The sequence below is a fragment of the Saccharopolyspora sp. NPDC003752 genome (assembly GCF_053605825.1).
Map to the genome: position 1 here is coordinate 57,672 of NZ_JBSGJZ010000008.1, position 114,670 is coordinate 172,341.

General features: G+C 71.1%; 100 protein-coding genes and 1 riboswitch (1 of these 101 running past the window's edge). Of the genes, 61 read left to right on the forward strand and 39 right to left on the reverse strand.

Annotated features, from left to right (window positions below; all coding sequences use genetic code 11):
* The first annotated feature begins 217 nt into the window (after positions 1-217).
* The 12 genes from ACWEV3_RS12775 (at position 218) to ACWEV3_RS12830 (ending at position 17,938) form a co-directional block, all read left to right on the forward strand.
* Positions 218-1,921, forward strand: a complete 1,704-nt coding sequence (locus tag ACWEV3_RS12775; protein WP_452613993.1) for a glycine/sarcosine N-methyltransferase — start codon at positions 218-220, stop codon at positions 1,919-1,921.
* Between the two features lie 183 nt (positions 1,922-2,104).
* Complete coding sequence (gene metK / locus ACWEV3_RS12780) at positions 2,105-3,307, forward strand: methionine adenosyltransferase (protein WP_452613994.1); 1,203 nt, start codon at positions 2,105-2,107, stop codon at positions 3,305-3,307.
* A gap of 142 nt (positions 3,308-3,449) precedes the next feature.
* The gene (locus ACWEV3_RS12785; RefSeq protein WP_452613995.1) at positions 3,450-4,424 is read left to right on the forward strand and encodes a carbohydrate kinase family protein; all 975 of its coding nucleotides are present in this window, start codon (positions 3,450-3,452) and stop codon (positions 4,422-4,424) included.
* 19 nt (positions 4,425-4,443) lie between these two features.
* Positions 4,444-8,010, forward strand: coding sequence for a methionine synthase (gene metH, locus ACWEV3_RS12790; protein WP_452613996.1), 3,567 nt, complete (start codon positions 4,444-4,446; stop codon positions 8,008-8,010).
* Between the two features lie 48 nt (positions 8,011-8,058).
* On the forward strand, positions 8,059-9,519 hold the full coding sequence (gene ahcY, locus ACWEV3_RS12795) for an adenosylhomocysteinase (RefSeq protein ID WP_452613997.1): 1,461 nt from the start codon (positions 8,059-8,061) through the stop codon (positions 9,517-9,519).
* 31 nt (positions 9,520-9,550) lie between these two features.
* Positions 9,551-10,444, forward strand: coding sequence for a methylenetetrahydrofolate reductase (locus ACWEV3_RS12800; RefSeq protein WP_452613998.1), 894 nt, complete (start codon positions 9,551-9,553; stop codon positions 10,442-10,444).
* A 674-nt stretch (positions 10,445-11,118) separates the two neighbouring features.
* Positions 11,119-12,441 (forward strand): wax ester/triacylglycerol synthase family O-acyltransferase, encoded by a 1,323-nt coding sequence (locus tag ACWEV3_RS12805; RefSeq protein WP_452613999.1) that lies wholly within the window; start codon positions 11,119-11,121, stop codon positions 12,439-12,441.
* A 44-nt stretch (positions 12,442-12,485) separates the two neighbouring features.
* Positions 12,486-13,943, forward strand: a complete 1,458-nt coding sequence (locus ACWEV3_RS12810) for a carboxylesterase/lipase family protein (RefSeq protein WP_452614000.1) — start codon at positions 12,486-12,488, stop codon at positions 13,941-13,943.
* A 72-nt stretch (positions 13,944-14,015) separates the two neighbouring features.
* Positions 14,016-14,996 (forward strand): phosphatidylinositol-specific phospholipase C, encoded by a 981-nt coding sequence (locus ACWEV3_RS12815; protein WP_452614001.1) that lies wholly within the window; start codon positions 14,016-14,018, stop codon positions 14,994-14,996.
* 249 nt (positions 14,997-15,245) lie between these two features.
* Entirely contained in the window at positions 15,246-16,046 is an 801-nt protein-coding gene (locus tag ACWEV3_RS12820; protein ID WP_452614002.1) for an MBL fold metallo-hydrolase, read from the forward strand.
* A 70-nt stretch (positions 16,047-16,116) separates the two neighbouring features.
* Positions 16,117-17,517, forward strand: a complete 1,401-nt coding sequence (locus ACWEV3_RS12825) for an FAD-binding oxidoreductase (RefSeq protein ID WP_452614003.1) — start codon at positions 16,117-16,119, stop codon at positions 17,515-17,517.
* Between the two features lie 265 nt (positions 17,518-17,782).
* A complete protein-coding gene (locus ACWEV3_RS12830) occupies positions 17,783-17,938 on the forward strand; it encodes a hypothetical protein (RefSeq protein ID WP_452614004.1) in 156 nt (51 codons plus the stop codon).
* A 133-nt stretch (positions 17,939-18,071) separates the two neighbouring features.
* Here ACWEV3_RS12830 and ACWEV3_RS12835 read toward each other — a convergent pair whose 3' ends face one another.
* From ACWEV3_RS12835 to ACWEV3_RS12855, 5 genes are all read right to left on the reverse strand, one after another.
* Complete coding sequence (locus ACWEV3_RS12835) at positions 18,072-20,255, reverse strand: thiamine pyrophosphate-dependent enzyme (protein ID WP_452614005.1); 2,184 nt, start codon at positions 20,253-20,255, stop codon at positions 18,072-18,074.
* Positions 20,256-20,294: 39 nt separating this feature from the next.
* Positions 20,295-21,221 carry a LysR family transcriptional regulator gene (locus ACWEV3_RS12840; RefSeq protein WP_132486752.1) on the reverse strand — a complete coding sequence of 309 codons (927 nt, stop codon included), beginning with the start codon at positions 21,219-21,221 and terminating at the stop codon, positions 20,295-20,297.
* A 147-nt stretch (positions 21,222-21,368) separates the two neighbouring features.
* Complete coding sequence (locus tag ACWEV3_RS12845) at positions 21,369-22,526, reverse strand: Glu/Leu/Phe/Val family dehydrogenase (protein WP_452614006.1); 1,158 nt, start codon at positions 22,524-22,526, stop codon at positions 21,369-21,371.
* A 233-nt stretch (positions 22,527-22,759) separates the two neighbouring features.
* The gene (locus ACWEV3_RS12850) at positions 22,760-23,905 is read right to left on the reverse strand and encodes an NAD(P)/FAD-dependent oxidoreductase (protein ID WP_452614007.1); all 1,146 of its coding nucleotides are present in this window, start codon (positions 23,903-23,905) and stop codon (positions 22,760-22,762) included.
* Positions 23,905-25,488 (reverse strand): aldehyde dehydrogenase family protein, encoded by a 1,584-nt coding sequence (locus ACWEV3_RS12855; RefSeq protein ID WP_452614008.1) that lies wholly within the window; start codon positions 25,486-25,488, stop codon positions 23,905-23,907. The genes ACWEV3_RS12850 and ACWEV3_RS12855 overlap by 1 nt, the downstream gene beginning before the upstream one ends.
* 218 nt (positions 25,489-25,706) lie before the next feature.
* On the opposite strand from ACWEV3_RS12855, the gene ACWEV3_RS12860 reads away from it, so the two are divergent.
* From ACWEV3_RS12860 to ACWEV3_RS12875, 4 genes are all read left to right on the forward strand, one after another.
* Positions 25,707-26,645: an ornithine cyclodeaminase family protein gene (locus ACWEV3_RS12860; RefSeq protein WP_452614176.1), complete on the forward strand. Its 939-nt coding sequence runs from the start codon at positions 25,707-25,709 to the stop codon at positions 26,643-26,645.
* Between the two features lie 355 nt (positions 26,646-27,000).
* Complete coding sequence (locus tag ACWEV3_RS12865; RefSeq protein ID WP_452614009.1) at positions 27,001-28,473, forward strand: amino acid permease; 1,473 nt, start codon at positions 27,001-27,003, stop codon at positions 28,471-28,473.
* Positions 28,470-29,855 carry a GntT/GntP/DsdX family permease gene (locus tag ACWEV3_RS12870; RefSeq protein ID WP_452614010.1) on the forward strand — a complete coding sequence of 462 codons (1,386 nt, stop codon included), beginning with the start codon at positions 28,470-28,472 and terminating at the stop codon, positions 29,853-29,855. Before ACWEV3_RS12865 ends, ACWEV3_RS12870 begins: the two co-directional genes overlap by 4 nt.
* 42 nt (positions 29,856-29,897) lie before the next feature.
* Positions 29,898-30,689, forward strand: coding sequence for a serine hydrolase (locus tag ACWEV3_RS12875; protein ID WP_452614011.1), 792 nt, complete (start codon positions 29,898-29,900; stop codon positions 30,687-30,689).
* A 62-nt stretch (positions 30,690-30,751) separates the two neighbouring features.
* Here ACWEV3_RS12875 and ACWEV3_RS12880 read toward each other — a convergent pair whose 3' ends face one another.
* On the reverse strand, positions 30,752-31,243 hold the full coding sequence (locus ACWEV3_RS12880) for an Lrp/AsnC family transcriptional regulator (protein ID WP_358312177.1): 492 nt from the start codon (positions 31,241-31,243) through the stop codon (positions 30,752-30,754).
* A 106-nt stretch (positions 31,244-31,349) separates the two neighbouring features.
* Here ACWEV3_RS12880 and ACWEV3_RS12885 point away from each other — a divergent pair, with 106 nt between their 5' ends.
* Together ACWEV3_RS12885 and ACWEV3_RS12890 are read left to right on the forward strand one after the other, a co-directional pair.
* Entirely contained in the window at positions 31,350-32,522 is a 1,173-nt protein-coding gene (locus ACWEV3_RS12885; RefSeq protein WP_452614012.1) for an MFS transporter, read from the forward strand.
* A gap of 242 nt (positions 32,523-32,764) precedes the next feature.
* Positions 32,765-33,478, forward strand: a complete 714-nt coding sequence (locus ACWEV3_RS12890; RefSeq protein WP_452614013.1) for a hypothetical protein — start codon at positions 32,765-32,767, stop codon at positions 33,476-33,478.
* An 88-nt stretch (positions 33,479-33,566) separates the two neighbouring features.
* Here ACWEV3_RS12890 and ACWEV3_RS12895 read toward each other — a convergent pair whose 3' ends face one another.
* Positions 33,567-34,457 carry a MurR/RpiR family transcriptional regulator gene (locus tag ACWEV3_RS12895; protein ID WP_452614014.1) on the reverse strand — a complete coding sequence of 297 codons (891 nt, stop codon included), beginning with the start codon at positions 34,455-34,457 and terminating at the stop codon, positions 33,567-33,569.
* Positions 34,458-34,619: 162 nt separating this feature from the next.
* Between ACWEV3_RS12895 and ACWEV3_RS12900 the strand changes: the two genes are divergently transcribed.
* The 3 genes from ACWEV3_RS12900 to ACWEV3_RS12910 are packed head-to-tail and all read left to right on the forward strand — an operon-like array spanning position 34,620 to position 37,662.
* Positions 34,620-35,999: an MFS transporter gene (locus ACWEV3_RS12900; RefSeq protein WP_452614015.1), complete on the forward strand. Its 1,380-nt coding sequence runs from the start codon at positions 34,620-34,622 to the stop codon at positions 35,997-35,999.
* The gene (locus ACWEV3_RS12905; RefSeq protein WP_452614016.1) at positions 35,996-36,457 is read left to right on the forward strand and encodes a GAF domain-containing protein; all 462 of its coding nucleotides are present in this window, start codon (positions 35,996-35,998) and stop codon (positions 36,455-36,457) included. The genes ACWEV3_RS12900 and ACWEV3_RS12905 overlap by 4 nt, the downstream gene beginning before the upstream one ends.
* On the forward strand, positions 36,454-37,662 hold the full coding sequence (locus tag ACWEV3_RS12910) for an amidohydrolase family protein (protein ID WP_452614017.1): 1,209 nt from the start codon (positions 36,454-36,456) through the stop codon (positions 37,660-37,662). The genes ACWEV3_RS12905 and ACWEV3_RS12910 overlap by 4 nt, the downstream gene beginning before the upstream one ends.
* Positions 37,663-37,781: 119 nt before the next feature.
* Here ACWEV3_RS12910 and ACWEV3_RS12915 read toward each other — a convergent pair whose 3' ends face one another.
* The 3 genes from ACWEV3_RS12915 to ACWEV3_RS12925 all read right to left on the reverse strand — a co-directional run bounded on the left by ACWEV3_RS12915 (position 37,782) and on the right by ACWEV3_RS12925 (position 42,658).
* Positions 37,782-39,998, reverse strand: coding sequence for a terpene synthase family protein (locus tag ACWEV3_RS12915; RefSeq protein WP_452614018.1), 2,217 nt, complete (start codon positions 39,996-39,998; stop codon positions 37,782-37,784).
* A gap of 145 nt (positions 39,999-40,143) precedes the next feature.
* A complete protein-coding gene (locus ACWEV3_RS12920; RefSeq protein ID WP_452614019.1) occupies positions 40,144-41,742 on the reverse strand; it encodes an amidohydrolase in 1,599 nt (532 codons plus the stop codon).
* 94 nt (positions 41,743-41,836) lie between these two features.
* On the reverse strand, positions 41,837-42,658 hold the full coding sequence (locus ACWEV3_RS12925) for a hypothetical protein (protein WP_452614020.1): 822 nt from the start codon (positions 42,656-42,658) through the stop codon (positions 41,837-41,839).
* A 515-nt stretch (positions 42,659-43,173) separates the two neighbouring features.
* On the opposite strand from ACWEV3_RS12925, the gene ACWEV3_RS12930 reads away from it, so the two are divergent.
* The 4 genes from ACWEV3_RS12930 (at position 43,174) to ACWEV3_RS12945 (ending at position 47,436) form a co-directional block, all read left to right on the forward strand.
* Positions 43,174-44,340 carry a Glu/Leu/Phe/Val dehydrogenase dimerization domain-containing protein gene (locus tag ACWEV3_RS12930; RefSeq protein WP_452614177.1) on the forward strand — a complete coding sequence of 389 codons (1,167 nt, stop codon included), beginning with the start codon at positions 43,174-43,176 and terminating at the stop codon, positions 44,338-44,340.
* 268 nt (positions 44,341-44,608) lie between these two features.
* A complete protein-coding gene (locus ACWEV3_RS12935; RefSeq protein WP_093271248.1) occupies positions 44,609-44,812 on the forward strand; it encodes a cold-shock protein in 204 nt (67 codons plus the stop codon).
* A gap of 202 nt (positions 44,813-45,014) precedes the next feature.
* Entirely contained in the window at positions 45,015-45,941 is a 927-nt protein-coding gene (locus ACWEV3_RS12940) for an NAD-dependent epimerase/dehydratase family protein (RefSeq protein WP_452614178.1), read from the forward strand.
* A gap of 109 nt (positions 45,942-46,050) precedes the next feature.
* Positions 46,051-47,436 carry an FAD-binding oxidoreductase gene (locus ACWEV3_RS12945; protein ID WP_452614021.1) on the forward strand — a complete coding sequence of 462 codons (1,386 nt, stop codon included), beginning with the start codon at positions 46,051-46,053 and terminating at the stop codon, positions 47,434-47,436.
* 137 nt (positions 47,437-47,573) lie between these two features.
* On the opposite strand, the gene ACWEV3_RS12950 is transcribed toward ACWEV3_RS12945, so the two are convergent.
* Both ACWEV3_RS12950 and ACWEV3_RS12955 read right to left on the reverse strand, forming a co-directional pair.
* A complete protein-coding gene (locus ACWEV3_RS12950) occupies positions 47,574-47,744 on the reverse strand; it encodes a hypothetical protein (protein WP_452614022.1) in 171 nt (56 codons plus the stop codon).
* A gap of 69 nt (positions 47,745-47,813) precedes the next feature.
* Positions 47,814-48,758, reverse strand: coding sequence for an ADP-ribosylglycohydrolase family protein (locus ACWEV3_RS12955; protein WP_452614023.1), 945 nt, complete (start codon positions 48,756-48,758; stop codon positions 47,814-47,816).
* A gap of 137 nt (positions 48,759-48,895) precedes the next feature.
* Here ACWEV3_RS12955 and ACWEV3_RS12960 point away from each other — a divergent pair, with 137 nt between their 5' ends.
* Positions 48,896-50,029, forward strand: coding sequence for a hypothetical protein (locus ACWEV3_RS12960; protein ID WP_452614024.1), 1,134 nt, complete (start codon positions 48,896-48,898; stop codon positions 50,027-50,029).
* A gap of 28 nt (positions 50,030-50,057) precedes the next feature.
* On the opposite strand, the gene ACWEV3_RS12965 is transcribed toward ACWEV3_RS12960, so the two are convergent.
* From ACWEV3_RS12965 to ACWEV3_RS12980, 4 genes are all read right to left on the reverse strand, one after another.
* Positions 50,058-50,498, reverse strand: coding sequence for a thioesterase family protein (locus ACWEV3_RS12965; RefSeq protein ID WP_452614025.1), 441 nt, complete (start codon positions 50,496-50,498; stop codon positions 50,058-50,060).
* Positions 50,495-51,457: a 3-hydroxyacyl-CoA dehydrogenase NAD-binding domain-containing protein gene (locus ACWEV3_RS12970; protein WP_452614026.1), complete on the reverse strand. Its 963-nt coding sequence runs from the start codon at positions 51,455-51,457 to the stop codon at positions 50,495-50,497. Before ACWEV3_RS12970 ends, ACWEV3_RS12965 begins: the two co-directional genes overlap by 4 nt.
* Before the next feature lie 145 nt (positions 51,458-51,602).
* Positions 51,603-52,487 (reverse strand): 3-keto-5-aminohexanoate cleavage protein, encoded by an 885-nt coding sequence (locus ACWEV3_RS12975; protein WP_452614027.1) that lies wholly within the window; start codon positions 52,485-52,487, stop codon positions 51,603-51,605.
* 75 nt (positions 52,488-52,562) lie between these two features.
* Entirely contained in the window at positions 52,563-53,423 is an 861-nt protein-coding gene (locus ACWEV3_RS12980; protein WP_452614028.1) for a TetR family transcriptional regulator C-terminal domain-containing protein, read from the reverse strand.
* Positions 53,424-53,646: 223 nt separating this feature from the next.
* On the opposite strand from ACWEV3_RS12980, the gene ACWEV3_RS12985 reads away from it, so the two are divergent.
* Both ACWEV3_RS12985 and ACWEV3_RS12990 read left to right on the forward strand, forming a co-directional pair.
* Positions 53,647-55,089, forward strand: a complete 1,443-nt coding sequence (locus tag ACWEV3_RS12985) for an MFS transporter (RefSeq protein WP_452614029.1) — start codon at positions 53,647-53,649, stop codon at positions 55,087-55,089.
* A gap of 45 nt (positions 55,090-55,134) precedes the next feature.
* Positions 55,135-56,070: an SDR family oxidoreductase gene (locus ACWEV3_RS12990; protein ID WP_452614030.1), complete on the forward strand. Its 936-nt coding sequence runs from the start codon at positions 55,135-55,137 to the stop codon at positions 56,068-56,070.
* 86 nt (positions 56,071-56,156) lie between these two features.
* Here the strand turns inward: ACWEV3_RS12990 and ACWEV3_RS12995 are convergent, their stop codons facing one another.
* Together ACWEV3_RS12995 and ACWEV3_RS13000 are read right to left on the reverse strand one after the other, a co-directional pair.
* Positions 56,157-56,345 (reverse strand): DUF397 domain-containing protein, encoded by a 189-nt coding sequence (locus ACWEV3_RS12995; protein WP_452614031.1) that lies wholly within the window; start codon positions 56,343-56,345, stop codon positions 56,157-56,159.
* A gap of 2 nt (positions 56,346-56,347) precedes the next feature.
* Entirely contained in the window at positions 56,348-57,217 is an 870-nt protein-coding gene (locus tag ACWEV3_RS13000) for a helix-turn-helix domain-containing protein (RefSeq protein ID WP_452614032.1), read from the reverse strand.
* Between the two features lie 150 nt (positions 57,218-57,367).
* Between ACWEV3_RS13000 and ACWEV3_RS13005 the strand changes: the two genes are divergently transcribed.
* Positions 57,368-57,580: a hypothetical protein gene (locus tag ACWEV3_RS13005; RefSeq protein ID WP_363909217.1), complete on the forward strand. Its 213-nt coding sequence runs from the start codon at positions 57,368-57,370 to the stop codon at positions 57,578-57,580.
* Positions 57,581-57,640: 60 nt separating this feature from the next.
* Here ACWEV3_RS13005 and ACWEV3_RS13010 read toward each other — a convergent pair whose 3' ends face one another.
* The 4 genes from ACWEV3_RS13010 to ACWEV3_RS13025 form a co-directional block, all read right to left on the reverse strand.
* Complete coding sequence (locus ACWEV3_RS13010) at positions 57,641-59,071, reverse strand: amino acid permease (RefSeq protein WP_452614179.1); 1,431 nt, start codon at positions 59,069-59,071, stop codon at positions 57,641-57,643.
* A 219-nt stretch (positions 59,072-59,290) separates the two neighbouring features.
* Positions 59,291-61,402, reverse strand: a complete 2,112-nt coding sequence (locus ACWEV3_RS13015) for a catalase (protein ID WP_452614033.1) — start codon at positions 61,400-61,402, stop codon at positions 59,291-59,293.
* Between the two features lie 72 nt (positions 61,403-61,474).
* Positions 61,475-61,969 carry a VTT domain-containing protein gene (locus ACWEV3_RS13020; protein WP_452614034.1) on the reverse strand — a complete coding sequence of 165 codons (495 nt, stop codon included), beginning with the start codon at positions 61,967-61,969 and terminating at the stop codon, positions 61,475-61,477.
* A gap of 273 nt (positions 61,970-62,242) precedes the next feature.
* Positions 62,243-62,968, reverse strand: coding sequence for a FadR/GntR family transcriptional regulator (locus tag ACWEV3_RS13025; RefSeq protein WP_452614035.1), 726 nt, complete (start codon positions 62,966-62,968; stop codon positions 62,243-62,245).
* Between the two features lie 193 nt (positions 62,969-63,161).
* On the opposite strand from ACWEV3_RS13025, the gene ACWEV3_RS13030 reads away from it, so the two are divergent.
* The gene (locus ACWEV3_RS13030; RefSeq protein ID WP_452614180.1) at positions 63,162-64,610 is read left to right on the forward strand and encodes an acyl-CoA synthetase; all 1,449 of its coding nucleotides are present in this window, start codon (positions 63,162-63,164) and stop codon (positions 64,608-64,610) included.
* Positions 64,603-65,940 carry a carboxyl transferase domain-containing protein gene (locus ACWEV3_RS13035; protein ID WP_452614036.1) on the forward strand — a complete coding sequence of 446 codons (1,338 nt, stop codon included), beginning with the start codon at positions 64,603-64,605 and terminating at the stop codon, positions 65,938-65,940. Before ACWEV3_RS13030 ends, ACWEV3_RS13035 begins: the two co-directional genes overlap by 8 nt.
* 135 nt (positions 65,941-66,075) lie before the next feature.
* On the opposite strand, the gene ACWEV3_RS13040 is transcribed toward ACWEV3_RS13035, so the two are convergent.
* Complete coding sequence (locus ACWEV3_RS13040) at positions 66,076-66,846, reverse strand: SDR family NAD(P)-dependent oxidoreductase (RefSeq protein WP_452614037.1); 771 nt, start codon at positions 66,844-66,846, stop codon at positions 66,076-66,078.
* An 89-nt stretch (positions 66,847-66,935) separates the two neighbouring features.
* On the opposite strand from ACWEV3_RS13040, the gene ACWEV3_RS13045 reads away from it, so the two are divergent.
* The 6 genes from ACWEV3_RS13045 to ACWEV3_RS13070 all read left to right on the forward strand — a co-directional run bounded on the left by ACWEV3_RS13045 (position 66,936) and on the right by ACWEV3_RS13070 (position 72,393).
* A complete protein-coding gene (locus ACWEV3_RS13045) occupies positions 66,936-67,532 on the forward strand; it encodes a TetR family transcriptional regulator (protein ID WP_452614038.1) in 597 nt (198 codons plus the stop codon).
* Positions 67,533-67,688: 156 nt separating this feature from the next.
* Positions 67,689-68,474, forward strand: a complete 786-nt coding sequence (locus ACWEV3_RS13050) for a 2,3-dihydro-2,3-dihydroxybenzoate dehydrogenase (RefSeq protein ID WP_452614039.1) — start codon at positions 67,689-67,691, stop codon at positions 68,472-68,474.
* 31 nt (positions 68,475-68,505) lie between these two features.
* Positions 68,506-69,750: an isochorismate synthase DhbC gene (gene dhbC / locus ACWEV3_RS13055; protein ID WP_452614040.1), complete on the forward strand. Its 1,245-nt coding sequence runs from the start codon at positions 68,506-68,508 to the stop codon at positions 69,748-69,750.
* 10 nt (positions 69,751-69,760) lie between these two features.
* On the forward strand, positions 69,761-71,419 hold the full coding sequence (locus ACWEV3_RS13060; RefSeq protein ID WP_452614041.1) for a (2,3-dihydroxybenzoyl)adenylate synthase: 1,659 nt from the start codon (positions 69,761-69,763) through the stop codon (positions 71,417-71,419).
* A 50-nt stretch (positions 71,420-71,469) separates the two neighbouring features.
* The gene (locus ACWEV3_RS13065) at positions 71,470-72,123 is read left to right on the forward strand and encodes an isochorismatase family protein (RefSeq protein WP_452614042.1); all 654 of its coding nucleotides are present in this window, start codon (positions 71,470-71,472) and stop codon (positions 72,121-72,123) included.
* 24 nt (positions 72,124-72,147) lie between these two features.
* The gene (locus ACWEV3_RS13070) at positions 72,148-72,393 is read left to right on the forward strand and encodes a phosphopantetheine-binding protein (protein WP_235883503.1); all 246 of its coding nucleotides are present in this window, start codon (positions 72,148-72,150) and stop codon (positions 72,391-72,393) included.
* Positions 72,394-72,450: 57 nt separating this feature from the next.
* Here ACWEV3_RS13070 and ACWEV3_RS13075 read toward each other — a convergent pair whose 3' ends face one another.
* Both ACWEV3_RS13075 and ACWEV3_RS13080 read right to left on the reverse strand, forming a co-directional pair.
* Positions 72,451-74,028: a beta-N-acetylhexosaminidase gene (locus ACWEV3_RS13075; protein ID WP_452614043.1), complete on the reverse strand. Its 1,578-nt coding sequence runs from the start codon at positions 74,026-74,028 to the stop codon at positions 72,451-72,453.
* A gap of 104 nt (positions 74,029-74,132) precedes the next feature.
* Positions 74,133-74,990 (reverse strand): EamA family transporter, encoded by an 858-nt coding sequence (locus ACWEV3_RS13080; RefSeq protein WP_452614044.1) that lies wholly within the window; start codon positions 74,988-74,990, stop codon positions 74,133-74,135.
* 74 nt (positions 74,991-75,064) lie between these two features.
* Here ACWEV3_RS13080 and ACWEV3_RS13085 point away from each other — a divergent pair, with 74 nt between their 5' ends.
* Positions 75,065-75,970, forward strand: coding sequence for a LysR family transcriptional regulator (locus ACWEV3_RS13085; RefSeq protein WP_452614045.1), 906 nt, complete (start codon positions 75,065-75,067; stop codon positions 75,968-75,970).
* A gap of 10 nt (positions 75,971-75,980) precedes the next feature.
* On the opposite strand, the gene ACWEV3_RS13090 is transcribed toward ACWEV3_RS13085, so the two are convergent.
* A complete protein-coding gene (locus ACWEV3_RS13090) occupies positions 75,981-77,861 on the reverse strand; it encodes a propionyl-CoA synthetase (RefSeq protein WP_452614046.1) in 1,881 nt (626 codons plus the stop codon).
* 330 nt (positions 77,862-78,191) lie between these two features.
* Here ACWEV3_RS13090 and ACWEV3_RS13095 point away from each other — a divergent pair, with 330 nt between their 5' ends.
* From ACWEV3_RS13095 to ACWEV3_RS13155, 13 genes are all read left to right on the forward strand, one after another.
* Entirely contained in the window at positions 78,192-78,449 is a 258-nt protein-coding gene (locus ACWEV3_RS13095) for a hypothetical protein (RefSeq protein ID WP_452614047.1), read from the forward strand.
* Positions 78,450-78,618: 169 nt separating this feature from the next.
* Entirely contained in the window at positions 78,619-79,332 is a 714-nt protein-coding gene (locus ACWEV3_RS13100) for a CDP-alcohol phosphatidyltransferase family protein (protein WP_452614048.1), read from the forward strand.
* A 191-nt stretch (positions 79,333-79,523) separates the two neighbouring features.
* Positions 79,524-79,907 carry a glycine cleavage system protein GcvH gene (gene gcvH, locus ACWEV3_RS13105; RefSeq protein WP_452614049.1) on the forward strand — a complete coding sequence of 128 codons (384 nt, stop codon included), beginning with the start codon at positions 79,524-79,526 and terminating at the stop codon, positions 79,905-79,907.
* Positions 79,908-80,040: 133 nt separating this feature from the next.
* Positions 80,041-80,508, forward strand: a complete 468-nt coding sequence (gene garA / locus ACWEV3_RS13110) for a glycogen accumulation regulator GarA (protein WP_101376763.1) — start codon at positions 80,041-80,043, stop codon at positions 80,506-80,508.
* Positions 80,509-80,899: 391 nt separating this feature from the next.
* The gene (locus tag ACWEV3_RS13115) at positions 80,900-81,376 is read left to right on the forward strand and encodes a bifunctional nuclease family protein (protein WP_029534961.1); all 477 of its coding nucleotides are present in this window, start codon (positions 80,900-80,902) and stop codon (positions 81,374-81,376) included.
* 236 nt (positions 81,377-81,612) lie between these two features.
* Positions 81,613-82,182, forward strand: coding sequence for a MerR family transcriptional regulator (locus ACWEV3_RS13120; protein WP_132484337.1), 570 nt, complete (start codon positions 81,613-81,615; stop codon positions 82,180-82,182).
* Between the two features lie 87 nt (positions 82,183-82,269).
* A riboswitch (glycine riboswitch) is annotated at positions 82,270-82,371 on the forward strand.
* A gap of 172 nt (positions 82,372-82,543) precedes the next feature.
* On the forward strand, positions 82,544-85,438 hold the full coding sequence (gene gcvP, locus ACWEV3_RS13125) for an aminomethyl-transferring glycine dehydrogenase (protein ID WP_452614050.1): 2,895 nt from the start codon (positions 82,544-82,546) through the stop codon (positions 85,436-85,438).
* A 156-nt stretch (positions 85,439-85,594) separates the two neighbouring features.
* The gene (locus ACWEV3_RS13130; RefSeq protein WP_358568854.1) at positions 85,595-85,864 is read left to right on the forward strand and encodes a HesB/YadR/YfhF-family protein; all 270 of its coding nucleotides are present in this window, start codon (positions 85,595-85,597) and stop codon (positions 85,862-85,864) included.
* A gap of 177 nt (positions 85,865-86,041) precedes the next feature.
* Positions 86,042-86,713 (forward strand): energy-coupling factor ABC transporter permease, encoded by a 672-nt coding sequence (locus ACWEV3_RS13135; RefSeq protein WP_452614181.1) that lies wholly within the window; start codon positions 86,042-86,044, stop codon positions 86,711-86,713.
* Positions 86,710-87,051, forward strand: coding sequence for a PDGLE domain-containing protein (locus ACWEV3_RS13140; RefSeq protein WP_452614051.1), 342 nt, complete (start codon positions 86,710-86,712; stop codon positions 87,049-87,051). The genes ACWEV3_RS13135 and ACWEV3_RS13140 overlap by 4 nt, the downstream gene beginning before the upstream one ends.
* A gap of 2 nt (positions 87,052-87,053) precedes the next feature.
* Complete coding sequence (cbiQ, locus tag ACWEV3_RS13145; protein WP_452614052.1) at positions 87,054-87,821, forward strand: cobalt ECF transporter T component CbiQ; 768 nt, start codon at positions 87,054-87,056, stop codon at positions 87,819-87,821.
* Entirely contained in the window at positions 87,809-88,588 is a 780-nt protein-coding gene (locus ACWEV3_RS13150; protein ID WP_452614053.1) for an energy-coupling factor ABC transporter ATP-binding protein, read from the forward strand. The genes cbiQ and ACWEV3_RS13150 overlap by 13 nt, the downstream gene beginning before the upstream one ends.
* A 170-nt stretch (positions 88,589-88,758) precedes the next feature.
* Complete coding sequence (locus ACWEV3_RS13155; RefSeq protein WP_452614054.1) at positions 88,759-90,297, forward strand: class I adenylate-forming enzyme family protein; 1,539 nt, start codon at positions 88,759-88,761, stop codon at positions 90,295-90,297.
* Between the two features lie 59 nt (positions 90,298-90,356).
* On the opposite strand, the gene ACWEV3_RS13160 is transcribed toward ACWEV3_RS13155, so the two are convergent.
* Positions 90,357-90,938, reverse strand: a complete 582-nt coding sequence (locus ACWEV3_RS13160) for a TIGR03086 family metal-binding protein (protein ID WP_452614055.1) — start codon at positions 90,936-90,938, stop codon at positions 90,357-90,359.
* Positions 90,939-91,076: 138 nt separating this feature from the next.
* Between ACWEV3_RS13160 and ACWEV3_RS13165 the strand changes: the two genes are divergently transcribed.
* The 3 genes from ACWEV3_RS13165 to ACWEV3_RS13175 are packed head-to-tail and all read left to right on the forward strand — an operon-like array spanning position 91,077 to position 92,981.
* Complete coding sequence (locus tag ACWEV3_RS13165) at positions 91,077-92,309, forward strand: Bcr/CflA family multidrug efflux MFS transporter (protein WP_452614056.1); 1,233 nt, start codon at positions 91,077-91,079, stop codon at positions 92,307-92,309.
* Between the two features lie 29 nt (positions 92,310-92,338).
* Positions 92,339-92,560, forward strand: coding sequence for a hypothetical protein (locus ACWEV3_RS13170; protein WP_452614057.1), 222 nt, complete (start codon positions 92,339-92,341; stop codon positions 92,558-92,560).
* 40 nt (positions 92,561-92,600) lie between these two features.
* A complete protein-coding gene (locus ACWEV3_RS13175; protein ID WP_452614058.1) occupies positions 92,601-92,981 on the forward strand; it encodes a winged helix-turn-helix transcriptional regulator in 381 nt (126 codons plus the stop codon).
* Here the strand turns inward: ACWEV3_RS13175 and ACWEV3_RS13180 are convergent, their stop codons facing one another.
* From ACWEV3_RS13180 to ACWEV3_RS13200, 5 genes are all read right to left on the reverse strand, one after another.
* Positions 92,982-93,857: a 3-methyladenine DNA glycosylase gene (locus tag ACWEV3_RS13180; protein ID WP_452614059.1), complete on the reverse strand. Its 876-nt coding sequence runs from the start codon at positions 93,855-93,857 to the stop codon at positions 92,982-92,984. It lies immediately after the preceding gene.
* 36 nt (positions 93,858-93,893) lie between these two features.
* Positions 93,894-95,420, reverse strand: coding sequence for a protein kinase domain-containing protein (locus ACWEV3_RS13185; RefSeq protein ID WP_452614060.1), 1,527 nt, complete (start codon positions 95,418-95,420; stop codon positions 93,894-93,896).
* A 112-nt stretch (positions 95,421-95,532) separates the two neighbouring features.
* A complete protein-coding gene (locus tag ACWEV3_RS13190) occupies positions 95,533-96,573 on the reverse strand; it encodes a hemolysin family protein (protein WP_452614061.1) in 1,041 nt (346 codons plus the stop codon).
* A complete protein-coding gene (locus tag ACWEV3_RS13195; protein WP_452614062.1) occupies positions 96,570-97,907 on the reverse strand; it encodes a hemolysin family protein in 1,338 nt (445 codons plus the stop codon). Before ACWEV3_RS13195 ends, ACWEV3_RS13190 begins: the two co-directional genes overlap by 4 nt.
* 182 nt (positions 97,908-98,089) lie before the next feature.
* On the reverse strand, positions 98,090-98,650 hold the full coding sequence (locus ACWEV3_RS13200) for a TIGR03086 family metal-binding protein (protein ID WP_452614063.1): 561 nt from the start codon (positions 98,648-98,650) through the stop codon (positions 98,090-98,092).
* A 221-nt stretch (positions 98,651-98,871) separates the two neighbouring features.
* Here ACWEV3_RS13200 and ACWEV3_RS13205 point away from each other — a divergent pair, with 221 nt between their 5' ends.
* Positions 98,872-100,347: a peptide MFS transporter gene (locus ACWEV3_RS13205; protein ID WP_452614064.1), complete on the forward strand. Its 1,476-nt coding sequence runs from the start codon at positions 98,872-98,874 to the stop codon at positions 100,345-100,347.
* 257 nt (positions 100,348-100,604) lie between these two features.
* On the opposite strand, the gene ACWEV3_RS13210 is transcribed toward ACWEV3_RS13205, so the two are convergent.
* The 4 genes from ACWEV3_RS13210 to ACWEV3_RS13225 form a co-directional block, all read right to left on the reverse strand.
* Positions 100,605-102,116, reverse strand: a complete 1,512-nt coding sequence (locus tag ACWEV3_RS13210; protein WP_452614065.1) for an alpha/beta hydrolase — start codon at positions 102,114-102,116, stop codon at positions 100,605-100,607.
* Positions 102,117-102,219: 103 nt separating this feature from the next.
* The gene (locus ACWEV3_RS13215; RefSeq protein WP_452614066.1) at positions 102,220-103,599 is read right to left on the reverse strand and encodes a pyridoxal phosphate-dependent decarboxylase family protein; all 1,380 of its coding nucleotides are present in this window, start codon (positions 103,597-103,599) and stop codon (positions 102,220-102,222) included.
* Between the two features lie 117 nt (positions 103,600-103,716).
* Positions 103,717-105,804, reverse strand: coding sequence for an FUSC family protein (locus ACWEV3_RS13220; protein WP_452614067.1), 2,088 nt, complete (start codon positions 105,802-105,804; stop codon positions 103,717-103,719).
* 97 nt (positions 105,805-105,901) lie between these two features.
* On the reverse strand, positions 105,902-106,495 hold the full coding sequence (locus tag ACWEV3_RS13225) for a TetR/AcrR family transcriptional regulator (protein WP_452614068.1): 594 nt from the start codon (positions 106,493-106,495) through the stop codon (positions 105,902-105,904).
* A gap of 266 nt (positions 106,496-106,761) precedes the next feature.
* Between ACWEV3_RS13225 and egtA the strand changes: the two genes are divergently transcribed.
* The 5 genes from egtA (at position 106,762) to ACWEV3_RS13250 (ending at position 111,545) form a co-directional block, all read left to right on the forward strand.
* Positions 106,762-107,994 (forward strand): ergothioneine biosynthesis glutamate--cysteine ligase EgtA, encoded by a 1,233-nt coding sequence (gene egtA, locus ACWEV3_RS13230; RefSeq protein ID WP_452614069.1) that lies wholly within the window; start codon positions 106,762-106,764, stop codon positions 107,992-107,994.
* 18 nt (positions 107,995-108,012) lie between these two features.
* Entirely contained in the window at positions 108,013-109,350 is a 1,338-nt protein-coding gene (gene egtB / locus ACWEV3_RS13235) for an ergothioneine biosynthesis protein EgtB (RefSeq protein WP_452614070.1), read from the forward strand.
* A gap of 3 nt (positions 109,351-109,353) precedes the next feature.
* On the forward strand, positions 109,354-110,115 hold the full coding sequence (gene egtC, locus ACWEV3_RS13240) for an ergothioneine biosynthesis protein EgtC (RefSeq protein WP_452614071.1): 762 nt from the start codon (positions 109,354-109,356) through the stop codon (positions 110,113-110,115).
* Positions 110,112-111,083: an L-histidine N(alpha)-methyltransferase gene (gene egtD / locus ACWEV3_RS13245; protein ID WP_452614072.1), complete on the forward strand. Its 972-nt coding sequence runs from the start codon at positions 110,112-110,114 to the stop codon at positions 111,081-111,083. The genes egtC and egtD overlap by 4 nt, the downstream gene beginning before the upstream one ends.
* A 120-nt stretch (positions 111,084-111,203) precedes the next feature.
* Positions 111,204-111,545, forward strand: a complete 342-nt coding sequence (locus ACWEV3_RS13250) for a hypothetical protein (protein ID WP_452614073.1) — start codon at positions 111,204-111,206, stop codon at positions 111,543-111,545.
* Positions 111,546-111,594: 49 nt separating this feature from the next.
* Here the strand turns inward: ACWEV3_RS13250 and ACWEV3_RS13255 are convergent, their stop codons facing one another.
* From ACWEV3_RS13255 to ACWEV3_RS13265, 3 genes are all read right to left on the reverse strand, one after another.
* On the reverse strand, positions 111,595-111,828 hold the full coding sequence (locus ACWEV3_RS13255) for a hypothetical protein (RefSeq protein WP_452614074.1): 234 nt from the start codon (positions 111,826-111,828) through the stop codon (positions 111,595-111,597).
* Positions 111,825-112,043, reverse strand: coding sequence for a zinc finger protein (locus ACWEV3_RS13260; protein ID WP_452614075.1), 219 nt, complete (start codon positions 112,041-112,043; stop codon positions 111,825-111,827). The genes ACWEV3_RS13255 and ACWEV3_RS13260 overlap by 4 nt, the downstream gene beginning before the upstream one ends.
* 575 nt (positions 112,044-112,618) lie before the next feature.
* Positions 112,619-114,184 (reverse strand): MFS transporter, encoded by a 1,566-nt coding sequence (locus ACWEV3_RS13265; protein WP_452614076.1) that lies wholly within the window; start codon positions 114,182-114,184, stop codon positions 112,619-112,621.
* 153 nt (positions 114,185-114,337) lie between these two features.
* Here ACWEV3_RS13265 and ACWEV3_RS13270 point away from each other — a divergent pair, with 153 nt between their 5' ends.
* Positions 114,338-114,670: the 5' portion of a TetR/AcrR family transcriptional regulator gene (locus tag ACWEV3_RS13270; protein ID WP_452614077.1), read on the forward strand. It continues 276 nt past the right edge of the window; only the first 333 of its 609 coding nucleotides appear in the window; it begins with the start codon at positions 114,338-114,340; its stop codon lies off the right edge, out of view.

The window sequence follows — 114,670 nt, forward strand, 5'->3', positions numbered from 1 at the left end:
AATACCGCGTCAGGGCCGGTCGGCAAGGGTGCCGACTGGAAGTGATCGGCGTAGGTGTTGCGGCCTTGAGCGTTTCTCGGCTGCCCACGCCGGTACGGGCGTTGCCTTTTTTCGCAGTGGCGACCCGACACGGCCACGAGACGAGCTCGGGGCACGGATTTGCGCGGCCTCGAGTTCTGCGGTGGCGCATGACCAACGTGAGTGGTGGGAGTGAAGAATGGCGAAGAGCGTGGACGATCTTGCTTCGAGTGAGCAGCCCGGATCTCAGGACACCGCGGATCTGGTGGCGCGCGAGGAGCAGGTGTTCGGCGAGAACCCGTTGGAAGTGCGCGAATCTGACCACTACACGTACGAGTACGTCGGCGGTTTCGTCGAGAAGTGGGACGAGCTGATCGACTGGAAGAAGCGCTACCAGAGCGAGGGCTCGTTCTTCATCGACCAGCTCAAGGCCCGTGGCGTCCGCTCGGTGCTCGACGTCGCCACCGGCACCGGTTTCCACTCCGTGCGGCTGCTGGAGGAGGGCTTCGACGCGGTCAGCGCCGACGGCAGCCCGCAGATGCTCGCCAAGGCGTTCAGCAACGGACTGACCTACGGCGGCCACATCCTCCGCGTGGTGCACGCCGACTGGCGCTGGCTGAATCGTGACGTCCACGGCGAGTACGACGCGATCATCTGCCTCGGCAACTCCTTCACGCACCTGTTCTCCGAACGGGATCGGCGCAAAGCCCTCGCCGAGTTCTACGCGATGCTCAAGCACGACGGTGTGTTGATCATCGATCAGCGCAATTACGACTCGATTCTGGACAACGGATTCTCGTCGAAGCACACCTACTACTACGCCGGCGAGGACGTCTCCGCGGAGCCCGATTACGTCGACGAGGGCCTGGCGCGCTTCAAGTACACGTTCCCGGACAAATCTGAATTCTTCTTGAACATGTACCCGCTGCGGAAGAACTACACGCGGCGGCTCATGCGCGAAGTCGGCTTCCAGCGGATCGACACCTACGGTGATTTCCAGGAGACCTACCACGACGCCGAGCCCGACTTCTTCATCCACGTGGCGGAGAAGAAGTACCGGCCGGACGAAGAGCTCTCCGACGTGTACTCGACCGCGGTGCACACCGCGCGGGATTACTACAATTCCGAGGACGCGGACAACTTCTACTACCACGTCTGGGGCGGCAACGACATTCACATCGGCCTCTACCAGACCCCGGACGAGGACATCGACAGCGCCTCGCGGCGCACCGTGGAGCGGATGGCCGCCAAGGTCGAGATCACCCCGGACACCCGCATCCTGGACATCGGTTCCGGCTACGGCGGCGCGGCCCGCCACCTCGCCGCGACCTACGGCTGCAAGGTGTCCTGCCTGAACCTCAGCGAGGTGGAGAACGCCCGGAACCTCGAGTTCACCCGGGCCGCGGGGCTGGACGAGCTGATCGAGGTCAAGGACGGTTCCTTCGAGGACATCCCGTTCCAGGACAACGCCTTCGACATCGTCTGGTCGCAGGACGCGATCCTGCACAGCGGCGACCGGGAGCGGGTCCTGGAGGAGGTGTCCCGCGTGCTCAAGGGCGGCGGCTCCTTCATCTTCACCGACCCGATGGCCGCCGACGGCGCCAAGCAGAAGGACCTCGGGCCGATCCTGGACCGGCTGAACCTGGAGACGATGGGCTCGCCCGGCTTCTACCGCCGCGAGCTGGCCCGCCTCGGCCTGCAGAACTTCGACTTCGAGGACCTGACCGAGTTCCTAGCGGTGCACTACGGGCGCGTTCTGGAAGTACTCGAGAGCCGGGAAGCGGAGCTGGCGGACCGGATCAGCGACGAATACCGCACCAAGATGAAGACGGGTCTGAAGAACTGGGTCGCAGGTGGCAAGGCGGGCAACCTCTCCTGGGGCATCATCCACGCCCGCGCCTGAGAACGATGTCGGAGACGGGATTGGTCGTTGTCCTTGAAGCGGCGCAGCCGCTCGGCCCACGCACGCCACCGGCACCGCCGCGCAAGGCGAGTCTGGAAACAGACAGCTGAGACCCCCTGCCTGTTTTCGTCACTACCGTACGCAAGGATCAGTGCTGCATCAGCTGTGAGGTGAGGAGCAGTCGTGAGTGAGATCAACCGCAGGTTGTTCACCAGTGAATCGGTGACCGAGGGGCACCCGGACAAGATCTGCGATGCGATCAGCGACGCCGTGCTGGACGCGTTGTTGGCCCAGGACCCGCGGTCGCGGGTCGCGGTGGAGACGCTGGTGACCACCGGTCAGGTGCACGTGGCCGGTGAGGTGACCACCGACGCCTACGCGGACATCCCGACGATCGTGCGGGAGAAGATCCTGGAGATCGGCTACGACTCCTCCGCCAAGGGCTTCGACGGTGCCTCCTGCGGTGTGAACGTCGCCATCGGCTCCCAGTCGCCGGACATCGCGCAGGGCGTCGACGACGCGCACGAGTCCCGCGTCGAGGGCGTCATCGACGAGATCGCCAAGCAGGGCGCCGGCGACCAGGGCCTGATGTTCGGCTACGCCTGCACCGAAACCGACGAGCTGATGCCGCTGCCGATCGCGCTGGCGCACCGGCTGTCGCGGCGGCTGACCCGGGTCCGCAAGGACGGGGTGCTGCCGTACCTGCGGCCGGACGGCAAGACGCAGGTGACCATCGAGTACGCCGGCGACCAGCCGGTTCGCCTGGACACCGTGGTGCTGTCCACGCAGCACGCCGCCGACATCGACCTCGAGGGCATGCTGGCGGGCGACATCAAGGCGAAGGTCATCGACCCGGAGATCGAGCGGGTCGGCCTGGACTCCGCGGACACCCGGCTGCTGGTGAACCCGACCGGCCGGTTCGTGGTGGGTGGCCCGATGGGCGACGCGGGCCTGACCGGCCGGAAGATCATCGTCGACACCTACGGCGGCATGGCCCGCCACGGCGGCGGCGCCTTCTCCGGGAAGGACCCGTCGAAGGTGGACCGCTCGGCCGCCTACGCGATGCGGTGGGTCGCCAAGAACGCCATCGCCGCGGGTCTGGCCAGCCGGATCGAGGTGCAGGTCGCCTACGCGATCGGCAAGGCCGCGCCGGTGGGCCTGTTCGTCGAGACCTTCGGCACCGAGAACGTCGACCCGGTGAAGATCCAGGCCGCGATCAACGAGGTCTTCGACCTGCGGCCCGCCGCCATCGTGCGTGACCTGGACCTCTTGCGGCCGATCTACGCGCAGACGGCAGCGTACGGTCACTTCGGGCGCAGTGACGTCGACCTGCCCTGGGAGCGCACCGACCGGGCTGAGGCGCTGAAGAGCGCCGCCGGTATCTGACGTCGACCTTCGGGGGCCGTGGCGGCAGGCTGCGGGGCGCGCCGATCGCGCCCCGCGGTCCGGCGTGAGCGGCGACGGGGTCCAATGGAGCTTCAAAGGTCGGCGCCGCAGCGGCGGCCGGCCCTGGTGAAGGAGTAGAGCAGTGCGGATTGCGGTGACCGGTTCGATCGCCACCGACCACCTGATGTCCTATCCCGGTAGGTTCACCGATCAGCTCGTCGCGGATCGGCTCCACCAGGTGTCGCTGTCGTTCCTGGTCGACGACCTGGAGGTGCGGCGCGGCGGCATCGCGGCCAACATCACCTTCGGCCTCGGCCAGCTGGGCGTCGGCTCGGCCCTCGTCGGCGCCGTCGGCCAGGACTTCGACGAGTACCGCGGGTGGCTGGAGCGGCACGGGGTGGACACCGCGTCGGTGTACGTCTCCGATACCAAGCACACCGCGCGGTTCATCTGCACCACCGACCTCGACCACAACCAGTTCGCCTCGTTCTACGCCGGGGCGATGGCCGAGGCCCGCGAGATCGAGCTCAAGCCGGTCGCCGACCGGCTGGGCGGCCTCGACGTGGTGGTGATCTCGCCCAACGACCCGGCGGCGATGGTGCGGCACACCGAGGAGTGCCGGGACCGCGGCTACCGGTTCGTCGCCGACCCGGGGCAGCAGCTGGCCCGGATGGAGGGCGAGGAGATCCGCCGGCTCGTCGAGGGCGCGGAATACCTCTTCACCAACGAGTACGAGCACGGCCTGCTGCTGCAGAGCACCGGCTGGACGCACGCCGACGTGCTGGAACGAGTCGGCCTCTGGGTGACCTCGCTGGGCCCGAAGGGCGTGCAGGTGGAGTCCAAGTCGGAGCCGACCGTCGAGGTCGCTCCGCCGAAGGAGAAGCAGAAGGGCGACCCGACCGGCGTCGGCGACGCGCTGCGCAGCGGGTTCCTCGCGGGTCTGTACCACGGCCTAGACCTGGAGCGTTCGCTGCAGCTGGGCTGCACGCTGGCGACCGTCTCGCTGGAGACCGACGGTCCGCAGGAGTACCAGGTGGAGCGCGACTCGTTCGTCGCGCGCATCGCCGAGGCGTACGGTGACGCCGCCGCGGCCGAGGTCCAGTCGAAGCTCGGCTGAGAACGGGGAGTAGCAGGGGATGGCAGACCGGCAGAACGATCCGAGCGGGTTCCTGAGCGCCCTCGGCGAGCGGGTCCTCGTCGCCGATGGCGGCATGGGTACCGCGCTGCAGGCGTTCGACCTGACGTTGGACGACTTCGCCAACCTGGAGGGCTGCAACGAGATCCTGAACGTCACGCGGCCCGACGTGGTGTCCTCGATCTACCGGGGCTACCTGGAGGCGGGCTCGGACGCGATCGAGACCAACACCTTCGGCGCGAACCTGGCGAACCTCGGCGAGTACGACATCCCGGAGCGGATCCGGGAGCTGGCGGAGACGGGCTCGGCGCTGGCCCGCGAGGCCGCCGACGAGTACTCGACGCCGGAGCGGCCGCGGTTCGTGCTCGGTTCGGTCGGCCCGGGCACGAAGCTGCCGACGCTGGGCCACGCGCCTTACCCCGTGCTGCGCGACGCCTACGTCGAGCAGGTGCTGGGCATGCTCGACGGCGGCATCGACGTGGTGCTGGTGGAGACCTCCCAGGACCTGTTGCAGACCAAGGCCGCGATCGTGGCGGCGAAGCGGGCGATGGCCCAGACCGGCCGGTGGCTGCCGATCATCGCGCAGGTCACGGTGGAGACCACCGGCACGATGCTGGTCGGCTCGGAGATCGGCGCGGCGTTGACCGCGCTGGAGCCGCTGGGCATCGATCTGATCGGGATGAACTGCGCGACCGGCCCGGCGGAGATGAGCGAGCACCTGCGGGTGCTGGCGCAGAACTCCCGGATCCCGATCTCGGTGATGCCCAACGCCGGCCTGCCCCAGCTCGGCCCCAACGGCGCGGTGTACCCGCTGCAGCCCGACGAGCTGGCCGAGGCGCTGGTCGGGTTCGTCAACGACTTCGGCGCCCGGCTGGTCGGCGGCTGCTGCGGCACCACCACCGACCACGTGCGCGCCGTGGCCGAGGCGGTCGGCTCGCTGGCGCCGAAGGTGCGCGAGCCGGAGCACATCCCGTCGATCTCGTCGATGTACCAGGCGGTGCCGTTCGAGCAGGACGCGTCGATCCTCAACATCGGCGAGCGCACAAACACCAACGGTTCCAAGGCGTTCCGCGAGGCGATGCTGGAAGGCCGTTACGACGACTGCGTGGAGATCGCCAAGTCCCAGACGCGCGAAGGCGCCCACATGCTGGACCTGTGCGTGGACTACGTCGGCCGCGATGGCACGGTCGACATGCGGGAGCTGGCGTCGCGGCTGGCCACCTCCTCGACCCTGCCGATCATGGTGGACTCCACGGAGCCCGACGTGATCGAGGCCGGACTGGATCACCTGGGCGGCCGGTGCGCGGTCAACTCGGTGAACTACGAGGACGGTCACGAGCCGGGCTCGCGGTACGAGCGCGTGATGAAGCTCGTCGTCGAGCACGGTGCCACCGTGGTGGTGACCTGCATCGACGAGGAAGGCCAGGCGCGCACCGCCGAGTGGAAGCTGCGGGTCGCCGAACGGCTGATCGAGGACATGACCACCAACTGGGGTCTGGAGAAGTCCGCGATCATCATCGACTGCCTGGTCTTCCCGATCACCACCGGACAGGAAGAGGTCCGCAAGGACGCCATCGAGACGATCAACGCGATCCGGGAGCTCAAGAAGCGCCATCCGGACGTCCAGACCACGCTCGGCCTGTCCAACGTCTCGTTCGGGCTCAACCCGGCGGCACGTCAGGTCCTGAACTCGGTGTTCCTCAACGAATGCCGGGAAGCCGGCCTGGACACCGCGATCCTGAACGCTTCGAAGATCCTGCCGATGAACAAGATCCCGGACGAGCAGCGGGAGGTCGCGCTCGACCTGGTCTACGACCGGCGCCGCGAGGGCTACGACCCGCTGCAGAAGCTGATGGAGCTCTTCGAAGGCAAGACCGCGAAGTCCAGCAGCGCTTCGCGGGCCGAGGAACTGGCCAAGCTGCCGCTGTTCGAGCGGCTGGAGCGGCGGATCGTCGATGGCGAGCGCAACGGCCTGGAGGCGGACCTCGACGAGGCGATGAAGGAGAAGAAGCCGCTCGACATCGTCAACGAGAACCTGCTGGCCGGGATGAAGGTCGTCGGCGAGCTGTTCGGCTCCGGGCAGATGCAGCTGCCGTTCGTGCTGCAGTCCGCCGAGGTCATGAAGGCCGCCGTCGCCTACCTCGAACCGCACATGGAGAAGGACGACTCCGGCGGCAAGGGCAAGCTGCTGCTGGCCACCGTCAAGGGCGATGTGCACGACATCGGCAAGAACCTCGTCGACATCATCGTGTCCAACAACGGCTACGACGTGGTCAACATCGGCATCAAGCAGCCGATCAACGCCATCCTGGACGCCGCCGAGGAGCACGAGGTCGATGCCATCGGCATGTCCGGGCTGCTGGTGAAGTCGACCGTGATCATGAAGGAGAACCTGGAGGAGCTCAACTCCAGGGGAATGTCCGAGAAGTACCCGGTGATGCTGGGTGGCGCGGCGCTCACCAGGTCCTATGTGGAGAACGACCTGGACGACGTCTACCAGGGCGATGTGCGCTATGCGAAGGACGCCTTCGAAGGCCTGCACCTGATGGACCGCATCATGTCCGTCAAGCGCGGTGACGCGCCTGCCGAAGACGCGGCCGAGCAGGAGAAGAAGGCCGAGCGCAAGGCCCGCCGCGAGCGGTCGATGCGCATCGCCGAGAAGCGCAAAGCGGAGCAGGGACCCGAGCCGGAGTACACCGACACCACGCGGTCCGATGTGGACGCCGAAGCGCCGGTGCCGACGCCGCCGTTCTGGGGCTCGAAGGTGGTCAAGGGCGTCGCGGTCGCCGACTACCTGGCGCTGCTGGACGAGCGGGCCACGTTCTTCGGCCAGTGGGGCCTGCGCGGCGCGAAGAAGGGCGAGGGGCCGTCCTACGAGGAACTCGTCGAGTCCGAGGGCCGGCCGCGGCTGCGCCACTGGATCGACGAGCTGTCCACCGCGGGCATCCTGCAGCACGCCGCCGTCGTCTACGGCTACTTCCCTTGTGTGACCGAGGGAAACCACCTCGTGGTGCTGGACAAGGACGAGCCGGACGCCCAGGAGCGGCACCGGTTCTTCTTCCCGCGGCAGAAGCGCGACCGGCGGCTGTGCCTGGCGGACTTCTTCCGGACGCGCGAGCAGGCCGAGCGGACCGGCCAGGTGGACGTGCTGCCGGTGCAGCTGGTCACCATGGGCCAGCCGATCGCCGACTACGCCAACGAGCTGTTCGCCAAGAACGCCTACCGGGACTACCTGGAGGTGCACGGCATGGGCGTGCAGCTCACCGAGGCGCTGGCCGAGTACTGGCACCGCCGCGTCCGGCGGGAGCTCCTGTGGGCCGCCGGCGGTTCGGTGGCCGAGGAGGACCCGGCCGACGTGCAGGAGTTCTTCAAGCTCGGCTACCGCGGCGCGCGGTACTCCTTCGGCTACGGCGCCTGCCCGGACATCGAGGACCGGGCCAAGATCGTCGACCTGCTGGAGGCCGAGCGCATCGGCGTGGTGCTCTCGGAGGAGTTCCAGCTGCACCCCGAGCAGTCCACCGACGCGATCATCGCCCACCACCCCGAGGCGAAGTACTTCAACACCTGATCCACCCGCAAGACACCGCAACCGCACGGGAAATCGAGAAGGGAAACCATGAGCGTCAAGTTGCAGAAGGTCAACGGCCTTGAGTTCGCTGTCCGGGATTTGTCGTTGGCCGAGGCCGGGCGGCATCAGATCCGGTTGGCCGAGCACGAGATGCCGGGCCTGATGGCGACTCGCGAGGAGTACGCGGATTCGCAGCCGTTGAAGGGTGCGCGGGTTGCGGGTTCGTTGCACATGACGGTGCAGACGGCTGTGCTGATCGAGACCTTGGTCGCGTTGGGCGCGGAGGTCCGGTGGGTGTCGTGCAACATCTTCTCGACGCAGGACGAGGCTGCGGCGGCGGTCGTGGTGGGCCCGAACGGGACGCCGGAGGCGCCTGCGGGTGTGCCGGTGTTCGCGTGGAAGGGTGAGTCGCTGGAGGAGTACTGGTGGTGCACCGACCAGTTGTTCCAGTTCGGTGACGGCCAGGGTCCGAACATGATCCTCGACGACGGCGGTGACGCCACGTTGCTGGTGCACAAGGGCGTCGAGTTCGAGGCCGCGGGCGCGGTGCCGCAGCCGGGCGAGGACGACCCGGAGGAGTACAAGGTCATCCTGGAGACCCTGCGCGCCAGCATCGCCCGGGACGGCCAGCGGTTCACCAAGATCGCCGGTGAGATCAAGGGTGTCACCGAGGAGACCACCACCGGCGTGCACCGCCTGTACGAGCTGGCCAAGACCGGGGACCTGCTGTTCCCCGCGATCAACGTCAACGACTCGGTCACCAAGTCGAAGTTCGACAACAAGTACGGCTGCCGCCACTCCCTGGTCGACGGCATCAACCGGGCCACGGACGTGCTCATCGGCGGCAAGGTCGCGGTCGTCTGCGGCTACGGCGACGTCGGCAAGGGCTCGGCGGAATCGCTGCGCGGCCAGGGCGCCCGGGTGATCGTCACCGAGGTCGACCCGATCTGCGCCCTGCAGGCGGCGATGGACGGCTACCAGGTCACCACCCTGGAAGACGTCGTGGAGACCGCGGACATCTTCGTCACCACCACCGGCAACTTCAACATCATCACCGCCGAGCACATGACGCGGATGAAGCACCAGGCGATCGTGGGCAACATCGGTCACTTCGACAACGAGATCGACATGGCCGGCCTGGAGAAGGTGCCGGGCATCCGCAAGCAGGAGATCAAGCCCCAGGTCCACGAGTACGTCTTCGAGGACGGGCACTCGATCATCGTGCTGTCCGAGGGCCGCCTGCTGAACCTGGGCAACGCCACCGGTCACCCCAGCTTCGTGATGTCGAACTCCTTCACCAACCAGACGATCGCGCAGATCGAGCTGTTCACCAAGCCGGGCGAGTACGACAAGCAGGTCTACGTGCTGCCGAAGCACCTGGACGAGAAGGTCGCCCGCCTGCACCTGGACGCGCTGGGTGTGAAGCTGACCAAGCTGACCAAGGAGCAGGCCGCCTACATCGGCGTCGACGTCAACGGCCCGTACAAGCCCGACCACTACCGCTACTGATCGATTTCTCGGCTGAGGAGGAGACCAGGCCATGACTCGGGTCATAGATCGGCTGCGCCCCGGCAAGACGGTGTTCTCGGTGGAGTTCTTCCCCGCGAAGACCGACGAGGAGGAACGCCAGCTTTGGCGGGCCATCCGGGAGCTGGAGCCGCTGGACCCCGCGTACGTGTCGGTGACCTACGGTGCCGGCGGGTCCAGCCGGGACCGCACCGTGCGCACCACCGGCCGGATCGCCAGCGACACCACCCTGGTGCCGGTGGCGCACCTGACCGGCGTGAACCACTCGATCGCCGAACTGCGGCACGTCATCGGCTCGTACGCGGCCGAGGGCATCACCAACGTGCTGGCGATCCGCGGCGACCCGCCGGGCGACCCGATGGGCGAGTGGACCCCGCACCCGGAGGGCATCACCTACGCCGACGAGCTCGTGCGGCTGGTGCGCGAGTGCGGTGACTTCAGCGTGGGCGTCGCGGCGTTCCCGCACCTGCACCCGCGCTCGGTGGACCTGGAGTCCGACACCCGGCACATGGTCAACAAGCTGCGGGCCGGGGCGGACTTCTCGGTGGCGCAGATGTTCCTGGAGCCGGAGTACTTCCTGCGGCTGCGGGACCGGCTGGCGCAGCACGGCTGCGACCAGCCGCTGCTGCCGGGGGTCATGCCGATCACCACGCCGCGGGTGCTGGGCATGACCACGCAGCTGAGCAACATGACGATCCCGGACGAGGTGTCGGCGGTGCTGGACCCGCTGCGCGACGACGCGGCCGGCTTCCGGGCGGCCGGGCTGGAGATCACCACCCGGCTGTGCGAGAAGCTGATCGCCGAAGGCGTGCCGGCGTTGCACTTCTACAGCCTCAACCGGGCCAAGGCCACCCGCGAGGTGGTGGCCAACCTCGGACTGGCCGACGGCGTGCTGAAAGCCGCCTGACGCCCGAGCCGTCGAAGCCCGCCGTCCCTCCGGGGCGGCGGGCTTCTGCTCGTCGGGACGGGATTCCGGGTGAGGTCGGTCACGGCCCCGGGACGCGCATCCGGGCCGGCCCGGTGCGCGGTGTCATCGAAGCCCGTCGACGGGCCGTCGCGCGCGGTCTTCGTGCCCGCATTCGGGTGACCGGCGGCGGCCGCTCGGCACGCAGCGGAGCGATCAACGGCGGTGCCGGGGGCGCCGGACCCGGTGGCTTCCTTTTTGATCCGGTCCCGCGCTTCGCTAGAGTTGACGCATTCGCGGTCCGCTCGGCCGAATTCGGCCGCGACCGGAAATCGATCAGTCCAATTCGGACAGAAGTGCAATGGTGCGCTGTAAGCGGTGCCCCGGGGCGGGGGTCGCGAACGCCGGGATGGGGTTCGTCCAGCGCTGTCCGCGGGACGGGGGAGGAGCAGGTCAGTGCCGTTGTCGCCGGCGTGTTCGCGCCGCGGTCCCGGACCGTTCGAGGGCGAATCTCCTCCGCGAATTCCGAAAGATCAATTGTCGCGGATCGGCTCGCCCAGCGGATTCGCCGCCCGCTGTTTCGGGAACGGAAACGGTTCGGTAACCCGGCCGGTCGATTTGCCGAGTTCGAATGGTTCGCGGAAACGACTTCTCGAATTGCGCGGTGAGGTGCGGCGATGATGACGACGAGCGAGGTCAGCGCGCTGGACTGGGCGTTCCTCTGCCTGGAGCAGGAAACCGCGCCGATGCACCTCGGCGCGGTCGCGGTGTTCCGGCCGCCGGAACCGGTGGACCGGTTGCGCTTGCTGGGGCTGCTCGCGGAGCGGGCGCAGCGGATCGCGCGGCTGCGGCTGCGGATCGGCCAGTCCTGGCTGCCCGGCCAGGCCCACTGGGCGGAAGCCCCGGAATTCGACGCGTCCGAACACGTGCACAGCCACCAGCTGCCCACCCCCGGCGGGCGGGCGGAGCTGGCCGGGCTGGTCGCGGAGCTCCTCGCGGATCCGCTGGACCGGCGCCGTCCGCTGTGGGAACTGCACCTGATCACCGGCCTGGACGGGGACCGGTTCGCGGTGCTGGTGAAGTTCCACCACGCACTGGCCGATGGCCGCGAGGCCGTCGAAACGGGAGTGGCGCTGCTGGACGGCTTCGCGCCCGCCGAGCAGGAACCGGCCTGCCCCGTCGGCGGTCCGCTGCAGCTCCTCCGGCGCCCGCGGAAGCTGATCGGGGCGGTGCGCGGAACCCTGTCGAAATCCGGCGAGACGCTGGGCATCGCCTCGTCGGTGGTGCGCAACATGCGGGTGCCGGTCCCGGATTCGCCGTTGCGCGCCTCGTCCTCGACGGCGCGGCGGGTGGCGCTGGTCCCGATCGGCCTCGCCGACCTGCGGCGCATCCGCGCGAAGCACGGCGGCACCACCAACGACGTGGTGCTCGCGGTGCTCGCCGGGGCGTTCCGCCGGTGGCTGGCCACGCGCGGGCATCCGGTCGGCGAGCTGCCGGTGCGGGCGCTGATCCCGGTCTGCCGCCGGCGCGGCGACGACGTGAGCGGGAACAACCGGCTCTCCGGCTACCTGTGCGACCTGCCGGTGGGCGAGCCGGATCCGGTGGCGAGGCTGCAGGCGATCCGGGCCGCGATGAGGCGCAACAAGAGCGCGGGTCCGCTGCGCGGGCCGGGCGCGTTCCCGGTGTTGGCCGGGCGGGTGCCGCAGATCGTGCACCAGGTGGCCGCCCCGCTGACCGGGCAGAGCGCCGCGCTGCTGTTCGACACCGTGATCACCAACGTGCCGCTGCCGGACTTCCCGGCGGCCCTGGGTGGGGCGGCGTTGGCGGAGCTGTACCCGGTGGCCCCGCTGGCGGCAGGGCAGGCGCTGGCCATCGCGGTTTCGCAGTACCGCGACACCGTGCACGTCGGCGTGCACGCCAACCGCGCCGCGCTGCCGGACCTGGAGAAGTTCAGCGGTGCGCTGCCGCTCGCGGTTGCCGAACTCGGCGACCTGTCGTGACCGATTCGCCCGCGCCGCCACGGTTTTCCTGGTTATATGGGGGTATGGATCTTGTGGTGCGGACCGAGCACGGAGCGGTGCGCGGCACCGTCGATGGGGAGATCAGCGCGTTCAAGGGGATCCCGTACGCGGCGCCGCTGGACGGCCCGCGCCGGTTCCAGGCTCCGGTCGCGCCCGAGCGCTGGGACGGCGCGCGCGACGCCTCGGCGTTCAGCGCATCGGTGCCGCAGCCCACGATCATGCCGGGCGTGCCGTCGCTGTGGAATCCCGGCGACGGCACCGATTCCCTCAGCCTGAACGTCTGGACCCCGGACCTCGGCGGCGGGCTACCGGTGATGGTCTGGATCCACGGCGGCGCGTTCCTGGGCGGCACGACCGACAGCCCGGCGTACGACGGGTCGCGGCTGGCGAGCGGTGGCGTGGTCGTGGTGACGGTGAACTACCGGGTGGGCTACGAGGGTTTCGGCTGGGTCGCCGATGCTCCGGCCAACCGCGGCATCCTGGATCAGCTCGCGGCGTTGCGCTGGGTGCGGGAGAACATCGCGGCGTTCGGCGGCGATCCCGGCAACGTGACGATCTTCGGCGAGTCGGCCGGGGCGACCTCGGTGGCGGCGCTGATCGCCGGTTCGGCCGGGCAGGGCCTCTTCCACCGCGCCATCGCGCAGAGCCTGGGCAACCTCTACTCCGGCGAGGACGAGGCCCGCAAGATCGGCGAGCTGATCGCCGGCCGGCTGGACGTTCCCGCCACCGCCGAGGCGCTGGGCTCGGTGCCGTCCGAGGCGATCCACGCGGCCCAGTCCCCGGTGATGCAGGAGATGAACGCCGACCGCGCGGCCTGGACGAACTCCACGGCGTACGCGGTGGTCCTGGACGGGGAGGTGCTGTCGGAGCTGCCGTGGGCGGCGCTGCGCTCCGGTGCGCCCCGCGGTGTGGACCTGATCAGCGGCTACAACACCGACGAGGCCAGGATGTTCACGGTCGGGCTCCCGGCGGAGGCGAAGGACCCGGCCGCGATGGCGCAGGGCCTGCGGCTGGCGCCGTCGGTGGTCGACGAGTACCGCGCGGGGTATCCGGGCGTCGACGACGCGGAACTGTTCAGCGTGATGCTCAGCGACCAGCTGTTCCGCATGCCGTCGACGTGGCTCGCCGAGGGCCACGCCGCCGGCGGTGGGCGGAGCTACCTGTACGAGTTCTCCTGGCCCGTCCCGGGGCTCGGCGGTGCGCTCGGCGCCTGCCACGGGCTGGACGTGCCGTTCACCTTCGGCGTCTCGGAAAGCGAGCTCACCGCGGCGTGGTTCGAGGGCACGGTGCCGCCGGACTTCGAGGAGCTCTCCGGCGAATTGCGCAGGGCGTGGGTCTCCTTCGCCACCACCGGCGACCCCGGCTGGCCCGCCTACACCGCCGCCGACCGCTCGGCCCGGATCTGGAACGTGCCGCCGACGGTGGTGGCCGACCCGGTCAAGCCGTCCCGCGAGATCTGGCGGCACCGCTTCCCGGCGTGATCGCTGATGGCCGGGATGGCGACTTCCCGCCATTCCGGCCGTTGCCGCGGGAGGCGCGGGATTCTCTTGCGCATGCCCGGAAGACCGGCTCGTGCGGCAGCGGTTCTCACGATGGCGCTGGCCGTCGCGGTCCTACCGGGGACCGCGGCCGCGGCGCCGTACTGCCAGAGCATCACGGAGACCTCGAACCCGGACTGGATGGCGGGCCTACCGGACGACGCCAGCCTCGCGAAGCTGTCGATCCCGGGCACCCACCAAACCCTGTCGCTGCACGGCGGTTCCTTGACGCAGACGCAGGAGAACCACGGCGACAGCGCGGAAACGCTGGGCGTGCAGCTGCAGTCCGGAATCCGGGCCATCGACATCAGGGTGCGGCGCTACGACGACCGGTTCACCCTGCACCACGGGCCGTTCTACCAGAACGCCAACTTCTCCGACGTGCTGCGCGAGGCGGGCGAGTTCCTGGCCGCGCACCCCGGCGAAGCGGTGCTCATGCGGCTGAAGGCCGAGTGCACCGGCGAGATGACCTCGTGCACCGACGAGAACAGCCGGCTCGACACCGCGCAGATCCTCGACTGGTACCGGGACAACGATCCCAACGGCGAGTACCTGCTCGACCCGGCGGGCGGCGACATGCCGACGCTGGGGCAGGCGCGCGGCAAGATCGTGCTGGCCACCCTGCAGGGCGCGGGTGGCGGGCTCTACGAGGGGCGCGGGCTCGGCCAGTTCAACAACGACACCTGGGGCGAGTACGTCCAGGACGCCTACGACGTGCCGACGCTGTTCGACATCGACGACAAGTGGTTCAAGGTCCGCGACCACCTGGACAAGACGGCGGCCGCCGACGCCGGCCGGATGTTCCTGAACTTCTCCAGCGGGTCCAGCCCGGCGGCGTTCCCGGACGCGGTGGCCTGCGGCGCGGCCGGCTTCCGCGGCGTCAACGACTTCGCCCTGGAGCACCTCAACGGCAACGACCTGCCGAGGACCGGGGTGATCATGATGGACTTCCCGGGAGCGGACCTGGTGAACGCCATCATCGCGGCCAACCGCTGACCGGACGGGGCCACCCGGAGTCCAGGCGAAACCGGGAGCCACCGGCGAACCACGTCCCGGTGCTGAAGCTCCTCGGTGAAGTGCGGTTCTGGGGTTTCCGGTTTCAGGCGAAATCGGGGCACGCCCGGGTTCATCGGCCCGGCCTCGGGGAGCACCGGTCGGCCTGCGGGGGAGAATCGCGGCGGATGGTCTTCTCGGGGCAGCGGAGGCGCTTCCGGCCCTGTTCGTGGGAACCGTGGTGAGTACGAGGTGAGTGGGAAGTTGGGACGCTGGATCGACGTCGCCGATGGCGTGCTGGTTCGCCGGTACGAGGAGCTGGACCTCTCGGTCGGCCTCGTCGTGGGCGGCGAGCGCTGCCTCGTCATCGACACCGGCGGCGACGCCGGGCAGGGGGCCGAGCTCGCCGCGGCGGTCCGCGAGGTCACGCCGCTGCCCTGGTCGGTGGTCCTGACCCACGCGCACTTCGACCACAGCTTCGGCACCGAGGCGTTCCTGCCGTGCCAGGTCTGGGCGCACGACCGGTGCCGCGCCCAGCTCGTGGCCACGGGGGCGGATCAGCGCGAGAAGTGGGCTCGGAACTACCGCCAGCGGGGCGAGCACGAGGTCGCCGATCGCATCGAGGCGGTGCGGATCGCGTTGCCCGACAACCTGGTCGGCGACCGGCAGGTGCTCGACCTCGGCGGGCGCGACGTGGCGCTGCTCCACTTCGGGCCGGCGCACTCCGACCACGACGTGGTCGTGCACGTGCCGGATGCGGGTGTCGTGTTCGCGGGCGATCTGGTCGAGCAGGGCGCGCCGCCGCAGTTCGGTGACGCGTATCCGCAGGGGTGGCCCGCCGCGCTGGACGGCGTCCTCGCGCTGGACGCGCCGGTGGTGCTGCCCGGGCACGGCGAGCCGGTGGACCGGGAGTTCGTGCGGCGCCAGCGCGCCGAGCTGGCGACCGTGGCCGAGCTGTGCCGGGCGGTGGCGGCGGGGGAGCTCACCGCGGAGCAGGCGGTGGAGCGCTCGCCCTTCCCCGAGAAGTTCACCCGGGACGCCCTGGCGCGCTGACGACCTCGCCGCGGGCGTCGGCGGCCGCGTTGGTTAACGTGAGTAAGTATCGCGGCGGACGGAGGACGGCATGTCAGACACGGCGGAGAAGGCGCTCGCGGCGCTGCGCGCGGAACTGCCCGAGCCGGTGCTGCTGACCGACCCCGATTCCGTCGCCCGCTTCGCCCACGACGAGGCCGAGTGGGCCCCGCACGGCGAACCGCTGGCGGTGGTGCGCGCGACCAGCACCGATGATGTCGTCGCCGCAGTGCGGATCTGCGCTGAGCTGGGGGTTCCGGTGGTGCCGCGAGGCGCCGGGACCGGCCTGTCGGGCGGCGCGAACGCCATCGACGGCTGCGTGCTGATCTCCTTCGAGGGCATGAACGAGATCCTGGAGATCAACCCGCGGGAGCAGCTCGCCGTGGTGCAGCCCGGCGTGGTCAACGACGATCTGCGCGCCGCCTGCCGCGAGCAGGGCGCCTGGTACCCGCCGGACCCGGCCAGCTCGCCGTGGTCGACCATCGGCGGCAACGTCGCCACCAACGCGGGCGGCGTGTGCTGCGTGAAGTACGGCGTGACCCGCGATTACGTGCTGGGCCTGGAAGCCGTCGTCGGCAACGGCGAGGTGGTGCGGCTGGGGCGGCGCACCGCCAAGGGCGTCGCCGGCTACGACCTGTGCGGGCTGTTCGTCGGCTCGGAAGGCACGCTCGGCGTGATCACCGAGATCACCGTCAAGCTGCTGCCCGGCTTGCGAGCCCCCGAGCGCACCGTGGTCGGGTACTTCGATTCCCTCGTGGCGGCGGGCGAAGCGGTGGCCGCGGTCGCCGCGGCCGGGATCGTGCCGTCGGCGCTGGAACTGCTCGACCAGCACTGCCTGAAGGCCGTCGACGAGTGGAAGAACATGGGCCTCAGCGCCGAGGCGAACGTGCTGCTGCTCGGCCGTTCCGATACTCCGGGCGCGGCGGGGGAGCAGGAGGTCGACGGGCTGCTGCGCTGCTTCGACGAGGCCGGCGCGACCTGGAGCGCCCGCTCCACCGACGAGCACGAGGCGGACGCGTTGTTCGCCGCGCGCCGGCTGGCGTATCCGGCGCTGGAGCGCCTCGGTCCGGTGCTGACCGAGGACGTCTGCGTGCCGCGGGCGAAGGTGCCGGAGATGCTGGGCCGCATCGAGGCGGCTGCGCAGCGGCACGACACGCAGATCGCCAACATCGCGCACGCCGGCGACGGCAACCTGCACCCGCTGATCATCACGCCGCCCGGTGACGACGCGTCGCGGCTGCGCGCGCAGCGGGCCTTCGACGACATCGTCGCCGACGCCATCGCGATGGGCGGCACGGTGACCGGCGAGCACGGCGTGGGCCTGCTCAAGCGCAAGGGCCTGCACGCGGAGCTCAGCCCGGCGGTGATCGGCATGCACCACGCGGTCAAGAACGCCCTCGATCCGGCCGGGATCTTCAACCCAGGCAAGGTCTTCGGCGACCCGGACAGCTGAGAGCCCGCGCGCCAGCACGCCGGAGAACACCGGCGTGAGGTGATTCGAACCCGCCGCGGTGCTCGATGCGATGGAGCAGCACCGGATCACGCGGACGGCTACATCACGCTGGTCGACCGGCTCAAGGACGTGATCATCTCCGGCGGCCGCAACGTCTACTCCGTCGAGGTGGAGAACGCGCTCGCCGCGAACCCTGCGGTCGCCGAGATCGCGGTGCGGCGTCGGCTTCACCACCGCCACCACCGCCTCGCCCAGGTCCTCGTGCTTGCGGGAGACCCTGCAAGACCTGCGGGCCTTCGGCGCCGAGCGACTGAGCTCCTACAAGCTCCCGCGCGAGCTGGTCATCCGGGAGGCGATTCCCCGCAACCCCACTGGGAAGGCGCTGAAGCACGTCCTCCGCGCTGACCTCGAACAGCCGTAGTCCGGGAGCCGGACGGCGTTTTCGCGCGAAAACGGCGTTCGCAGGCGTGACGGATGCCGTTTTCGCGCGAAAACGGCATCCCGAGCAGCCTTGTCACCGTCAATGCACCCACCCTGGGAGCAGCGGAGCGCCGTCAGCGCTTCGCGAGTTCCAGGGCCGCCGTTTCGATGGTGTCCTCGTCGAGCAGGACGTGGTAGGCCGCCGCGCCGAGCGGGATGAAGCTGTCCTCGCTGGTGACCCGGGCGATCGGCCCGGCGAAGCCGCCGTCGACGAGCGCCGTCACCACCGGCTCGGAAACGCCGCCGCTGCGGCGGGTTTCGTCCACCACCAGCACCCGGCCGGTCGCGCGCGCCGCGGCCAGCAGGTCCTCGACCGGCAGCGGCGCCAGCCAGCGCAGGTCCAGCACCCGCGCCCCGATGCCGCGCTCCCGCAGCCGCTTCGCGACCCGCAGGCTCATCGGCACGCCGTTGCCGAAGCTGACCAGCGTCAGGTCCTCGCCGTCGCCGTACTCGCGGGCCCGCCCGATCGGCACGTGGTGTTCACCGGGCGCGGGATACCGCGCCAGCCACTCGCCGTCGCCGGGTTCGTGCAGGTCGCGCGTGTGGTACAGCGCGATGGGCTCCAGGAACATGCACACCCGGCCGTCCTCGTGCGCGGCGGCGACGCAGGTGCGCAGCATCGCGGCGGCGTCGTCGGGCCGCGACGGCGAGGCGACCACGACGCCCGGCAGGTCGCGCAGCGCGGCGACGCTGTCGTCGTTGTGGAAGTGGCCGCCGAAACCCTTCTGGTAGCCGTAACCGGCGATGCGCACGACCATCGGGTTCCGGTACTGACCGTTGGAGAAGAAGCTCAGCGTGCTTCCCTCACCGCGCAACTGGTCGGCCGCGTTGTGCACGTATGCGAGGTACTGGATCTCGGGGATCGGCAGCAGCCCGGCGAGTCCCGCACCGAGCGCGGTGCCCAGGATGCTCTGCTCGTCCAGCAGCGTGTCGAAGACCTTGGTGCCGCCGAACTTCTTGCGCAGCCCGCGCGTCACCCCGTACACGCCGCCCTTGCGCGCGACGTCCTCGCCGAAGACCACGACGCCCGGGTCGCGGCCCAGCTCCTCGGTCAGCGACCGGTTGATCGCCTGCGCCAGGGTCAGCGGCCCCTCGGCTTCGGGCAGCTGATCGGCGAAGACCTCCGCGCGCCGCGGCGGGACCTCACCCGCCCGGCGCGCGACGGCGTCGGGCCGGTCCTGGTAGATCGACGCCATCACCTCGGCGGCGCTGCCCAGTTTGCGGCGGCCGAGCGCATCCTCCGCGATGCGCGCGACCTCGGCCCGCTTGTCCTCGTAGCGCGCGAGCACCTCGCCTGGTTCGAGGATCCCGTTGTCCACCAGTGCTTTCGCCGTGCCGAGAAGCGGGTCGCGCTGGTAGTCGGTGGTGATCTCGGTGCGCGACCGGTAGCCGGATTCCACGTCGGACCCGGCGTGCCCCATCAACCGCACCGTCCGCAAGTGCAGGAATGCCGGGGCGCGGTGCTCGCGAACCCAGTCGGCGGCCTCTCGCGCGACCGCCAGGCATCGCACCGGATCGGCGCCGTCGACCGTGAAGTACCGCAGGCCGGCGCGGTTGCCGTAGGTGGATTCGATCCAGCCCTGCGGGGTGCGCACGCTGATCCCGATGCCGTTGTCCTCGCACACCAGCAGCAGCGGCATCGGCAGGCCCTGGAAGGCGCAGTGCAGCGCCGAGTTGATCGCGCCGGTAGCAGTCGAGTGGTTCGCCGAGGCGTCGCCGAAGCTGCACACCACCACCGAATCCGCCGGCCACGCGGTCGGGACGCCCAGCTTCGCCGCCCGCCCCAGGGAGAACGCCAGGCCGACCGCGCGGGGCAGGTGCGAGGCGATGGTCGAGGTCTGCGGGATGACGGACAGCTCGGCGTTGCCGAACACCTTGTGCCGCCCGGCGGAGATCGGTTCGTCGGACGAGGCGACGATGCCCAGCAGCACGTCGCGCAGCGGGTGCTGCCCCGGCACCTGCCGGCCGCGGTGGACGTAGAAGCCACCGGAGCGGTAGTGCAGCAGCGCCGGATCGGTCGGCCGCAGCGCGGCGGCTACCGCGGCGTTGGACTCGTGCCCGGACGAGCCGATGCTGTAGAAGCCCTTGCCCTGCGAGCCCAGCTGCCGCGCCTGGAAGTCCAGGTGCCGGCTGCCGGCCTGCGAGTCGAACAGCTCAAGCAACTCGTCGCCTGGTCCCGACCCGGTCGACGGCCGTGCGGACCAACCGGCCACGGCGGCGCGGAAGAACTCGTCAACGGGCTCGGTCTTGTCGCTCATCGATCCTCCGTGTTGCAAGTGAGCGGGTCGGGCGCTGGGTCACGGCTCGCGCGGCTCCGCGTGCCAGCCGTTGGCCACCTGGGCGCAGGACTTGGCCAGGCACTCCAGCGCGATCGGCAGCAGCGGGTTGGTGTTCTGCTTCCGGTACAGGGCCTTCACCCGGCGGTGCGGCTGCCAGCCGGAGATCCGGGAGATGCGCACGTGGTCGTCGGGGATCGCCAGCCCGGGCAGCACCGCGACCCCGAGGTCGCGGGCCACCAGGTCTCGGATCACCGAGTAGTCGTTGCTGCGGAAGGTGATCCGCGGCACGAACCCGGCCGCGGCGGCCAGCCGCACCAGCGCCCGCGCGCCCGCGGTGTCCTGCCGGGTGCAGATCCAGGCGTCGTCGGCGAGCTCGCGCAGCTCCACCTCCGGGGCGCCGGCCAGCCGGTGCGTCTCGGGCAGCGCCAGCCGCAGCGGCTCGGCCATCAGCTCCTCCACGCACAGCTCGATCGGCCACTGCCTGGGATCGAGGTCGTACTCGAAGACCACCGCCGCGTCCAGGACGCCTTCGAGCACGTCGCCGAGCACCTCGTCCGGTTCGCCCTCGTCGAGCTGCACCTCGGCGCTGGGCCGCTCGGCGACCACGGCGGCCAGCACGTCGGGCAGCACCCGCGCGTTGGCGGTGGCGAAGCTGGCCAGCCGCAGGCTGCCTTCCTCGCCGGCGACCATCGCCCGCACCTCGCGTTCCAGCGAGTCGAGCGCGCCGAGCGCGTCGCGGCTGCGGTCGGCGAGCCGGACCGCCAGCGCGGTGCTGCGGGCGGAGCGGGCGGAGCGTTCGAACAGCGGTGCGCCGACCGCGCGTTCCAGCAGCACCATCTGCTGCGACACCGCCGATGCGGTGTAGCCGAGCACCCTGCCGGCCTCGGCGAACGAGCCGGTGCGGACGCATTCCTGCAGGGTTCTCAGGTGGATCGGGTTGAGCACGCCTGCCCCCTCAACTCTCGTCTTCCAGACCGCGCACCCGGTGCCGGCTCGCCCCGGGTGTCGACCGCAATTTCCATTGAAATCGAAGGTTCGATTTCAATGGAAATTGCGGAGCCACGCGATGTGGGTTCAGGTTCAAAGCGGCCCTCACGCGGTCGCGGTGCTGGGCAACCGGCCGCGCAGCTGCATCGCCGTCCGCACCCGCTGCTTCGCCAGGTCCAGCGCCGCCTGGTGCGGCAGCACGCCGTCGGCCTGCGCGGTGTCCAGCACCAGCACGGTGTTGCTGCGGGTCCGCTCCGCGACCGCCCGCAGGATCGCGGTCGGCTCCGGCCGGAACGCGGAATACCGCGCATCCATCGCGAAACCGGCCGCGATGGCGCCGCCGGCGTTGGCGATGAAGTCCGGCACCACGGTGATCTCGCGGGTGGCCAGCAGCCGGCGGGCTTCCGGCGTGGTCGGCAGGTTCGCCCCCTCCACGACCAGCCCGGCCCGGATGCCGGCGGCGACGGCTTCGTCGATGACGTCCTGCCCGGCGGCCGGGATCAGCACGTCGCAGTCCACCAGCAGTTCCTCGCCGCGCGGAATCCGCTGCTGCGCCGAGGCCTTGGCCACGCACGCGTCGCCGAACTCGGCGCGGGCGTCCAGCCACCGCGGCACGTCGAGCCCGTCCGGGTCGTGCACCGACCCGTCGATCGTGGACAACGCCACCAGCTGCGCGCCGAGCTCGTGCAGCCGCTTCGCCGCAGCCGCCCCGACGGCGCCGAAGCCCTGCACCGCCACCCGCGCGCCGGCCACGCTGCGGCCCTGCCGGGCCAGCGCCGCGTCCACGGCCTCGGCGACGCCATGGCCTGTCACGCCCAGCTGGTCGTAGGGCACGCCGCCCAGCGATTCGGGCACCCCGACGGCCGCGCCGCGATCGCCGAGCTCGTCCTGGATGATCGCCGCGTCGTGCTCGGTCATGCCCATGTCCAGCCCGGCGACGTAGCTGGCCGGGATCTGGTCGGCCAGCCGCCGCGCGAAGGCCCGCACGATCCGCTCCTTGTCCGGCGAGTCCGGGTCGGCGAAGATGCCGGCCTTCGCGCCGCCGTGGAACAGGTCGACCGCGGCCCACTTCCAGGTCATCACGCGGGCCAGCCGGGCGACCTCGCCGACGGTGACGGTCGGGCTCATCCGGGTGCCGCCCTTGCCGGTGCCGCGGGCGGTGTTGTCGATGACCAGCACGCCCCGCATGCCGGTGCGCGCGTCGGAGACGCACACGACCTTCTCCGGGCCCCACTCGTCGATCTCCTGCAACAGATCACGCACGGTTCGCGCTCCTTCGTCGGCTGCGCCGCGCGCAGCCCGGATCGGGGGATTCAGTTCTCGTTTTCGAAGCGGCGAAGCCGCTTAGCCCGCCCTTGCAACTTGCACCGCCGCGGGTTCTCAGACGTCGTCTCGGGAGGACAGCCGGACATACCTGAGTCGGGGATCCCGGAGCGAGACGGCGCCTGAGGTTCCGCTACCCGCACCGCTACGCAGAAAGAGTCCAAAACAGCCTTTCAGACGCAGTTGTGCTCGGGGCGGACCTCGGCCCCGGCGAAGCGGCGGGCGTCGAGGCCGGAGACGTCGACGACCGGTCGGCGGCCGAGCACGAGGTCGCGCATCACCTCGCCGATCGCCGGCCCCTGCAGGAAGCCGTGGCCGGAGAAGCCGGTGGCGTACAGGAACCGGCTCGCTCCCGCCGCCTCGCCGATCAGCGCGTTGTGGTCGGGCGTCATCTCGTAGAGCCCGGCCCAGCCGTGCGCCACGCCGATGTCGGCCAGCCGCGGCGCGCGCCGCGCCACCGCGTCGGCGAGCCGCCCGAGCCAGCGGTCGTCGGTGTTGAGCCGGAAGCCGAACTCCTCGTCGGGGTCGGACATGCCGATGAGCAGGCCCGGTCCCTCGTCGTGGAAGTAGAAGCTGGTGCCGAAGTCGATGGTGAACGGCAGCCGAGGCGGCAGATCGGGCACCGGCTCGGTGACCAGGATCTGCCGGCGCAGCGGGCGAACGGGCAGCTCGACGCCGGCGAACTCGCCGACGGCCGCCGACCAGGCGCCCGCCGCGCAGACCACTGTGGACGTTTCGACGGAGCCGAAGTCGGTGTGCACCGCGGTTATCTCGCCGCGGCTGACCTCGATGCCGGTGACCGGGCAGTTCCGCCGCAGCAGCGCGCCGTGGTGCCGGGCGCCCTGCGCGTATCCCTGCACCACCGCCTCGGGCGTGCAGTGCCCGTCGGTGGGGGAGAAGGCCGCCGCGCGCAGCCCGTCCGGCACGACGTACGGGGAGAGCTCGCAGGCTTCCCGGACGGTCAGCATCCGGCTGGGCACGCCGAACTCGTTCTGCAGCCGAACGCCGCGCTCGAAGGCCGCGACGTCCGCGTGATCGGACAGCAGGAACAGGTAGCCGTGCTGCTTGAGGTCGATCTCGCCGCCGGGCCGCCGCGCGAAGTCCTCGAACGCCCGCAGGCTGCGCTGCCCGAGCTCGATGTTGACCGGGTCGGAGAACTGCGCCCGCACGCCGCCGGCGGCCTTGCTGGTGCTACCCGCGCCGAGCTCGTCGCGCTCCAGCAGCAGCACGTCCACGCCGGCCTCGGCGAGGTGGAAGGCGGTGCTGACGCCCACCACCCCGCCGCCGATCACGACGACATCGGCCCGGTGCGGCAGCATCACCGCGCACCGCCGAGTTCCGGTGGCAGCCGGAAGTCCAGCTCCGGCTCGACGGTGTCGACGTCCATCTGCGCCTTCTGCAGCTTGCCGGAGAAGTCCCAGTTCAACGACTGCCAGCGGGTGAACTGGTCGAGCACCCAGACGCCGGACTGGCGGCTGCCGTTGCCGGACTTGCCGTTGCCGCCGAAGGGCAGGTGCGCCTCCGCGCCCGAGGTCGAGTTGTTCACGCTGACCATGCCCGCGCCGATGCCCTCCCGGAACCGGAACGCGGTGGCCGGGTCGGTGGTGTAGATCGCCGCGGACAGCCCGTAGCCCGGAGCGTTGCCCAGCTCGATGGCCTCGTCCAGCGTGTCGTAGGTGGTGACGCCGACGATCGGGCCGAAGGTCTCGTTGCGGAACACGTGGTCGTCCGGCCGCAGTCCGTCCAGCAGCACCGGGTGGTAGTACAGCCCGGTCGACGGATCGCCCTGGAACCCCTTGCGCGGCGCCGAATCGGTGATCCGGCCGACCGATTCCGAACCGAGCACGGTGTGGTGCTCGGCGATGTTGCCCAGGATGGATTCGAAGTTGTCGGCGAACTTCTGGTCCAGCATTGGGCCGTAGAGCACGTCACCGGCCGGGTCGCCGATGGTGGCCGCGCGCAGCGACGCGTCCAGCCGCCCGACGAACTCGTCGTGCACGTCGCGGTGCACGATCAGGTTGCCCAGCGAGGTGCAGCGCTGCCCGGCGGTGCCCCACCCGGAGAAGAGCGCGCCCTCCACGGCCAGGTCGAGCTCCGCGTCCGGGGCCACGATCATCGGGTTCTTGCCGCCCAGCTCCAGGCACGGGCTCTGCAGGTAGCGGCCGCACAGCTCGCCGACCCGCGCGCCGACCGCGCTGGAACCGGTGAAGCCGACCTTGTTGACGGTGCCCGCAGCCAGCGCGGACTCCAGGCCCTTGAAGGTCGCCTCGCCGTCGGTGTAGACGAGGTTGAGCACGCCCTTGGGCACCCCGGCGCGCCAGGCCAGCTCGGCCAGCGCCCGCGCCGCGCCCGCGGCGTACTCGGCGGGCTTCCACACCACGGCGTTGCCGCACAGCAGCGCGGGAACCATGTACCAGGACGGCACCGCGACCGGGAAGTTGCCCGCGGTGATCACCACCGCGACGCCCACCGGCACGCGGAAGGTGAACAGCTGCTTGTCCGGCATCTCCGAGGGCACGGTCTGCCCGTAGAGCCTGCGGCCCTCGCCGAGGAAGAAGTCGCAGGTGTCTATGATCTCCTGCACCTCGCCGAGCGCCTCGGCGTAGGGCTTGCCGATCTCCCGGGTCACCAGGCGCGCCAGCGACTCCTTGTTCGCCTCGACCAGCCGGCCCAGCCCGGCCACCACCCGCCCGCGCACCGGCGCGGGCACCTGCGCCCACTCGCGCTGCGCCCGCTGCGCCTGCTCGGTCGCGGCCAGCAGCGTCTCGGGTCCGCCGAGGGAGACCTCGGCGACGACGTCATCCAGGTTCGCCGGGTTGCGCGAGAGGTACTCGCCTCCGCCGTCGACCCGGGCGGGGGCGTCCGGACCGATCACGGAGCTCAACGTCGACTGCACCGACATGCACCTCTTCCAGCTCGTTGGGTACTCGCGCGCAGGTGTGCCGCGGGACACCTCCGCCGTCGGGATCACCGTAAATCCCCGGAGGCGTCTTCGCGGAGAATCAGAAGAGTGATTTCTTCTCCCCCTGAGCGATAGCACGGCTTCTGCTCGCGATGATCTCCACGAGCCGAGATGTCGATCTCTACCGCTGCGGCCGGAGGTGTGGCAGCGTGCCGCGCATGGACGTGTGGAGCGACGCCGACGTGGCCGCGGCGCTGGACCTGGACACCGCCATCGCCTCGCAGCGGCTGGCGTTCGAATCGCTCGGCCGGGGCGAGGCGCAGCTCGCCGAGAAGGTCGCCATCCGAACGGGCGACGACACGACGCTGTGCTACCTCAGCCGCCTGTCGCCGAGGCACGGAGCCGTCAGCAAGCTGGTCGCGGTCCACCCCGGCAACGCCGACCGGGGCCTGCCCGCGATCTCGGCGACGGTGCTGGTCCTGGACGCGGCCACCGGCCGGCCGGTGGCGACCATGCAGGCCACCGCGCTCACCGAGATCCGCACGGCCGCGGGCAGCGCCGTCGCCGCCGACGCGCTCGCGGTGCCCGACGCCGACGAACTCGCGATCCTCGGCTCCGGCGTGCAGGCGAGGGCGCACGCCCGCGCGATCGCGCGCGTGCGCGAACTGCGCGAAATCCGGATCTACAGCCGCGACGCGGCGCGCCGCGAGGCCGCGGCCGCGGAACTGGCGGCCGAGCTGCGCATCGCGGTGCGAGCCGTGGCGAGCGCCGGGGAAGCGGTCCGCGAAGCGCCGCTGATCGCGGCCTGCACCCTCAGCGCGGAACCCGTCGTCCCGACCGCCGCGGTCGCGGCGGGAGCGACGGTGATCAGCGTCGGCAGCTTCGAGCACCAACGGTGCGAAGTGGACGCGGAGCTGATCCGGCGCGCCGGAGCGGTCGTGGTCGACGAAGTCGGCACGGCCGCGACGCACGCGGGACCGATCGTGCGCGCCTTGGAGCGCGGCGACATCGAGCGCGCGCAGCTGCGAGCGCTCGGCGCGGTGCTGCTGGGCGAAGCCCCGGGGCGCGTCAGCGCGGGGGAGGTGGTGTTCTACAACAGCGTCGGCCTGGGCGTGCAGGACGCCGCCGCGGCCCACGCCGTGCTCGGCACCATCTAAGGGGTCTTTGAGGATGCGGCGTCAGCCGCATGCGGTGTGGGACTCAGCTTGCACCGCCGCGGGTTCTCAGGCGGCGTCTGGCGAGGACAGCCCCGATGCCGCGTATTGGTCATACGCAAGTCGGGGCTCCCACAGTCCAGGCGTCGTCTGAGGTTCCGCTACCCGCACCGCCACGCAAGCCCATTTTGAAATGTCTTCTGAAGCGGATCCCGGGTCGTCGCGGGAAAGGCGAAGGGCTGCTTGGGGTCAGGGGAAGGCATCCGCGTGCTTCGCCGTCTTTCCCGGATGATCCCCATCGACGAACATCCCCGCATCGCGTGATCGCCAATCGGCGTCGCCAGCGGGGAGGTACTCGGTGCGAGATGAGACAGCCGCGACCGGTGGGTCGCTGTTCGGGACCGGGCCGAACGGGATCTTCCGCCGCACCGTGCCGAAACCCGAGGCGCAGGGCGACCGGCGGATGCTCCGCGTGCTCGGGTTGCCGCAGCTGACCATGATCGGCGTCGGCGCCATCATCGGCGCCGGGATCTTCAGCCTCGCCGGGGCCGTCGCCCGCGACGTCGCCGGTCCCGCCGTGCTGGTGTCGTTCCTCATCGCCGGCGCCGCTTCGCTGTGCGCCGCCTTCGCCTACGCCGAGTTCGCCGGGATGGTGCCGCGCGCCGGGTCGTCCTACACCTACGCCGCCGCCGTGCTCGGCGAGGTCGTCGGCTGGATCATCGGCTGGGACCTGCTGCTGGAGTACACCGCGATCGTCGCGACCGTCTCCATCGGCATGTCCGGCTACGCCGGGTTCCTGCTGGACGCCATCGGCGTCGACCTGCCCGCGTGGATGCTCGGCGCGCCCGGCACCGGCGAGGGGCACCGGGTGGACCTGATCGCGATGCTGATCTGTCTCGGCGTGGCCTGGCTGCTCAACCGCGGCACGAAGACCTCGGCGAAGGTCGACGTGGCGCTCACCGTCGTGAAGATCGCCGTGGTGCTGCTCGTCGTGGTCGTCGGACTGTCCCAAGTGGACTTCGGGAACCTGACGCCGTTCGCGCCCTTCGGCTGGGGCGGGGCGGTCACCGGGGCGGCCACGGTGTTCTTCGCGGTCTTCGGCTACGACGCGCTGTCCACCGCCGCCGAGGAATCCGTGGAGGCCCGCAAGCTGATGCCGAAGGCGATGGTCTGGTCGCTGGCCATCTCGATGGTGCTCTACGTCGGCGCCTGCATCGTGCTCACCGGCATGGTGCCGTACCACGAGGTCAACCCGGACAGCGGTTTCTCCAGCGCGTTCGCCAGCGTCGGCATGTCGGGCGTGGCGACCGTGATCGCGGTCGGCGCGATCCTCGGCATCGTCACGGTGAGCTTCTCGTTCATGATGGGCGCCTCCCGGCTGTGGTACGCGCTCAGCCGCGACGGGCTGATGCCGAAGTGGTTCGGCGAACTGCACCCGGTCCGCCGGGTGCCGCACCGCGCGACGTGGATCCTCGGCATCGTCTCCGCGGTGCTGGCCGGCCTGCTGCCGGTGCAGGAGGCCGCGGAGCTGACCAACATCGGCGTGCTGTTCGCGTTCGTCCTGGTCTGCGCCGCGGTCGTGGTGCTGCGCTACCGCAGGCCCGACCTGCCCCGCAGCTTCCGCTGCCCGGGCATGCCGGTGGTGCCGGTCCTCGGCGTGCTGTTCTCCGCCTGGCTGATGTCGTTCCTGGCCGGCGAGACCTGGCTGCGCTTCGCCGGTTGGCTGGTGGTCGGCCTGCTCGTCTACGGCCTGTACAGCTACCGGAACACGCGGCGGGTGATGCCGGGCGGTTCGGTCGACCTGAGCGCGCTGGACGAGGAGAAGCAGTGACCACCGCAGCGGTCTCGACCTGGAAACCACGCGCCGCCGCAGGCGTCTTCGGCGCCGCGATCGCCACCGGCGCGGCGATCCTCGCCACCGGCGGCGCGGGCACCCTGTGGGGCCTGACGCCGATCGTGGTGTACGCGATCCTCGTCCTGCTCGACGTGGACGTCGTGCTCGCCACCCTCGCCGCGCTCGTCGTCGCGGCGCTGGAGACCGGCACCGCGCCGCTGGAGCTGGGCACGCTGATGGGCGAGTCCCTGGGCTCGTTCATCGCCGTGGTCGGCATGATCATCCTGCTCGGCGGCGGCCTCGGCCGGGTCGTCACCGAGACGGGCGCGGCCGCGACGATGGTGCGGATGGTGTTGCACGGCATCGGGATCAGCACCCGGCTGCGGTTCCGGATCGGCGTGATGCTGTCGGCGACGCTGCTGGGCGCGGCGCTGGGCACGCTGTCGGGCGCGAGCGCCCTGCTGGTGCCGATCGTGCTGCCGATCGCCGCCGCGATGCGGCTGACCCCGCCGTCGATGGCCGCGATGTTCCACGCGGGCACCGCCGCGGGCCTGGTCACCGGCCCGTTCACGCCGCCGGTGGTCACGATCATGGGCACCGCGCAGATCGGCTACGGCGAGTACCTGCTCAGCGCCGGGATCCCGATGGCCGCCACCGTCTGGCTCACCGGGCTGGGCATGTCGCACTGGATCCAGCGGCGCACCGAGGGCATCGACTCCTATCCGGACGACGTCGCCGAGGAGGCCGAGCACGACCCGGCGACCGCCAGGCGGGCGACCATCGGCTTCCTCGGCAGCATGGTGGTCCTGGTGGCGCTGGGCATCGCGTTCCAGGCGAGCTACACCTACGTGCTGATCGTGATGCCCGTCAGCGCCGCGGTCACCGCCCTGTGCGGCCGCATGTCGCCGACGGCGGCGCTGCACGCGATGTACCGGGGTGCGCAGCCGCTGCTGTGGTTGTTCCTGCTGTTCTGGCTGCTCAACCCGATGCTGGAGCTGCTGGAGCGCTCGGGCGCCTACGACGCGATGCAGCGGCTGGTGGCGCCGACGCTGGGCGATGTCGGGCCGTGGCTGTTCTGCATGATCGTGCTGGTCGTCGGCTGGCTCGGGGTTTCCGGCGCGGCGGTCGCGCAGGTGGTGCTGCTGCAGAAGCTGTTCGGCCCGGCGCTGGCCGGGCTGGGCATTCCGCCCGGCGCGTGGGCCGCGGTGCTGCTGGGCTCCTCGCAGATCGACTGGTTCGGGCCGTTCCCGGGGCCGGACATGATCGGGCAGATGGGCCTCGCGCGCTCCCGGAACCTGCGGATGATGATGTTCAACGGCTGGGCGATCATGGTCGCCAACCTGGCCCTGTTCGCGGTCCTGTTCCTCGTCCTGATCTGACCCGGGCAGGCCCGCCCGAGGAATCAGTTGGGGAGGCGCGTGGTGGGGTTTGCGGAGCGGTTGCGGGCCGAGGCGGCGTTCGGGGGTCTGCCCGGGCGGATCGGGTTCGCCGCCTGGGATCTCGACGAGCGGGAACCGGTGCTGGTCGACGCCGAGCGGGTCGTGCACGCCGCCAGCACGATCAAGGTCCTGATCATGATCACCGCGCTGCGCGCCGTGCACGAGGGGCGGCTCCGGCTGGACGCCGAGGTCGAGTTGCCCGCGGAGCGGGCCGGCGGGTTCGGGGTGCTGCGGGAGCTTCCCAGCGTGACGGCGATCTCGCTGCGCGACCTGATCACGCTGATGATCGTGATCAGCGACAACGCCGCCACGAACGCGGTGATCGACGCGGTCGGGTTCGAGGCGATCCGGGACTGCGCCGCCGACCTGGGTTGCACGGCGACCCGGGTCCAGCGGCGGCTGATGGACGTCAACGCCCCGGGCCGCAACGAGACCACGGCGCTGGACCAGGCGCGCGTGCTCGCCGCGCTGGCCGGGGGATCGGCGCTGCCGCCGGAACTGACCGAGCACGCGCTCGACGTCCTGTCTCGGCAGCAGGTCCGCGACCGGCTGCCCTCGCTGCTGCCGGACGGCGTGCAGTGCTGGAACAAGACCGGAGAGCTGCTCGGCCTGCGCCACGACGTGGGGCTGATCGGCGACGACCGGCCGCGCGCGGTGGTGGCGGTGCTGGTCGACGAGCTCACCGACGAGTGCTCCACCGCGGGCTACCGCGGCGGACCGGCCTGCGATGCGATCGCGAGCCTCGGGCGGGCCGTCCACCGCGCTCTCGGTTGAGCACGGCCCACCCGGAGCGGCGAAACGGCTGGTCCTGCGGGGATCGCCGCAGACGCCGCTCGTCAGCGACTCCAGCCGGCCGGGTCGGTGACCGGGCGGGCGTCGGTTGGCGGGGGCTCGACCGGTCGACCCTCGTACTGGGTGGACAGCACGACGTACGAGTGCATCTCGCCGTGCTCGCCGAGCCGCTCGAACAGGCCCTCCAAGTGCCGCATCGACGTCACCCGGACCTTGAGCATGCTGCACGAGCTGCCGCTGAGCTTGTGCACCTCGGCGACTTCGGGAAGTTCGGCCGCGGTGGTGGTCTTCAACAGGCAGCGGCCGAGCTGGCAGCGCATCTGCACGAACGCAGTCAGCGGCAGGCCCGCCTTCGCCGGGTCCACCCGGGCCTGGTAGCCGGTGATCACCCCGGCTTCCTCCAGTCTGCGCACCCGTTCGGCCACTGCGGGCGATGACAGGTTGACCCGGCGGCCCAGCTGGTTGTACGACAGCCGGCCGTTCTCCTGGAGTTCGGCGAGGATGCGCCAGTCGGTCTGATCGAGCGGCTTCTCCATTCGGAAAGTATCAGGGCATCGTCGCTTTGCGATCAACAACCGAACGACGTCGATCGCCGCGGTTCGAGCATTCAAGTCGCCGAACCGGTTTCCTACTGTGATGACCATGCTTCGAGCTGGGACGATCGATCGGCGGGGACGCGCGACCCGGGCTCTGTGCGCGGGCACCGTGGTGATGAACGCGGCGATGGGGATTGCGAGCGCGGTGAGCACGATCGTCGCCGGAGCGCAGCTGGGCACGACGTGGGCCGCGGTGCCCAACACCGCCGGTGTCATCGGCACCGGCCTGGGCGCGTTGCTGCTCAGCCGCGGGATGAACCGGTGGGGCCGGCGAGCCGGGTTGCTGCTCGGTTACGGCCTCGCCGCCGCAGGTGGATTGGCCGCCGCCCTGGCCGCGTTCCATCGGGACGCGGTCGGACTGTGCGTGGGATTGCTGCTGCTCGGGATCGGCAACGCCGGCGCGCAGTTGTCCCGGTACGCGGCTGCGGAGATGTACCCGTCGCACCGGCGAGGGCAGGCGATCGGCGTGGTCGTCTGGGCGGCCACCCTCGGCGCCGTGGGCGGGCCGCTGCTGATCGCGCCCACGGCGGCGCTCGGCGGGCCGCTCGGCTGGCCCGGGCCGGTCTGCGCCTTCCTCGCCGCTGCGACTTGTTGTGCGTTGGGTGTAGTCGCTGGGTTCGGCGCGCCTGCCGGAGCGGGCGTGCGGGACGGGGTGCCGGGAGTGCGGCCCGGGCGTCTGCTGCGGGTACCCGCTGCCCGCAGTGCGCTGCTGGTGATGGCGAGCGCCCAGGTGGTGATGGTCGGGATCATGACGGCGGCGCCGCTTGACATGCACCACCACGGTGCGGGGTTGGGCATGGTCGGTGCGGTGTTGTCGGCGCACACGCTCGGCATGTTCGTGCTCTCCCCGGTCACCGGGCGATTGGTGGACCGGTTCGGCGCCCGGCCGGTGATGGCGTCCGGCCTGGCCGTGCTCGTCCTGTCCAGTGCGGTCGCCGCGTTCGGCGAGGGCGATCCGCTGCGCATGGTGGCGCTGTTCCTGCTGGGCTACGGGTGGAACCTGTGCTTCGTCGGCGGCAGCGGACAGATCACCCGGCAGTTGCCGGCAGCGGACCGGATGCAGATCGAAGGCGCCGTGGACGCGGCAGTGTGGGGCGCGGCCGCGGTCGCGAGCCTCGCCTCCACGGCGATCCTCGCGGCAGGTGGATTCGCGGCGCTGGGGGTGGTGGGCGGAGTGCTGGCCGTGCTGCCGTTGGCGCTGCTGGTGCGGCGGAGATGATCGGTGGAGCCATCCCCGCCCGAGCATCGGCGAGCCGATCGGCGATGCCGATATCGAGACTGGTCGGGCGTCGTGAACCCTCGAAATGATGACGAACAAGTGTTCTAAAAGACGGTCTGACGTGCTAGAATCTTCTTGTCGGGCAGGGGGTTCGGGCGCATTTGGACCACTGTGGACCGTCGTCTTCGGGGGCGGATCGCAGTGGCGTTGAATGCTGCCCTCGACCGCGGGAAGGGGCACTCGTGGACGGTGTGCAGATCAGTCTCGGTTCGTTCCTCGACTACATGCGCAGCACGCCGCGCGGTTGCGCGGGCATCGTGCGGGACCAGCGGGAGATCTACCTCGATGAGACGAGCATGGCCTGGGCGTTCTACGGTCCGTTCCGGCTGGCGCTGCGGCAGGCGGTGACCTCGCCGGACGCGGTGGAGATCGTCGCGGCGGCGGTGCGGCAGGCGCGTCCGGTGCAGCAGCCCCACTTCCAGGAGCTGCACGCGGGATTCCAGCGCTGGTGGGGCAGGGCGAAGGCAGTCGGCGTGCCGATGACCTCCGCGCGGTGGAACATCGGCGGCCTCGCGGTCACCATCTCGGACCGGAGTTCGCTGGCGCTGCGGCGCCAGGACGGCCGCACCGAGGTCGTCCTGCCGTACCTGAAGGAACCCGAGCTGGGCACGGACTCCGCGAGCCTGGCGCTGCGGCTCCTGGAGCACGCGATGCCGGCCCTGCGGCCGGGCGCGACGCCGATGGTGCTCGACGTGCGTCGCGGAAAACCGTTGCGGCTGCGCAAGAACGCCAACCGGGTGGAGCTGGACGCGTTGCTGGCGGCCGAGGCGGCCAAGTACCTCGCGCACTGGACCGCGGTGGTGGGAGCGCCGGTGCCATCGACCGCGTCGAGCGACGTGGGGTTCCGGCCGAGGCTGGCGCCGGAGATCCCGCTCCCGCGCGTGGGCGGTATCTAGCGTCGACCGCTCACTCGTCGGGGCGCGACCCGGATTTCCCGGGTTGTGCCCCCTGCTTCGCGCCGGTTCGCCGTTTCGGCGCGGGGAATCAGCCGCGCCGGGGCTGGCGGTGCATCAGTCCGAAGCGGGACCACTGGGACTCGGCCGCCTCGATGGACTTGCGGGTCCGCTCGGGGTCCACTGTGGATAGCTGGGCGACGATGGCCTGCGCGACCGCCAGCCCTGGCGCGAGGGACGGGAAGAACGCCACGCCTTCGGCGGGGATCAGCAGCACCTCCTCCGCCGCGGCGACCAGGTCCGGGCTGGCCGCATCGGAGAGCACGAAGACCCGGGCGCCGCGGCTGTGCGCTTCCTCGGCCGCGGTCACGGTGTGCTGGTACAGCCGCCAGAAGCTGATTGCCACCAGCACGTCGCCGGGTTCGATCCGGGACACCGCGTTGGCCAGGTCGGCGTCGTACGTCAGGGTCGCGTCGTACCCGGCCAGCCGCACGTTGTGGCTCAGCGCCGCGCCGATCGAGGCGTAGCTGCCGTGGGCGACGATCAGCACTCGCCGCGCCTGCGCGATCGCCTCGGCGATGGTGCGGATCTGCTGCTCGTCGAGCCGCCGGTTGAGCATGGCCAGCGACTCCAGGTCCCGGCGCAGGGATGCGGCGCCGAGCTCGCCCTCGGTGTGCTGCGCCGCGGCGACCTCAGGCGCGCTCAGCGAGGACAGGAACCGCGCGCGCAACTCCTGTTGCAGGTCCGACCAGCCGCTGAAGCCGAGCGCCTGCGCGGTGCGGCTGACCGTCGCGACGTTGACGCCGGCCAGCTCGGCGGCCTCGGCGGCGGAGCTGTAGGACACCCGCCGGGGCTGCGTGAGCAGCACCTCCAGCACCGACGCGCCCTTGCTGCGCAGCCCGCGATCGGGCACGCGCCCGCGCAGCCAGGTCTCGAATCCGTCGGATTCCCCGGCCGCGCTGGTGGTGGCGCTGTCGGTCATCGCGTTCCTCTCGTCGGGCCGATCGCTGCGCATCGGTGCACGTCAATGCGCCGACACACACTGTAACGAGCCTAAAACGCAACAGGTATTGCGTTTCTGTTCATCTGCACTATATGTTGCCGGTCACTTCGTTCGGTGCTGCAACTCTCCTGGAGGCACCTCGTGTCCCTGTTGGCCCGGTTGGACCGGCTCCCGCTGAGCCGGCCGCACTACCTGCTTCTGCTGCTCGGCGGGCTCGGCTACACCTTCGACGGGATGGACTCCGCCGTGGTGGCCTTCCTGCTGCCCAGCGTGCAAGACGAATGGGGGCTGACCAACGCCCAGCTCGGCCTGATCGGCTCGGCCACCCCGTTCGGCTTCCTGTTCGGCGCCACCTGCGCCGGCATCCTCGGCGACCGCATCGGGCGCCGCAAGGTGATGATGTGGGCGCTGGCCGTCTACGCGCTGTTCTCGATCGTCGGCGCGATGTCCCCGAACTACGAGATCTTCCTCGGCGCCCGGGTGCTGGCCGGTTTCGGCGCCGGCGCCGAGAGCGCGATCATCGCGCCGTTCCTGTCCGAGTTCGTCCCCGCCGCCCGGCGCGGCTGGTTCGTCGGCGCCCTGGCCGGCTTCTTCTCCTTCGGCTTCGTCGCGGCCGCGCTGCTGGGCCGGTTCGTGGTGCAGCCGCTGCCCGAGGGCTGGCGCTGGGCCCAGGTGATCACTGCGGTGCCGATCGTGATGCTGCTGTGGTGGCGGCGTTCGCTGCCGGAATCGCCGCGCTACCTGCTGGCCAACGGCCGGACAGCCGAAGCCGAGAAGGTCGTGCTGGACCTGGAGCGCAAGGTGCAGGCCGCGACGAAGGCGCCGCTGCCGCCGGTGCCGGAGACCGCGGTGGAAAAGCCCGCCGAGGCCCGCAAGATCGGCCTGGCCTCCGCGCTGAAGTACCTGTGGAGCGGCCGGATGGCGCGGCGCACCGCGATCACCTGGCTGATCTGGTTCGTGATCACCTTCTCCTACTACGGCTTCTTCACCTGGATCCCGACGCTGCTGGTGCAGCAGGGCATCACGGTCACCAAGAGCTTCGAGTTCTCGATCATCATCTACCTGGCGCAGGTGCCGGGTTACTTCTCGGCGGCGTGGCTGGGCGAGTTCCTGGACCGCAAGAACACCATCGCGCTGTACCTGGCGGGCGCGGCGGCCAGCGCGTTCTGGATGTCGCAGATGACCGACGCGGTGATGATCACGACCTCGGCGGCGGTGCTGTCGTTCTTCCTCAACGGCACCTACGCGGCGGTGTACTCCTACACCCCGGAGGTGTTCCCGACCTGGATCCGCGCGTCGGGCACCGGGCTGTCCAGCGCGTTCGGCCGCGTCGGCAGCATCATCGCGCCGTCGGTGATCGGCATGTCCGCCGCGTCGCTGGGCTTCGCGGGCGTGTTCGGCATGACCACCGCGGTGCTCGCGGTCGGCGTGGTGTGCACGCTGCTGTTCGGCTTGTCCACCGCGGGCCGGTCGCTGGAGGACCTGACCGAAACCGACGCACCGAAGGCGGCCACCCGATGAACCTGTCCACAGTGGAAGACCGGATCCGGCGGGAGATCGGCGTCCGGCTGTTCACCGTGCTGGCGTGGCTGCCCGGCCGCCGCGTGCTGCACCGGGCGCACACCAGCCACCCCGAGCAGTACCCGGTGGGCGGCGAGAAGTCCGTCGAGGTCGCCGCCGACTGGCTGGACCGCTGCATCCGGCAGCAGAAGCCGTTCTTCGGGCCCGACGCGGACTCGGTCCGCCAGGTCTTCGCCGACCACGCGCTGATCGCGGAGCTCGGCTGCGGCTCGGTGATCAACGTGCCGGTCATCGGCGCCGACGGCACCACCCTGGGCACCCTCGCCCTGCTCGACGCCGAGCACGCCTACGGCCAGGCCCAGGTGGACCGGGCCGCCGAGCTGGCGGCGCTGGCCGTTCCCGCGCTGGCCGAACTCGTCCAGCGCCTCGACAACACCACGGAGGAGTCGAACTCGTGACCGCCCTGCTGCTGCGTTCCGGCAAGCTGCTCGACGTCGAGACCGGCGAGTACGCCGAAGGCGACCTGCTGTGCGTCGACGGCCGGATCGCCGAGACCGGCCCCGGCCTCACCTCCCCGGACGGCGCGCGGATCGTGGACCTGGCCGGCGCCACCGTCCTGCCCGGGCTGATCGACGCGCACGTGCACGTCACCGCCGCCACCGCCGATCTCGGTGCGCTGCCCGCGTGGTCGCCGTCCTACGCCACCGCGCACGCCGCGCAGATCATGGGGAAGATGCTCGACCGCGGCTTCACCACGGTCCGCGACGCCTCCGGCGCAGACTTCGGGCTGGCCGACGCGCAGGCCGAGGGCCTCATCCGCGGGCCGCGGCTGGCGTTCTGCGGCAAGGCGCTCAGCCAGACCGGCGGGCACGGGGACAGCCGTCCGCGCGGCACCCGGGTGCACGACGGGCACCAGTGCTGCGCCGGGCTCGGCCGGATCGCCGATGGCGTGGACGCGGTGCGCGCCGCGGCGCGCGACGAGCTCCGCAAGGGCGCGCACCACATCAAGGTGATGGCCGGCGGCGGCGTGGCCTCGCCGACCGACCGCATCGACTCCACCCAGTACTCGATGGAGGAGCTGCGGGCCATCGTCGAGGAGGCGGACGCCGCCAACCGCTACGTCGCCGCGCACGCCTACACGGCTCGCTCGGTCAGCAGGGCGCTGAAGGCGGGCATCCGGTCGATCGAGCACGGCAACCTCATCGACGAGTCCAACGTGGCCGAATTCCTCGAACACGACGCGTTCCTGGTGCCGACGCTGGTGACGTACTGGGCGCTGAAGACAGAGGGCCGCGAGTTCGGGCTGCCGGAGGACAGCTGGCGGAAGGTCGACGACGTGCTGGGCGCCGGGCTGGCGGCGCTGGAGATGGCGCACCGCGGCGGCGTCAAGATCGTCTACGGCAGCGACCTGCTCGGCGGCATGCACCGCCACCAGAACGAGGAGTTCCGGATCCGCGGCGAGGTCCTGCCGCCGCTGGAAGTCATCCGCTCGGCGACGACCACGGCGGCGGACCTGCTCGGCATGACCGGCGAGATCGGCACGCTGCGGGTGGGTGCCCTGGCGGACCTGGTGGTCCTCGACGGCGACCCGCTGGAGGACATCGCGAACCTCGCGAACCCCGAGCACATCCGCCACGTCGTCCAGCACGGCGCCGTGGCGTGAAGCGAACGGACCGTTCACCTCGTCTATCGGGGTGAACGGTCCGTTCGCTCCGGCTCGGCGGTGAGGTGAACGGACCGTTCGCCCCGCCTGTGGAGGTGAGCGGTCCGTTCACTCCCGGCTCAGCCGAGCACCGGGTCCCAGCCGGAGGACAGCCGGGCCAGGGACGTGCCGAGGCCGGTGGGGCCGGGGAGCACGCTCCTGGTCAGGCCGACCGGGATGTTGTGGCGCAGCTCCGAGTCGAAGTACCGGCGGCATTCCCGGTGCCAGTTCAGGATTCCCGCCATCCAGTCCTGCAACTCCGAGGCGTAGCGGTTGAGCGTCGCCCGTGCCTCGGCGTCCAGTTCCCGCTCCTCGAACAGCGCCGGCAGCTCGACCTCCACGGTGTGCTCGAACTGCTTCATCCGCGCGGTCATCAGGTCGTGCACGATGTCGAAGGCCCGGTCCTGCCCGCAGTCCAGGAAGTTCTGCACGACCAGCACCGCGTTGTGCACCTCGCCCTCGTACTCGATCTCCTTCCGGTACGAGAAGACGTCGTTGACCATCGTCGCGTAGTCGATCGCCGAGTTCTCCATGTTGCGGATCGTGCGCGTCCGGTAGATATCCGGCGGCACCGACTGCCCGTGCGAGAAGCGGGACAGGCTCAACGTGAGGTCCGAACCGAACGTCCGGCGCCGCATCTCGACGTAGTCGATCGGGTCGGGGATGTGGTTCTGGTGCTGGTTGTCCAGTTCCCACAGCCAGCTGTCGATCATGACCTCCACGGACTTCCGGAAGGCCCGGCGGGCTTCGGGCGGCATCGGGCCGATCGTGCGCGCCCACAGGTCGGCCAGACCGCGTTCGAGCATGTTCACCGGGACGACCGGACTCGCGCCTTCGAGTGGGAGCAGTTCCTTCAGACGGGCGTTCTGCGCCTTCGCGCCCGCCATGTTCCGCCCGTGGCCGAAGACCGACGGGTAGTAGTCGTCGCCGTAGGTGCCCCAAGTCAGCCACCCCGCCGACAGGTCCAGCTCCTCGACGGTCGCATCGGGGTCGAGCCCGGCGGAGCAGTGCGGGAGGTCGTTGTTCCGCAGCATCTGCTCGGTCCACACCTGCGGCACGTCGTCGAACATGCCCATGGCGCGGGCCCATTCGACGTTGTGCTCCCGCGAGGTGTCGAGGTGCGGGGACATCGACACCTCGTAGGGCATGTAGATCTCCCGGCGCGGGATCTCGCCGACGGGCTGGAAGGGGACCCGGGTGAAGCTGCGCATCCGTTGCGGCGCGGTCGAAAGCAGCGACGAGGCGATGTGCGCCGCCGCGGTCCCGAACCCGTTCGGCCCGGCCAGCACGGTCGGCGTGCTCGACCCGTCCGGGTAGCGCCCGGACTGCATGTGCCACTCGTGGCCGCCGGACTGCCAGTCCTGCAGGCCCTTCACGTAGCCGAGGACGGCCAGCCGGCCGACCGGGTCGATGCCGTGCTCGTCGAGCAGGCGCGGCACCTCCGTCAGCGCGGTGTGCTCGAACTGGTGCAGCCGGGAGGTGAGCAGGTCGTTGACCGCGTTCGCGGCCTCCTGCGTCGTGCAGCCGAGGAACTTCTCGAAGACCAGCACGCCATTGCTCAACTCGCCCTCGTCCTGCACCTCGCGCTCGTAGGAGAACAGGTCGTTGCGCAGGTGCACGGCGTCGGAGAAAGTGTCGCGCAACACCTCCATCGGGCGGGTCGCCGCGATCTCGGCCGGCACCTCCGCGCCGACGGCGTGCTCCACCAGGTTCGCCGACCACGGCGCGCCGCCCACCTTGCGGCGCATCTCCACGTACTCGATGGGATTGGACAGCCGGTTCTCCGAGATGTTGGCCAGTTCCCACAGCGATTCGTCCAGCAGGTGCTTGGTGTTCTCGGCGAACCGCCGCCGCCAGTCCGCGCTCATGGCAGGCACCGTGCGGGTCCACAGGTCGGCCAGGCCGCGTTCCACCGGGTTCGCCGGCTCCGCCGTGATCGGGCCCTCCACCGGCATGAACACGGCCAGCCCGTCGAGGTACTCGCGGGCCCCGACGAGGTCCGGATTCCGCTTGTACAGCTCGACGAAGTGGTCGTCGAAGTAGAACACCCACACGTACCAGTCGGTGATCAGGTCCAGCTCCGGTCCGTCCGCATCCGGATGCGTGTAGGCGCACAGCAGCGCGTAGTCGTGCCGGTCGAGGTCCGCCTCGTCCCAGATCGGCACACCGTCCTGCGGCACATCGATCATGTCCATCCGGTAAGCCCACGCCTTGCTGTGCTCTCGTGCCCGCTCCAGGTTCGGGTTCAGCCGAGCCGGGTAGGACAGGTAGAAGTCCGGCAGTCGGAAGGGCTGCATGGTTTCGCGCACCTGACCTCTCTGCGATGGTCGTCGACCCTGCGCACGAAACCAGCGTTGGCGGTGGCCGCCAATGCCTTCGGTGGGGTTACACACGATCGAGAATCGGTGTCGCCCGACCAGCCCAGCCCGACACTGCGTTGGGTCACGCCTTCCGCTCGTGCACGACCACGCCGTCGACCATCGTGAGGTCCACCTGGCACTGCCCGATCTCCCCTGGCGGCAAGGAGAACGGGTCGCGGTCGAGCACGACGAGGTCCGCGGCCTTGCCGACCTCCACGGTGCCGGTTTCGCCGTCCACGTGGTTCACCCAGGCGCTGCCCGCGGTGTAGGCGGCGAGCGCATCCACGAGATCGAGCGCTTGTTCCGGCAGGAACGGCGCGTCGTCGGCGTCCGGTTCGCGCCGGTTGACCGCCACGTGCACCGCCTGCACCGGATCGGCGTCGGACACCGGCCAGTCGCTGCCCGCGGCCAGCACCGCGCCCGCGGCGCGCAGCGACCGGAACGGGTACTGCCAGCCGGCGCGCCGATGTCCCAGGTGCGGCACGGTCAACTCGGTCATCGCGGCGTCGTTGACCGCCCACCGGGGCTGGATCGTCGCGACGACCCCGAGTTCGTGGAACCGCGGGATGTCGCTGGGGTGCACCACCTGCACGTGGGCGATCTGGTGCCGCAGGTGCCGCCCGGTGGTGGCGGCGAGCGCGTCCAGCACGTCGCGCACCGCGCGGTCGCCGATCGCGTGGAAGTGCAGCTGGAACCCGTCGGCGGCGAGCTCGGGAACCACCTCGGCGAGGACGTCGCGATCCACGAAGGACATTCCGCGGCCGTGGCCGCCCAGGTACGGGAGTTGCAGCGCGGCGGTGAAGCTCTCGCACACGCCGTCCTGCATGATCTTCACCGCGTCGGCGCGGAACCGCCGCCCCCGCGCCCGCTCGCGCCGCTGCCGCAGCTCCTCGATCTGCTCCCGGCCGCGCCCCCGGTCCCACCACAGCGCGCCGCGGGCCTTGCCGGTCAGCAAGCCCTGCCGGTCGGCCGCCAGGTAGGTCTCCAGCGTGTCGTCGTAGCCGAGATACGGGCCGATGATCGCGTCGTGCCAGGACGTCACACCGCACGAGTGCAGGTGGCGCTGGCCCTCCAGCAAGCCCGCGAGGTACTCCTGCGCGCTGGTCGGCGGCAGCACCCGCTCGACCAGGCGGGTGGCGCCCTCGTGCAAGGTCCCGGCCGGTTCGCCGTCGGCGTCGCGCTCGATCCGGCCGTCCGGCGGGTCCGGGGTGTCGCGGTCGACGCCCGCCAGCCGCAGCGCCGCCGAGTTCACCCACGCCCCGTGGTGATCGCGGTTGAGCAGGTACGCCGGCCGGCTGCCGGTCACCGAGTCCAGGGCGGCGCGGTCAGGCGTGCCGCCCGGGAACTGGCCCATGTCCCAGCCGCCGCCGAGCACCCAGCCCGCGTCCGGCCGGAACTCGGCGATGCGCCGCAGGCATTCGGCCGCGTCGAGGCAGTCGGAGAGGTCGCAGCGAAGCCGTTCGATGCCGCCGTACACCGGGTGCACGTGCGCGTCGTGGAAGCCGGGCAGCAGCAACCGGCCGTCGAGATCGATCACCTCGGTCGCCGGGGTCAGCCGGGCTCGCACGGCGGCGTCGCCGACGGCCGCGATCCGGCCGTCGCGCACGGCGACGGCATCGGTGCACGAGCGGGCGGCGTCCATTGTGGCCACCGGACCGCCCGCGAAGACGACTTCGCGCATGCCCGAATTGTCGCAGGGCCGCGCCCCGGCGCGGCCGAGAGGATCGTGAGTGGTTTTGGTCGTCCTGGCGACCGTTGCCACTCACGACACGTCGTCAGATGCGCTGTTCGCCGGTGATGACCGCGACCGCCTGCTCGCGGGTGGGCTCGCCGACGTCCGGGACCTGGAAGCCGCGGCTGCGGATGTGCGCCACCAGCTCCGCCTCGGGGGCGACGCCGTGCTGCCGGAGGTAGTAGCCGACCGCGCCGGGCCAGATCCAGCTGCCGTCGGTGTGGAAGGTCATCGGCACCGCCGGGCTGCGGTGCGGGTCCAGCCGGTCGGTGTCGTAGCTGCGCGCGGCCAGCACGATCGGCGCCCCCTCCAGGTATTCGGCCACCTGGTCGCGCTCCGCCGGATCCAGCTCCGGCCGCTCGGTGATCGGCCGCCCGCCGTCGTCGAAGACCTCGGCGGTGCGCAGACCGGCCGGCCCGGTGCTCGGCGGGGCCAGCCAGTCCGGCGTGGCGGCGGCGGGCCGCGGGTAGCGGCGCAGTTCCTCGGCGAAGGCCTCCGGCGGGGGAGCGGTGCGCCAGCTGGGCTGGTAGTCGCCGTTGAAGTCGACGGTGTAGCTGCCGGGCCGCTGCAGCCGGTAGAGCGCGCTGACCCAGGTGCCGCGGTCGGGCTGGTACATACCGTTGCGCAGCCGCAGGAACAGCTCGGTGACGTCGATGGGGACGGCGAGCGGGACGGCCGTGCCGTTGGGGGCGAGCAGCCGCGCGACGAGTTCGCGGTGGTCGCCGAGTTCGCGGTATTCGACGGTGGCTTCCTGCCAGCCCGGAGGCAGGGCGCGCACGACAACCCGGCCGATCTCCTGGATCAGCTGCTGCTGTGCGACCTCGTCCAGCGATCCCGGTCGGTCATGGGGTCCCGGTTGGCTCATGCCTGCATCCTCCCAGTCGCGCGGGAACCGTGGGAGTCGTTTCGGCCAAGATCGCACACCGGTTCGCGCGACGCAGTCGTACGTCGTGCCCGGAAGCTTAGAACCCCACCGGGTGGGCGGTCGCGGCCGAGTTGATCACGTTTTCGCACCTCCCGGCGCCGTCCCGAACCCGCAGGTAACCGGGGGATACGCACCCGTTCCGGCGACGTGACCGCAGATTGTTGACAATCCGACGACGTGGCGTTTAATTTCGAGCCATTCCGGCCGTATGTGGGAGGTGGGCTATGCGAACCGAGTCCTTCCGCAACCCCCGCCCGGCCCGATGGTTGTCTTCTTCCTCGCTCTGGCTGCGACATCACTGACCGACTCCTTCGGCAGTGGCCGGTGACCGTCGCGGGTGCCCCGCGGGTCGCCTGAACATCGTTTCCCGATGAAATCCGGGCGTGCGCGCCCGCGTCAGGTATGCGCTCTGAGAGGAGGTTCGGCCCGTGGTATTCGTCGACCGCGACCCGCTGATGAGGGTGATCTGGACGGACTCGGTAACCGGCTGCAACGGTTACCTGGTCGTGCACAGCCTGGTGTCCGGTCTCGCCACCGGCGGGACTCGGATGCGTGCCGGTTGCACGTTGTCCGAGGTGGAGGCGCTGGCCCGTGGCATGGCGCGCAAGACTGCCGTGTTCGACCTGCCGGTCGGCGGCGCCAAGGGCGGGATCGACTGCGATCCGAAGGATCCCGCCGCCCGCGGCGTGCTGAGCCGTTTCCTGCAAGCGATGCGGCCGTGGGTGGACGCGCACTGGGTGACGGCCGAGGACCTCGGGGTGCCGCAGCACCTGATCGACGATGTGTTCGCCGAGCTCGGGCTGCACCAGTCGTACCACGCGGCGATCCGCCGGGCGCCCGACGCGGAGCGCACGCTGCGCCGCGTCCGCGCCGGGCTCAACGCGCCGGTTCCGGGCGGCCTCCTGCTCGGTGACGTGGTCGGCGGCTACGGCGTCGCGCAAAGCTGCCTGGGTGTCGTGCACGCCCGCGGCTGGGCAGAGGCGGAGACCACTGTGGCCGTGCAGGGCGTCGGCACGATGGGCGGCGGCGCGGCCTACTACCTGCACGAGGCGGGGCTGAAGGTCGTCGCGCTGGCCGACGCGGCGGGTACCTTGTGGCATCCCGACGGCCTCGATGTCCCGGCACTGCTGGAAACCCGCGACCGGTTCGGCGAGATCGACCGCGCCCAGGTGCCCCCGGACGTCGAGCAGCTGCCGCGCGAAGCCGTCCTCTCCGCCGAGGTCGACGTGCTGATCCCGGCGGCGGTCTCGTTCACCATCAAGGCGCCGCAGGTGCCGGAGGTCAACGCGAAGGTGATCATCGAGGCGGCGAACACCCCGGTCACCGAGGATGCCGAGGAAATGCTCGCTACGCGCGGGATTCCGGTGATCCCGGACTTCGTGGCCAACGCCGGCGCCGTGGCCTGGGCGTGGTGGCTGCTGCTCGGCCGGGTCGACGCCGACCCGGTGCTGTCCTTCCAGGTGTTGCGGGAGGAGATGCTGGCCAAGATCCCGCCGCTGCTGGCGGCTTGGGAGACCGAAGGCCTCACGCCGCGCGCCGCGGCGTTGCGGCTCGCGGAGCTCCGCAGCGAGCAGAACCGCGCGGCCGAGGAGAGCGGGCAGGGGCTGCTCAGCATCCCCTGACGCACCTGCGGTTTTCGGCCCGCAGCGGCTGCGGGTTGCACACGCCGTTCACGCACTGCGATCGATGTGTGACAACCCGCAGTCCGAGTGCTAGCGTTTGCGGTGGTTGCAGTTTTGGTCCTAGCAGTACTGGAAAAGTGCCTGCCAGAACGCAGGCGCTTTTTTTGTGCCGTGGTGTTCCGGCCGCGCCGGGCACCGGGTGATCAGCTCGGCGACCGGGGGTCTGCGAAGTGTTGACCCTGGCCAGCAGAATCAGGAGAAACAGGGAATGGCTACCGGTACGGTGAAGTGGTTCAACGCGGAGAAGGGCTACGGGTTCATCACCCCCGACGGCGGTGGCGCTGACGTCTTCGCCCACTACTCCGCGATCCAGTCCACCGGTTTCCGCACGCTGGAGGAACAGCAGCGGGTGGAGTTCGAGATCGCTCAGGGGCCGAAGGGGCCGCAGGCCGCGGACATCCGCGCGGTCTGAACCGGATCGTGCCCTACGGGCATGACGACGCATCGGAGATAGCTCTGATGCCGCCTCCGATGGGGCGGCAGTACCGGGCCGCCTGCGGTGCCGGTCTGCCGCCGAGGAGGACAGCTTTTTCACCCGTTGAGGGGTACGTCGCCGGGGTAGGCTTCCAGCCCGCTGACGTTTAACCCGGTGCGAGGTCGATGTGCCCCTGCGTGTGGTTGTCGCCGGTGCGACCGGCGTTGTCGGGAGAACCCTGCTGCCGTTGTTGCGGGATCGCGGTCATCACGTGACCGCGCTCGTCCGGCACGCGGACCGACTCGATGGTGTTGCGGTCGACGACGTCGCCGTCGCCGATGTGCTGGATCCGCCGCGGTTGCGCCGGGAGCTGGCCCGCGTGGAGCCGGAAGTGGTCATCGACCAGACGTCCGGTTTCGGTGGTGCGGACCCGGACGAGGGCCTGCGCCGAACCGCGCTGCTGCGCGAGAACGGGGCCAGGAACCTGGTCGACGCCGCCGTGGCGGTCGGCGCGCGGCGCATCATCGGGCAGAGCATGACCGCCGCCTACCGCCCGCACGGGCACGACGTGCTGGACGAAGAATCTCCACTGTGGACGGAAGCGCCAGGATGCTGGGGTGACGCGGTGCGCGCCCTGGCGGCGATGGAAGAAGCGGTGCTGAGCCGCCCGGACATCGAGGGCATCGCGCTGCGCTACGGCGCGCTCTACGGCCCGGACACCCAGTACGCGCCGGGCGGCGCGATCCACGCGCGGGTGTGCGGCAGCGAACTGCCGCTGGTGGACGACGGCGTGGGCCTGACGTCGTTCACCCACGTCGACGACGCGGCCGGGGCGGTGCTCGAACTGCTCACCGGCGGCGAGCCCGGCACCTACAACGTGGTGGACAACGAGCCCGCCGAATCGGCGGAATGGCTCCCGGCCTACGCGCGGATGGCGGGCGGCCCGGCCCCGGTGTCGCTGACCATGGACCAGGCCCGGACCCAGCTGGACTGGCTGACCGTGCACCAGCTGACGGAGCAGCGCGGCGCCACCAACTTCCGGTTGCGCGAGACGCTGGGCTGGCGGCCGGCGTGGCCGAGCTGGCGGGAGGGCTTCGCCTCGTTGTTCGGCCTCTGGGCGGCCTGAGACTGGGATCCCCGACTCATGTGCGTCGCGGGGCTGGGAGATCCGGGGTGGCACGGGTTAGGTTCAGAGGTAAGACCATGCCCCCCGAGGTCGGAGACGAGAGCAACCGATGACCGCCACTGACGTGCACCCGCTGCGAGAACTGCTGCCCGACGGCAGCGTTTTCGACGACGCCGACGTGCTGGAGGCCCACTGCAGGGACCGGGCCACCTTCTGCCCGGCCGGGACGCCGTCGGTGCTGGTCCGCGCCCGGTCCACTGAGGACGTTGCGACGACCTTGAGGTGGGCGCACGAGAACCGGGTCCCGGTGGTGCCGCAGGGCGCCCGATCCGGGCTCTCCGGCGCGGCCAACGCCATCGACGGCTGCATCCTGCTGTCGCTGGAGAAGATGGACGCCATCCTCGAGATCGACACCGAGGAGCAGATCGCGGTCGTGCAGCCCGGCGTGGTCAACGGCGTGTTCGCGGCGAAGGCGGCCGAGCACGGGCTGTTCTACCCGCCCGACCCCGGCTCCCGCAGCATCTCGACCATCGGCGGCAACGTGGCCACCAACGCCGGCGGCATGTGCTGCGTGAAGTACGGCGTGACCGGCGACTTCGTGCGCGGCCTGGAGGTGGTGCTCGCCGACGGCCGGGTGATGCGCACCGGCCGCCGCACCGCCAAGGGCGTCGCCGGCTACGACCTGACGCGGCTGCTCGTCGGCTCCGAGGGAACCCTCGGCGTGGTCACCGAGGTCACCGTCGCGCTGCGACCCGCCACCGCACAGCCGCTGACCGCGGTCGCGTTCTTCCCGACCATCGCCGACGCGGCCCGCACCGTGGCCGGGTACCTCGGCGAGGGCTACCGGCCGTCGGTGCTGGAGTTCATGGACGCCCCGACGGTGCACGCGGTGCAGCGCATCGCCGACCTCGGCTTCCCCGACGGCGTTGCGGGCATGCTGCTCGTGCAGTCCGATCGCGGCGACGCCGCGCCGGGCGACCTGGCGGCCTTCGAGCGGGTGGCCCGGTCCTTCGCCGCCACCGAGGTGGTCGTCGCCGACGACCCGGCCGAGGGCGAACTGCTGATGCAGGCCCGGCGGCTGGTCGGGGACGCGCACGAGAAGCTCGGCCTGGCGACGCTGGTCGACGACGTGTGCGTGCCCCGGCGGCGCCTGGTGGACCTGGTCGAGGGGCTGACCCCGATCGCCGAGCGGTACCGGGTGCAGGTGCTGTGCGCCGGGCACGCCGGGGACGGCAACATGCACCCGGTGGTGGCCTTCGACTCCAGCGACCCGGAGGAGTCGGCCCGCGCCCAGCAGGCGTTCGACGCGATCATGGCCCTGGGCCTGGAGCTCGGCGGCACCATCACCGGCGAGCACGGCGTCGGCCACCTGAAGCGGCGCTGGCTGGGCGAGGAACTCGACGAGGCGGGCCTGTGGACCCAGCAGGCGATCAAGAACGCCCTGGACCCGCGCAACATCCTCAACCCCGGCCGGGTCCTCCCCGACGCGGGGTGACCGCCGGTTTCGCGCGAAATCGCCATTCGGCAGGCGTGGCTGCGACGATTTCGCGCGAAACCGGCGCATCTCCGGGCCTGACGTGAAGCACGCGCCTCCTGCTGGGAGGCGTTGCTCACGTCTCGGCCGGACGGAGGTCAGTCGTGGTCGTACGAGTCGTCGACCGGGACCGGGCGGTGCTGGTCGGCGAGGTCGGCCGGGTCGGCGTCGAGCGGAACCTCCAACGGCTCCGGCTCCTCCTCTTCGGGGATCTCCTCGGCTTGCCGGGCCTGCTCGGCGGCGTCGGCTTCCGGGGTTTCCGCGTTCATCGAGTCCTCCCGTCGATAGCTGGTCGGATCAACCGCCACGGTAACGAGCCCGGCCGCGCGGCGCGCGGCTCACGCCGACAGCCGGGCCAGCCGGTCGCCCAGGTCGTGCAGCCGGGTGAGCCCCTCGATCCGGCGCAGCCACGACTGCGGCCAACCGGCGGCGCCGCGCAGCGCTCCGGCGAGCGCCGCCGCCATGCTGGCGATGGTGTCGGTGTCGCCGCCCGCGCGGATGCATTGCCGCACGACGTCGACCGGGGCCTCGGCGTGGGCGAGGAACGCCCACAGCGCCAGCGGCACCGAGTGCGTCGCCCGCACGTCGTTGCCGAGTTCCTCGGCGGCGCGGTGCGGGTCCCGGTGCCCGAGTTGTGCGGCGACGGAGTGCAGCCGCCGCACCCATTCCGGTTCGAGGATCACGTGGGCCAGCTTCTCCAGGAACGATTCCGGGTCGAGCGGCCCGTGGTGGTGCAGGGCCAGGTACGCGCTGCACGCCTGCACCGCCGCTCCTTCCTGGCCGTCCGGGTGGGCGTGGGTCACCGACGCCGCGCGCCGGCCCAGTTCTGCGGCGTGGTGGGCGCTTTGCGCGGCGAGCGCCACTGGTGCGCTGCGCATCGCCGCGCCGTTGCCGAAGGAACCCTGCCCGTGGAACACCGAGACCGCCGCATCCCGCCACGGCATGCCGGAGTCGAGCCGCTCGAACATCGCCGCCGCCGAGTCGGCGAACCCGCGCCACGGCTCGCGGGTCCAGGCGCAGGCCAGGGCGGCGGCCAGCTCGCCCTCGTCGAGCAGGTGCCCGCCGCGGCGGGCGCGTTCCAGCAGGTGTTCGGCCACGGCGATGGTCAGCGCGGTGTCGTCGGTGTAGCGCAGCTGGTGGGGGGCGCGTTCGAACTCCAGCAGCGCCAGCTCGGTGACCGACGGTTGGCCTTCGAACGCGGCGCCCATCGCGTCGCCGAGCCCGACTCCCGTGAACAGCCCGCGGGCGCGGTCGTGCGCCGGCGGGGGACCGGTCCAGTTCACCCGGGCCTCCCGAGGACACAGGCGGTTGGTGTCAACGGTACGCCCGGCGCGGGCCGGCGAACGTGGTCAACTTCGCCCGCCGACCGGCCGCCGCCGGATAGTCTCTGCCGCGAAAGCGCTTTTCAACCCGGGAGTTCATGGTGGCGGTCGTCCTCGGCGCCTTGATCGTCTTGTCCGCGGCGGTCGCCCTCGTCGGCTGGCGGTGGCCGCGGCGGCAACGCGGCTCGCACCCAACCCTGTTGCGGCACCCCGGTTTCTGGCTGCTGGTGGTCACCGGCGCGATCTACCTGAACCAGGTGTTGTGCACGATCTACCTGATGCGCGTGTGGCACGGCGACCCGGCGTTCATCGCGCGCTACCTGCCGACCGGCTGGTTCGCGCTGGCCGACGACAACCCGGTGATCGCCTGGCTGGCCGAGGTCTGGCCGCGCCCGGAACTGCTGTCGTGGAGCCTGTTGCGAGTGCCGGCGCTGCTGGAACTGCCGTTCGTGCTGCTGGCGTACCTGACGATCTGCCGGTGGTTCGGGGCCGAGGTGTTCCGGCGGGTCCTGGTGTGGCCGGTGGCGGCGTCCTACACCGCGACGTTCTGCTTGATCGAGTGGTCGCTGGCCAACCCCTACACGGCCGAGGACATCGCGCTCCGCGTCGTGTCCGGGCTGGTGACGCCGTGGTTCCTGGCGCGGTTGACCGCGGGCCGCCAGGAGCGGGTCGGCTCGGTGGCGGAGCTGGTGGCGTTCGTGGTTTCGGCTGCGGCGCTGGGCGTCCTGGTGCTGACCGTTTACGACACCGCGTTGCTCTACAACCTCGGGCACCTCGCGGCCGCGGCGCCGGTGATGGCGGCGGCGGCCGGTGTGCTCGTCGTAGCGCGGTTGGTCGCGCGCCGGTTGCCGACCGCACAGGCAGGGCCGGGCATCACGGCGGTCAGCGCGTCGCTCGGTTGGTTCCTGGTGTTCTTCTTCGCGCCCGCGCTGCCGATCCGCTACGGGATCTCCTTCGGCACTCCGATGCTGTCGGCGGCGGTCGGCTTGATCATCATCGCCGCCGCGGTGGTCTGCGGCGTGCACGAAGCGGCTCGCGGCTCGGCGATGTCGTGGCGGGTCCGGGCCGTCGAGCTGGTCTTGGCGGCGGCGGTGGGCGCGGCGGCGGCGTGCGCCGGATTCCTCGCCACGGGCGGATATCCCGAGGCCCGGCTGCTCGCCGCCGCCGCCGCGTTCTTCGTCGTGGCCATCGCGGTGTGCGCGGCGCTGGACCGGGTCGTCGCCGCCAGGTGAGCGGGACTCCGGGGAGTCCCGCTCACGCTCAACCGATGGACCGGCCCGCGTACTCCGGAGGCTGCTCGGCCAGCGCGGCGAACCGCTCGGCGATCGCCGCCGGGAACGGCGTGGTGCCGCCCTGCGCGCCGTCGACGTGCAGCGCCATGATCTCCTCGGTCGCCACCACCGTGCCGCCGACCGCCATCTCGTGGCAGATGCGCACCTTCTTCGCGCCGGTGCCCACGACGCGGCTGGTGATCACGAGCTCCGAATCGGGCCCGACTTCGCGCAGGTAGCGCACGTGCGCCTCGACCGTGTACAGCGAGCACCCGGTGTCGGCGCGGTACGCCGCGTCGAGCCCGACCTGGTCCATGACCGCGTCGGTGGCGAAGCCGAACACCAGCACGTAGTACGCCTCGCTGAGGTGACCGTTGTAGTCGATCCACTCTGGACGGACGCGCTCCCGGTGCTCCCGAAGCCCGGTCACGGCTTGCCGTTGCGCACGCCGTCGATCGCGCGCATCACCGCGATCACCGCCCGGTCGCGGTCGGCGACGAGCTCGGCGATGCTGCGGCCGTCGGCGGCTTCTTCGCAGCCCTGGACCATGGCGTCGCGCAGCTCGTCGGTGAGCTCCGGCGCCTCCAGCCGGGTCCACGGCGACTTCAGCGACGGGCCGAAGTGGTCGAGCATGTGCGCCATGCCGCCTTCGCCGCCGGCGAGGTGGAAGGTCAGGCACGGACCGAGCAGTGGCCAGCGCAGGCCGGGCCCCTCGGTGATCGACGCGTCGATCTGCGCGGGCGTGGCCTCGCCGTTGGCGACCATGTGCAGCGCCTCGCGCCAGATCGCCTCCTGCAGCCGGTTGGCGATGAAGCCCGGCACCTCGCGGTCCATGGTGATCACGGACTTGCCGGCGACCTCGAAGAACTCCGCGGCCCACTGCACCGCCCACGGCTCGGTCCGCTCGCCGCCGACGACCTCGACCAGCGGGATGAGGTACGGCGGGTTGAACGGGTGCCCGACCACGAGCCGCTGCGGCGTCGGGCAGTCCACCTGCATCTCGGTCATGCCGTAGCCGGAGGTGGACGACGAGACCACGACGCCCGCCGGGGTCGCGGCATCGATGCGGGCCAGCAGATCCCGTTTGAGGGCAAGGTCTTCCGGCGCGCTCTCCTGCACGAACTCGGCCTCGGCGACGGCCTCTTCCAGCGTCGGGGCGATGACGAGGTTGTCGCGGGAGGCGCGGTCGGCGAGCCCGAGCTCCATGAGGGCGGGCCACGCGGCGTCGACCAGGCGGCGCAGCTTGGCCTCGAAGCCGGGCGCGGGGTCCCACGCGGTCACCTGGTAGCCGCGCGCCAGGAAGTGCGCGACCCAACCGCCGCCGATGACGCCGGCACCGATGCACGCGACCCGCCGCACCGCCGCGGGGGAGGGGGTGTTCTCGTTCAACTGGGGATTCCTTTTCGAGGTCGTCTTCGATGCGGCCGCAGCCGCTCGCGTCGTGGGGCGGGCGATTTCGCGGAAATCGCCCGCCCGCACGGGGGACCGATGGCGATTTCGCGCGAAATCGCCGGGGCCTACGGAACGTCCGGCGTCAACGCTTCTGGAGGCCGAGCTGCTCGCGGGCCTGATCGGGGGTGGCGACCTTCATGCCCATGCCTTCGACGATCGTGACCGCGCGCTCGACCAGCTGTCCGTTGGTGGCCTTGACCCCGCGGCTCAGGTAGAGGTTGTCCTCCAGGCCGACGCGGACGTTGCCGCCCAGCGCGGCGGTGAGGCCGACCCAGCGCAGCTGGTCGCGGCCGATGGCGAAGCTCGCCCAGTTCGCGCCGGCGGGCAGCATGTTCACCATCGCCTGCAGCAGGCCCGGGTCCGGCGGGGCGCCCCACGGGATGCCCGCGCACAGCTGGAACAGCGGCGGGGCGTCGATCAGCCCCTCCTCGATCAGCTTGGTGGCGAACCACAGGTTGCCGGTGTCGAAGATCTCCAGCTCCGGCTTGACGCCCAGCTCCTGGATCCGCTTGGCGCCGGCGCGCAGCATGTCCGGGGTGGAGATGTAGAGCTGGCTGCCCTCGCCGAAGTTCAGCGAACCGCAGTCCAGCGTGCAGATGTCCGGCAGCAGCTCCTCGACGTGCGGCAGCCGGTCCAGGCCGTTGACCAGGTCGGTGCCGTCCACCGGCTTGAGCGGGTCGTCGGCGTCGATGACCAGGTCGCCGCCCATCCCGGCGGTCAGGTTGATGACCACGTCGATGCTGGTTTCCTTGATCCGCTCCACCACCTCGCGGTAGAGGGAGACGTCGCGGGAGCCCTGCCCGGTCTCGATGTTGCGGACGTGGATGTGCACCACGGCCGCGCCGGCCTCGGCGGCCTCGACCGCGGACTTCGCGATCTGCTCCGGGGTGACCGGGACGAACTCGCTCTTGCCGGTGGTGTCACCGGCGCCGGTGAGTGCGGCGGTGACGATCACTTCGTTGCCCATGGGGCTCTCCCTTCAGTGGGTGCGGCTGATCGCCCGGGCGCGCCGTGATCCGCGCTCGGGTGGGTTCTTCGGGTGTCAGTGGCGGACGATCTCGCGCTCGACGAACTCGCGGAGCACGCGGCGCATCCGCTCCACCGACCGGCCGGGCCGCCCGGCGAGCACCTGGATGCCCAGGCCGTCGATGAGCGCGGTGAGCGTCACGGTGAGCTCTTCGGCGTCGGTGTCGGTGAACACGCCCTGCTGCTGGCCCTGCCGGATGGTGCGGGCGATCGTGTCGTGCCAGCGGGTGTAGGAATCGTTGTGCAGCACTTGGAGATCCGGGTTCAGGGCGCTCTCGGTCCACACCTGGAGCCAGATCGACCACTCCGCGCGCAGCAGGCCCGGGGTGGGCAGCTGGAGCTCGACCAGCTGCAGCAGGCGCTCGTGCGCGTCCTCGATGCTGTGCAGCTCGGCGACCTGCCGGTCGAAGGCCAGCCGCACCGAGTACCGCAGGGTCTCGGTGAGCAGGTCGTTGCGGCCGGGGAAGTAGTAGTGGATCGTCGCGGCGCTGGTGCCGCAGGCCTTGGCAACATCCGCGATCCGCACCGAGTGGTAGCCGCGCTCAGCGACCAGCGTCCAAGCGGCGTCGAGGATCTGCTGGTACCGGCCCGCCTCGCGGAGGTCACCGGGCTCGCGCTCGGGCCGCGCGGTGCGCTGTGGCGCGGCGGCCACCGCCTCGACGTCGGCACCGCCGTAGATCAGCCAGTTCACCGTGACGCCGGTGAGCTCGGCGATGCGGGTGAGCTCGATCGGCGTGAACCGGCGGGTGCCGGTCAGCGACTTGGACAGCTTGGTCGGGTCGAGCCCGATCTGCTCGGCGAAGGCACGCTGGCTCCCCGGGTACTTGCGCAACGCGTCGCGCACTCGCTGGCGCAACGCCGCCGTCGTGTCCTGCACGGGACGGAACGCTAACAGTCCATTGCGAGAATCGCAATTAGCCGGTGGTGTTGCGATCCGGTCGGGCTGCCGCCGATCGGGCCAACGTGCCTAGCCAATCGCCTGAATTGAGATCCCGGCGACGACCGGCGGGGAGTCGGACTGTGATTGATACGTCAGTCGGTCGCAATGTCGGTCCGGGCCGGATGGTGCGAGGGTAGTACGAACGTGCTGAGCTGGACCCGTGAACCACATCGAGCCGGCGGCGAAGGCGACGGAGCGGGGGGAGAGCGCGCGGCGCTGGCGGGTACTGGCCATCTGCCTGGTCGCCGGGTTCATGACCCTGCTCGACGTCAGCATCGTCAACGTCGCCTTGCCGTCGATCCAGCAGGGCCTGGACGCGCCCGCGGCGGCGCTGTCGTGGGTGGTCTCCGGCTACGCCCTGACCTTCGGGCTGGTCCTGGTGCCCGCCGGGAGGCTCGGCGACGACCGGGGCCGCAGCCGGATGTTCTTGCTGGCGCTGGGGGCGTTCACGGTGGCGAGCGCGCTGGCCGGGTTCGCCATGACGCCGCTGTGGCTCGTCATCGCCCGGTTGCTGCAGGGCGTCGCGGGCGGACTGCTCAACCCGCAGGTACTCGGCCTGATGCAGCAGCTGTTCCACGGCCGCGAGCGAGGCAAGGCGTTCGGCCTTTTCGGTGCGGTGGTGGGCATTTCAACGGCGATCGGCCCGCTGCTGGGCGGCTTGATCATCCAGCTCGCCGGGCAGGAGCACGGCTGGCGCTGGGTGTTCTTCGTGAACCTGCCGATCGGTGTCGCGGCGGTGCTGTACGGGCTGAAGGTGCTGCCTCGCGACGGCGCGCGCGAGCAGTCCCGCAGCCTCGACCTCGTGGGAGTGCTGCTGCTCGGCGGTGGCCTGCTATGCCTGCTGCTGCCGCTGGTCGAGCAGGGGGGCGGCGCGCCGTGGTTCCTGCTGATCGTCGCCGTCGTGCTGCTGGTGCTGTTCGTGGCGTGGGAGCACTGGTACCGGGTGCGGGGCCGCTCGCCGCTGGTGAACCTGCGGCTGCTGAAGATCCGCAGCTACTCGTTCGGCGCGACGCTGGGACTGTTGTACTTCGCGGGCTTCACCAGCATCTTCTTCGTGCTGGCGGTGTACTTCCAGCGCGGGCTGGGCTACTCGGCGCTGCAAGCGGGACTCGCGCTGACGCCGTTCGCGGTGGGGTCGGCGGTGGCGTCGGCGCTCGGCGGCCGGATCGTGTACCGGATGGGTCGCCGCCTGGTGATCATCGGCCTGGCGGCGGCGCTGCTCGGCCTGCTGGCGACGGATCTGCTGCTGACCATGCACCCGGGTGAGGCGGCGGGGCTGGTGACGGCGCTGCCGCTGCTGGTCGCGGGAACGGGCAGCGGCCTGGTGATCTCGCCGAACCAGACGGTGACGCTCAGCGAGATCGACGCGGCCCACGGCGGAACCGCGGCGGGTGTCCAGCAGACGGGCCAGCGCATCGGCTCGGCGGTGGGCACGGCAGCGGCCTCGGGCCTGTTCTTCGGCACGCTGATGACGAGCGGCTTCGACGCGGCGATCTCGGACGGCCTGATCGTCTCGGTCGGCTTCGTCACGGCCGCCCTGGTCGTGGCCCTGGCTGAGGTCTTCCTGTCGCGCCGCCCCGCTGATCCGTCGGGCGGGCGCTGACACCGAGAGCGGCCGATCCTGGGGTGAGCGTGCCAGAATCGCGGAATGCGGTGGGCGCCGGATCGAGAAGCGCTGCGCGGGCGCGTCGCTCTGGTCGCGGGGGCGACCCGGGGTGCCGGGCGGGGTATCGCGGCTGCGCTGGGGGAGGCCGGCGCGACCGTCATCTGCACGGGACGCAGCAGCTCGACCGGCCGTGGTGGGTCGGACTACGACCGCGTTGAGACGATCGAGGAGACCGCCGAGGTCGTCACCCGTCTCGGCGGGACCGGGATCGCGATGCAGGTCGATCATCTCGACGCGGAGCAGGTGCGCGGCTTGGCCGGGCGCGTCCGGGCCGAGCACGGCCACCTCGACGTGCTGGTCAACGACATCTGGGGCGCCGAGCGGCTCAAAGGCGGGCCCGCCGACTGGAACACCCCGATCTGGGAGCACGATCTGGCGGCCGGCCTGCGAATCCTCCGGCTCGGCGTCGAAACGCATCTGATCACCTCGCACCACCTGCTGCCGCTGCTGATCACCAAGCCCGGCGGCCTGCTCGTCGAAGTCACCGACGGCACCGCCGCCCACAACGCTTCGAGGTACCGCATTTCGGTGTTCTACGACCTGGCCAAGGCCGCGGTGAACCGCCTGGCGTTCTCCCAGGGCCACGAACTCGCGCCGCACGGCGCAACGGCCGTCGCGATCACACCGGGCTGGCTGCGCTCGGAGATGATGCTCGACGACTACGGGGTCACCGAAGCGGACTGGCGCGCCGCATTGGAACCCGACCGGGCGGACGGGCGCCCGACTGCTCCGGGTGGATTCGCCTCGTCGGAATCACCGCGCTACGTCGGCCGCGCGGTCGCGGCACTGGCCGCAGACCAGAACCGAGCGAGGTGGAACCAAAGCTCGGTGACCTCCGCCGAACTCGCCGGGGAGTACGGCTTCACCGACACCGACGGCACCCAACCGGACAGCTGGGCCCAGTACTACAGGGCGTGATCGCCATTTCGGCTGCTGGAGACCCGTGCGTACTTTGTGCTGCTATGACGACCAAAAGCACACACGGCCCGTGACCAGCTGAAACGCTACGCCTTTAAGGACGCGAGGAAAGTGCGCCAAGCGGTGGAGCCGAAGCTCAGCACGCCGTCCTCGGGAGCCTTCGAGTCCCGAACCCGTACGGAGCCGGCGAGCAACCGGACTTCGACGCAGTTGTCGCTGCCGCCGGTGCTGCGGGAACTTTTGAACCAGCCCGTGTCGGAATGAAGTCGCGACATGATCAGCCACCTTTCAGGATCTTGTCGATCAATCCTCGCGACTTGTCTCGATCGAGCGCAAGGCTCCGAACCTCACTGAAGCCATGGAGCATGGCCGCAGTATCAGCTTCGTCGCTGTGGTAGGTGGATGGGCCAAAGACAGTGGTGAAGAAGCCGACTGGCGATCCCCTGTCGCCGAATCCGAACACGGTGAATCCGCCACCACGAGCCGGATTGCGCTTCGTGTCCCGCTTCAGGATCTGGACGGCGACGTCATCTCGGGAGTCGATCAAGTTCGCCAGATGCTTCAGCTGCTCCTGTATCACCTGCGAGCTACCCACAACCGCTCGTAGCGATTCTTCGGTGACCACGAAACAGAAGGAGCTGGATTCGGTCGAACTCAGGACTCGCTCCTGCCGTTCGAGTCGGAACGCGATGCGCTGCTCCAACTCGGCGTCGGTGGTGGCGTCCCACCAGACCCCGTCGCACTCTTCGATAATTGCCCGTACATAGCCCGGCGACTGCAACAAGCCTGGGATGACACCGGACTCATAGCTGCTGATCTCCGTGGCGCTGGCTTCGAGGTCGGCGAAGCGCTGGAAGGCTCCGGGAAGCAGGTCCGTGTACGTCCTTCTGCGTTGGCGTTTCCGGGCTTCCGCTCCTAGGGCGAGCACCGTCTCGCGTTGTTCGTCGGCAACGCCGTAGCAGTCGAGCAGTTTGATGAGGTCTTCCTCGGGCGCGGCGCTGCGGCCGTCTTCCAGGTCAACGATGCGGGAGCGGACCTTGCCGATCGCTTTCGCTGCTTCCTGCTGGGACTTCCCGGCCTCCTTGCGCAACCTGCGCAGAGTCAGTCCGAGCTGTCGGCGCTCCACGGTTTGGCGAGCCTGGCCCACGAGTTACCTCCTGAAGCTCCTGATCAGTACCCGAGAGGGGGATATCAAAGTCAGACTGTCGGACTTAATCTCAAGATAGTCCGACAGTCGGACTTATTTGAAGCTTTTCCGGAAAATCACCCTAGTCGTCCACTGAGGAAGGTCGGGAGCATGGCCCTGTTGCACTACTCCGGGATATCCATCGACTCGTTCGTGGAGATGGAGGACGAGGTGCCGATGCGGTACGAGATCGATCGGCACAACGATCTCGTGGTTCTCTACTGTGGACGGAACAGCGAGTACGTCCTCAGCATCGGCCGAGAGAACCTCGCCGCGCTGATCTCGCTCGGCACGAAGGCCATCGCCGAGCTCACCGCGGCCTGAAGTGCGCCGTTCGAAGTGGTGAAGGGCGTCTTGGCCTGCGGTGCCGGGCGAAGGCGCCCTTCACTTCGTACGGGTCGGGTCCGCCAGGCGGGCGTGGCGGTGGCCGTAGCCGAAGTAGATCACCAGGCCCAGGACCAGCCAGGCCCCGAAGCGGATCCAGGTGATGACGTCCAGGTTGGACATCAGGTACAGGCACGCCAGGGCCGAGATGATCGGCAGCACCGGCGACAGCGGCATCTTGAACGGGCGGTGCAGGTCCGGCTTGCGGCTGCGCAGCACCGGCACCGCGATCGAGACGATGACGAAGCCCGACAGCGCGCCGATGCTGACCATGTCGGCCAGCTCCGAGATCGGGATGAACCCCGCCAGCAGCATGATCACCACAGCTCCGCCGATGGTCATCCGGTGCGGCGTGCCCCACTTCGGGTGCACCTGCGAGAGCTTCGGCGGCAGCAGGCCGTCGCGGCTCATCGCGAAGCCGATGCGGCCGATGGTGACCAGCTCGACCATCATCACCGACGTCAGCCCGGTCACCGCGCCCAGCGCGATCAGCGCCGCCACCCACGGCTGGCCGACGGACTGGAACGCCGCCGCGAGCGGGGCGGCCTCGTCGATCTGCCGGTAGTCGACCATCGCGGTGAGCACGATCGCGACCGCCACGTACAGCACGGTGCACACGATCAGGCTGCCCAGCAGCCCGACGGGCAGGTCGCGCTTGGGGCGCTTGGTCTCCTCGCCGAGGTTGGCCAGCGCCTCGAAGCCGGTGTAGGCGAAGAACACGATCGCCGCCGCGGTGAACATGCCGCCGATGCCGTACATCGACTGCTCCATGCCCAGCGCCGCCTGCAGCAGCGGCTGCTCCAACCCGCTCGCGGTTTCCGGCGCCGGCTGGGCCGGCGGGATGAACGGGGTGAGGTTGGCGCCGTTGATGAAGAACAGCCCCGCGACGATCACCAGCACGCACACCGCGACCTTGACCACGACCAGCGCGTTGGTGACCCACGACGATTCGCGAATACCGATCACCGCGATGACGGTGAGGATCGCGATGATCAGGATCGCGCCGACGTTGACCGTGGCGTCCTCGCCGAACCACTGCGGCGGCAGGCCGAGCAGGTTCGAGACGTACCCCGACCAGCTGCGCGAGACCACCGCCGCGCCGAGCGCGAACTCCAGCAGCAGGTCCCAACCGATGATCCAGGCGAACAGCTCGCCCAGCGTGGCGTACCCGTAGGTGTAGGCGCTGCCTGCGGTCGGCACCGCCGACGCGAGCTCGGCGTACGCGAGCGCGGCGAGCGCCGCGACGATCCCGCCGACCACGAACGACAGCACCACCGAGGGGCCGGCGTGCTCCTTGGCCTCGATCCCGGCCAGGGTGAAGACGCCGGTGCCGATGATGATGCCGATGCCGAATCCGACCAGGTCGCGCCCGGTGAGCCGGCGGATCAGGCCGCTGCGCTCGCCGCGGGTCAGGACGTCCTCGACGGGCATTGTTCGAAAGACGCTCACAGGCAGGCACGGTAGATGACTCCCGCGCCAACGCCCAGTGAACAATCGCTATGAGTGTCGATGGGGGCACGAAAAGTTATCAACACCGGTGTGAAACCAGCACGAACCGGGAGGAACCGGACGACGATTTCGCGCGAAATCGTCGCGGCCACGCACGCCGGGTGCCGTTTTCGCCCGAAAACGGCACCCGGCGCGTGCCGATCAGGCGGGCACCGACGAGGTGTCCCGCTCCCACGCGCGGTGCTTGCCGAGAGCCGCGGCGAACTCCGCGATGAACCCCTCCGGCAGCGCGCCCCCGGTGTGCGCGGCGGTGACCACGCCGAGCTCCGTCACCACGCCGTCGGTGCCGGTGGGCTTGCGGGCCTCCGCGACCCCGGCCCGTTGCAGCAGTTCCATGCCCTCGTCGCTGGCCGCCACCGGCTTGTTGTGCTTGTACGCCTCGGCCACGAAGTGCACGGCGAACCCGTCGCCGGAAAGCGCCCGGACGCTTTCCGCGCCGCCCGGCACGATCACGCCGTCGTAGAGCACCGAGCCCATCGTGTTCATGGCGCGGTCGACAGGGACCTCGTCGCCGTCGGCGCTGCGGACGTCGCCGTCGCGCAGGCCGAGGACCTCCGCCATCGCTCCGCGCTCGGAAAGCTCGCGCCGGATCTGCGAGACCTCGGTGGCGTCCACGCCGTCGGCGACCAGCACCGCGACGCGGCGGGTCGCGATCGTGTCGGCACCCTGGTTCACCAGGCTCAGCGCGGGGGAGCTGCGGCCGTGGTTGGGCGTGCCGCCGCTCGGGGCCGCCACCCCGATGCCTTCGGCCACCGCCACGGCCAGCTCGTGGTCGATCTGCTCGATCTGCTGCACCACGGTCTCGCGGACGTGCTCGTGGTCGACCTTGCCGAGCTCGAAGCGGAACGCCGCGACGATGTGCTCCTTCTCCCAGGGCGCCATGCTGTTCCAGAAAAGCGTGGCCTGGCCGTAGAAGTCCTTGAAGCTCTCGCTGCGCTTGCGGATCTTGTGCCCCTCGACCTTCTCCTGGTAGTGCGTGAAGGCGCCCTCGTCGGCCAGCGCCGGGCAGCCGCCGCCGAGGCTGTTCTTGAAGTAGCTGGTCCGTCCTCTGTGGATGCGCTGCTGGCCGTAGCCGTCCCGCTGGTTGTTGGCGACCTCGGCCACCGGGCGGTTCACCGGCAGCTGCGCGAAGTTCGGGCCGCCCAGCCGGATCAGCTGGGTGTCCAGGTACGAGAAGTTGCGGGCCTGCAGCAACGGGTCGTTGGTGAAGTCGATGCCCGGCACCACGTTGGCGGTGTGGAAGGCGACCTGCTCGGTCTCGGCGAAGAAGTTGTCCGGGTTGCGGTCCAGCACCATCCGGCCCACCGGCCGCACCGGCACGACCTCCTCCGGGATGATCTTGGTGGCGTCGAGCAGGTCGAAGTCGAAGTCGAACTCCCGGGACTCCTCGACCAGCTGCACGCCCAGCTCGTACTCCGGGAACTGCCCGGCCTCGATCGACTCCCACAGATCGCGGCGGTTGTAGTCGGGGTCCTTGCCGGCGATCTTCTGGCACTCGTCCCACACCAGCGAATGGCTGCCCAGCAGCGGCTTCCAGTGGAACTTCACGAACGTCCCGCGGCCCTGCGCGTCGACCAGCCGGAAGGTGTGCACCCCGAAGCCCTGCATCATCCGGTAGCTGCGCGGCAGCGCGCGATCGGACATCAGCCACATGACCATGTGCAGGGTTTCCGGCTGCAGCCCGACGAAGTCCCAGAACGTGTCGTGCGCCGAGGCCGCCTGCGGCATCTCGTTGTCCGGCTCGGGTTTCACCGCGTGCACGAAATCGGGGAACTTGATGCCGTCCTGGATGAAGAACACCGGCATGTTGTTGCCGACGAGGTCGTAGTTGCCCTCGTCGGTGTAGAACTTCGTGGCGAATCCGCGCACGTCCCGCACCGTGTCGGCGGAGCCGCGCGAACCCGCGACGGTGGAGAACCGCACGAAGACCGGGGTGCGCCGGCCCGGATCGGTCAGGAACCGCGCGGTGGTGAGGTCGGCGAGGCCGTTGTCGTCGTAGGGCTGGAAGTGCCCGTAGGCGCCCGCGCCGCGCGCGTGCACCACGCGCTCCGGGATCCGCTCGTGGTCGAAGTGGGTGATCTTCTCGCGGGCCTGGAAGTCCTCCAGCAGCGTCGGGCCGCGTTCACCGGCGCTCAGCGCATCGTCGGTGTGGTCGACGCGCACGCCCTGCTGGGTGGTCAGTTCGGTCTCGGTCAGGTCCTGGCGGACCTGGTCGAGCTGTCGTTGCTTGGCATCGTGCCCATCCGTGCCCATTGCGGCTGGCTCCCCTCGATGTCGGCTAACCGCCCAGGGGGGTTCCCGGCCGCCCGGACCGGTATTCGCCGGCTACGAGCCCAGCGCGGCGGGCAGCCAGTGCAGCAGCTCCGGCGCGCCGGCGACGATCAGGAAGTGCGCCGACCGGCCGACGAGGCTCGCGAGCAGGAAACCCAGCAGCGGGATGCCGGCCGCGCCGGAGAGGAAGCACATCAGGCTGTACGGCGGGATGCCGGGCACGGCGCTGAGGCACAGCACGCCCAGGCCCCACCACGGGCGCTCCTCGGTCCGCTGGTGGAACTTCTCGAACCAGCCGGCCCACCGGCCCTTCCGCTTGGCCTCGACGCGCTTGCGCAACCGCTCGCCGAGCGCGAAGCCGCCCTTGCCCGCCAGGTAGAACAGCGTCTTCCCGGCGACCTGGCCGACGGCCGCGGCCAGCCCGAACGCCCACCAGCTGACGCTGTCCACGGTGGAGACCACGCCGAGCAGGTAGAGCTCGATGTTGACCAGCGGGAACACGCTGCCGAGCGCGGCGGTGCCCGCGGTGGCCAGCAGCCACCCGATCATCTGATCACCCGGCCGACGGCAGGACCGTGCTGCGAAACCGGGTGGTGGATCAAGTCGAATGCTCCGTAGCTGCGGAAACAGGCCCGCCCGAGCCTACCGGCCCGAACGGGTCACGCCCCAACCGGGAGGTTCGGCCGGAGGAGGCGCGCTTTCGCCGATCTCCGGGATTCGCGGTCCGGTGCCGTCGCCCGGGTGGCGGGGCGGCGTTTTCGCGCGAAAACGCCGGGATCACCTCGATCGGCGCGGGCTCCGCGTTCGGCCGGGGCGCCCCGTTCACGCCTCGTCGGAGCGGGTGGGGTCGGCGTCGGGGTCCCAGGAGAGGAGGCGGACCCGGCTCACCGTCTGGAGGTGGCGGCGCATGGCCGTGACCGCCGCGCGCGGGTTGCCCTCCCGGATCGCTTCGGCGATGCGTTCGTGCTGGGCCAGCGACTTGCCCGGCCGGTTGGGCTGGCGCAGCGACTCCTGGCGGCTCTCCGCGATCTCGGTCGCGATGGTGCGCATGAAGTCGGCCAGCAGCGAGCTGTGCGCGGCGGCGGTGATCGCGGCGTGGAACCGGCGGTCGCCCTCGTTGCCGAGCCCGCCTTCGGCGATCTCGTGGCGCATGTCCGCCAGCGCCGCCTCGATCTCCGCGAGGTCGGCGTCCGTGCGCCGCTGCGCGGCCAGCTCCGCGAGCTTGGTCTCCAGCGCTTCGCGCGCTTCCAGTACGTCCGGCAGGCGGCGCTTGCGCGCCACGAGCTCGGCGACGGGTTCCGCGTCCAACGACTCGCGCCGCAGGTAGGTGCCGCCGCCGTGGCGCACCTCGACGAGGCCCTGCACCTCCAGCACCACGATCGCCTGCTTGACCGACGCGCGGCTGACGCCGAGGCGCTCCGCGAGCTCCCGCTCCGGCGGGAGCCGGTCGCCGACGCGCAGGCCGGAATCCGCCACGTGCTCCCGCAGCCGCTGCACCACCTGCTCGTACAGGCGCGGGCGGGCGAGCGGTCGCAGGGCTTCGGACACCGGGTTCCTCCAGGCCGGACGGATGGTGATCAGGCTAACACCGACCTTGTGGTCGAGTGGATGAGCCAATTTTGCCACATCCACTTGACGCGGTGTCCGAAACGGCGCAAAAGTGGTCGAGCCAGTGGACCAATGCCGGCTCGCCGGGCATCGCGGGTCCGCTGGCGGGACATTCAGGATCGTGGAGGTGGTCATGGCCGGCGCGGCGCAGGTGCTGTTCCCCAAGTTGCGGAAGCCCGATGAGAAGGAAGCGTTGCGCTTCGGCGAGAAGGCGCTGACCTACCGGGAGCTGGCGGCGGTGGCCGCCGGGATCGCGGAGCGCGTCGGGACGGCGAAGCGGATCGCGGTCTGGGCGACGGCGTCGCCGGAGACCTGCGCGGCGGTCATCGGCGGGCTGAGCGCGGGCGTGGCGGTGGTGCCGATCAACCCGAAGGTGGGGGAGCGCGAGCTCGCGCACATCCTCGGCGACAGCCGACCGGAACTGCTGTTCGCACCGCCCGGCTTCCAGCGGCCGGAAGGCCTCGGCGACGTGCCGGTGCACGAGGTCGACCTGGACGTGCGCGGCGGAGAACTGCCGCCGGAAGCGGACGAGGACGACCCCGCGCTGATCGTCTACACCTCGGGCACCACCGGGCCGCCGAAGGGCGTCGTGCTGCCGCGCCGCGCGATCCGCGCCAACCTCGACGCGCTGGCGGAGGCCTGGGAGTGGACCGAGCGCGACGTGCTGGTGCACGCCTTGCCGCTGTTCCACGTGCACGGCCTGATCCTCGGCACGCTCGGCCCGGTCCGGCTGGGCGGCACCGTCCACCACCTGGGCAAGTTCTCGTCCGCCGCCGTGGCGGAGGAGCTCGCCGGGCCCGCGACGATGATGTTCGGCGTGCCGACCATGTACCACCGGCTGGCCGAGGACGCCGAGCTCGACCCGCAGATCGGGCGGTCGGTCGGCAAGGCCCGGCTGCTGGTCTCCGGTTCCGCGGCGCTGCCGGCGGTGGAGCACGAGCGCATCGAGCGGCTGACCGGCCAGCGGGTCGTGGAGCGCTACGGCATGAGCGAGACGATCATGAACTGCGGCGTGCGGGCGGACGGCGACCGGCGGCCCGGCTACGTGGGGCGCCCGTTCGCCGGGGTCGAGCTGAAGCTCGTCGACGAGCAGGGCGGCGAGATCACCGCCAGCGACGACGAGACCGTCGGCGAGATCCTGGTGCGCGGCTCGAACCTGTTCAGCGGCTACCTGAACCGGCCGGACGCCACCGAGGCGGCGTTCGCCGACGGCTGGTTCCGCACCGGCGACGTGGCCACCCGCGCGCCGGACGGCTACATCCGGATCGTCGGCCGCAAGGCCACCGACATCATCAAGAGCGGCGGCTACAAGATCGGCGCGGGCGAGATCGAGAACTGCCTGCTGGAGCACCCGGCGGTCGCCGAGGTCGCGGTCACCGGCGAGCCCGACGCCGACCTGGGCGAGCGGATCATCGCCTGGATCGTGCGCGCGCCCGGTCAGGAGCCCGCCGAGCAGGAGCTGGTCGACCACGTGGCCCGCCTGCTCACCCCGCACAAGCGGCCGCGCGAGGTGCGGTTCCTGGACGCGTTGCCGCGCAACGAGATGGGCAAGGTGCAGAAGAAGGCGCTGCAGCATGGCTGAGCACACCGCTGCTCGCGCGATCGTCGAGTCGGTCAGCCGGGGGTTCGAGGAGTTCGAGCCCCCGGCCGGGCCGCCGGCCGCGGACGGCCCGCTGGGCTGGCCCGGCTACGACGAGCAGCGCGCCCGCGCGACCGCGCGGACCGGCTCGGAGGAGTCGGTCCTGTGCGGTCGCGGCTGGGTAGGGCAGCGGCAGGCGGTGCTCATCGCCTTCGACTTCGCCTACCTCGGTGGCTCGGTCGGGGAAGCGGCCGGGGCGCGCATCGTCGCGGCGTTCGAGCAGGCCCGGGAGCTGCGGCTGCCGGTGATCTCGCTGGTGGCCTCCGGCGGCAGCCGGATGCAGGAGGGGATCTGCGCCCTGCGCCAGCTGCAGGAGATCGCGCGGGCCTGCCTGCTGACCCGCCAGGACCGGATCCCGCACATCGCGGTGCTGCGCGATCCGACCACCGGCGGCATGTGGGTGGCGCTGGCGGCCGCGGCCGACGTCGTGCTGGCCTCGCCCGGCGCGGCGGTCGCCTTCGGCGGCAGCCGGGTGCGCGACGCGTCCGAAACCGGCGAGGCGTTCCACGCCGAGGGCAAGCTGGCCGATGGACAGGTGGACCAGGTCGTCGACGACGCGGAACTGCCCGCTGCGCTGGCGGACCTGGTGTCGCTGCTGCACCCGCAGCGCTTGGTGCGGCCTCCGGAACCGGCCCCGGTCCCGGCGTCGCTGGCAGGCGGCGAGCCGCCCGCCACGGGCTGGGAAGCCGTGCGGCGGGCGCGCTCGGCGGACCGGCCGCGCGCCGGGGCGTACCTGGATGCCTACTTCACCCGGCGCTTCGAGATCAGCGGCGACCGCGCCGGCGGCCGGGACGACGGGATGATCTGCGGCTTCGGCGACCACGACGGGCGCACGGTCGCGTTCGCCGCCCAGACGGGCACCGCGAACACCCCGGCCGGGTTCCGCACCGCGGCCCGGCTGATCCGGCTCGCCGACCAGCTCGGCGTCCCGGTGCTGACGCTGGTGGACACCCCGGGCGCGGCCAACGACGCGACGGCCGAGCACGGCGGTATCGGGCCGGCGATCGCGGAGGTGTTCGCCGCGGTCGCCGACGCCCGGGTGCCGGTGACCACGCTGGTCATCGGGGAGGGCGGTTCGGGCGGTGCGCTGGCGCTGGCCGCGCCGGAGCGGACCTGGATCACCTCGGACGCCTACTTCGCGGTCATCGCGCCCGAATCCAGCGCGGCCATCCTCAAGCGCGACCCGGCGGAGGCGCCGGACCTGGCCGACCACCTGCGGCTGCGCCCCCAGGACTTGCTGGACCTGGGCTTCGTCCAGGGCATCGCGCGGTGATGTCCACCGCGAACTCGCGGTGGACATCACCGCGACTCCGGCGGCCATGGGGCTTCCACGGTGCAGGCGGCGGCCGCATTTCACGCAGGGGGCCGCTACCCGCACCGCCACGCAGAACGAGTCCGGAAACGGCCCTCACATGTGGGTGCCGCCGTCGATGCGCAGTTCGGTGCCGGTGACGAACGCACCGTCGTCGGAGGCCAGCATCGCCACCACGCCCGCGACCGTCTCCGGCCCCGCCATGCCCTGCCCGATGGCGGGCATGAGCTTCGCGAATAGGCTCATGTCGGCGTCCTCCGGCAGGCCCGGGCCGCGGCCGGTCGTCATGCCGCTGCTGATCGAGCCGGGCGCCACGGCGACCGCGCGCAGGCCCTGCTTGGCGTACTCGCCGGCCAGCGCGTGGGTGAACGACTGGATGCCGCCCTTGGAGGCCGCGTAGGCCGCCATGTAGGGGTGCGTGAAGCTCGCCGAGGTCGAGCTGAAGTTGACCACGACACCGCGCCCGGACTCCAGCAGCGCGGGCAGGGCCTCGCGGGTCATCAGGAACGTGCCGGTCAGGTTGACCGCCAGGATCGTGTTCCAGAACTCCAGCGTGGTCTCGTGCGTGTGCGCCGACCGCAGGATGCCCGCCGCGTTCACCAGCACGTCGAGCCCGCCGAGCGTTGCCACGGCGTCGGCCACGCCCGCGCGCACGGAGCTCTCGTCGGCGACGTCCACCACGGCGGTGGTCAGCCGCTCGGCGGTGCCGTTCTCGGCGGCGGTGGCGGCGGTGGCCGCCAGGCCCTGCTCGCTGCGGTCGAACCCGACGACCCGGCCGCCCTCGGCGAGGATCCGGTGCACCGTGGCCTGCCCGATGCCCGAACCGGCCCCGGTGATCAGGATGCGACGTCCTTCGAAGCGCTCCATGGGAGTTCCCTCTCTCTTGCACGAACTCGACACATCGTGTCTATGTGGCACAACATGCCACATCGCCACCTTATTCCTAAACTGGGGGAGTGAACCTCACCGAACGCCGCAAGGCCGCCACCCAGCTGGAAATCGCCCGCATCGCCGCCGCGCTGTTCGCCGAGCGCGGCTCCGACGGCACGACGGCTGAGGTCATCGCGGAGCGCGCCGGGGTGAGCCTTCGCACCTTCTACCGCTACTTCCGCACCAAGCAGGACTCCGTCGCGCCGTTGCTGGCGTTCGGCGCCCGGCGCTGGCAGGACCTGCTGGCGGCCACGCCGCGTGACATTCCGCTGCCGGATGCGCTGGAACGGGCCGCCGAACGCGCCTTGGCCGTCCGCGACGAGGAGGACGTCGAGTCCTTCGGGTGGACGCGGGGCCTGCTGCGCGCGGCCGCCGGCGATCCCGCGCTGCTGGCGGTGTGGGCGAGGGTCAACCAGGAGTCGGAGCAGCAGCTCGTGCCGCTGCTCGCCGAGCGCGCCTCCGATGATCTGCAGATCCGCCTGCTTGCCGCGGCGGCCACGGCCGCGATCCGGGTGGCAGTCGAGGCGTGGGCGGTGAGCGACGCCCCTGCGGACGGCGCGGGGTCGGCGGCGGAGCTCGCCGTCCGCTGCATGCGCGAGCTCACCGCGGGTCTCGGCCGCTAGTTCAGCCGGGGTAGGAGGCCGCGGCAATCGTGGCGCGGCGGATTGCGCTCGGTGATCAATGCCACCTCGATGGAGGGAAGATCCGGACACGTCCGTGTTCTAAACTCAGGCTCGCCTGACGAAGGTTAGGCTTGCCTGAGTTGACAGAAGGGCGCGATGAACCGGACGGGGATCGGCGGCAAGGTCGCCATCGTGACAGGCGCGGGCCAGGGCATCGGGGCGGCGGTGACCACCGCGCTCGCCGAGCTCGGCGCCACGGTCGCGGCCGTGGACCGAAACGGCGAGCAGGCCGAAGCCGTGGCCGCCGAGCTGACCGGACGCGGCCACGCGGTCCACGCCTACCGCGCCGACGTCGCGGACGCCGCGGCCGTCAACGATGTCGTGGACCGGGTCGAGCGCACGCACGGCCCCATCGACGTCCTCGCCAACGTCGCGGGCGTCCTGCAGGTCGGCACCGTGCAGGAGCTCACCGACGAGGATTGGCACCGCACCTTCGCGGTCAACACCACCGGGGTGTTCAACCTGTCCCGCGCGGTGTCCAGGCACATGATCGGCCGGCGGCGCGGCGCCATCGTCACGGTCAGCTCGAACGCCGCAGGCGTGCCCCGGCACGGGATGTCCGCCTACGCCGCCTCCAAGGCCGCGGCGACGCTGTTCACCAAGTCGCTCGGGCTGGAACTCGCCGAGCACGGCATCCGGTGCAACGTCGTCGCGCCCGGCTCCACCGACACCGAGATGCAGCGCGGGATGTGGGCCGACGAGCGCGGCGCTGAGCGAGTCATCGCCGGCTCCCCGGAGACGTTCAAGGCGGGCATCCCGCTGCGCAAGCTCGCCACCCCGCAAGACATCGCCGACGCAGTCGTCTTCCTGGCCTCCGACCAGGCCGGGCACATCACGATGCACGACCTGTACGTCGACGGCGGCGCGACGCTGCGCGCCTGACCACGCCTGCCGCACACCCGGAAAGGTTGCCATGACCACGATGGACAGCGAAACCGACAGCATCGGCCTCGTCGCGGACGACGAGGCGACCCGATTGCTGGCGGCGTACGAGGCAGGCTCGTCGTTCCTCTTCTCCGCGCCGCGCGGCGTGCTCTTGGCCCGCGGCGTGTCCGCGATCGTCCCCAAGACCCAGTGCGCGCGCGAGGAACTGCCCCGGCGGGTGACCGATTTCCTCAACAGCGCAACGGAATTCGGCCGCCGCAATCCGATGGTGGTGGGTGCGGTGCCGTTCGGCGAGAGCCTCCCCGCGCACCTGGTGCTGCCCGACGAAGTGGTCCGGGCCACGCCGTTGAACGTCGTGGTGCCGCAGCCGCCGCACAACGGCGCGCCGGACTGCGCCGTCCGCCCGGTGCCCGCGCCCGCCGAGTACGAGCGCGGCGTCAGCCGGGTGCTGCGGCGGCTGGAAGACGGCGAGCTGAGCAAGGTCGTCCTCGCGCGTTCCCTGGAGCTGACCGCCGCCGAGTCGATCGACGTCCGCGGCGTGCTGCGCAACCTCGCGCTCGCGGACCCGGCCAGCTACACCTTCGCGGTGGATCTGCCGCGGCACGGCGAGGACGGCACCCGCGACAGCTTCGGCGCGCCGCCGCCGCTGCGGCGCACCTTCCTCGGCGCCAGCCCGGAACTGCTGGTCTCCCGCCGCGGCATGCGGGTCCGGTCGAACCCGATGGCCGGTTCGCGGCCGCGCAGCACCGACCCGGTCGAGGACCGGCGCCGCGCCGCCGAACTGTCCACTTCGGACAAGGATCAACGCGAGCACGCCGCCGTCGTCGACGCGGTCGTGCAGGCGTTGCGCCCGTTCTGCCGCGACCTGCAGGTCCCCGCGCCGTCGGTGATCAGCACCGCCGCCATGTGGCACCTGGCCACCGAGATCACCGGCGAGCTCCGCGACCCGGCCACCTCCTCGCTGGAACTGGCCGACGCGCTGCACCCCACGCCCGCGGTCTGCGGCACCCCGTTGCAGCGCGCCCGCGACGTCATCGCCGAGACCGAACCGTTCGAGCGCGGCTACTACGCGGGCATGGTCGGCTGGTGCGACGCCGCCGGCGACGGCGAATGGGTGGTCGCCATCCGCTGCGCCGACATCGAGGACGATTCGATGCGGTTGTACGCGGGCGCGGGCATCGTCGCGGGTTCCGACCCGGCCGACGAACTCGCCGAGACGTCCGCGAAGTTCCGCACCGCACTGTCCGCGATGGGCCTGGACCAGGCCGTCTGAGGGGGAGAACATGACCGCATCGCTACCCGGCTGCCCCACCTGGCCGGCGGAGTTCGCGCAGCGCTACCGGGCCGCGGGCTACTGGCGCGGCTACACCTTCGGGCAGCTGCTGCGCGAACGCGCCGCCGAACACCCCGACCGCACCGCCGTCGTCGACGGCGACCGCCGCGTCTCCTACCGGGACCTCGACGTCCGAGCCGACCGGCTCGCGGCCGGGCTCCGCGAGCTCGGCGTCGGAGCGGGCGACCGGGTCGTGGTGCAGCTGCCGAACATCGCCGAGTTCTTCGACGTGTGCTTCGCGCTGTTCCGGCTCGGCGCGATCCCGGTGTTCGCGCTGCCCTCGCACCGGCTGACCGAGATCTCCTACTTCTGCGAGTTCAGCGAGGCCACCGCCTACATCACCGTCGACGTCGAGGCCGGGTTCGACCACCGGGAGCTGGCGGCCGAGGTCGTCGCGAAGGTCCCCAGCCTGCAGGTGCTGATCGCGGGTGAGCCCGGAGCCCGGGGTGCGGAGTGTCCCCGCAACGGCTTTCGCGCGCTGTCCGATGTGGACGCCGAACCCGCGGAGCTCGCGGGCCCGGAGCCCGGCGACATCGCCTTCCTGCAGCTCTCCGGCGGCAGCACCGGCGTGCCGAAGCTGATCCCGCGCACCCACGACGACTACATCTACTCCTTCCGCGCCAGCAACGAGATCTGCGGCGTCACCGCCGGCACGGTCTACCTCGGGGCGCTGCCGATCGCGCACAACTTCCCGATGAGCTCGCCCGGCACCTTCGGCGTGCTGCACGCCGGCGGCACCGTCGTGCTGGCCCGGCGGCCAAGCCCGGACGAGGTGTTCCCGCTGATCGAGCGCGAGCGCGTCACGCTCCTCGCGGCCGTGCCGCCGCTGGCGCTGGTGTGGCTGGACGCCGCCGCGAACACCGAGCACGACCTGTCCAGCCTGGAAGTGCTGCAGGTGGGCGGCGCCAAGTGCAGCGAAGAGGTCGCGCGGCGGGTGCGGCCGGTGCTCGGCGCCACCCTGCAGCAGGTGTTCGGCATGGCCGAGGGCCTGGTCAACTACACCCGCCTCGACGACCCCGAAGACGTCGTCCTCGGCACGCAGGGCCGCCCGATCTCGCCGGACGACGAGGTCCTCGTCGTCGACGACGAGGACAACCCGGTGGCACCGGGCGAAACCGGGCACCTGCTCACCCGGGGGCCTTACACCATCCGCGGCTACTACCGGGCCGAGGAGCACAACGCCCGGGCGTTCACCGCGGACGGCTTCTACCGCACCGGCGACGTCGTCCGGCTCACGCCGGCGGGCAACATCGTCGTCGAAGGCCGCGCGAAGGACCAGATCAACCGCGGCGGCGAGAAGATCGCCGCCGAGGAGGTGGAGAACCACCTGCTGGCACACCCGGCGGTGCACGACGCCGCGGTGGTGTCGATGCCCGACGACTACCTCGGCGAGCGCAGCTGCGCGTTCGTCGTGCCGCGCGGCACCCCGCCGAAGGCGCGGGAGCTGATCAAGTTCGTGCGCGAGCGCGGCCTGGCCGCGTACAAGGTGCCGGACCGGGTCGAGTTCGTCGAGCAGTTCCCGCAGACCGGGGTCGGCAAGGTCAGCAAGCGCGACCTGCGGGAGGCGATCTCCCGCGAGCTGGTCCCGGAGCTGCGGAACCGGACGTGAGCCGAGCGCCCGCAAGAGCGCCCGCAAACCACGACAGACAGGGAGGACCGGTGGCACTTCCGGCCATCGCACCGTACCGCGTGCCGCAGCAGGACGAGCTGCCCGAGAACCGGGTGGCCTGGCGTCCCGAACCGGATCGCGCGGTGCTGCTGATCCACGACATGGAACGGCACTTCGTCAACGCCTATCCGCGCAACAGCGAACCGCTCGACCAGGTGGTGCCGAACATCCGCATGCTGCGCGAGCGCGCCCGCGCGGCCGGCGTGCCGGTGGTGTACTGCGCGCAGCCCGGCGGCCAGACGCCGGAACAGCGCGGGCTGCAGCTGGAGTGGTGGGGCCCGGGTGTCGCCGATCCGACGCAGGAGGCGATCATCGACGAGCTGGCGCCCGGCGCGGGGGACGTGCAGCTGACCAAGTGGCGCTACAGCGCGTTCCAGCGCACCGAGCTCCGCGAGCTGCTGCGGGACTGGAACCGCGACCAGCTGATCATCACCGGCATCTACGCGCACATCGGCTGCCTGATGACGGCGGCCGAGGCCTTCCAGCAGGACGTCCAGGCGTTCCTGGCCGCCGACGCGGTCGCGGACTTCTCGCTGGCGGAGCACCGGATGGCGCTGGACTACGCCGCCAAGCGCTGCGCGGTGGTGGACACTTCGCGGGGGCTGGCGCGATCGCTGGTGCTGCACGAGTCCGAAGTGGCCTGACGAGTTTTCGGGGAGAACGTGGGAATGTCGCAGAAGTTGACGCTGGCAGACGTGCGGGCGCAGGTCGCCGAGCTGCTGTACGAGGACCCGGCGGAGCTCACCGACGAGGAGAACCTCATCGACTGGGGCCTGGACTCGGTGCGGATCATGACGCTGGTGGAGAACTGGCGCCGCCTCGGCGTTCAGATCACCTTCGCCGACCTCGCCGAACGACCGACCCTGGCGGAGTGGTGGGCGGTCCTGGAACCCAAGCTCCCGGCAGGCGAGTGACGCATCCCGGGGACGGGTGCGAAATCGCGCCCATCCCCGGGTGGACGTCGCCGCCTTTCAGTCCTGCCAGGGGACCTGGGGGGAGCGGTAGTAGTCGATTCCGGACGCCGTCATTCGCGGGCCGTGGGTGGCCAGGCGCTGGCGGAAGGACTCCCAGTCATGGGTGGACGCGGGCGACCAGCCGAGTTCGGCGATGGCCGGCAGTCGTGGGAAGGCCATGAACTCGATGTGATCGGAGTTCTCCAGGGTCTCCGACCACAGCGGGGCCTCCACGCCGAGGATGGACTCCTCGGGCACGCCCTTGAGGTAGCTGCCCGGATCCCAGCCGTAGGCGTCTGCGACCTCGATGTAGCCGGCCCAGTGCAGGCCCAGCTCGGTGTTCTCGTCGTACTTGTGGTCCAGATAGGACAGATTCGCCGGCGACGCCAGGATCTTGTTGCCGCGGGCGACCGCCTCGTCGAGCAGGGGATCGGTGTCGGTGGTGCCCCAGTACTGCAGCACCGCGTCGCCCTCGGGCGCGCCCTTGCCGTACTCGTGCCAGCCCAGCGCGGTCTTGCCGTACTTGGCGGGCAACGGGATCACCCGCTCGAAGAACTGCTTGTAGTCCTCGTCGGTGGTCGAGTGCGCCTCGTCGCCGCCGATGTGCAGGTACGGGCCGGGGGTGATCGCCGCGAGCTCGCGGATGACGTCCTCGACGAACCGGTAGGTGATGTCCTTGTCCACGCAGAGCGAGCTGAAGCCCACCTCGATGCCGGTGTACAGCGGCGGCGCGACGCCGTCGCAGTTGAGCTCGGCGTAGGAGGCCAGCGCGGCATTGGTGTGCCCGGGCATGTCGATCTCGGGCACGACGGTGATGTGCCGGGACGCCGCGTACTCGACGATCTCCGCGTAGTCCTCCTGCGTGTAGTAGCCGCCCGGGCCGCCGCCGACCTCGGTGCTGCCGCCGTGCTCGGTCAGCCGCGGCCAGCTGTTGATCTGGATCCGCCAGCCCTGGTCGTCGGTCAGGTGCAGGTGCAGCCAGTTGATCTTGTAGCGGGCGACCTGGTCGATGTAGAGCTTGACCTGCTCCACGGTGAAGAAGTGCCGGGCGACGTCGAGCATCGTGGCCCGGTGGTCGAACCTCGGCTTGTCGACGATCTCGCCGCCGGGCACGGTCCACGGCCCGGACTGCTCGGTCGGGCTCTCGATCGCGGCGGGCAGCAGCTGCCGGAGCGTCTGCACGCCGTTGAACAGGCCTTCGGGGCTGCTCGCGTGGAGGCCGATGCCGTCGTCGGCCACCTGCAGGCGGTACCCGGCCGGGCCGAGCTCGGGGGATCCGTCCAGCGCCAGCGAGATCCCGCCGGAGCCCTCGTTGACCGGGACCGGGAATCCGGTGGCGGGGCGCAGGATCCCGGCCAGGTACTCGCCGACCTCGGCGGCGTCGCCGGCGGCCTCGATCGAGGTCTGCTCGGTGAGTTCGTAGATGGTGCCGGGGGCGGGCCGCACCGACTCGGGTGCGGGGATGATGTTCTCCATCGCGGTGTTCTCCTCGGCCGGTGCGCCGCCGGCGGGCGCTACGAGCCCACCGGTGAGCAGCGCACCCGCCACGACGGCGAGCGCTGCGTTGCGCACCGTCGGTAGGGGCGGTCTGGTCATGTGCCTCGCTCCATGATCGGGGACGGCCCCATAAAGGTATAGACCATATTTGGAAGCGGCAGCCTCCAACTGGGCGTATCGGGCATGTCGAACGGTCGCCCGCCTCAACGAGCCCGGGTGAGCACCGCACCGATGGACGCCGCGGTGACGCAACCGAGCGCGACTACCTGGGACGGGGTCAGCAGCTCGACCAGCAGCAGCAGGCCCGCCGCGGCGCCGGCCGCTGGCTCCAGGCTCTGCAGCACGCCGACGACCCTGGGCGGAATCCGGCGCAGCGCGGCCATTTCCAGCGAATAGGGCACGACCGCCGACAGCACGGCGATCCCCAGCCCGGCCAGCAGAACGGCAGGGGAGAGCAAGGCCGTCCCGGACTCGGCGATGCCGAACGGCAGCGCGATGACGGCGGCGCACGCGACGGCCAGCGCCAGCGGCGAGCCGTCGCTGCTGAGCCCGCCGGCGCGATGGCTCAGCAGGAGGTAGCAACCCATGCCGGCCGCCGACACCAGGGCGAGAGCGACGCCGATGGCCGGTAGCGGAGCGCCGATCGGGCCGCAGAACAGGAAAACACCCACCGCCGCCAGCGCGGCCCACAGCACGTCGCGCGGCCGCCGGGAGCCCAGGAGCGCTACCGAGAGCGGACCGAGCAGCTGAAGCGTGCTGGCAACTCCCACCGGGAGATGTGCCAGCGCGAGGTAGACGACGTTCATCGCCGCGATCGCCGCGCCGAACGCGATGATCAGCCTCCGCGAACGCCAACCCGGCGGGATCCGCGGGCGCCACAGGACCAGCAGCACCGCGGCCGCCAGCGACAGTCGCAACGCCGCGACGCCGAGCGGCCCTGCGGCGGAGAACAGCTGCTTCCCGAAGGCCTGCCCGAACTGAACGCTGACCACAGCTCCCAGCACGAACAGGAACGGAGATGCGCCGGTAGCGGAGCGCTGCGGCGGGGTCGAAGTCTTCACGGCTGAAGCCTGGGGCTCACCGCCCGTTCAGGTCCATCTCGCATTTCTACCGTGCATTGTGAAGAATCACCTACATGATCGACCTGCGTCGGCTCCAAGTCCTCCGGGTGCTCCGGGAGGAGGGCACGGTGACCGCGACCGCGCGGGCGCTCTACCTGACGCCCTCGGCCGTCTCGCAACAACTCCGGCTGCTGTCCCGCGAGATCGGTGCCGAGCTGCTGCAGCCCGAAGGCCGACGGGTCCGGCTCACGCCCGCCGCGCACATCGTCCTGGAGCACGCCGACGCGATCGCGGCCGAATGGGAGCAGGCCCGCGCCGACCTGGCCGCGCATTCCGGCGGCGCGGTCGGACAGGTCCGGGTGGGCGGCTTCGCGACCAGCTTCGGCTCGCTGCTGGCGCCCGCCGCCGCCCGGCTCCGCGACTCCCACCCGCGACTGGAGGTGCGGCTGCGGGAGACCGACATCGACGACAGCCTGCGGCTGCTGCTGGCCGAGGAGGCCGACATCGCGATCCTGCCCGTCCCGGGCACCCCGCCGCTGGACGATCCGCGGTTCGACCAGCGACTGCTGCTCGACGACCCGCAGGACCTGGTCGTGCCCGCGGCGCACGGGTTCGCCGAGCGCGGCTCCGTGCGGTTGGCCGAGACCGCGCACGAGACCTGGATCGCGCCGCACCACGACCAGTTCCAGCTGATCGAGGTCGCGTGCGCGGCGGCCGGCTTCGCCCCGCGGGTGGCGCACGAGGCGGCGGAGTGGAACTCGGTGCTGACCCTGGTGTCGCACGGGCTCGGCATCTGCCTGCTGCCCAGGCTCGCCACCGTCTCGCCGGACCACCACGTGGTGCGAATCCCGTTGCGGGACAAGCCGGTGCCGTCGCGCAGCGTCCTCACCTGCGTGCGCCGGGGCAGCCGCGCGCAACCCGCGATCGCCGCCGTCCTCCAAGCGCTGGAAGAGGTCGCGCGGAACCGGCAGAGCGGGTGAGGCGTCGCGCCTACCCCTCGCCGCGCAGCGCGGGCCGCAGCTTGTCCAGCACCGCCGGGTCCTCGATGGTGGAGGGCACCCTGGTGTCGCCGGTGTCGGCGATCTCGCGCATCGACTTCCGCAGGATCTTCCCCGAACGCGTCTTGGGCAGCCCGTCCACCACCGACACGTCGCGGAACGCCGCCACCGGCCCGATCTGCGCCCGCACCGCCGCGACCAGCTCGTCCCGCAGCGCCTCCTCGGAGATGTCCACACCGGACTTCAGCACCACGAACCCGCGCGGCACCTGGCCCTTCAGCGAATCGCGCACGCCGATCACCGCGCACTCGGCGACCGCCGGGTGCGCCGCGAGCACCGCCTCCATCGAGCCGGTCGACAGCCGGTGCCCGGCGACGTTGATCACATCGTCGGTGCGGCCCATCACGAACACGTAGCCGTCGGCGTCGACGTAGCCGTTGTCGCCGGTGAGGTAGTAGCCGGGGTAGCGCGACAGGTACGACTCGCGGAACCGCTCGTCGTCGCCCCACAGCGTCGGCAGCGTGCCCGGCGGCAGCGGCAGCTTCAGGCAGATCGCGCCGTCGGTCTCCGGCGGCAGCGGGTTCCCGGCCTGGTCCAGCACCGCCACGTCGTAGCCGGGCACCGGCACGGTCGGCGAACCCGGCTTGACCGGCATCGGCTCCAGCCCGCGCAGGTTCGCGCAGATCGGCCAGCCCGTCTCGGTCTGCCACCAGTGGTCGATCACCGGCACCCCGAGCTTCTCCGACGCCCAGTGGTAGGTCTCCGGGTCCAGCCGCTCACCGGCCAGGAACAGCGCCCGCAGGCTCGAGATGTCGTGGCCGGCCAGCAGCTCGGCGTTCGGGTCCACCCGCTTGATCGCCCGGAACGCGGTCGGCGCGGTGAACAGCGCCTTGGCCCGGTGCTCGGCGATGACCCGCCAGAACGCACCCGCATCCGGCGTGCCCACCGGCTTGCCCTCGTAGACCACGGTGGTCGCCCCGGTCAGCAGCGGCGCGTAGACGATGTAGGAGTGGCCGACCACCCAGCCGACGTCCGAGGCGGTCCAGAAGACGTCGCCCGGCCCGATGTCGTAGATGTTGGCCATCGACCAGCGCAGCGCGACCGCGTGCCCGCCGTTGTCGCGCACCACGCCCTTCGGCCGCCCGGTGGTGCCCGAGGTGTAGAGGACGTACAGCGGATCGGTGGCCTTCACCGGCACGCAGTCGGCCGGTTCGGCCTGCGCCAGCGCATCGTGCCAGTCCACGTCGCGCGGCCCGAGTTCCGCGCGGGCCTGCTCGCGCTGGAACACGATCACCCGCTTCGGCTGGTGCTCGGTCGCCCGCAGCGCCTCGTCGACGATCGGCTTGTACTCGACGATCCGGTTCGGCTCCAGGCCGCACGACGCGGCGACGATCACCGTCGGCCGGGCGTCGTCGATGCGCGCCGCCAGCTCCTTCGGCGCGAAGCCGCCGAAGACCACCGAATGCACCGCGCCGATGCGCGCGCAGGCCAGCATCGCGACGATGGCCTCGGAGATCATCGGCATGTAGATCACGACCCGGTCGCCCGGCTCGGCGCCCTGCGCCCGCAACGCCCCGGCGAACAGCGCCACCCGGTCCAGCAGCTCCCGGTACGTCCAGCGGCGCACCTCGCCGGTCATCGCCGAATCCCAGATCAGCGCCGGCTGGTCGCCGCGCCCGTCGCGGACGTGCCGGTCCAGCGCGTTGAAGCAGGTGTTGAGCTCGCCGTCGGGGAACCACCGGAAGAACGGGTCCGCGGTGGCGTCCAGGGCCCGCGACGGTGCCCGCTCCCACTCGATCGCCGCCGCCGCGTCGAGCCAGAAGCCCTCCGGATCGGCCGAACTCCGCCGGTAGGCCTCGGCATAGGCACCCATGACCACGTTCCTCCTGCATCCGCCCCGATGTCGCCTGTCGTCCTACCGCACAACTCGGCGTAACGCCAGGGTCACCGGTAGCGATGCGCGAAACGCTTTTGTCACAGCCGAAACACGGCCGATCGGACGAACGGCCGCGCGGACTTCGGCCGCGCTGAGCGCCGCCGGGAATCCCGGGTGCAACTCGGCGACACAACGTGTCCGTTTGGCGCTGGGCGGGTAGATCGGCGCGACAGAGCGTGCTCGTCCGAACACAATCAAGCCGAAGTCGATGATCGGGCTAACACCACGGCGCATAGCGCCGACAACCGAATCGGAGGTGCTACAACGATGAGCACGGAACCGGCCTTGTCCGCACAGGCATCCGCCGCCCAGACCGCCGCTGCCACCCGGGTCGAACCCGGCTGCGGCCCCGCGGCCACCGAACTGCCCACCGCGCCGTGCAGCGTGGTGTGGAGCGGTGGCCATTCCTACGTCCTCGAAGGCTCCACCGGGGCCCGCTGGGCGGGCGTCGACGACCGCGGCAGGGCCCGGTTCCTCACCGATGCGGACCTCCGCCGCCGCGGCTGGAGCCGCACCAGGGCGTAGCCGCACCCGGTGGCCGACGGCTCCCGCCGTGGAGCAGCCCGATCGACCGGCTTCGCGGGAGCCCGGCCGCCAAGTGTGTTGTGCGAGGAATGTGAGACCCTGATCTGGTCGGGATGCACAAGTTGCGTCCGAAGCGGGGGCAGGACGCACAACCATTCAGGGGAGGCTCGTGGTGCAGGATGCTGAGCGCACCACGGAAGACACCACGAGCGAGGATCGCGGGATGAATCCCGATCCGGCGGGGCAGGGCCCCGCGGCGGAGCGCCCCGATCCGGGCATGGCCCGGATACGGGAGGCCGCCGCCGGCGTGTGGGCCGATCCATGGTGGACACTTCCGAACCTGCTCAGCGTGATCCGGCTGGCCGGCGTTGCGGTGTTCCTCTGGCTGCTGCTGGGCCCGAAGGCCGACCTGCTCGCCTTGCTGGTGCTGGTGATCAGCGGCATCACGGACTGGCTCGACGGCAAGCTCGCCCGCTGGCTCAACCAGTACAGCCGCATCGGCGAGCTCCTCGACCCGGCCGCCGACCGCCTCTACATAGTCGCGACCCTGGTGGCCTTCGTGCTGCGCGACGTGGTGCCCTGGTGGGTCGCCGCCGCGCTGGTCATCCGCGACGTGGTGCTGACGCTCTGCCTGCCGGTGCTGCGCTGGCACGGCTACGAACCGCCGGACGTGCACTACCTCGGCAAGGCCGCGACGTTCTGCCTGATGTACGCGTTCCCCCTGTTGCTGCTGGTGCAGGAGGACTTCCCGCTGTCCGAAGTGGTCCGACCGATCGCCTACGCCTTCACGTGCTGGGGCGGCGCGCTCTACCTGTGGGCCGGCATCCTCTACCTCGGCCAGGTGATGGCGGCGGTCCGCCAGGCCCGCGCCAGACCGGCCTGAGCGCCGTCCGGACGTCCCGCGCGAAGGGCGCCGCCCGCCGAGCCCGATCGGCGGGCGGCGCCCTTTCGCGTCGCGCGCTGGAGGGTCGCCTTGCGGCCTGCGCCGCGTGGTGAATACGCTCGCCGAGCCGATCACGCGAACCTCCGTGACCGGTGATCCACAGCACCAGCGGAGCAGGGAGGCGGGACCACGTGGCGGCCCCGGACGAGATCAAGTACACCGAAGAGCACGAGTGGATTCAGCGCACGGCTGACGACAAGGTGCGCATCGGTATCACCGACTACGCCCAGCAGCAGCTCGGCGACGTGGTGTTCGTGCAGCTGCCGGACCTCGGCCAGCAGGTCACCGCCGGCGAGTCGATGGGCGAGGTGGAGTCGACCAAGAGCGTCTCGGAGATCTACGCGCCGATCACCGGCGAGGTGGTGGCCCGCAACGAGCAGCTGGAGGACGAGCCGGAGCTGGTCAATTCGGCCCCGCTGGACGACGGCTGGATGGTCGAGCTCAAGCTCGCCGACCCGGCCCAGCTGGACGGCCTGCTCGACGCCGCGGCGTACCAGAAGCTGACCGAATCCTGATCCGACCAGGCAAGATCGTCGGTCTGTCAGGGGCCGGGAGGAAGATGTCGGGAGTCCCGCGTCCCGTGTCTGTACCTGCACGGTACGTTGGGCACATACTTGGCACGATCTATCCGCGTAGAGGAGAGCTCAGGTGAGCCAATTCCCCGGCCACGGCGACGTTCCGCCGGAGCAGTCACCGGAGACCACCTCGGTCTTCAGGCCCTTCCTCTCGGAGCCGGAGAGCACCGAGAGTGCGTCCCCGGAGCCCGCCGCCGCATCCGGGGTCGATGCGCTGCCCGCAGGGTCCGCCCTGCTGGTGGTCAAGCGCGGCCCCAACGCGGGATCGCGATTCCTGCTGGACCGGGAGACCACCAGCGCGGGACGGCACCCGGACAGCGACATCTTCCTCGATGACGTCACGGTTTCCCGCCGGCACGCCGAGTTCCGGCGCGAGGGCAACGACTTCGTGGTCGTCGACGTCGGCAGCCTCAACGGCACCTACGTCAACCGGGAGCCGGTCGACACCTCGGTGCTGGCCAACGGCGACGAGGTGCAGATCGGGAAGTTCCGGCTGGTGTTCCTGACCGGCCCGATCGATGGGGGCCCGGGCGCCCGCTGAGGGGCCCTTGGACCGACTAGTCCATTCGCCAGCGGGGCGGCGCCGAAGCGGCGTCGCCCCGCTGGCGCGTGAAGGTAGTGCGCAGCCGAGATCGACTGACTTCCCGCGCGGGGAATTTCCCGCCGTCGCAACCGGTTTCCACGTTGTAGCGGCCGCCTTTCGACCGGTCCGGCGGACGGGTCGGCGGTGTATCGTGCTGGTAATGCTCGATGAAGAGCTCAGCCAGCGGTTCGGACCAGATGCACCGGCAGGAAGGCCGCGGATTCGGTGGTCGACCAGACCGCTAAAGGGATGGGCGTGTCCGCCGCAACGCGGGTAGCGTCGGAGGCGTCGGTGCGCGATCCTCGACGGGGATGTCACGCTTCGGCGCGCTGGAGGAGGCGATGTGACGATGAGCAGCGAGATGCGCGTCGTCGGCGTGCGAGTTGAACTACCAGCAAACCAGCCGATTCTGCTGTTGCGCGAGGCGCACGGCGAGCGTTACCTGCCGATCTGGATCGGCTCGGTCGAGGCGACCGCCATCGCGCTGGAGCAGCAGGGTGTGCGGCCGCAGAGACCCCTTACCCACGACCTGTTGAAGGACGTCATCGGCGCCCTCGGGCGCGACCTGGAACAGGTGCGGATCACCGACCTGCAGGACGGCACCTTCTTCGCCGAGCTGGTGTTCGACGGGGATGTGCGGGTCTCCGCGCGGCCGAGCGACTCGGTGGCGCTGGCGCTGCGCATCGGGGTGCCCATCCACGCCGACGAATCGGTGCTGGACGAGGCGGGGCTGATCATCCCGGACGAGCAGGAGGACGAGGTGGAGAAGTTCCGCGAGTTCCTGGACTCCGTCTCCCCGGAGGACTTCCGCGGCGCCGACACCTGAGCCCGCCGATCGACCGACGACACAGCCTGGCCCCCGTCTGCGCGAGCAGGCGGGGGCCGGGTCGTCCGGGTGCCCCGCGCGTCGCGTTGACCTCCCCGCGGGGCAGGCCTACCGTCGAACTTACGCGAATTGCCCCGGTGTGATTCGGCCGCTGGGGGGTGTTCGCGGCCTCGGACCGCGATGGTCCGGGAGCTGGTGATCGTCGTCGGCTTCGTGCCGGACGAGGGGAGGCAGGCGTGGTCGAGGAAGCGTCCAACCGGGATGCTGCCGTGGAGCAGGGCGAGCTGTTCCCCGACGCCTCGCTGCCGGACGAACTGGTCGGCTACCGGGGTCCGGCCGCCTGCCAGATCGCCGGCATCACCTACCGCCAGTTGGACTACTGGGCGCGCACCAAGCTGGTCGGCCCGTCCATCCGCGGCGCCGCCGGCTCCGGCTCGCAGCGGCTGTACTCGTTCAAGGACATCCTGGTGCTCAAGGTGGTCAAGCGACTGCTGGACACCGGGGTGTCGCTGCACAACATCCGGGTCGCGGTGGAACACCTGCGCAACCGGGGCGTGCAGGACCTGGCCAGGCTGACGCTGTTCAGCGACGGGACGACGGTCTACGAGTGCACCTCTGCCGAGGAGGTGGTCGACCTGTTGCAGGGTGGCCAAGGAGTGTTCGGCATCGCCGTCAGCGGTGCGATGCGCGAGATCAGCGGCACGATCCACGACTTCCCGGCGGAACGGGCCGACGGCGCGGAGCTGGTCCCGATGGACGACGAGCTGTCCCGTCGGCGGCGCGACCGGCAGGCCGAGACCGGCTGAGCCGACCGGCCCCGACCGGGTGGTGTGTGGCCGGTGACATCGCTGGTCCGCTCGGACCCCCTGATCGGGTAAGCTGCGGCACATCGCCGACCCCGTGCGGGAGAGTCCGGCCCGGCCTAGGCCGCGGTCGGCGCCGAAGGAGCAACCCTCCCCGCCAACCTCTCAGGCCACCTGGACCGCACGGGCGAGATACCTCTGGAAAGAGGGTGCACCACGGCCGTGGTGCACCCCGCCGACGGTGCAAGCCCGGTTCCCGGGTGAAGCTCTCAGGCGTTCGCTTCGCGGACAGTGACAGAGGGGGAGAGCAGGGCAGTTCCGGCTGCCTGCCGCCCTTTGCCGCCGCGACGATTGAGGTTTGGCGATGACCGACGTGACCCACGACCGCATTCCCCTGGCCGCCCTGGAGCACGGCACGCCGTTCGCCGACCGGCACGTCGGCCCGATGCCGGCCGAACTCGCGCGCATGCTCGACGTGATCGGCGTCGGCTCGCTGGAGGAGCTGGGGCAGAACGCCGTGCCGGACACGATCCGGGAAGGCGACCTGCAGCTGGCGCTGCCGGAGCCGGCCACCGAGTCCGAGGCGCTGGCCGAGCTGCGCGAGCTGGCGCGCCGCTGTCGCCCGCACACCGAGATGATCGGGCTCGGCTACTACGGCACGGTCACGCCGCCGGTGATCCTGCGCAACGTGCTGGAGAGCCCCGCCTGGTACACGGCCTACACGCCGTACCAGCCGGAGATCTCGCAGGGCCGGCTCGAAGCGCTGCTGAACTTCCAGACGATGGTGGCCGACCTGGCCGGGGTGCCGGTGGCCAACGCGTCGATGCTCGACGAGTCCACCGCCGCGGCCGAGGGCATGACGCTGGTGCGCCGCGCGGGCCGGTCGAAGTCGCCGCGGTTCGTGGTGGACGCCGACACGCTGCCGCAGACCATCGCGGTGATCGAGACCCGCGCGGAGCCGCTGGGCATCGAGGTCGTCGTCGCCGACCTCGCCGCGGGCGCGCAGGCGCTGCCGGACGGCGAGTTCTTCGGCGTGCTGCTGTCCTACCCGGGCGCTTCCGGCGCGGTGCGGGACCACGAGGAGATCATCGCGGAGGTCCACCGGCGCGGCGCGAAGGTCGTCGTCGCGGCCGACCTGCTGGCGCTGACGCTGCTGCGCTCGCCCGGCGAGATCGGCGCGGACGTGGTGGTCGGCAGCACCCAGCGGTTCGGCGTGCCGATGGGCTTCGGCGGCCCGCACGCCGGGTTCATGGCCGTGGCCAAGGGCTTCGAACGGCAGCTGCCGGGGCGGTTGGTCGGCGTGAGCGTCGACGCCGACGGCAACCAGGCCTACCGGCTGGCGCTGCAGACCCGCGAACAGCACATCCGCCGTGAGAAGGCCACCAGCAACATCTGCACCGCGCAGGTGCTGCTGGCCGTCGTGGCTTCGATGTACGCGGTCTACCACGGCCCGGCCGGGCTGCGGTCGATCGCGACCCGCGCGCACCGGATGGCGGCGGTGCTCGCCGAGCAGCTGCGCCGCGGTGGCGTCGAGGTGCTGCACCAGGAGTTCTTCGACACGATCTTCGTGAAGGTGCCGGGCAAGGCCGACGACGTCGTCGCCAGGGCCCGCCGGGGCGGCATCAACCTCCGCCGCGTGGACGCCGACCACGTCGGCATCAGCTGCGACGAGACCACCACGCGGGCGCACCTGGCGACGGTGTGGCAGGCCTTCGGCGTCACCGGCGGTGACGTCGACGAGCTCGACATCGAGACGCCGGACGCGCTGCCCGCGGCGCTGGAGCGCACCTCGGAGTACCTGACCCACCCGGTGTTCCACACCCACCGCTCCGAGACCTCGCTGCTGCGCTACCTCCGGCGGCTGTCGGACAAGGACATCGCGCTGGACCGCAGCATGATCCCGCTGGGCTCGTGCACGATGAAGCTCAACGCGACGGCCGAGATGGAGCCGATCACCTGGCCCGAGTTCGGTTCGCTGCACCCGTTCGCGCCCGCGCAGGACGCCGAGGGGCTGCTGTCGATCGTCAAGGACCTGGAGACCTGGCTGGCCGAGGTCACCGGCTACGACGCGGTGAGCCTGCAGCCCAACGCCGGCAGCCAGGGCGAGTTCGCCGGCCTGCTGGCGATCCGCGCCTACCACCGCAGCCGTGGTGACGAGGACCGGGACCTGTGCCTGATCCCGGCGAGCGCGCACGGCACCAACGCCGCCAGCGCCGTGATGGCCGGGATGCGGGTGATCGTGGTCCGCTGCGACGACGCCGGCAACATCGAGCTCGACCACCTGCGCGAGCTGGTCACCGAGCACGCCGACGACCTCGCCGCGATCATGATCACCTACCCGTCCACGCACGGCGTGTACGAGGACACCGTGCGCGAGGTGTGCGGGCTGGTGCACGACGCGGGCGGCCAGGTCTACGTCGACGGCGCGAACCTCAACGCCCTGATCGGCCTCGCGCGGATGGGCAAGTTCGGCTCCGACGTCTCGCACCTGAACCTGCACAAGACGTTCTGCATCCCGCACGGCGGTGGCGGCCCGGGCGTCGGCCCGATCGGCGTGCGCGAGCACCTGGCGCCGTTCCTGCCCAACCACCCGCTGCAGCCCGCCGCCGGGCCGGCGACCGGCGTCGGCCCGATCAGCGCCGCCCCGTGGGGCAGCGCCTCGATCCTGCCGATCTCCTGGGCGTACGTGCGGATGATGGGCGCCGACGGCCTGCGCCGGGCGACGCTGACCGCGGTCGCGGCCGCCAACTACGTCGCCCGCCGCCTCAACAACTACTTCCCGGTGCTCTACACCGGCAAGGGCGGCTTCGTCGCGCACGAGTGCATCCTCGACCTGCGGCAGATCAGCAAGACCAGCGGCATCACCGTCGACGACGTCGCCAAGCGGCTGGCGGACTACGGCATCCACGCGCCGACGATGTCGTTCCCGGTGGCCGGGACGCTGATGGTCGAGCCGACGGAGAGCGAGAACCTGGCGGAGCTGGACCGGTTCTGCGAGGCGATGATCGCGATCCGGGCGGAGATCGACAAGGTCGTCGCCGGGCAGTGGCCGGCCGACGACAACCCGTTGGTGGGTGCCCCGCACACGGCGGCGTCGCTGGCCAAGGACTGGGACCACGCCTACTCCCGCGAGGAGGCGGCCTACCCGCTGGGCACCGACGTGACGAAGGTCTGGCCCCCGGTGCGCCGCATCGATGGCGCGCGCGGCGACCGCAACCTCGTCTGCTCCTGCCCGCCCCTGGACGCCTACCAGGCGTGATCCGTCCACGACGCCCTCGGACCGCTGTTGCGGCCGGGGGCGTCGTGGTGTCCGGGGCCGGTGACACGCCGGGGGCGGTTCGGTTTGCGTCGGGGCGGCGGCTGATGACACGGTGGCCCCTTCAAACCGACCGGCTCGGAGAAGGGGTTGAGCACAATGCTCACCATCAGTGAGAGCGCCGCAGAGGTCATCAAGCTCGTCCTCGTCGGCGGCGACTCTCCGGAAGGTTCCGGCCTGCGCATTGCGCCGGCGGGCGAAGGACTGCAGGCGTCGATCGCCGCCGAACCGCAGTCGGGCGACGAGGTGGTCGAGGTATCCGGCGTGCGGGTGTTCCTCGAACCGCAGGTCGCCGCGCTGCTCGGCGACAAGGTGCTGGACGCCGAGCGGGACTCCAACGGCGAACTGGCGCTGGCAGTCCGAGACTGACCGAACGGACTCGAACCGTCGTCCTGGGCGTTATGCCCGGGACGACGGTTTTTTCTCACCGGACTGCGATCTAGGCCTCCTGCCAGCTACTGGTGATTGCGGTATTGCGGCAACTACTCTCGATGCGCAGCTGTTCCGGTCAGGAGGGAGCGCGTCGTGCCGACCACCACGCTCGCCATGCACATGAGCGACGGGTTGCTCAACGCGCAGACGGCGGTGCTGTTCGCGGCCGTGGCGATAGCCGGGCTGGCGGTCGCGCTGACCAAGGCGCGGGCCGACCTGGACGACCGGACGGCGCCGATGGCGGGGTTGGTCGCCGCGTTCGTCTTCGCCGCGCAGATGATCAACTTCCCGGTGCTGCCCGGCGTCAGCGGGCACCTGCTCGGCGGGGCGCTGGCGGCGATCCTGGCCGGGCCGTGGGTCGGCGCGCTATGCGTGGCGATCGTGCTGGTGGTGCAGGCGCTGCTGTTCGCCGACGGCGGGCTGACCATGCTGGGCGCGAACATCACCAACATGGCGCTGATCGGCACCGCCGCCGGCTACCTCGTCGCCCTCGCATTGCGCCGCTTCGCGCGGCGGAGCCGGGCCGGTCTGCTGGTGACCGCCTTCGTCGCGGCCTGGGTGAACACCGTCGCCGCCTCCGGCGGCTTCATCCTCGAATACGCGGTCGGCGGCGCGGCCGGTTTCGGCCTCGGCACGGCCGCGGTCGCGATGGTCGGGGTGCACTGCCTGATCGGCATCGGCGAGGGCGTGATCACGGCGGCCACGGTGGGTGCCGTCGCGGCCGCCCGACCGGACCTGGTCCACCTGCTGCGGACCGCGAAGCAGACGGAGGAGAAGGTGCGATGAGCGCCCCACGTCGGCGTTTCCTGCTGGTCTTCGGCCTGTTCATCCTCGTCATCGCGGGTGGCGTGGCCTACTTCGCGGACTCCGATCCCGACGGGCTGGACGCGGTCACGCAGCGCGGCTGCACCGTGGTCGAGACCGAGCAGGGCGAGCAGCTGGAAGGGCAGTGCATCGCGCAGCACGCCCAGGACCACGCGTTCTCCGGCGGCCCGCTGGCGGACTACACCGTCGGCGGGGATGACCGCTGGACCGGGGTGGCCGGGGTGATCGGCGCGGTGGTCACGCTCGGCGCCGCCGGCGGGTTGTTCTGGGGCCTGCGGCGCCGGACCGGGGGCGAATAGCGGTGGGAGCCGGTCACGCCGGCGCGCTGCACCTGCCCGGCGACTCGGTCCTGCACCGGTCGGCGCCCGAGGTCAAGATCGTGGCGGCCTTCCTGGTGGTGCTGTGCGTGGTGGCGACGCCGCGCGAGGTGTTCTGGGCGTTCGGCGGGTACGCGCTGCTGCTGTTCGGGCTCGTGCTGGTGGCCAGGGTTCCGCTGCGCTGGCTGGCCGGCCGCCTGCTGATCGAGGTGCCGTTCGTGGTGCTCGCGCTGGTGCTGCCGTTCACCGCGGGCGGTGCGACCACCGAGGTGGCGGGCCTGGCGCTGTCCACCGGTGGCCTGCTGGCGGGCTGGAACATCCTGGTCAAGGGCACGCTCGGGCTGGCCACGTCGGTGCTGCTGGCCGCCACGACCGCGCCGCGCGAGCTGGTGGTCGGGTTGCAGCGGCTGCGGGCGCCCCGGCTGCTGATCACCATCATCACGCTGATGCTGCGCTACGCCGAGGTGATCGTCGCCGAGGCCAAGCGGATGCGGGTCGCGCGCATCTGCCGCGGGCACGATCCGCGGTTCCTGTGGCAGCTCGGCGCGACCGCGCGCGGGATCGGGAGCCTGTTCATCCGCTCCTACGAGCGGGGCGAACGCGTGCACCTGGCGATGGTGTCGCGTGGCTGGAGCGGCGCGATGCCCGAGCTGGGGGAATCGCGCCGGACATCACCGGCGATGTGGTGGCTGGGCATGGCGCCACCGGTCGTCGCCGCCGTCGTGCTGGGAGTGGCCTTGTGGACCGCCTGACCGAACCCCTGCCGGAGCGCACCACCGAGCCGGCGGCCGTCCCGGCGCTGGAGGTGGCCGGGCTGGCGTTCCGGTACCCGGACGGGCACCGCGCGCTCAGCGGCGTCGACCTGCGCGTCGAGCGCGGGGAGCGGGTCGCGGTGCTCGGCCCCAACGGGGCGGGCAAGACCACCATGACGCTGCACCTCAACGGGGTGCACACGGCCGAGTCGGGGAGCATCCACGTCGGCGGGCTGCCCGTGGATTCGCGGAACCTCAAGGAGATCCGCCGTCGCGTCGGGCTGGTGTTCCAGGATCCCGACGACCAGCTGTTCATGCCGACGGTGCGCGAGGACGTCGCGTTCGGCCCGGCGAACTTCGGCGTGCGCGGCGAGGAACTGGCCGAGCGCGTGCGGTCGGCGCTCGACGCGGTGGGCATGGCCGAGCACGCGGACCGCTCGCCGCTGCACCTCTCCGGCGGCCAGCGCAAGCGGGTCGCGCTGGCCGCGGTGCTCGCCTGCCGTCCCGAGCTGCTGGTGCTGGACGAACCGTCGTCGAACCTCGAACCGGTGGCCCGGCGCGAACTCGCCGAGGTGCTGCTGGACTGGGGCGGCACGATGCTCATGGTCACCCACGACCTGCCGTACGCGCTGCAGCTGTGCCCGCGCAGCGTGCTGATCGACGACGGAGCGGTGGTCGCCGACGGCCCCACCGCGGAACTGCTGTCCGACGCGGAGCTGCTGGCCGCGCACCGCCTCGAACTTCCCTACGGATTCCGGGTTCCCTGAGCCGATCCCCGCCTTCGGACGTCTTGACCCCACCTGTTCGCGAGGTGAGGGTGAGCGGGTCTGTCGCAGCGTGGCGAGGAGGCACCGATGGTTTCGGTGGAAACCGTTCGCGGACCGGTAGATCCCGGCGACCCGGGCAGGAGCCCGATGTGCGGGGAGAGGTGAGCGGGATGCCGGTCGAACCGCACCCGCGCGGTGCCGCCCCGTTCGACACCTCCGGGATCCGGCGCGACAGCCGCGGAATCGCGCACTACACCGGCCTTCCCGCGTCGTTGGTGACCATGTTCCGGTCCACTGCGGAACGCTTCCCGGACAACGAGGCGCTCGTCGAGGTCGACGGCGAGCGGCTCACCTACCGGCAGTTGTGGGACCGGGCGGCACGCGTCGCAGGCGGGTTGCGCGCGGCCGGGATCGGCCGGGGCGACCGGGTGGCGAGCTTGCTGCCCGCCGGGGTGGGTTGGGTGCTGGGATTCCTGGGCACGCAGCTGGCGGGGGCGGTCGCGGTGCCGGTGAACATCCGGTTCGCCGCACCCGAGATCGACTACGTGCTGACGGACTCCGGCGCGAAGCACGTGCTGCGACCAGGCGATCCGCTGCCCGACGGTCCGGCCCGCGCGGTCGACGACCTGGCGCCGGACGACCTCGCGGCGATCTTCTACACCAGCGGCACCACGGGCTTCCCGAAGGGTGCGATGACGACCCACGAGAACTTCCTGTCCAATGTGGAGACCGCGCTGCGGGTGATGGGCACGGACCGCGCCGAGGGCCCGGCGCAGCGCAATCTGGTGTCGGTGCCGCTGTTCCACGTGACCGGCTGCAACACCCAGCTGCTCGTGCAGCTCGCCCTCGGCGGCACCACCGTCGTGCTGCCGGACTTCCAGGCGACGCGGTTCCTGCGCACCCTCGTCGAGGAGCGGATCAACACCCTCATCACGGTCCCCGCGATCTACGCGCTGGCGCTGGCGCAGCCCGAGTTCGCGGACCTCGACGTCAGCGCGGTCACCCAGGTCAACTACGGCGGCGCCCCGATCGCCCCGGCGCTGGTCGAGCGGATCAAGGCGGGCTTCCCGCGGGCCCGGGTGGGCAACGGGTTCGGCCTGACCGAAACGTCGTCGATCGCGACGTTCCTGCCGCACGAGTGGGCCGCCGAGCACGCCGACTCGGTCGGGTTCGCCGCGCCCGTGGTGGATCTGGCGCTGGACGCGCCGGACCCGGAAAACGGCGTCGGCGAGCTGCTCATCCGCGGCCCGAACATCGTGGCCGGGTACTGGAACAAGCCGGAGGCGACCGCGAACGCCTTCGCCGACGGCTGGCTGCGCACCGGCGACCTGGCGAGCATCGACGAGCACGGCCTGGTCCGCGTCGTCGACCGCGCCAAGGACATGATCAACCGGGGCGGCGAGAACGTGTACTCGGTGGAGGTGGAGAACGCGCTGGCCGGAGCGCCCGGCGTCGCCGACGTGGCGGTCGTCGGCGTGCCGGACGACGTGATGGGGGAGAAGGTCGGCGCGGTGGTGGTGCCGCCGCCGGACGGCGAGTTCGACCCGCGGGCCGCGCTGGCCTACCTGGCGGATCGCCTCGCCGACTTCAAGGTGCCGCAGTACTTCGTGGTGCGCGCGGAACCGCTGCCCCGCAATCCGGGAGGGAAGCTGCTCAAACGCCAACTCCGCGAGCAGACCGAGTGGGGAAATCCCGTCTGGGGCCGCTGAGCCTTCAGGACCCGTGCGCACTTTTTGCTGCTATTGCAACCGAAAGTGCACACGGGTTCTCATGGCTGCCAGGCAGGGTTGCGGCCGGTGAGGCCGACGAGCTTGTCCAGCGGCGTCGCGTCGGCCGGGACCTCGACGGCCGGGCCGAACGGGCTGTCGGGGCTGGGCTCCTCGGTCGCCCACGCGGACACGAACTCCAGGGCCGACGCCAGCGACGTGGCGTCGCACCGGAATTGCTGCCCGGTGGCCTTCGCGATGTCCCAGCCGTGCACCACCAGCTCGTTCATCGCGACCGCGCCCACGACCGAACCCGGCAACTGGATGCCACCGGCCTGCGTCATGCCATCCCATGCCGCCGGGTCGCGCCACGCTTCGGCCATCGCGGTCAGCTGGGCGGGGATGCGGGTGCGCCAGTCGCCGGGAAGCCGGGTGGCGTCTCCGGACGGTCCCCCGCCGGTCTGCGAGAAGTCCTTCGCAGCCGCCGCGGCGAACGCCAGCGACAGGCCGCTGACGTGGTCGATCAGGTCGCCGAGGGCGTACTCGGTGCACGGCGTGGGCGCGCCGAGCTGGTCGTCGGCAACGTTCCCAAGCAGGGTCACCAGGTGCTCGGCGGCCGGCCGGAGGTCGGGCAGGTCGGTCATTTCGCGGCTCCTTCGCAGTCCGTTCTGGTGGGGTAGACCGCTCCGGCGGCCGATTCTCATCGGTGGGCCCGCCCGCTGCCCGAGGTGCGCCGCGGAGTTACGGTACCGGTCGGTATCGAGCACCACGGGAGCGAACGCATGGGGGACCAACCGCGCAGGGTGGAGTACGTGCTGATCCTGGGCGCGCTGTCGGCGTTCGGCCCGCTGTCGATCGACATGTACCTGCCCGCCTTTCCGGCGATCGCCGGCGATCTGCAAGCCGGGCCGTCGCAGGTGCAGCTGTCGCTGACGGCGTGCACGGTCGGCCTGGCCCTGGGACAGCTCGTCGCCGGGCCGCTGTCGGACACCTTCGGCCGCCGCCGGCCGTTGCTGATCGGGCTGGTGGTGTTCACCTTGGCGTCGCTGCTGTGCGCGGTCGCGCCGTCCGCGTACGCGCTGGCCGGGCTGCGGTTGGTGCAGGGCCTCGGCGGCGCCGCCGGAATCGTCATCGCCCGCGCCGTGGTGCGGGACCTGTACTCGGGCGTGGCGATGGCGCGGTTCTTCTCGCTGCTCATGCTGGTCAACGGGCTGGCGCCGATCCTCGCGCCGTTGATCGGCGGGCAGATGCTGCGGGTGACGTCGTGGCGCGGCGTGTTCCTGGTGCTCGGCGTGATCGGCGTGGTGCTGCTGGTCGCGACCGCGTTCGGAGTGCGGGAGACGCTGCCCGGCGAGTCGCGGCGGCCCGGCAGCCTGGGCAGCACGCTGCGGACCTTCGGAAGCCTGCTCGGCGACCGGGCGTTCGTCGGGTATTCGCTGTCCGCGGCGCTGGCGTTCGCGGCGATGTTCGCCTACATCGCCGGTTCGTCGTTCGTGCTGCAGGACGTCTACGGCATGTCGCCCCAGCTGTTCAGCCTGGTGTTCGGCGTGAACTCGCTGGGCATCGTGCTCTTCGGGCAGCTCAACGGCCGGCTGGTGGCCCGGGTCGACCCGAGCCGGCTGCTGGCCATCGGGCTGGGCGTCAACGCGGTCGGCGGCATCGCGGTGGCGTTGTCCGCCGTGTTCGGTCTGGGCTTGCCGGGGCTGCTGCCGGCGCTCTTCCTGGTGGCATCGAGCATGGGCGTGGTGTTCCCCAACGCCACGACCCTGGCGCTGTCCGGGCACCCCGAGACGGCCGGGAGCGCATCGGCGCTGCTGGGCGTCATGCAGTTCCTGGCCGGTGGCCTCGCGGCGCCGCTGGTGGGTTCGGCGGGCACCGGCACGGCGCTGCCGATGGGCGTGGTGATGGGGGCCCTGTCGCTGTCCGCGGTCGTGGTCTACCTCGCGCTGACCCGCCGCGCCCGCGCCGAGGCGCTGTCGGGCGACCGTGCGGAGGAGCGGACCACCCAGCGCTGATCAGCTGGACCGAGAACCATGGTTGTCGGGTGATCAACGAACGAACCACCGATCTCGACCGGTTGCCCGGGGAGTTCTGGCTGCTGTTCGCCGCCGTCGGCGGCAGCGACCTCGGCACCCAGATCAGCTTCGTCGGTGGGCGTCCGCGCGGTGCTGTGGGTCTCGGCGGGCGTCTTCGCGGTCAGCTGGCTCGTCGTCTTCTGCTCGCCGCTGCGCTGCCTGCGGAGCCGCGCGTTCCGGCACGTAGGTAACCAGTTGTAACCGACTGCTCGGCCGTGCTATAGGTACCTGGTGGTTACCAGTGAGGACAGCGTCCTCAAGCGCGGGGATCTGACCGATCCGAACTGCCCGACCCGGCTGGTGCTGGACCGCATCGGGGACAAGTGGACGGTGCTGGTGGTGACGCTGCTGTCCGACGGCCCGATGCGCTTCACGCGGCTGCGCACCGGCATCGGCGGTGTCGCCGCGAAGGTGCTGACGCAGACGTTGCGCGCGATGGAGCGCGACGGACTGGTGATCCGGACCGTATACCCGGAGGTGCCGCCGAGGGTGACCTACGAGCTGACCGAACTCGGGCATTCGCTCCGCGGGCCGGTGGAGGCGATCGCCGACTGGTCCGAGCGCAACGTCAACCGCATCCTCGCCGCCCGTGCCGCCGCCGACCAGGGGTGATCAGACCGGCTGCGCCGCCCAGTCGAGGACCTCGCGGCAGGTGTCGATCAGCCGTTGCCGCAGGACCGCGGCCTCGGCGGCGAAGTCGCGCTGCCGCCGGACGTAGTCGGCACGGCCGTCGGGGGTTTCGATCGCAACCGGCTCGTAGCCGAGTTCGCGCAGGTCGTACGGGCTGGCGCGCATGTCCAGTTCGCGCACCCGCACGGCCAGTTCGAAGCAGTCGGCGACCAATTCGGCGGGCACGAACGGTTCGAGCTTGTAGCTCCACTTGAACATGTCCATGTTCGCGTGGAGGCAGCCCGGCTGTTCCAGGCGGACCTGGTCGGCGCGCTCGGGCTGCAGCACGTTGAGCGGGCGGGCCTGCGGGGTGAAGAACCGGAAAGCGTCGTGGTGCGTGCAGCTGATCGGCATCGATTCGACGACCTCGTCGGTGCCGTCGTGCCCGAGGCGCAGCGGCCACCCGGTGTGCCGGATCTCTTCCGGTCGCGTCCGGTAGACCATGGCCCACTCGTGCAGGCCGAAGCAGCCGAGCCGGGCCTTCCGGGAGGCCGTGGCGGTCAGCAGCCCGAGCACGAATTCGGTGCTGGCGCGGCGTTTCTCGGTCAGCGCGGCGGGATCGAGCGCGACGCCCTCCGGCGTCTCGGCGAAGCCCCGCCGGGCCAGGAACTCCTCGCCGCCCGCCAGCGCGACGCCGACGCCGGGCTGCCAGCGCTCCAGCCGGGCCGGGCGGAACGAGTAGTAGGTGAAGAGGAAGTCGAGCACCGGGTGCTTCCGGTGCTCGTGCTGGCGTCGGCGGTGCGGCTGCGTCCAGCGCGCGACCCGCTCCCGGTGGGCGGCCTGCCGGGCGCGCCAGTCCTGCTCAGACAGCACAATCATCGCCGGTCAGGGTAGTCGAGGCGGGTGTCGGGCCGGTCAGCGGCGGAAGAACTTGAACCAGTCCAGGTCCAGGAAGTCCCCGCTTCCGTCCGAGGCGAAGGACAGGTACACGTCCCGCTTGCCGGTCACTGGCTCCTGCAGGTCGACCGGCACCTCCTTCCACTTCTGGCCGTCCGCGGTGGTGGACGATACGTTGATCTTGCCGACGACCTTGCCCTTCGGGCCGCCGAGCCGGACCTCGATCTTCGCCTTCACCCCGTCGTCGACCCACGTCCGCAGCCGCGCGGAAACCTGGGTCGCAGGCTCGGGGCCGAAGTCGATGCCCCGGAACAGCACCCCGTCGCCGTTGTCGATCGGCCCGATGAACCCGACCTGCCCCTCCTCGTCGGTGGCGACGCCACCGGACTCCGTCCCGAAGGACTCGGCCTCGATCATGCGGTAGGCGGACGTGCCGGGACCCTGTCCGGGCGTCGGTTCCAGCGGCGCCACGCCCGGGGTTCCGCTCGGGCGTTCGGCGACTCCGGCGTAGAAACCGGCAACCCCGGCGGCGCCCGCGAGCAGCATCGCGAGCCCGCCCGCCACGACCGCCGCCCGGCGCCCGTTCCCGCTTTTCGGCGCGCTCACCGGCGCGGTGGGCAGGGTTTGCGACGAGGTGCTCGGGTGGGTGTGTGGGAGCGGCGCGGGCTCGGTGGCGTCGAGCAGGGCGTCGAACGGGGCCTCCCCGGCGTCGCGCGCCAGGTCCTGGAGGCGGCGGCGCACCTCGAGCAGTGGCATTCGCCGCTCGGGATCCTTGACCATCAGGCCGCTGATGACCTCGCCGACCGGGCCGCTCTGGCGGTGCTGCGGCACCGGCCCGTGCACGATGGAGCTGACGGTGATCAGCGGGTCGCCGGAGGCGTCGTACGGCAGCCGGCCTTCGGCCGCCGCGAACAGCGTCGCGCCGAGGCTCCACAGGTCGGCGGACGGCCCCAGGGAGCGGCCCATCGCGATCTCCGGCGCCAGGTAGGCGGGCGTGCCGACCAGGACGCCGGTGCGGGTGAGGGTCGATTCCGCGGCGTTGCGGGAGATGCCAAAGTCGGCGAGCTTGACCTGGCCGTGCCGCCCCAGCAGCACGTTGCCGGGCTTGACGTCGCGGTGCACGATGCCCACGTGGTGCGCCGCCTGCAGGGCCGCGGCGACGCTGTCGACCAGCACGGCGAGTTGGTGCGGGTTCAGCGCCCCGTGCTTGTTGAGCACGCTCGACAGGCTCTGCGCCCGCACCAGTTCCATCACGACGAACGGCTGCTCGCCATCGCGTGCGACGTCGTAGAGCATGACGGCGTTGGGGTGGCTGAGCACCGCCATCGAGCGCGCCTCGCGCAGGGCTCGTTCGCGCAGCTCGGCGGCCTCCTCTTCGGGGATGCCGGGGGACAACCGGAGCTCTTTGACCGCCACCGGCCGCTGCAGCAGCTCGTCGGTGCCGGACCAGACGTAACCCATCGCGCCGCGGCCGATGGTGCCCTCCAGCCGGTACCGGCCGCCGATGACACGGGGGGCGGTGCTGACCTGTTGATGGTGAGCCACGACCCGATCATCTCGCACACCGTGACCCTAATGGGTGACAAATCGGCCAATGGTCACGGTTGCCGCACCGCGTCTTCCGGGCCGCGGCGGCGGCCCGGAAGACGCGCGGCCGTCAGTGCACGTGGGTGGCGTCGCGGACGGTGCCCACATACTCCTCGACGAGGTCCTCCATGGCGACGACGCCAACGGGTTCGCCCGTGGTGTCGACGGCCATGGCGAGGTGGCTCCCGGCCCGGCGCAGCGACGTCAGCGCCTCGTCGAGCAGAGCGCCCACCGGCACCGTCGGCAGCCGCCGGATGCGGCCGGGCGCGATGGGAGTGGAGGGGTCGTGCCCGGCCTGGTCGAGCACGTCCTTGACGTGCAGGTAGCCGCGCAGCGCACCGTCATCACCCCGCACCGGGAACCGGGAGAACCCGGTCTCGGTCACCACCCGTTCCACATCGCCCAGCGTCGGGCGCTGCGGCAGCGTCGTCAGGTCCGGCAGCGGCACGAGGACGTCGGAGACGGTGTGCTCCACCGACGACAGCGTCTGCGCCAGCCTGCGGTGCTCGGACTGCTCCAGCAGGCCTTCGCGGCGGGATTCCACCAGGAGCTCGGCGAGTTCCGCCGAGGTGTAGGCGGTGTCGAGTTCCTCCTTGGGCTCCACCCGCAGCAGCCGCAGCACGGCGTTGGCCAGCATGTTGAACACGGCGATCAGCGGCCGGGCCAGGGTGACGAACCCGACCAGCGGCGGCACCAGCCACAGCGCGAGGCGCTCGGGTTCGGCGATCGCCAGGTTCTTCGGCACCATCTCGCCGACGAGCACGTGCAGGACGACCACGATCGCCAGCGCGATCGCGAACGCCACGGCGTGCATGACCGGCTCGGGGACGCCGAGGGCGGCGAAGGGCACCTCCAGCTGGTGGGCGACGGCGGGTTCGCCCAGTCGGCCCAGGCCCAGCGAGCACAGCGTGATGCCCAGCTGGGCGCTGGTGAGCATCAGCGAGCCCTCCTGGCTCGCCTTGATCACGATCCTGGCCCGGCTCTTGCCCTGGGCCAGCAGCGCCTCCAGCCGGTCCCGGCGGGACGACAGCAGCGAGAACTCCGCGCCCACGAAGAACGCGTTGAGCAGCAGCAGAACGACACCGAGGACGATCGCGAAACCGTCGCTCATCGGACTTCCTCCACGACCTCGACGGACGCCGGCTGCCGGATGAGCCGCAGCTCGGCGATGCGGTGGCGGTCCATCCGCGTGACGGTCAGCTCCCATCCGTCGGGGTCGAGGCGATCGCCGACCTCGGGGATGCGGCCCAGCCGGGCCAGCACGAAACCGGCGACGGTCTCGTAGTCCCCGTCGGGCACGGCGAACTCGGTGGCCTCGGCGAGCTCGTCCGGGCGCAGCCGCCCGGAGATGATCCAGGTGTCATCGCCGACGCGGCGCACGGCGGCGATCTCGCGGCGGTCGTGCTCGTCGCGGACGTCGCCGATGATCTCCTCGACGACGTCTTCCAGCGTCACGATGCCTGCCGTGCCGCCGTACTCGTCGACCACCACGGCCAGCTGGAGCCCGGACCCGCGCAGCCGGTTCAGCAGCGCGTCGCCGTCCAGCGTCTCCGGCACCGTCGGCACCGGCCGGGCCAGCGACCCCACCGGAGTCGTCGCACGGCGGGACGCGGGCACGCCGAACGCCTGCTTGACGTGCACGACTCCGTGCACCTCGTCCAGATCGGCGCCGTGTACCGGGAAGCGGGAGAACCCGGTGCGGCGGGCGATGTCGAGCAGGTCCAGCACGCTTTCGTCGGCCGTCAGCGACTCGACGCGCACGCGCGGGGTCATCAGCTCCTCGGCGGTCCGATCGCCGAAGCGCAGCGACCGGTCCATCAGCTGGGCGGTCGCGGAGTCCAGCGTTCCGTGCTCGGCGCTGGAGCGCACGATCGAGCCGAGCTCGTCGGGCGAACGCGCCGACCGGAGTTCCTCCTGGGGCTCGATGCCGAAGCGGCGCACGACCCAGTTGGCGCTGTTGTTCATGGCGTCGATCAGCCAGCGGAAGACCTGCGAGAACCCGGCGTGGTAGCCGGAAACCGCGCGCGCGGTCGGCAACGGCCGGGCGATCGCGAGGTTCTTGGGCACCATCTCGCCGAAGACCATCGACAGCGTGGTGGCCAGCAGGATCGCCAGCGTCAGCGACACCGCCCCGGCGGCCTCGCCGGGCAGCCCCAGCGCGGTCAGCGCCGGCCGGATCAGGTCACCGATCAAGGGCTCGGCGACGTAACCGGTGATCAGGGTCGTCAGCGTGATCGCGACCTGAGCGCCGGAGAGCTGGAACGACAGCGTCCGGTGCGCCTTCTGCACGGCCCGCGCGCGCCGGTCGCCGACCTGGCGGACGTGCGCGTCCACCGTGCTGCGTTCCAGGGAGGTCAGCGAGAACTCCGCGGCGACCGCCAATCCGGTGCCCAGCGTGAGGATGCCGACGAAAACGAGGCCGAGAACGGCCAGCAGGATCTCCATCACCGATCACCCCGGGCGGGGAAACCGGCCATCAGATTCGGAAAGCCGGGACTATGTCCCGGCTCGGTACTGCCCTCAGGGGATTGTGCCGCAGGCACTGAAGACGTCACTCCTAGACAGAAAATCGGAAAAATACGACGCCAGTATACGGGGTCCGGACCGGTCCGGCCGCGCCAACATCATCACGATCGTCCGAGCAGGGCCAGGAGCTTGGCCTGCTCATCGGCGTCGGCGGCCACCGGGCGCGGCGGGGCGAAGATGCCCATGTCCGCCCAGGCCGGGATCTGCGGGGCGAACACGGTGTGCACCGCGGTCACCAGCGCCGGATCCAGCCGGTCGTCGGCGCCGATGCCGCGGGCCAGGTCCCAGGCGTGCACCGCCAGGTCCAGCGTCATCTGCCAGCCGTAGTCCTGCGCCGGGATCACGCCGCCGGTCACGTTGACCTCGCCATCGGTCGCGCCAGGCTCGTCCCACGCCCGCCGGGCCGCTGCGGCAGCCTCCCGCCACGCGCCGACCGGGTCGGTGCCCAGGACGTCACCGTCGAAGCGGTCGCCGACCTCGTCCAAGGTCGCGCCGTCGAGCAGCCACGGCACCCACAGCTGCTCGGACACCAGGTGGCCGAGCAGGTCCCGGACGCTCCACCGCGTGCACGGCGTCGGCGCGTCCCACTGGTCGTCGCCGATGTGTCGCACCCTGGTGTCGAACTCGGCCATGGCCCTGCGGTGGGCGTCCAGCAGCTGCATGATTTCTCCCGATGAGCGTTGTGAAATCGGTCACGGAGCGCCCGGAGGCGGCGGCGGAATCCCTGGCCACGCGTCCAGTGTGGCTGGTCGGGGGCGCTCGTGGCCTCCGCGGCGAGGCGGGTTTACGCCCCGGTGGTCTGGGCCACTGGGGCGAGACGTAACCTGCCGCAGGTTTCGTCGAGCGGCTACCGCCGCCAGGTCACACACGAGAGGACGTGATCGTGAGCACACCCACGGTTGCGGACGCACCGCAGAGGGGCTTCTTCGGCCACCCCCGCGGCTTGTCGACGCTGTTCTTCACCGAGATGTGGGAGCGGTTCTCCTACTACGGCATGCGGGCGATCCTCGGGTACTACCTGTACTTCGCGGTCGCCGAGGGCGGTCTGGGGATCCCCGAGTCGACAGCGCTGTCGGTGGTCGGCGTCTACGGCGCCTCCGTCTACATGACCGGCATCCTCGGCGGCTGGCTCGCCGACCGGGTCGTCGGCGCGCAACGTGCGGTGTTCTACGGCGGCTGCGTGATCATGCTCGGCCACATCAGCCTGGCCCTGCCCGGCGGCATCGCCACGGTGGTGCTCGGGCTCGTGCTGCTGGTGATCGGCACCGGGCTGCTGAAGCCGAACATCTCCGGCCTCGTCGGCGGGCTCTACGGCGAACACGACACGCGCCGCGACGCCGGGTTCTCGATCTACTACATGGGCATCAACCTCGGCGGGTTCCTGGCGCCGTTCGTCGTCGGCACCCTCGGCGAGAAGGTCAGCTGGCACGTCGGGTTCGGCGCGGCGGCCGTCGGCATGGCGATCGGCCTGATCCAGTACCAGTTCGGGCGCAAGAACCTGGGCTCGGCCGGGCTGGTTCCGGTCAACCCGCTGCCCGCCGGGCACAAGGGCCGCGTGCTGGGGCGCGCGGTCGGCATCGGCCTGGTGTTCATCGCGGTCCTGGTCGGCCTGTCGGTGAGCGGCGTGATGGGCCTCGACGGCCTGGTCAACGTGATCAGCCTGATCTCCGCGGTGCTGCCGGTCATCTACTTCGCGGTGATGCTCTCCAGCAAGCAGATCACCAAGATCGAGCGCGACCGGTTGATCGCCTACATCCCGCTGTTCCTGGCGACTGCGCTGTTCTTCCTGCTCTTCGAGCAGCAGCCGAACTCGCTGGCCAACATCGCCGAGGCGGACACCGACCTGAACATCTTCGGGTTCGTGATCCCGGCGTCGTGGTTCCAGTCCATCAACTCGCTGGCGATCATCGTGCTGGCGCCGCTGATGGCGTTGCTGTGGACGAAGCTGGGGGAGCGGCAGCCGTCGACCCCGCAGAAGTTCGTCGGCGGCCTGTTCTTCGTCGGCGTCTCGTTCCTGTGGGTCGTGCTGTCGAAGTTCGTCGCCGGCGACGGCAAGCACCTGCCGATCATGCTCGCGCTGGTGTTCGTGATCATGACCTTCGGTGAGCTGATGCTCTCGCCGGTCGGCCTGTCGGCGAGCACCAAGCTGGCGCCGAAGGTCTTCGCCTCCCAGACCATGGGCCTGTACTTCCTGGCCCCGGCGATGGGGCAGGGCCTCGGCGCCCAGGTGGTGAAGCTGTACTCGGTGGACAACCAGCCGGTCTACTTCGGCATCGTCGGAGCGGCCACGATCGGCTGCGCGGTGCTCCTCCTGCTCGGCTCCAAGAGCATCAAGCGCTACATGCACGGCGTGAATTAAGGAGCTTCCGACTCATCCTGCGTGGCGGTGCGGGTGGCGGAACCTCAGAGGCCTTCTCGGCTCCGGGATCCCCGGCACACGTATGACCAATACGTCGTGGCGGGGCTGTCCTCGCTGGGAGAACCCCAGAGGGGTGGGCACCGAGAACCCGCGGCGGCGCCGGTTGCGTAGGTGGGCTAAGCGGCTTCGCCGCTTCAGAAGCAAGTCATCGTGAACGAGAAGAGGCCGGCCCCGGTGATCCCGGGGCCGGCCTCTTCTCAGCGCAGGTCGAAGGTGCGGGGTTTCTCCGGGGCCGCCGGGTCCGGGTTCGCGTGGCCCGCGACCGTGACGTTCCCGCTCGGCAGCACGCCCCGGACGAGGTAGTCGGTGCCGATCCGGTCCACCTCGGCGTTGCCGGCCATCGCCCACACACCGTGCTTGCCCGCGTCCTTCTCGGTGACCAGCACCGACGACGGCAGCGACCGGTGCATCTCCACCGCGCCCGCGTACGGGGTCGCGACGTCGTGCTCCGAGTTGATCACCAGCATCGGCGGCAGCCCCGCACCGGTGATCTTGAGCGGCTGCTGCCGGGGAGCCTGCCACACCCGGCAGGGCGCGACGGTCCAGCTGTTGTACCAGGCGGCCAGCGGGTACTCGGCGGCCAGCTCTTCGGAGTCGCGCTCCCACTCGCTGCGGCGGGTCGGCCACGGGGCGTCCGCGCACTCCACGGCGTTGTAGATGGCGTTGCTGTTCTCCGCCGCCGCGTCCTTCGCCGACACCTGCGCGACGAGCTTGCGGTCGTCGCTGCGGAGGCGGAAGTCGGCGACCGCCTCGGCGAGGTCTTGCCAGTTGCTCTCGCTGTAGAGGGCGCCGAAGGTGATGTCGGTGAGCTCCGACGGCCCGAGCGCGCCCCGCGCCCCCTTGCGGAGCTCGGCCTGGACGCCGTCCCAGGCGGCCTGCACCTGGCCGCGGTCGGTGCCGAGGTGGAACACCTGGTCGTGCTGGGCGATCCAGTCGAAGTAGATGCCCAGCCGCCGCTGCCCGGCGATGTCCTGGTTGAGGTTGTTGCGGTACCAGACTTCGGAGGTGTCCGGGTTGACCGTGCTGTCCAGGACCATCCGTTCCACGCGCTCCGGGAACAATTGTCCGTACACCGCGCCGAGGTAGGTGCCGTAGGAGTAGCCGAGGTAGCTGATCTTCTGCTCGCCGAGCGCGTCCCGGATGCGGTCCATGTCCCGGGCGTTGGTCGGCGTGTTCAGGTGGGGCAGGTACTTTCCGGCCCGCTGCGCGCACCCGTCGGCGTACTCCTGGGCGCGCTGCCAGTTCTGCTCGCGGGTCTGCGGCGAGTCCGGGTCGGGCAGCGGCTGCCGCCAGTAGGTGGCCGGGTCCACGCAGCTGATCGGGGTGCTGTGCGCGGAATTGCGGGTGTCGAACCCGACCAGGTCGTAGGTGTCGAGCACCTCGGCGGGCAGCCGGCCGGCCAGCGTGCCGGCGAAGGCCACCCCCGGCCCGCCCGGGCCGCCGGGGTTGATCAGCAGCGAGCCGCGCCGGGCTTCGGGCTTGCGCGCCGGCGACTTCGCGATCAGCAGCTGCAGCTTCTCGCCGTTCGGCGCGGCGTAATCCAGCGGCACGTCGAGGTTGGCGCACTGCAGCTGCGGGTGGGGCTTGCTGATGTCCTGCGGGCACGCGCCGAACTGCAGGCCGGGCGCGGCCTGGGCGGCCGCTCCCGGCGCCGCGGTGCCGGCCAGCACCGCGGCCCCGGCGAGACCGAGCGCGATCGAACGCTTCACGGGCGTCTCCTCGTGGAGTGGAACCTGGTTCAGGGCGGAGCGTAATCGGTGGCCCGGTTCCACACCCGGCAGCGAAAGTCCGTGTCCCCCGGCCGATTCCGGTTCAGCCGGCCAGCAGGGCGGCGGCGACGCGACCGACATCCGCCCCGGTGGTGCGCCAATTGCTGAAGGCCGCGCGCAGACCGGGCGTTCCCTTGTAGACGGTCGGGGTGAGGAACGCTTCCCCGGATCCGGCGACGGATCGGGCCAGTGCGCCGACCCGCTCGGCGGTGGGGTCGTCGGCGAGGGTGAAGCAGACGACGTTGAGGCGCACCGGTGCGAGCAGCCGCAGGTGCGGCATCCCGGCGATCCGGTCGCCGAGGTCGCGGGCCAGCGCGATGTCCCGCTCGACGATCTCGCGGTGCCCCTGCCGCCCGTAGGCGGCGAGCGTGAACCAGGCCGGCAGGGCGCGCAGGCGGCGCGAGTTCTCCGGAGTGAGGTGGATGAAGTCCGGGTCCTCGGTGATCCGCCCCAGGTACGCGGCCGCGTTCTGGAACACCCGGACCTGCAGGTCCCGGCGCCGGGTGAACTGGATCGCGCTGTCGTAGGGCACGTTGAGCCACTTGTGCAGGTCCACGCACACCGAGTCGGCCTCGTCGATGCCTGCGACCAGTTCGGTGTGCGGCGGGGACAGCGCGGCGAAGCCCCCGAAGGCGGCGTCGACGTGCAGCCAGAACGGGAAGCGCCGGCGCAGTTCGGCGATCGCCCGCAGGTCGTCGAAGTCCACGGTGTTGACCGTTCCCGCATTGGCCACCACGATCGCGGGCCGCCCGTCGAGCGCGGCGAGTGCCGCGGAAAGCCGATCGACGTCGACCGCCTCCCGATCCGGCAACGTGGCCACCTCGCGAACGCAACCGCGGCCCAGGCCGAGCATCGAGAGCGCCTTGTAGACGCTGGAATGCGGACTGCCGGAAAGCACCGGGACGTTCCCGAGCGCTGCAGCGCCGTCTTGCGCCACGGACACGCCGAGCTGCTCACCGACCCATTCGCGGCCGATCGCCAGCCCGACGAAGTTCGACATCGTCGCGCCGCTGACGAACGCGCCTTCGTGCGCCGTGCCGAGGCCGAACAGCTCGCGCAGCCAGCCGGTCGCTTCGCGTTCCAGATCCAGCGCCGACGAGTCGCCGCCGGCCGCCGCGTTCTGGTCGAACGTGCTGGTCAGCCAGTCGCCCGCCACGGCAGCCGGGGTTGCGCCACCGGTCACGAACCCGAGGTAGCGGGGCCCCGCGCTGCCGGAGAAGCCCGGCGCCCAGCGGCTCTGGAACCGTTCTAGGGCGGCTTCGGCGCCGACGCCGGAATCGGGCAGCGACTCAGGATTCGGCGGTGCGGGCGGCACGGCGGCCGACCGGTCCGCGATCCCGGACAGCGCCTCGACGGCGCATCGCCGAGCGATGTCGAGCAGCTCGGGCAGCCGGGCGAGGTCTTCGGAGAGCTTCGGGTGCAATGCGACATCCTTCGTGAGCGTTTGATCCGGCAGAAACCGGAAAACTCACTCACGACCGTAACGAAGCAGCCGCGCCGCGGCGCGGTCCAATCCGGATCGACTGGACTGCCCGGCAGCTCAGGCGGCGGGTTGCTTCTCGGGCGTGGCCGCGGGGAGTTCGCGGGCCAGGTCTTCGGCGACCTGGGTCGTGCGGTCCAGCCAGCGAATGGTGCGGTGCAGGGAGGTCGGGCCGTCGGTCAGCGATTCGGCGATGTCGTGCAGCGCGTCGGCCGTGCGGTGCGCCGAGGCGATCGCCGCCTCGAAGCTGACCTGGGCCTCGTCGGTCAGCGACTCCACCGCGTCGGCCAGCGCCCACAGCAGTTCGGCCAGCCGGTTGCGGGTGTCCTCGTCGACCATGTCCACAGTGGAGGACAGCGCGACCGCCAGGTTGCGCACGTAGTACGCGCAGCCGCTGAGCATCGCCACCGACCGCTGGACCTGGCTGCGCCGGGAGCGCAGCCGGTAGCTGGTCAGCGGCTTCGCGCTGGTGATCACCCGCTGCAGGCCGTCGTCGAGGTCGCGCATCGACTCCTGCAGGCCGGCGACCGTGCCGTGGTCGCTGATCTCGGTGCCGGTGCCGCGCAGGAAGTCCCGCAGCGTCAGCAGGAAGTCCTGGATGTTGGTGCGCACCAGGAAGCGCGTGCGGGTGGGCAGCACGAACACCGCCGCCAGCACGCCCGCCACCGCGCCGACCGCGGTCTCCCACAGCCGCGTCTCCAGGACGGCCTCGTCGAAGGTGCCGAGCATCCCGTAGAGCGCGCCGAGCAAGGTGGTGATGAAGAACGTCATCACCGCGTACGAGTAGCCGGCGAAGTAGAAGCCCAGGAACACGCAGGTCAGGATCATGGCGATCTCGGCTGGGGTGTTGCCGGAGATCTGCGCGGCGACCAGGATGCCCGCGACCACGCCGAGCATGGTGCCCGCGGTGCGCTGCCACGCCCGCACCAGCAGCTCGCCGCGGCTGTTGGTGCTGATGAACACGACGAACGCGGTGATCACCGCCCAGTACCACCGGTTCGGCGAGACCAGCTGGCCCAGCATGATCGCCAGCGCGGTCGCGCAGGTCACCTGGATCGCGGTCCGCAGCTCGGGCCGCCGCAACCCGGTCTCGTCGTCCTCCGCCGGCTCCGGCTCGCCGGCCGGTTCCGGCGGCACCTCCTCGCGGCGTTCGCCGCCGAGCTCGCCGGTCGCGTCGGCCAGCTCCGCGAGCCCGGCGCCGAGCCGCCGCACCGCCATCGCGATCTCCACCGAGCCCTGCTGCTCGATCCCCTCGGCGACCAGCCGCGTGGCCTCCCGGACCTCCCGCGGCTCGGTGTTGAGCACCGCGAGCAGCGCGGTGATCGCGTGCGGCACGGTGGCGCCGCCGCTGGGGTGGTCGACGAGCCGCATCAGCGGGGTGAGCAGGTTCTCGGCCGCGAGTTCGACGTCGAGGATGCGCTGCCGGAGCAGTTCGCGGCCGGCCTCGTCGAGGTCGTCGAGCTGGCCCACGGTGTTCTCCAGCATCAGCGAGGTCTCGTTGAGCCGCACCGAGCGGTTGTGCAGTTCGCGTCGCCGCTGCGTCGAATCCGGGTGCTCGGCGACGTCGCGCACCGCGTGCAGGAGGCCGTGCACCTGGGCGCGCAGTGTGTGGCGGCCGCGTTCGAGCACGCCTTCGGGATCGTCCCGCAGCACGAGGAACCGCATCGCGAACGCGGCCAGCGCCCCGACCACCGCCGCCGCGATCAGCGCGGGCAGTTGCGGCAGCTGGGGGCGCAGGAACATCGCGAAGAAGTAGCCCATGAACGCGACCATCCCCAGCGGGAAGAACCGCGGCCCGAACCGGCGGATGTAGGTGGCGGTGAAGATCACCACCAGGAACAGCAGGCTGTGCGGCAGCGGCCACGGCGAGGTGAGGATCGACAGCAGCAGCGCGAGCACCGCGGGCAGCGGCATCAGCACGTTGGTGATCTTCTGCTGCCGCCGGTCCGGGTCGTTGATGCCGAGCGAGGAGTTGATCGCCACCACCGCGGCCAGCATGGCCAGCGGCAGCGGCTGCCCCCACCACGCCAGCAGCGGCAGCACCACCACGAGCGAGAGCGCGACCGACAGCGTCACCCGGGCCGCGGTGCGCAGGCGGCGCAGCGCCGGGTCCGAGGCGAGGAAGCGGTTCCACCACTCGCTCCACATGCGCCGCGCGCTCCTTCGGGGTGTGCGCCGAACCCGGATGGTCCTGCAGGGGCTCGGCCGTTCGCGGTAGCGAGATTACCCGGGCGAGCCGCGCGGGTCAGCTACCGCGGTGGCGGCGGACGCTCTCCTCGACGACGTCCAGCACTGCGGGGAGGTGTTCCGCGGGCAGGCCCATCGCCAGGTGGGACACGAGTCCCTCCAGCACCAGCTCCAGGTAGGCGGTCAGCACGTCGACGTCGACGTCGTCGCGGAGGTTGCCGGCGTCGCGCTGCCACTTCAGCCGGGCGCGGGTGGCGGTGGTCAGCTGCTCGGAACGCTGCGCCCAGCGCGCCCGGAACTCCTCGTCCGTGCGCAGGCGGCGCGACACCTCCAGCCGGGTGCCCAGCCAGTCCGCGCCGGGCGCGCTGCTGGTGCCGCCTGCGGGTCCGGCGAGCAGGTCGCGCATCACCTGCACCAGGCCCTGCTCGGCAACCACGTCGGCCATCCGGGTCGCGTCGTCCTCGGCCAGCGCGAGGAACAGCGACTCCTTGTCCTTGAAGTGGTGGAAGATCGCGCCCCGGGACAGGCCGGTCGCTTCTTCCAGCCGCCGCACGGTGGCGCCTTCGTAACCGAAGCGCGCGAAGCACGACCGGGAGCCGTCGAGGATCTGACGGCGCCGGGCGTCGAGGTGGTCTTGGCTGACCCGAGGCATGTCCTGATCGTCCCAGGTGCGGCCGCCACATTGCAATCCGTACGTACGTTTTGCTGCGCATGTCCCAACCGATGGGCGACCTCCGACCATATGGTCGCCGGGGCCGGCGGAACCGTTACCCGCGTGGCGGTCGAGATCCGGGAAAAGCGGGTGGGGGAACGGGTTTCCCGTTCCTCGTACCAGTTCTCCGGATCAAGAACAAGGGTCGCGGGCGTCAGGGGGGAGCGGTAGCGTCGGTAACCGGCCAATTACAGGGGGTGATCAAATTGCCCACTACGACCGATCCCGCCGCCGCCGACTTCCCGGCCTCCCGGGTCCGAACCAGGGCCGAGGCCGAGGCCTACGTCGCGTCGGTGTGCTTCAAGCACGGTCCGCCGCGACTGCTGGGCATCGAACTCGAATGGACCGTGCACCACTCCGACGACCCGGGCCGAACGCTCGACGCCGCGACGCTGATCGCCGCGCTCGGCCCGCACGCCCCGCGCTCCCTGGTCCCGGACAGCCCGCACCGCGAACTGCCCAACGGCTCGGTGCTCACCGTCGAACCCGGCGGCCAGGTCGAGATCTCCAGTCTTCCCACCACGTCCATGCGGTCGCTGTTCAGCGTCGTCGCCACCGACGCCGAGTACGTCGAGCGCCGACTGCGCGCCGCCGGGCTGGTGCTCGGCGAACAGGGCACCGATCCGTGGCGGTACCCGAACCGGATCCTGCAGGTGCCGCGCTACGCCGCGATGGAAACCGCCTTCGACCGCATCGGCCTGGACGGCCGGTTGATGATGTGCAGCACCGCCGGCGTGCAGGTCTGCCTCGACGCCGGTGAACCGGACCGGGTGGCCGCTCGCTGGGCGGCGCTGCACGCGCTGGGGCCGGTGATGATGGCGACTTTCGCGAATTCGCCGATGCTCTTCGGCGAACGCACCGGCTGGGTGTCCACCCGCACCCGCGCGCTGCTGCGCACCGATCCGCCGCGCACCCGGCCCGGCCCGATCACCGTCGATCCGGCGGCCAGCTGGGCCAAGCGGGTGCTCGACACCGCGATCGTGTGCCTGCGCCGCGACGACGGGGACTGGACGGCGCCCAGCGGCATCAGCTTCGCGGAGTGGATCCACGGCGCGTTGCCGCACCCGCCCACCCGCGACGACCTCGACTACCACCTGTCCACGGTGTTCCCGCCGGTCCGGCCGCGCGGCTACTTCGAGGTCCGCTACCTCGACGCGCAGCCCGGCCAGGACTGGATGCTGCCCGCGGGTGCGCTGATCGCGCTGTTCCGTGATGAATCCACTGTGGACAAGGTGTTGGCGATGACGTCCCCGGCGGTCGGCCGGTGGGTGCAGGCCGCGCGGCACGGGCTGCTGGACCCGGCGTTGGCGCGCAGCGCCCGCGACGTGTTCGAGCTGGCGTGCCGGCACCTGGAGGAGGAACCGGACAGCCCGGCCGGACTGGCCGGGCGGCTGGCCGACTTCGTGGCGCGGCGGCTCGCCGCGCCCGCCGACCGCTGACGAAACCGGAGGTGACCGGTGGAAAGCACGCAAGATCTGGTGGATCTGGGGATCGCCGACCTGCGCGCGCACGTGGCCGCGGAACTCGCGCGCACCCGGCAGCGCAGCGCCGAGCTGACCGATTCGGTCGACGACGAGGACCTCGTGAAGCAGCATTCGCCGCTGATGTCGCCGCTGGTCTGGGACCTGGCGCACGTCGGCAGCCAGGAGGAGTTGTGGCTGGTGCGCGACGTGGGCGGAGCGCCGGCGATCCGCCCGGAGATCGACGACCTCTACGACGCGTTCCAGCACGCCAGGGCTGACCGCCCGCAGCTGCCGCTGCTGGGCCCGGCCGAGGCGCGCGAGTACGTCGCAACGGTGCGCTCGAAGGTCTTCGACCTGGTCGACCGCGTCCCGCTGGAGGGGCGGCGGCTGGTCCAGCAGGCGTTCGCCTTCGGCATGATCGTGCAGCACGAGCAGCAGCACGACGAGACGATGCTGGCCACCCACCAGCTGCGGGACGGGCCACCGGCCCTCGCGGCCGAGCCGCCACCATCCGATGTGGACGTGCTGCCGCCCGAGGTGTTCGTGCCCGGCGGGCCGTTCACCATGGGCACCTCCGCGGAACCCTGGGCGCTGGACAACGAGCGACCGGCGCACCAGGTCCACGTCGACGACTTCTACCTCGACAGCGCCCCGGTCACCAACGGCGCGTACCTGGCGTTCATCGACGCCGGCGGCTACGACGACCCGCGCTGGTGGAGCGACGCGGGCTGGGCGCACCGGCAGCGGGCCGGGCTGCGGGCGCCGCGGTTCTGGTGGCTGGAGGGCGACCGGTGGCTGCGCCGCCGGTTCGGCCACGTCGAGCCGGTGCCGCCGGAGGAGCCGGTGGTGCACGTCAGCTTCCACGAGGCCGAGGCGTACGCGGCGTGGGCGGGCAAGCGGCTGCCCACCGAGGCCGAGTGGGAGAAGGCCGCGCGGTTCGACCCCGCGAGCGGCCGGTCCCGGCGGTACCCGTGGGGCGACGCCGACCCGCGTCCCGAGCACGCCAACCTGGGGCAGCGGCACCTGCGGCCGGCGCCCGCCGGGGCGTATCCGGACGGGGCGGCGCCGTGCGGCGCGCGGCAGCTCATCGGCGACGTCTGGGAGTGGACGGCGACCGACTTCTCGCCGTACCCGGGGTTCTCGGCGTTCCCGTACCGCGAGTACTCCGAGGTGTTCTTCGGGCCCGACTACAAGGTGCTGCGCGGCGGCTCGTTCGGCACCGACGCCACCGCGTGCCGCGGCACCTTCCGGAACTGGGACTACCCGATCCGGCGGCAGATCTTCGCCGGCTTCCGGTGTGCCCGGACGCCCGGACGAGGGGAGTGCGACTGACCGATGTGCCGGCACGTGGGATATCTGGGGCCAGCCGTGTCGCTGGCGGAACTGCTGCTCGAACCGGCCCATTCGCTGCTGGAGCAGACGTGGGCGCCCAATGACATGCGCGGCGGCGGCACGATCAACGCCGACGGCTTCGGCGTCGGCTGGTACCGGCCGGACGGCGCGGTCGCCCGCTACCGGGCCGCCGTTCCGATGTGGACGGACGAATCGTTCCGGCAGACGGCCGCGGACGTGCGCAGCGGCGCGGTGGTCGCGGCGGTCCGCTCGGCGACCGCCGGCATGCCGGTGACTCCGGGCGCGTGCGCGCCGTTCACCGATGACACCTGGCTGTTCAGCCACAACGGCCGGGTCACCGGCTGGCCGGATTCGCTGGCGAAGCTCGCCGCCGGGCTGGAGGTCGTGGACATGCTGACGCTGGAGGCGGCCACCGACTCGGCGTTGCTGTGGGCGCTGCTGCGGCAGCGGCTGGCAGACGGCGAGGAGCCGGACCGGGCGGTGCGGGAGCTGGTGTGCGAAGTCGTCGCCGCCGCACCGGATTCGCGGCTGAACCTGCTGCTCTCCGACGGTGCCCGGCTGATCGCCACCACCTGGACGCACGCGTTGTGGGTGCGCCGGTCGGAGGAGTCGGTGGCGGTGGCGTCGGAGCCGTTCGGCCCGGAAGCCGGGTGGGTCGAGGTCCCGGACCGGTGCCTGCTCGTCGCGGACACCGCGGATGCGCGGGTGACGTCGTTGTCGGAGTTGTCGATGGGGGAGCGATGAGCGAGCCGGAACTTCTCGTCCGATTCACCGAGGAAGACGCGGCCCGGGCGCTGCGCACCGATGCCCGCGAGGGGTTGACGGACAGCCCGAAGTGGTTGTCTCCCAAGTGGTTCTACGACGCGGCGGGCAGCGACCTCTTCGAGCGGATCACGGCCCTGCCGGAGTACTACCAGACCCGCGCCGAGCAGCAGATCCTGCAGCGGCGCGCGCTGGAGATCGCCGAGATCACCGGCGCGGCCACCCTGGTCGAGCTCGGGTCCGGCTCGTCGGAGAAGACCAGGCTGCTGCTGGACGCGCTGCGCAAGACCGAGACCCTGGAGCGGTTCGTGCCGCTGGACGTGTCCGGGTCGGCGCTGCGCGCCGCCGCGGAGTCCATCGCGCTGGACTACCCGGAACTCCGGGTGCGCGGCGTCGTCGACGACTTCACCAGCGGCCTGTCCGCGCTGGACGCGGGGGCGGGCCGGCTGGTCGCGTTCCTGGGCGGCACGATCGGGAACCTGCTGCCGGCCGAGCGCGCGGGTTTCTTCGCCGCGGTGCGCGCGGCGCTGCGGCCGGGCGAGTGGCTGCTGCTGGGCACCGACCTGGTGAAGGATCCCGGGCGGCTGGTGCGCGCCTACGACGACGCGCAGGGCGTGACCGCGGAGTTCAACCGCAACGTGCTGCGGGTGCTCAACCGGGAACTCGGCGCCGACTTCGCGCCCGAGCGGTTCCGGCACGTGGCTCTGTGGAACGCCGAGCAGGAGTGGATCGAGATGCGGCTGCGGGCCGACCGGCCGATGCACGTGCGGCTGCCGGAGCTGGGGCTGGGCGTGGACTTCGCCGAGGGAGAGGAGATCCGCACCGAGATCTCGGCGAAGTTCCGGCACGGCCGGGTCCGCGACGAGCTGGCGGTGGCCGGATTCGAGCTGCGCCACTGGTGGCTGGACGACGCCGAGGAGTTCGCGCTGTCGCTGGCCGAGGCGCGGTAGAGCCGATCGGTGAATTGGGCGGTGATCACCCCACCAGCGGGTGATCGCGGTGGCGCGCGCGGGCGGCATCACGAGTATTGCGGTGTCAGCGTCCGATTTTCCCAGAAAGGGACGGTTTCGATGCGTCTACGCGCAACTGTCGCCGCCGCACTCGGTGCGGCCGGTCTGCTGCTGTCGCTGCCCGGTTCTGCGCTCGCGGCGGACGGCGAATTCAGCTACTGGGTCGAGGGGACCAACGCGTACCACCAGCGCGCGCTCCTCGACCCGGCCGGGCGGCTCTGCCACCGGCTCGACCTGCCGAACCCGGAAGCCCCGGCCTACGGGGTGCGCAACAACACCGACGCAACGGCGATCGTCTTCCTGGACTCGAACTGCTCCAGCGACGTGTACTACTACATCCTGCAGCCGGGGCAGCAGGCCCCGCGCGACGTCGCGGTGCGTTCCGTGACCTTCTCGCGCTGATCGTCGCAGCGAACCGCACCCGCCCGGCTTCCGGGCGGGTGCGGTTCTGCTATCCGGAGCCGAGTCGCGGTCTCGCCGGGCCGCTGGGGATGCTGAGGCAGCCCATGCACGGCATGCCGGCCGGTTGCGCGGACACCTCGGCGACGTTCGTGGGGATCTCCACGCCGCAGTACGTGAGCCAGCGCTCCGGGGTGCCGGCCTCGGGGGCGACCGCGAGGTGTGCCTGGCGGCTGGCTTCGCTGACGGTCCCGAAGGCGAAGCGCACCACCACGGTGCGGGTCATGACGGGATTCCGTTGAGCCGCTCGGCCGCTCGCAGGCAGTCCGGGCAGGTCGGCCACAGCCAGTCCAGTTCGGTGCGCCCGGCCGTGGAAACGGTCCGCTCGCAAAGGGCGTTGATGGATTCCCCGTCCTGATGGCGCCGCCCGCCCGGCAGCGTTCCCGCGACGGCGTGCCGCTGCTGCTCGGCAGGTTGCCAGTGGTGCTTCGGTCGAAACATCTTCCCCACCTCCGCGGACGGGACTGGCGCGCAGGGGACGCGTGACGCCCGGTGGACGGGCAATGACCCGTTCGGCCCAACGCCTTCCTGCGACAATGATCGACCATTCACCCGAACGGCGGGCGAATCGGGGGTGCCGTGCACGCACAGTGTTCAAAATCGGGTGACGCCGACGGTGGCGCTCCCGCCAGGCGCAGGCGTCCGGCCCCGGTCTTCCGCAATTTCAATGGAAATCGGACCTTCGATTTCCATTGAAATTGCGGCACCGGGCACCGGGCACCGGGCACCGGGCACCGGGCACCGGGCACCGGGCACCGGGCACCGGGCACCGGCAGTGGGCAGTGGGGGCCTGGTCGATCGTGTCGGCGAGCGCCGTCGGGACCGTCGTGATCGGTTTGGGATCCGTTGCGCCCGGGGTGCGTCGTTTTGCGGAGAGGGGCGCGGGGCGTGAGCGCGGTGCGGGGGACGGTGAAGGCCGTTTTTCGCTGCTGTGGCGGCGAATCGGGGTTTGGGCCGACCGCGCACCGACAGCCACTGGGGGGAGGTGCCGTCAGTGCGCGGCCAGCGGCCCAAGGCTACACCCGGCGCCGCGGTGTCCTTCTCCGGCGGGCGCGAACTTGCGGCTGGGACTGGGAAAGCGGTCGGATCGCGCCGCTTCGGGGCAGGAACAGCAGGGCGGCCGCTCCGGCGAGCAGCGCGCAGGCGGCGGCCACCAGGGCGCCCAGGTGCAGCCCTTCGACGAGCAGCCGTGCGCTGACGTCGAAGGCCGGTTGCCGGAGGTCGATCGGGAGCCGGTCGATGATCGACAGATCTCCGCTGGACAGCGGGCCGATCGCGGCCGCCGGGAGCGTCGGGAGCCGGGTGGGCAGTTCCGCCCGCAGGTGCGAGACGAGCAGCGTGCCGCAGGCCGCGACGCCGAACACGCTGCCCAGCTGCCGGAAGGTGTTGGAAATTCCCGATGCGGCACCGGCTTGCTCGGGCGGAACCGCGCTCAGCAGCGCCACGGTGGCCGGCGCGCCGACCAGCGAGACCCCGGCGCCGAGCAGCGCGAGCGCCCACCAGTACTGCTCATAGCCGGTGCCGACGCCGAGCCTGGTGAGGGCCAGCAGGCCGATGGCGGTCAGCGCCGAACCGGCGACGATCGGCGGCCGCGGCCCCAGCTTCGCGGCCAGCACGCTGGCCAGGTACGAGAAGATCATGATCGCCAGGTTCAGCGCGAGGAACCGCAGTCCGGCCGCCGCCGCGCTGAGCCGGTTCACCTGCTGCAGGTAGAGCGTCAGCAGGAAGATGCCGCCGTAGAGGCCGAGCAGGCCGAACAGGTTGACCGCCCCGGCGACCAGCACCACCGGGCTGCGGAACAGCCGGATCGGCACCATCGGGTCGGGATGCCGCAGCTCCCAGCGCACGAAGACGACCAGCCCGGCCGCGGCGACCACTAGCGCGACCACGACGGGCGTGGCCGTCCAGTCGCGCCCGCCTTCGATCAGCGCGTAGGTGAGCGCGGCGATCGACGCGGCGAAGAGCAGCTGTCCCAGTGGATCGAGCGAACGAGTCCCTTGTGGACGGTGTGCCGGGAGCAGGCGTCGGAGGGCGAGCGTGGCGGCCACGCCGACCGGGATGTTCACCCAGAAGATGCTCGGCCAGCCGAAGGCTTCGACCAGTGCGCCGCCGAGCAGCGGTCCGACCGCGAGCGCCAGCCCGCCGATGCCGGCCCAGGTGCCGATGGCCTTCGAGCGCGCTCGCGGATCCGGGAACACCGTGCTGATCAGCGCCAACGACACCGGGATGAGCACGGATCCCGCTGCGCCCTGCAGGATTCGCGCCGCCAGCAATGCCTCGAAGGTCGGCGCGAGAGCGCAGAGCGCGGAGGCGGCGGTGAACGCGACGAGCCCGCCGAGGAACAGCCGCCGGTGGCCGAAGCGGTCGCCGAGGGTGCCCGCGGTGAGCAGCAGCCCGGCGAGCATGAGCGTGTAGCCGGCGATGATCCACTGCAGATCGCCGACGCCGACGCCGAGGTGCGCCTGCACGTCCGGCAGGGCGATGGCGACGATCGTCGCGTCGAGCTGGACCAGGAAGACGCCGCTGCTGATCAGCGCCAGCAGCAGTCGTGGATGGCGTTCGGGGACAAGGGAATTCGGCATTCGGGAGAACCTCGCGGAGTGATCGGACGGCGCGAGCGCGCCGCCGCGAACGCTAACTGAATGATGCTCAGTCAGTCAATGAGCGTGGCTCAGTGAGTGTCGTTCAGTCGGGTGCTATGCTGGCGCCCGCCGCACAGCAGGAAGGTCGCCGAGATGTCCGCACGAATGCCGGCACGCCGCCGCCGGGTGACGATGAGCCCCGAGGACCGGCGCGAAGCGATCCTGCGGGCCGGGACCGAGGTCTTCTCGACCACGGGTTTCGCGCGGGCGACGATGGCGGAGGTCGCCCGGGCGGGCGGGATCGCCCAGGGCACCATCTACCTCTACTTCGAGTCGAAGGAACACCTGCTCGCCGCCGTCTGGGAGCGCTACGTCGAAGGCATCCTGGAGATCGCGGACCGGGTGCTCGCCGGCGACGGGTCGAGGTGGTCCACATTGGATGAACTGTGGGCGGCGCTGCTGGACCACGCGGTGCGCAACGCCGAA

What these genes read in the sequence shown, in the direction of transcription:
- ACWEV3_RS12775 (WP_452613993.1), top strand. Translation starts at nt 218, where the DNA reads ATGGCGAAGAGCGTGGACGATCTTGCTTCGAGTGAGCAGCCCGGATCT.
- metH (WP_452613996.1), top strand. Translation starts at nt 4,444, where the DNA reads ATGGCAGACCGGCAGAACGATCCGAGCGGGTTCCTGAGCGCCCTCGGC.
- ahcY (WP_452613997.1), top strand. Translation starts at nt 8,059, where the DNA reads ATGAGCGTCAAGTTGCAGAAGGTCAACGGCCTTGAGTTCGCTGTCCGG.
- ACWEV3_RS12800 (WP_452613998.1), top strand. Translation starts at nt 9,551, where the DNA reads ATGACTCGGGTCATAGATCGGCTGCGCCCCGGCAAGACGGTGTTCTCG.
- ACWEV3_RS12805 (WP_452613999.1), top strand. Translation starts at nt 11,119, where the DNA reads ATGATGACGACGAGCGAGGTCAGCGCGCTGGACTGGGCGTTCCTCTGC.
- ACWEV3_RS12810 (WP_452614000.1), top strand. Translation starts at nt 12,486, where the DNA reads ATGGATCTTGTGGTGCGGACCGAGCACGGAGCGGTGCGCGGCACCGTC.
- ACWEV3_RS12815 (WP_452614001.1), top strand. Translation starts at nt 14,016, where the DNA reads ATGCCCGGAAGACCGGCTCGTGCGGCAGCGGTTCTCACGATGGCGCTG.
- ACWEV3_RS12825 (WP_452614003.1), top strand. Translation starts at nt 16,117, where the DNA reads ATGTCAGACACGGCGGAGAAGGCGCTCGCGGCGCTGCGCGCGGAACTG.
- ACWEV3_RS12835 (WP_452614005.1), bottom strand. Translation starts at nt 20,255, where the DNA reads ATGAGCGACAAGACCGAGCCCGTTGACGAGTTCTTCCGCGCCGCCGTG.
- ACWEV3_RS12850 (WP_452614007.1), bottom strand. Translation starts at nt 23,905, where the DNA reads ATGCTGCCGCACCGGGCCGATGTCGTCGTGATCGGCGGCGGGGTGGTG.
- ACWEV3_RS12855 (WP_452614008.1), bottom strand. Translation starts at nt 25,488, where the DNA reads ATGTCGGTGCAGTCGACGTTGAGCTCCGTGATCGGTCCGGACGCCCCC.
- ACWEV3_RS12860 (WP_452614176.1), top strand. Translation starts at nt 25,707, where the DNA reads ATGGACGTGTGGAGCGACGCCGACGTGGCCGCGGCGCTGGACCTGGAC.
- ACWEV3_RS12880 (WP_358312177.1), bottom strand. Translation starts at nt 31,243, where the DNA reads ATGGAGAAGCCGCTCGATCAGACCGACTGGCGCATCCTCGCCGAACTC.
- ACWEV3_RS12885 (WP_452614012.1), top strand. Translation starts at nt 31,350, where the DNA reads ATGCTTCGAGCTGGGACGATCGATCGGCGGGGACGCGCGACCCGGGCT.
- ACWEV3_RS12895 (WP_452614014.1), bottom strand. Translation starts at nt 34,457, where the DNA reads ATGACCGACAGCGCCACCACCAGCGCGGCCGGGGAATCCGACGGATTC.
- ACWEV3_RS12905 (WP_452614016.1), top strand. Translation starts at nt 35,996, where the DNA reads ATGAACCTGTCCACAGTGGAAGACCGGATCCGGCGGGAGATCGGCGTC.
- ACWEV3_RS12915 (WP_452614018.1), bottom strand. Translation starts at nt 39,998, where the DNA reads ATGCAGCCCTTCCGACTGCCGGACTTCTACCTGTCCTACCCGGCTCGG.
- ACWEV3_RS12920 (WP_452614019.1), bottom strand. Translation starts at nt 41,742, where the DNA reads ATGCGCGAAGTCGTCTTCGCGGGCGGTCCGGTGGCCACAATGGACGCC.
- ACWEV3_RS12925 (WP_452614020.1), bottom strand. Translation starts at nt 42,658, where the DNA reads ATGAGCCAACCGGGACCCCATGACCGACCGGGATCGCTGGACGAGGTC.
- ACWEV3_RS12930 (WP_452614177.1), top strand. Translation starts at nt 43,174, where the DNA reads ATGAGGGTGATCTGGACGGACTCGGTAACCGGCTGCAACGGTTACCTG.
- ACWEV3_RS12935 (WP_093271248.1), top strand. Translation starts at nt 44,609, where the DNA reads ATGGCTACCGGTACGGTGAAGTGGTTCAACGCGGAGAAGGGCTACGGG.
- ACWEV3_RS12945 (WP_452614021.1), top strand. Translation starts at nt 46,051, where the DNA reads ATGACCGCCACTGACGTGCACCCGCTGCGAGAACTGCTGCCCGACGGC.
- ACWEV3_RS12950 (WP_452614022.1), bottom strand. Translation starts at nt 47,744, where the DNA reads ATGAACGCGGAAACCCCGGAAGCCGACGCCGCCGAGCAGGCCCGGCAA.
- ACWEV3_RS12960 (WP_452614024.1), top strand. Translation starts at nt 48,896, where the DNA reads ATGGTGGCGGTCGTCCTCGGCGCCTTGATCGTCTTGTCCGCGGCGGTC.
- ACWEV3_RS12975 (WP_452614027.1), bottom strand. Translation starts at nt 52,487, where the DNA reads ATGGGCAACGAAGTGATCGTCACCGCCGCACTCACCGGCGCCGGTGAC.
- ACWEV3_RS12990 (WP_452614030.1), top strand. Translation starts at nt 55,135, where the DNA reads ATGCGGTGGGCGCCGGATCGAGAAGCGCTGCGCGGGCGCGTCGCTCTG.
- ACWEV3_RS12995 (WP_452614031.1), bottom strand. Translation starts at nt 56,345, where the DNA reads ATGTCGCGACTTCATTCCGACACGGGCTGGTTCAAAAGTTCCCGCAGC.
- ACWEV3_RS13005 (WP_363909217.1), top strand. Translation starts at nt 57,368, where the DNA reads ATGGCCCTGTTGCACTACTCCGGGATATCCATCGACTCGTTCGTGGAG.
- ACWEV3_RS13010 (WP_452614179.1), bottom strand. Translation starts at nt 59,071, where the DNA reads ATGCCCGTCGAGGACGTCCTGACCCGCGGCGAGCGCAGCGGCCTGATC.
- ACWEV3_RS13015 (WP_452614033.1), bottom strand. Translation starts at nt 61,402, where the DNA reads ATGGGCACGGATGGGCACGATGCCAAGCAACGACAGCTCGACCAGGTC.
- ACWEV3_RS13020 (WP_452614034.1), bottom strand. Translation starts at nt 61,969, where the DNA reads ATGATCGGGTGGCTGCTGGCCACCGCGGGCACCGCCGCGCTCGGCAGC.
- ACWEV3_RS13030 (WP_452614180.1), top strand. Translation starts at nt 63,162, where the DNA reads ATGGCCGGCGCGGCGCAGGTGCTGTTCCCCAAGTTGCGGAAGCCCGAT.
- ACWEV3_RS13035 (WP_452614036.1), top strand. Translation starts at nt 64,603, where the DNA reads ATGGCTGAGCACACCGCTGCTCGCGCGATCGTCGAGTCGGTCAGCCGG.
- ACWEV3_RS13040 (WP_452614037.1), bottom strand. Translation starts at nt 66,846, where the DNA reads ATGGAGCGCTTCGAAGGACGTCGCATCCTGATCACCGGGGCCGGTTCG.
- ACWEV3_RS13050 (WP_452614039.1), top strand. Translation starts at nt 67,689, where the DNA reads ATGAACCGGACGGGGATCGGCGGCAAGGTCGCCATCGTGACAGGCGCG.
- dhbC (WP_452614040.1), top strand. Translation starts at nt 68,506, where the DNA reads ATGACCACGATGGACAGCGAAACCGACAGCATCGGCCTCGTCGCGGAC.
- ACWEV3_RS13060 (WP_452614041.1), top strand. Translation starts at nt 69,761, where the DNA reads ATGACCGCATCGCTACCCGGCTGCCCCACCTGGCCGGCGGAGTTCGCG.
- ACWEV3_RS13070 (WP_235883503.1), top strand. Translation starts at nt 72,148, where the DNA reads ATGTCGCAGAAGTTGACGCTGGCAGACGTGCGGGCGCAGGTCGCCGAG.
- ACWEV3_RS13075 (WP_452614043.1), bottom strand. Translation starts at nt 74,028, where the DNA reads ATGACCAGACCGCCCCTACCGACGGTGCGCAACGCAGCGCTCGCCGTC.
- ACWEV3_RS13085 (WP_452614045.1), top strand. Translation starts at nt 75,065, where the DNA reads ATGATCGACCTGCGTCGGCTCCAAGTCCTCCGGGTGCTCCGGGAGGAG.
- ACWEV3_RS13090 (WP_452614046.1), bottom strand. Translation starts at nt 77,861, where the DNA reads ATGGGTGCCTATGCCGAGGCCTACCGGCGGAGTTCGGCCGATCCGGAG.
- ACWEV3_RS13095 (WP_452614047.1), top strand. Translation starts at nt 78,192, where the DNA reads ATGAGCACGGAACCGGCCTTGTCCGCACAGGCATCCGCCGCCCAGACC.
- ACWEV3_RS13115 (WP_029534961.1), top strand. Translation starts at nt 80,900, where the DNA reads ATGAGCAGCGAGATGCGCGTCGTCGGCGTGCGAGTTGAACTACCAGCA.
- gcvP (WP_452614050.1), top strand. Translation starts at nt 82,544, where the DNA reads ATGACCGACGTGACCCACGACCGCATTCCCCTGGCCGCCCTGGAGCAC.
- ACWEV3_RS13130 (WP_358568854.1), top strand. Translation starts at nt 85,595, where the DNA reads ATGCTCACCATCAGTGAGAGCGCCGCAGAGGTCATCAAGCTCGTCCTC.
- ACWEV3_RS13135 (WP_452614181.1), top strand. Translation starts at nt 86,042, where the DNA reads ATGCACATGAGCGACGGGTTGCTCAACGCGCAGACGGCGGTGCTGTTC.
- ACWEV3_RS13140 (WP_452614051.1), top strand. Translation starts at nt 86,710, where the DNA reads ATGAGCGCCCCACGTCGGCGTTTCCTGCTGGTCTTCGGCCTGTTCATC.
- ACWEV3_RS13155 (WP_452614054.1), top strand. Translation starts at nt 88,759, where the DNA reads ATGCCGGTCGAACCGCACCCGCGCGGTGCCGCCCCGTTCGACACCTCC.
- ACWEV3_RS13160 (WP_452614055.1), bottom strand. Translation starts at nt 90,938, where the DNA reads ATGACCGACCTGCCCGACCTCCGGCCGGCCGCCGAGCACCTGGTGACC.
- ACWEV3_RS13165 (WP_452614056.1), top strand. Translation starts at nt 91,077, where the DNA reads ATGGGGGACCAACCGCGCAGGGTGGAGTACGTGCTGATCCTGGGCGCG.
- ACWEV3_RS13180 (WP_452614059.1), bottom strand. Translation starts at nt 93,857, where the DNA reads ATGATTGTGCTGTCTGAGCAGGACTGGCGCGCCCGGCAGGCCGCCCAC.
- ACWEV3_RS13190 (WP_452614061.1), bottom strand. Translation starts at nt 96,573, where the DNA reads ATGAGCGACGGTTTCGCGATCGTCCTCGGTGTCGTTCTGCTGCTGCTC.
- ACWEV3_RS13195 (WP_452614062.1), bottom strand. Translation starts at nt 97,907, where the DNA reads ATGGAGATCCTGCTGGCCGTTCTCGGCCTCGTTTTCGTCGGCATCCTC.
- ACWEV3_RS13200 (WP_452614063.1), bottom strand. Translation starts at nt 98,650, where the DNA reads ATGCAGCTGCTGGACGCCCACCGCAGGGCCATGGCCGAGTTCGACACC.
- ACWEV3_RS13220 (WP_452614067.1), bottom strand. Translation starts at nt 105,804, where the DNA reads ATGTGGAGCGAGTGGTGGAACCGCTTCCTCGCCTCGGACCCGGCGCTG.
- ACWEV3_RS13225 (WP_452614068.1), bottom strand. Translation starts at nt 106,495, where the DNA reads ATGCCTCGGGTCAGCCAAGACCACCTCGACGCCCGGCGCCGTCAGATC.
- egtC (WP_452614071.1), top strand. Translation starts at nt 109,354, where the DNA reads ATGTGCCGGCACGTGGGATATCTGGGGCCAGCCGTGTCGCTGGCGGAA.
- egtD (WP_452614072.1), top strand. Translation starts at nt 110,112, where the DNA reads ATGAGCGAGCCGGAACTTCTCGTCCGATTCACCGAGGAAGACGCGGCC.
- ACWEV3_RS13250 (WP_452614073.1), top strand. Translation starts at nt 111,204, where the DNA reads ATGCGTCTACGCGCAACTGTCGCCGCCGCACTCGGTGCGGCCGGTCTG.
- ACWEV3_RS13255 (WP_452614074.1), bottom strand. Translation starts at nt 111,828, where the DNA reads ATGACCCGCACCGTGGTGGTGCGCTTCGCCTTCGGGACCGTCAGCGAA.
- ACWEV3_RS13260 (WP_452614075.1), bottom strand. Translation starts at nt 112,043, where the DNA reads ATGTTTCGACCGAAGCACCACTGGCAACCTGCCGAGCAGCAGCGGCAC.
- ACWEV3_RS13265 (WP_452614076.1), bottom strand. Translation starts at nt 114,184, where the DNA reads ATGCCGAATTCCCTTGTCCCCGAACGCCATCCACGACTGCTGCTGGCG.